The sequence below is a fragment of the Ideonella sp. BN130291 genome, assembly GCF_036231905.1.
GTDB lineage: Bacteria > Pseudomonadota > Gammaproteobacteria > Burkholderiales > Burkholderiaceae_C > CAMLIZ01.
Map to the genome: position 1 here is coordinate 454,871 of NZ_JAZARE010000003.1, position 112,632 is coordinate 567,502.

General features: G+C 68.6%; 101 protein-coding genes and 1 tRNA gene (2 of these 102 only partly in view). 43 read left to right on the forward strand and 59 right to left on the reverse strand.

Going from position 1 to position 112,632, the window contains the following annotated elements; translation table 11 throughout:
• Positions 1-521, reverse strand: the 5' portion of a protein-coding gene (ppa, locus tag VPH43_RS08420) for an inorganic diphosphatase (RefSeq protein ID WP_328577227.1). 19 nt of this gene lie to the left of the window's left edge; 521 of the gene's 540 nt are visible here — the first part of the coding sequence; the start codon lies at positions 519-521; its stop codon lies beyond the left edge, outside the window.
• A 250-nt stretch (positions 522-771) separates the two neighbouring features.
• Between ppa and VPH43_RS08425 the strand changes: the two genes are divergently transcribed.
• The 3 genes from VPH43_RS08425 to VPH43_RS08435 all read left to right on the forward strand — a co-directional run bounded on the left by VPH43_RS08425 (position 772) and on the right by VPH43_RS08435 (position 5,367).
• Positions 772-2,943, forward strand: a complete 2,172-nt coding sequence (locus VPH43_RS08425) for a sodium-translocating pyrophosphatase (RefSeq protein ID WP_328577228.1) — start codon at positions 772-774, stop codon at positions 2,941-2,943.
• Between the two features lie 132 nt (positions 2,944-3,075).
• The gene (locus VPH43_RS08430) at positions 3,076-4,143 is read left to right on the forward strand and encodes a hypothetical protein (protein WP_328577229.1); all 1,068 of its coding nucleotides are present in this window, start codon (positions 3,076-3,078) and stop codon (positions 4,141-4,143) included.
• 369 nt (positions 4,144-4,512) lie between these two features.
• Positions 4,513-5,367: a BPSS1187 family protein gene (locus VPH43_RS08435; protein ID WP_328577230.1), complete on the forward strand. Its 855-nt coding sequence runs from the start codon at positions 4,513-4,515 to the stop codon at positions 5,365-5,367.
• Positions 5,368-5,465: 98 nt separating this feature from the next.
• Here VPH43_RS08435 and VPH43_RS08440 read toward each other — a convergent pair.
• The 15 genes from VPH43_RS08440 to VPH43_RS08510 all read right to left on the reverse strand — a co-directional run bounded on the left by VPH43_RS08440 (position 5,466) and on the right by VPH43_RS08510 (position 21,226).
• Positions 5,466-5,542 (reverse strand) — tRNA-Pro (locus VPH43_RS08440).
• Between the two features lie 36 nt (positions 5,543-5,578).
• Positions 5,579-6,019 carry a MerR family transcriptional regulator gene (locus VPH43_RS08445; protein ID WP_328577231.1) on the reverse strand — a complete coding sequence of 147 codons (441 nt, stop codon included), beginning with the start codon at positions 6,017-6,019 and terminating at the stop codon, positions 5,579-5,581.
• A gap of 35 nt (positions 6,020-6,054) precedes the next feature.
• The gene (locus tag VPH43_RS08450; RefSeq protein ID WP_442909248.1) at positions 6,055-6,414 is read right to left on the reverse strand and encodes an integration host factor subunit alpha; all 360 of its coding nucleotides are present in this window, start codon (positions 6,412-6,414) and stop codon (positions 6,055-6,057) included.
• Between the two features lie 53 nt (positions 6,415-6,467).
• A complete protein-coding gene (gene pheT, locus VPH43_RS08455) occupies positions 6,468-8,888 on the reverse strand; it encodes a phenylalanine--tRNA ligase subunit beta (protein ID WP_328577233.1) in 2,421 nt (806 codons plus the stop codon).
• Between the two features lie 18 nt (positions 8,889-8,906).
• Positions 8,907-9,953 (reverse strand): phenylalanine--tRNA ligase subunit alpha, encoded by a 1,047-nt coding sequence (gene pheS, locus VPH43_RS08460; protein WP_328577234.1) that lies wholly within the window; start codon positions 9,951-9,953, stop codon positions 8,907-8,909.
• A gap of 112 nt (positions 9,954-10,065) precedes the next feature.
• Entirely contained in the window at positions 10,066-10,422 is a 357-nt protein-coding gene (gene rplT, locus VPH43_RS08465; protein WP_328577235.1) for a 50S ribosomal protein L20, read from the reverse strand.
• A gap of 25 nt (positions 10,423-10,447) precedes the next feature.
• Positions 10,448-10,651: a 50S ribosomal protein L35 gene (gene rpmI, locus VPH43_RS08470; RefSeq protein WP_328577236.1), complete on the reverse strand. Its 204-nt coding sequence runs from the start codon at positions 10,649-10,651 to the stop codon at positions 10,448-10,450.
• 122 nt (positions 10,652-10,773) lie between these two features.
• On the reverse strand, positions 10,774-11,289 hold the full coding sequence (gene infC / locus VPH43_RS08475) for a translation initiation factor IF-3 (RefSeq protein WP_328577237.1): 516 nt from the start codon (positions 11,287-11,289) through the stop codon (positions 10,774-10,776).
• Between the two features lie 103 nt (positions 11,290-11,392).
• Positions 11,393-13,312: a threonine--tRNA ligase gene (gene thrS, locus VPH43_RS08480; protein WP_328577238.1), complete on the reverse strand. Its 1,920-nt coding sequence runs from the start codon at positions 13,310-13,312 to the stop codon at positions 11,393-11,395.
• Positions 13,313-13,489: 177 nt separating this feature from the next.
• Positions 13,490-13,759: a hypothetical protein gene (locus tag VPH43_RS08485; RefSeq protein ID WP_328577239.1), complete on the reverse strand. Its 270-nt coding sequence runs from the start codon at positions 13,757-13,759 to the stop codon at positions 13,490-13,492.
• Between the two features lie 11 nt (positions 13,760-13,770).
• Positions 13,771-15,303: a DUF4331 domain-containing protein gene (locus tag VPH43_RS08490; RefSeq protein ID WP_442909242.1), complete on the reverse strand. Its 1,533-nt coding sequence runs from the start codon at positions 15,301-15,303 to the stop codon at positions 13,771-13,773.
• Positions 15,304-15,431: 128 nt separating this feature from the next.
• Positions 15,432-16,505 (reverse strand): phospholipase, encoded by a 1,074-nt coding sequence (locus VPH43_RS08495; RefSeq protein ID WP_328577240.1) that lies wholly within the window; start codon positions 16,503-16,505, stop codon positions 15,432-15,434.
• Positions 16,506-16,534: 29 nt separating this feature from the next.
• On the reverse strand, positions 16,535-17,077 hold the full coding sequence (locus VPH43_RS08500) for a superoxide dismutase family protein (protein ID WP_328577241.1): 543 nt from the start codon (positions 17,075-17,077) through the stop codon (positions 16,535-16,537).
• An 80-nt stretch (positions 17,078-17,157) separates the two neighbouring features.
• Positions 17,158-19,503 carry a Tex family protein gene (locus VPH43_RS08505; RefSeq protein ID WP_328577242.1) on the reverse strand — a complete coding sequence of 782 codons (2,346 nt, stop codon included), beginning with the start codon at positions 19,501-19,503 and terminating at the stop codon, positions 17,158-17,160.
• Between the two features lie 61 nt (positions 19,504-19,564).
• The gene (locus VPH43_RS08510; RefSeq protein ID WP_328577243.1) at positions 19,565-21,226 is read right to left on the reverse strand and encodes a sensor histidine kinase; all 1,662 of its coding nucleotides are present in this window, start codon (positions 21,224-21,226) and stop codon (positions 19,565-19,567) included.
• A gap of 209 nt (positions 21,227-21,435) precedes the next feature.
• Between VPH43_RS08510 and VPH43_RS08515 the strand changes: the two genes are divergently transcribed.
• Positions 21,436-22,656 carry a diguanylate cyclase domain-containing protein gene (locus VPH43_RS08515; protein ID WP_328577244.1) on the forward strand — a complete coding sequence of 407 codons (1,221 nt, stop codon included), beginning with the start codon at positions 21,436-21,438 and terminating at the stop codon, positions 22,654-22,656.
• A gap of 9 nt (positions 22,657-22,665) precedes the next feature.
• Here VPH43_RS08515 and VPH43_RS08520 read toward each other — a convergent pair whose 3' ends face one another.
• The 17 genes from VPH43_RS08520 to VPH43_RS08600 form a co-directional block, all read right to left on the reverse strand.
• Positions 22,666-23,571, reverse strand: a complete 906-nt coding sequence (locus VPH43_RS08520; protein WP_328577245.1) for an SDR family oxidoreductase — start codon at positions 23,569-23,571, stop codon at positions 22,666-22,668.
• On the reverse strand, positions 23,568-24,503 hold the full coding sequence (locus tag VPH43_RS08525) for a glutathione S-transferase family protein (protein ID WP_328577246.1): 936 nt from the start codon (positions 24,501-24,503) through the stop codon (positions 23,568-23,570). The genes VPH43_RS08520 and VPH43_RS08525 overlap by 4 nt, the downstream gene beginning before the upstream one ends.
• Positions 24,504-24,518: 15 nt before the next feature.
• Complete coding sequence (locus tag VPH43_RS08530) at positions 24,519-26,186, reverse strand: isovaleryl-CoA dehydrogenase (RefSeq protein WP_328577247.1); 1,668 nt, start codon at positions 26,184-26,186, stop codon at positions 24,519-24,521.
• Positions 26,183-26,638 (reverse strand): GNAT family N-acetyltransferase, encoded by a 456-nt coding sequence (locus tag VPH43_RS08535; protein WP_328577248.1) that lies wholly within the window; start codon positions 26,636-26,638, stop codon positions 26,183-26,185. Before VPH43_RS08535 ends, VPH43_RS08530 begins: the two co-directional genes overlap by 4 nt.
• Entirely contained in the window at positions 26,638-27,654 is a 1,017-nt protein-coding gene (locus tag VPH43_RS08540) for an NADP-dependent oxidoreductase (RefSeq protein WP_328577249.1), read from the reverse strand. The genes VPH43_RS08535 and VPH43_RS08540 overlap by 1 nt, the downstream gene beginning before the upstream one ends.
• A gap of 16 nt (positions 27,655-27,670) precedes the next feature.
• Entirely contained in the window at positions 27,671-28,108 is a 438-nt protein-coding gene (locus VPH43_RS08545; protein WP_328577250.1) for a PaaI family thioesterase, read from the reverse strand.
• An 18-nt stretch (positions 28,109-28,126) separates the two neighbouring features.
• The gene (locus VPH43_RS08550) at positions 28,127-28,915 is read right to left on the reverse strand and encodes an SDR family oxidoreductase (protein WP_328577251.1); all 789 of its coding nucleotides are present in this window, start codon (positions 28,913-28,915) and stop codon (positions 28,127-28,129) included.
• 23 nt (positions 28,916-28,938) lie between these two features.
• The gene (locus VPH43_RS08555; RefSeq protein ID WP_328577252.1) at positions 28,939-29,130 is read right to left on the reverse strand and encodes a hypothetical protein; all 192 of its coding nucleotides are present in this window, start codon (positions 29,128-29,130) and stop codon (positions 28,939-28,941) included.
• Between the two features lie 14 nt (positions 29,131-29,144).
• Positions 29,145-30,965, reverse strand: coding sequence for an acyl-CoA dehydrogenase (locus VPH43_RS08560; protein WP_328577253.1), 1,821 nt, complete (start codon positions 30,963-30,965; stop codon positions 29,145-29,147).
• An 18-nt stretch (positions 30,966-30,983) separates the two neighbouring features.
• The gene (locus tag VPH43_RS08565) at positions 30,984-32,159 is read right to left on the reverse strand and encodes an acetyl-CoA C-acyltransferase (protein ID WP_328577254.1); all 1,176 of its coding nucleotides are present in this window, start codon (positions 32,157-32,159) and stop codon (positions 30,984-30,986) included.
• 38 nt (positions 32,160-32,197) lie between these two features.
• Complete coding sequence (locus tag VPH43_RS08570) at positions 32,198-34,291, reverse strand: 3-hydroxyacyl-CoA dehydrogenase NAD-binding domain-containing protein (RefSeq protein ID WP_328577255.1); 2,094 nt, start codon at positions 34,289-34,291, stop codon at positions 32,198-32,200.
• 728 nt (positions 34,292-35,019) lie between these two features.
• Positions 35,020-35,715 (reverse strand): ABC transporter ATP-binding protein, encoded by a 696-nt coding sequence (locus tag VPH43_RS08575; RefSeq protein ID WP_328577256.1) that lies wholly within the window; start codon positions 35,713-35,715, stop codon positions 35,020-35,022.
• Between the two features lie 5 nt (positions 35,716-35,720).
• Positions 35,721-36,497: an ABC transporter ATP-binding protein gene (locus VPH43_RS08580; RefSeq protein WP_328577257.1), complete on the reverse strand. Its 777-nt coding sequence runs from the start codon at positions 36,495-36,497 to the stop codon at positions 35,721-35,723.
• Complete coding sequence (locus tag VPH43_RS08585) at positions 36,494-37,840, reverse strand: branched-chain amino acid ABC transporter permease (RefSeq protein WP_328577258.1); 1,347 nt, start codon at positions 37,838-37,840, stop codon at positions 36,494-36,496. The genes VPH43_RS08580 and VPH43_RS08585 overlap by 4 nt, the downstream gene beginning before the upstream one ends.
• Positions 37,841-37,842: 2 nt before the next feature.
• Positions 37,843-38,817 carry a branched-chain amino acid ABC transporter permease gene (locus tag VPH43_RS08590; protein WP_442909249.1) on the reverse strand — a complete coding sequence of 325 codons (975 nt, stop codon included), beginning with the start codon at positions 38,815-38,817 and terminating at the stop codon, positions 37,843-37,845.
• A gap of 129 nt (positions 38,818-38,946) precedes the next feature.
• On the reverse strand, positions 38,947-40,194 hold the full coding sequence (locus tag VPH43_RS08595; protein WP_328577260.1) for a branched-chain amino acid ABC transporter substrate-binding protein: 1,248 nt from the start codon (positions 40,192-40,194) through the stop codon (positions 38,947-38,949).
• A 105-nt stretch (positions 40,195-40,299) separates the two neighbouring features.
• A complete protein-coding gene (locus tag VPH43_RS08600; RefSeq protein ID WP_328577261.1) occupies positions 40,300-41,955 on the reverse strand; it encodes a 3-(methylthio)propionyl-CoA ligase in 1,656 nt (551 codons plus the stop codon).
• A 138-nt stretch (positions 41,956-42,093) separates the two neighbouring features.
• Between VPH43_RS08600 and VPH43_RS08605 the strand changes: the two genes are divergently transcribed.
• From VPH43_RS08605 to VPH43_RS08625, 5 genes are all read left to right on the forward strand, one after another.
• A complete protein-coding gene (locus tag VPH43_RS08605) occupies positions 42,094-43,590 on the forward strand; it encodes a protein adenylyltransferase SelO (RefSeq protein WP_328577262.1) in 1,497 nt (498 codons plus the stop codon).
• A complete protein-coding gene (gene msrB, locus VPH43_RS08610) occupies positions 43,587-44,018 on the forward strand; it encodes a peptide-methionine (R)-S-oxide reductase MsrB (protein ID WP_328577263.1) in 432 nt (143 codons plus the stop codon). The genes VPH43_RS08605 and msrB overlap by 4 nt, the downstream gene beginning before the upstream one ends.
• Positions 44,015-44,668, forward strand: a complete 654-nt coding sequence (locus tag VPH43_RS08615) for a septation protein A (RefSeq protein ID WP_328577264.1) — start codon at positions 44,015-44,017, stop codon at positions 44,666-44,668. Before msrB ends, VPH43_RS08615 begins: the two co-directional genes overlap by 4 nt.
• Entirely contained in the window at positions 44,665-44,934 is a 270-nt protein-coding gene (locus VPH43_RS08620; RefSeq protein ID WP_328577265.1) for a BolA family protein, read from the forward strand. Before VPH43_RS08615 ends, VPH43_RS08620 begins: the two co-directional genes overlap by 4 nt.
• Positions 44,935-45,043: 109 nt before the next feature.
• Entirely contained in the window at positions 45,044-45,865 is an 822-nt protein-coding gene (locus VPH43_RS08625) for a peptidylprolyl isomerase (protein WP_328577266.1), read from the forward strand.
• Positions 45,866-45,926: 61 nt separating this feature from the next.
• Here VPH43_RS08625 and VPH43_RS08630 read toward each other — a convergent pair whose 3' ends face one another.
• Positions 45,927-46,598, reverse strand: coding sequence for an ABC transporter ATP-binding protein (locus tag VPH43_RS08630; protein ID WP_328577267.1), 672 nt, complete (start codon positions 46,596-46,598; stop codon positions 45,927-45,929).
• Between VPH43_RS08630 and VPH43_RS08635 the strand changes: the two genes are divergently transcribed.
• A complete protein-coding gene (locus tag VPH43_RS08635) occupies positions 46,597-47,265 on the forward strand; it encodes an arylesterase (RefSeq protein WP_328577268.1) in 669 nt (222 codons plus the stop codon). The genes VPH43_RS08630 and VPH43_RS08635 overlap by 2 nt on opposite strands.
• A gap of 13 nt (positions 47,266-47,278) precedes the next feature.
• Here the strand turns inward: VPH43_RS08635 and VPH43_RS08640 are convergent, their stop codons facing one another.
• The 5 genes from VPH43_RS08640 to pdxR form a co-directional block, all read right to left on the reverse strand.
• Complete coding sequence (locus VPH43_RS08640) at positions 47,279-49,123, reverse strand: DUF6600 domain-containing protein (RefSeq protein ID WP_328577269.1); 1,845 nt, start codon at positions 49,121-49,123, stop codon at positions 47,279-47,281.
• A gap of 105 nt (positions 49,124-49,228) precedes the next feature.
• Positions 49,229-49,768, reverse strand: coding sequence for a peptide deformylase (gene def, locus VPH43_RS08645; protein WP_328577270.1), 540 nt, complete (start codon positions 49,766-49,768; stop codon positions 49,229-49,231).
• A gap of 27 nt (positions 49,769-49,795) precedes the next feature.
• Positions 49,796-51,358 carry a methyl-accepting chemotaxis protein gene (locus tag VPH43_RS08650; RefSeq protein ID WP_328577271.1) on the reverse strand — a complete coding sequence of 521 codons (1,563 nt, stop codon included), beginning with the start codon at positions 51,356-51,358 and terminating at the stop codon, positions 49,796-49,798.
• A gap of 124 nt (positions 51,359-51,482) precedes the next feature.
• A complete protein-coding gene (ligA, locus tag VPH43_RS08655; protein WP_328577272.1) occupies positions 51,483-53,522 on the reverse strand; it encodes an NAD-dependent DNA ligase LigA in 2,040 nt (679 codons plus the stop codon).
• Between the two features lie 10 nt (positions 53,523-53,532).
• Positions 53,533-55,005, reverse strand: a complete 1,473-nt coding sequence (gene pdxR, locus VPH43_RS08660) for a MocR-like pyridoxine biosynthesis transcription factor PdxR (RefSeq protein ID WP_328577273.1) — start codon at positions 55,003-55,005, stop codon at positions 53,533-53,535.
• A gap of 100 nt (positions 55,006-55,105) precedes the next feature.
• Here pdxR and VPH43_RS08665 point away from each other — a divergent pair, with 100 nt between their 5' ends.
• On the forward strand, positions 55,106-55,759 hold the full coding sequence (locus tag VPH43_RS08665) for a pyridoxamine 5'-phosphate oxidase family protein (RefSeq protein WP_328577274.1): 654 nt from the start codon (positions 55,106-55,108) through the stop codon (positions 55,757-55,759).
• A gap of 21 nt (positions 55,760-55,780) precedes the next feature.
• Here VPH43_RS08665 and VPH43_RS08670 read toward each other — a convergent pair whose 3' ends face one another.
• Positions 55,781-56,263 (reverse strand): GNAT family N-acetyltransferase, encoded by a 483-nt coding sequence (locus VPH43_RS08670; RefSeq protein ID WP_328577275.1) that lies wholly within the window; start codon positions 56,261-56,263, stop codon positions 55,781-55,783.
• Positions 56,264-56,320: 57 nt separating this feature from the next.
• Here VPH43_RS08670 and VPH43_RS08675 point away from each other — a divergent pair, with 57 nt between their 5' ends.
• The gene (locus tag VPH43_RS08675; RefSeq protein WP_328577276.1) at positions 56,321-56,779 is read left to right on the forward strand and encodes a hypothetical protein; all 459 of its coding nucleotides are present in this window, start codon (positions 56,321-56,323) and stop codon (positions 56,777-56,779) included.
• A gap of 61 nt (positions 56,780-56,840) precedes the next feature.
• Here VPH43_RS08675 and VPH43_RS08680 read toward each other — a convergent pair whose 3' ends face one another.
• The 4 genes from VPH43_RS08680 to smc form a co-directional block, all read right to left on the reverse strand.
• Positions 56,841-59,879 (reverse strand): S8 family peptidase, encoded by a 3,039-nt coding sequence (locus VPH43_RS08680; protein ID WP_328577277.1) that lies wholly within the window; start codon positions 59,877-59,879, stop codon positions 56,841-56,843.
• Between the two features lie 14 nt (positions 59,880-59,893).
• On the reverse strand, positions 59,894-60,592 hold the full coding sequence (locus VPH43_RS08685) for an NF038120 family PEP-CTERM protein (RefSeq protein WP_328577278.1): 699 nt from the start codon (positions 60,590-60,592) through the stop codon (positions 59,894-59,896).
• A gap of 199 nt (positions 60,593-60,791) precedes the next feature.
• Positions 60,792-61,874 carry a cell division protein FtsZ gene (locus VPH43_RS08690; RefSeq protein ID WP_328577279.1) on the reverse strand — a complete coding sequence of 361 codons (1,083 nt, stop codon included), beginning with the start codon at positions 61,872-61,874 and terminating at the stop codon, positions 60,792-60,794.
• Entirely contained in the window at positions 61,874-65,389 is a 3,516-nt protein-coding gene (smc, locus tag VPH43_RS08695; protein ID WP_328577280.1) for a chromosome segregation protein SMC, read from the reverse strand. Before smc ends, VPH43_RS08690 begins: the two co-directional genes overlap by 1 nt.
• Positions 65,390-65,565: 176 nt before the next feature.
• On the opposite strand from smc, the gene queF reads away from it, so the two are divergent.
• Both queF and VPH43_RS08705 read left to right on the forward strand, forming a co-directional pair.
• Entirely contained in the window at positions 65,566-65,994 is a 429-nt protein-coding gene (gene queF / locus VPH43_RS08700) for a preQ(1) synthase (protein ID WP_328577395.1), read from the forward strand.
• Positions 65,995-66,004: 10 nt separating this feature from the next.
• Positions 66,005-66,433 (forward strand): SET domain-containing protein, encoded by a 429-nt coding sequence (locus VPH43_RS08705; RefSeq protein ID WP_328577281.1) that lies wholly within the window; start codon positions 66,005-66,007, stop codon positions 66,431-66,433.
• 40 nt (positions 66,434-66,473) lie between these two features.
• Here VPH43_RS08705 and VPH43_RS08710 read toward each other — a convergent pair whose 3' ends face one another.
• The gene (locus tag VPH43_RS08710) at positions 66,474-67,055 is read right to left on the reverse strand and encodes a CAP domain-containing protein (protein ID WP_328577282.1); all 582 of its coding nucleotides are present in this window, start codon (positions 67,053-67,055) and stop codon (positions 66,474-66,476) included.
• Positions 67,056-67,495: 440 nt separating this feature from the next.
• Between VPH43_RS08710 and VPH43_RS08715 the strand changes: the two genes are divergently transcribed.
• From VPH43_RS08715 to prmB, 9 genes are all read left to right on the forward strand, one after another.
• Positions 67,496-69,178 (forward strand): right-handed parallel beta-helix repeat-containing protein, encoded by a 1,683-nt coding sequence (locus VPH43_RS08715; RefSeq protein WP_328577283.1) that lies wholly within the window; start codon positions 67,496-67,498, stop codon positions 69,176-69,178.
• A 54-nt stretch (positions 69,179-69,232) separates the two neighbouring features.
• The gene (locus tag VPH43_RS08720; RefSeq protein ID WP_328577284.1) at positions 69,233-70,234 is read left to right on the forward strand and encodes a DUF72 domain-containing protein; all 1,002 of its coding nucleotides are present in this window, start codon (positions 69,233-69,235) and stop codon (positions 70,232-70,234) included.
• A gap of 8 nt (positions 70,235-70,242) precedes the next feature.
• On the forward strand, positions 70,243-71,460 hold the full coding sequence (gene dapC / locus VPH43_RS08725) for a succinyldiaminopimelate transaminase (protein ID WP_328577285.1): 1,218 nt from the start codon (positions 70,243-70,245) through the stop codon (positions 71,458-71,460).
• 16 nt (positions 71,461-71,476) lie between these two features.
• Positions 71,477-72,307 carry a 2,3,4,5-tetrahydropyridine-2,6-dicarboxylate N-succinyltransferase gene (gene dapD / locus VPH43_RS08730; protein ID WP_328577286.1) on the forward strand — a complete coding sequence of 277 codons (831 nt, stop codon included), beginning with the start codon at positions 71,477-71,479 and terminating at the stop codon, positions 72,305-72,307.
• A gap of 204 nt (positions 72,308-72,511) precedes the next feature.
• Positions 72,512-73,525: an extracellular solute-binding protein gene (locus tag VPH43_RS08735; protein WP_328577287.1), complete on the forward strand. Its 1,014-nt coding sequence runs from the start codon at positions 72,512-72,514 to the stop codon at positions 73,523-73,525.
• Complete coding sequence (locus VPH43_RS08740) at positions 73,522-75,240, forward strand: diguanylate cyclase domain-containing protein (protein WP_328577288.1); 1,719 nt, start codon at positions 73,522-73,524, stop codon at positions 75,238-75,240. Before VPH43_RS08735 ends, VPH43_RS08740 begins: the two co-directional genes overlap by 4 nt.
• A gap of 13 nt (positions 75,241-75,253) precedes the next feature.
• The gene (locus VPH43_RS08745) at positions 75,254-76,477 is read left to right on the forward strand and encodes a PilT/PilU family type 4a pilus ATPase (RefSeq protein ID WP_328577289.1); all 1,224 of its coding nucleotides are present in this window, start codon (positions 75,254-75,256) and stop codon (positions 76,475-76,477) included.
• Positions 76,474-77,622 (forward strand): succinyl-diaminopimelate desuccinylase, encoded by a 1,149-nt coding sequence (gene dapE, locus VPH43_RS08750; protein WP_328577290.1) that lies wholly within the window; start codon positions 76,474-76,476, stop codon positions 77,620-77,622. The genes VPH43_RS08745 and dapE overlap by 4 nt, the downstream gene beginning before the upstream one ends.
• 25 nt (positions 77,623-77,647) lie before the next feature.
• Entirely contained in the window at positions 77,648-78,511 is an 864-nt protein-coding gene (gene prmB / locus VPH43_RS08755) for a 50S ribosomal protein L3 N(5)-glutamine methyltransferase (RefSeq protein ID WP_328577291.1), read from the forward strand.
• On the opposite strand, the gene VPH43_RS08760 is transcribed toward prmB, so the two are convergent.
• From VPH43_RS08760 to VPH43_RS08775, 4 genes are read right to left on the reverse strand one after another with little or no spacing between them, the layout of a single operon-like run.
• Complete coding sequence (locus VPH43_RS08760) at positions 78,508-78,975, reverse strand: thioredoxin family protein (RefSeq protein WP_328577292.1); 468 nt, start codon at positions 78,973-78,975, stop codon at positions 78,508-78,510. The genes prmB and VPH43_RS08760 overlap by 4 nt on opposite strands.
• A 2-nt stretch (positions 78,976-78,977) precedes the next feature.
• Positions 78,978-79,871, reverse strand: a complete 894-nt coding sequence (locus VPH43_RS08765) for a polysaccharide deacetylase family protein (protein WP_328577293.1) — start codon at positions 79,869-79,871, stop codon at positions 78,978-78,980.
• A gap of 2 nt (positions 79,872-79,873) precedes the next feature.
• Complete coding sequence (locus VPH43_RS08770; RefSeq protein WP_328577294.1) at positions 79,874-81,853, reverse strand: PEP/pyruvate-binding domain-containing protein; 1,980 nt, start codon at positions 81,851-81,853, stop codon at positions 79,874-79,876.
• The gene (locus VPH43_RS08775; RefSeq protein WP_328577295.1) at positions 81,850-82,977 is read right to left on the reverse strand and encodes a substrate-binding domain-containing protein; all 1,128 of its coding nucleotides are present in this window, start codon (positions 82,975-82,977) and stop codon (positions 81,850-81,852) included. Before VPH43_RS08775 ends, VPH43_RS08770 begins: the two co-directional genes overlap by 4 nt.
• A gap of 165 nt (positions 82,978-83,142) precedes the next feature.
• On the opposite strand from VPH43_RS08775, the gene VPH43_RS08780 reads away from it, so the two are divergent.
• The 8 genes from VPH43_RS08780 to VPH43_RS08815 all read left to right on the forward strand — a co-directional run bounded on the left by VPH43_RS08780 (position 83,143) and on the right by VPH43_RS08815 (position 93,394).
• A complete protein-coding gene (locus VPH43_RS08780; RefSeq protein WP_328577296.1) occupies positions 83,143-84,816 on the forward strand; it encodes an OFA family MFS transporter in 1,674 nt (557 codons plus the stop codon).
• A 21-nt stretch (positions 84,817-84,837) separates the two neighbouring features.
• Positions 84,838-85,293 carry an NAD(P)H-dependent oxidoreductase subunit E gene (locus tag VPH43_RS08785; RefSeq protein ID WP_328577297.1) on the forward strand — a complete coding sequence of 152 codons (456 nt, stop codon included), beginning with the start codon at positions 84,838-84,840 and terminating at the stop codon, positions 85,291-85,293.
• Positions 85,290-86,822 (forward strand): formate dehydrogenase beta subunit, encoded by a 1,533-nt coding sequence (locus tag VPH43_RS08790; protein ID WP_328577298.1) that lies wholly within the window; start codon positions 85,290-85,292, stop codon positions 86,820-86,822. Before VPH43_RS08785 ends, VPH43_RS08790 begins: the two co-directional genes overlap by 4 nt.
• Entirely contained in the window at positions 86,819-89,680 is a 2,862-nt protein-coding gene (fdhF, locus tag VPH43_RS08795) for a formate dehydrogenase subunit alpha (RefSeq protein ID WP_328577299.1), read from the forward strand. Before VPH43_RS08790 ends, fdhF begins: the two co-directional genes overlap by 4 nt.
• 10 nt (positions 89,681-89,690) lie before the next feature.
• On the forward strand, positions 89,691-90,500 hold the full coding sequence (gene fdhD, locus VPH43_RS08800) for a formate dehydrogenase accessory sulfurtransferase FdhD (protein WP_328577300.1): 810 nt from the start codon (positions 89,691-89,693) through the stop codon (positions 90,498-90,500).
• Entirely contained in the window at positions 90,497-90,736 is a 240-nt protein-coding gene (locus tag VPH43_RS08805; protein WP_328577301.1) for a formate dehydrogenase subunit delta, read from the forward strand. Before fdhD ends, VPH43_RS08805 begins: the two co-directional genes overlap by 4 nt.
• Positions 90,736-91,248, forward strand: a complete 513-nt coding sequence (locus VPH43_RS08810; protein ID WP_328577302.1) for a hypothetical protein — start codon at positions 90,736-90,738, stop codon at positions 91,246-91,248. The genes VPH43_RS08805 and VPH43_RS08810 overlap by 1 nt, the downstream gene beginning before the upstream one ends.
• A 205-nt stretch (positions 91,249-91,453) precedes the next feature.
• Positions 91,454-93,394 (forward strand): ABC-F family ATP-binding cassette domain-containing protein, encoded by a 1,941-nt coding sequence (locus VPH43_RS08815; RefSeq protein WP_328577303.1) that lies wholly within the window; start codon positions 91,454-91,456, stop codon positions 93,392-93,394.
• A gap of 9 nt (positions 93,395-93,403) precedes the next feature.
• Here VPH43_RS08815 and VPH43_RS08820 read toward each other — a convergent pair whose 3' ends face one another.
• The 5 genes from VPH43_RS08820 to VPH43_RS08840 all read right to left on the reverse strand — a co-directional run bounded on the left by VPH43_RS08820 (position 93,404) and on the right by VPH43_RS08840 (position 99,534).
• Entirely contained in the window at positions 93,404-94,081 is a 678-nt protein-coding gene (locus VPH43_RS08820; RefSeq protein WP_328577304.1) for a PepSY-associated TM helix domain-containing protein, read from the reverse strand.
• Between the two features lie 58 nt (positions 94,082-94,139).
• A complete protein-coding gene (locus tag VPH43_RS08825) occupies positions 94,140-94,820 on the reverse strand; it encodes a Fe2+-dependent dioxygenase (protein WP_328577305.1) in 681 nt (226 codons plus the stop codon).
• Between the two features lie 14 nt (positions 94,821-94,834).
• Positions 94,835-97,039: a TonB-dependent receptor gene (locus VPH43_RS08830; RefSeq protein ID WP_328577306.1), complete on the reverse strand. Its 2,205-nt coding sequence runs from the start codon at positions 97,037-97,039 to the stop codon at positions 94,835-94,837.
• Between the two features lie 3 nt (positions 97,040-97,042).
• A complete protein-coding gene (locus tag VPH43_RS08835) occupies positions 97,043-97,720 on the reverse strand; it encodes an energy transducer TonB (RefSeq protein WP_328577307.1) in 678 nt (225 codons plus the stop codon).
• A 155-nt stretch (positions 97,721-97,875) separates the two neighbouring features.
• Entirely contained in the window at positions 97,876-99,534 is a 1,659-nt protein-coding gene (locus tag VPH43_RS08840) for a RecQ family ATP-dependent DNA helicase (RefSeq protein ID WP_328577308.1), read from the reverse strand.
• Positions 99,535-99,627: 93 nt separating this feature from the next.
• Between VPH43_RS08840 and VPH43_RS08845 the strand changes: the two genes are divergently transcribed.
• Together VPH43_RS08845 and VPH43_RS08850 are read left to right on the forward strand one after the other, a co-directional pair.
• Positions 99,628-100,107, forward strand: coding sequence for a MarR family winged helix-turn-helix transcriptional regulator (locus VPH43_RS08845; RefSeq protein WP_328577309.1), 480 nt, complete (start codon positions 99,628-99,630; stop codon positions 100,105-100,107).
• 37 nt (positions 100,108-100,144) lie between these two features.
• The gene (locus tag VPH43_RS08850) at positions 100,145-100,582 is read left to right on the forward strand and encodes an organic hydroperoxide resistance protein (protein ID WP_328577310.1); all 438 of its coding nucleotides are present in this window, start codon (positions 100,145-100,147) and stop codon (positions 100,580-100,582) included.
• Between the two features lie 31 nt (positions 100,583-100,613).
• Here the strand turns inward: VPH43_RS08850 and VPH43_RS08855 are convergent, their stop codons facing one another.
• Entirely contained in the window at positions 100,614-101,552 is a 939-nt protein-coding gene (locus VPH43_RS08855; RefSeq protein ID WP_328577311.1) for an asparaginase, read from the reverse strand.
• A gap of 62 nt (positions 101,553-101,614) precedes the next feature.
• Between VPH43_RS08855 and lexA the strand changes: the two genes are divergently transcribed.
• From lexA to VPH43_RS08870, 3 genes are all read left to right on the forward strand, one after another.
• Positions 101,615-102,292 (forward strand): transcriptional repressor LexA, encoded by a 678-nt coding sequence (gene lexA / locus VPH43_RS08860; RefSeq protein WP_328577312.1) that lies wholly within the window; start codon positions 101,615-101,617, stop codon positions 102,290-102,292.
• On the forward strand, positions 102,292-102,597 hold the full coding sequence (locus VPH43_RS08865; RefSeq protein WP_328577313.1) for a helix-hairpin-helix domain-containing protein: 306 nt from the start codon (positions 102,292-102,294) through the stop codon (positions 102,595-102,597). The genes lexA and VPH43_RS08865 overlap by 1 nt, the downstream gene beginning before the upstream one ends.
• A 151-nt stretch (positions 102,598-102,748) precedes the next feature.
• Entirely contained in the window at positions 102,749-103,120 is a 372-nt protein-coding gene (locus VPH43_RS08870) for a DUF6463 family protein (RefSeq protein WP_328577314.1), read from the forward strand.
• Here the strand turns inward: VPH43_RS08870 and VPH43_RS08875 are convergent.
• Both VPH43_RS08875 and VPH43_RS08880 read right to left on the reverse strand, forming a co-directional pair.
• Positions 103,102-103,947: a helix-turn-helix domain-containing protein gene (locus tag VPH43_RS08875; RefSeq protein WP_328577315.1), complete on the reverse strand. Its 846-nt coding sequence runs from the start codon at positions 103,945-103,947 to the stop codon at positions 103,102-103,104. The genes VPH43_RS08870 and VPH43_RS08875 overlap by 19 nt on opposite strands.
• Positions 103,948-103,993: 46 nt before the next feature.
• The gene (locus tag VPH43_RS08880; protein ID WP_328577316.1) at positions 103,994-106,441 is read right to left on the reverse strand and encodes a penicillin acylase family protein; all 2,448 of its coding nucleotides are present in this window, start codon (positions 106,439-106,441) and stop codon (positions 103,994-103,996) included.
• 118 nt (positions 106,442-106,559) lie between these two features.
• On the opposite strand from VPH43_RS08880, the gene VPH43_RS08885 reads away from it, so the two are divergent.
• Complete coding sequence (locus VPH43_RS08885; RefSeq protein WP_328577317.1) at positions 106,560-106,982, forward strand: hypothetical protein; 423 nt, start codon at positions 106,560-106,562, stop codon at positions 106,980-106,982.
• A gap of 8 nt (positions 106,983-106,990) precedes the next feature.
• Here VPH43_RS08885 and VPH43_RS08890 read toward each other — a convergent pair whose 3' ends face one another.
• On the reverse strand, positions 106,991-107,503 hold the full coding sequence (locus VPH43_RS08890) for a DUF1993 domain-containing protein (protein WP_328577318.1): 513 nt from the start codon (positions 107,501-107,503) through the stop codon (positions 106,991-106,993).
• Positions 107,504-107,605: 102 nt separating this feature from the next.
• On the opposite strand from VPH43_RS08890, the gene VPH43_RS08895 reads away from it, so the two are divergent.
• Genes VPH43_RS08895 through VPH43_RS08920 form a run of 6 tightly spaced genes read left to right on the forward strand, consistent with a single transcriptional unit; the run spans position 107,606 to position 112,425 of the window.
• Entirely contained in the window at positions 107,606-108,613 is a 1,008-nt protein-coding gene (locus tag VPH43_RS08895; RefSeq protein ID WP_328577319.1) for a D-2-hydroxyacid dehydrogenase family protein, read from the forward strand.
• A complete protein-coding gene (locus VPH43_RS08900; protein ID WP_328577320.1) occupies positions 108,610-109,860 on the forward strand; it encodes an MFS transporter in 1,251 nt (416 codons plus the stop codon). The genes VPH43_RS08895 and VPH43_RS08900 overlap by 4 nt, the downstream gene beginning before the upstream one ends.
• Positions 109,853-110,446: a chromate transporter gene (locus VPH43_RS08905; RefSeq protein ID WP_328577321.1), complete on the forward strand. Its 594-nt coding sequence runs from the start codon at positions 109,853-109,855 to the stop codon at positions 110,444-110,446. The genes VPH43_RS08900 and VPH43_RS08905 overlap by 8 nt, the downstream gene beginning before the upstream one ends.
• Positions 110,443-111,009: a chromate transporter gene (locus VPH43_RS08910; protein WP_328577322.1), complete on the forward strand. Its 567-nt coding sequence runs from the start codon at positions 110,443-110,445 to the stop codon at positions 111,007-111,009. Before VPH43_RS08905 ends, VPH43_RS08910 begins: the two co-directional genes overlap by 4 nt.
• 41 nt (positions 111,010-111,050) lie before the next feature.
• Positions 111,051-111,491, forward strand: coding sequence for a polyhydroxyalkanoate granule-associated phasin (locus tag VPH43_RS08915; RefSeq protein WP_328577323.1), 441 nt, complete (start codon positions 111,051-111,053; stop codon positions 111,489-111,491).
• 7 nt (positions 111,492-111,498) lie between these two features.
• A complete protein-coding gene (locus VPH43_RS08920) occupies positions 111,499-112,425 on the forward strand; it encodes a pyridoxal-phosphate dependent enzyme (protein WP_328577324.1) in 927 nt (308 codons plus the stop codon).
• On the opposite strand, the gene VPH43_RS08925 is transcribed toward VPH43_RS08920, so the two are convergent.
• On the reverse strand, positions 112,419-112,632 hold the final stretch of the coding sequence (locus VPH43_RS08925) for a sensor histidine kinase (protein ID WP_328577325.1). Its footprint extends 1,649 nt past the window's final position; 214 of the gene's 1,863 nt are visible here — the last part of the coding sequence; the start codon falls outside the window, past its right edge; it ends in the stop codon at positions 112,419-112,421. The genes VPH43_RS08920 and VPH43_RS08925 overlap by 7 nt on opposite strands.

Below are 112,632 nucleotides of genomic sequence, written 5' to 3' on the forward strand. Positions count from 1 at the left end.
GCCCAGGCCGCCATGCCGGTGCGCACTTCGGCGCGTGCGCCTTCGGGGCCTTCCCAGCCCAGCACCTTGACCCACTTGCCCTTCTCCAGGTCCTTGTAGTGCTCGAAGAAGTGCTGGATCTGCTGCAGGCGCAGGTCGTTCATGTCCTCGGGCTTCTGCCAGTGGGTGTAGATCGGCAGGATCTTGTCGATGGGCACGGCCAGCAGCTTGCTGTCGCCGCCCGCTTCGTCTTCCATCTTCAGGATGCCGATCGGGCGGCAGGTGACCACCACGCCAGGGATCAGCGGATACGGCGTGATCACCAGCACATCCACCGGGTCGCCGTCGTCGGCGAGCGTCTGCGGGATGTAGCCGTAGTTGCACGGGTAGTGCATGGCCGTGCCCATGAAGCGGTCGACGAACAGCGCACCGGTCTCTTCATCGACCTCGTACTTGATCGGGTCGGCGTTCATCGGGATCTCGATGATCACGTTGAACTCGTCAGGTGCCTTGGCGCCGGGGGTCACGTTGTGCAGGCTCATGGTGATTGCCAAATGATGTGGTGAATCGCGAGGGAAAACCCGGATTCTACGGGTGGCACTTGCTTTGCCCTGACGGCACGCGGGCATGACACGCCGATGACGCGCGGTCAAAAACAGGTGTTTCCGCCACGTTGTCAGTGTCATGCCCTTCACTTAGCATGGCCCGCGACCCGTCCCCTGCCTCCTGCAGCGCAGGCGAAGAGCGGGCACATCCAATCCACAGGGTTCAAAACCAGAAGGAGTTGCCTTGATGTCGACAACTATGGCGCTTTATGTGGCGCTGGCGTGCGGCCTGGCCGCCGTCTTGTACGGATTCATACAACGAAGCTGGATCCTGCGACAGGATGCCGGCAACGCCCGGATGCAGGAGATTGCGGGCGCGGTGCAGCAGGGCGCTGCCGCCTACCTGGCACGGCAGTACAAGACGATCGCCATCGTGGGCGTGGTGCTCGCCATCCTGATCGCGGTCTTTCTGGATCGCACCACGGCGGTGGGATTCGTCGTGGGCGCGGTGTTGTCGGGCGCCTGTGGATTCATCGGCATGAACGTCTCGGTGCGCGCCAATGTGCGCACCGCGCAGGCCGCCACCCTGGGCATCGGCCCGGCGCTGAACGTCGCGTTCAAGGGCGGCGCGATCACCGGCATGCTGGTGGTGGGCCTGGGCCTGCTGGGCGTGAGCCTGTTCTTCTGGTGGCTCAGCGGCGGCACCAACGTGGACGCCGCCACCTTGAAGCCGCTGCTCGGCCTGGCGTTCGGCTCGTCCCTCATCTCCATCTTCGCGCGCCTGGGCGGCGGCATCTTCACCAAGGGCGCCGACGTGGGCGCCGACCTGGTGGGCAAGGTGGAAGCGGGCATCCCGGAGGATGACCCGCGCAACCCGGCAGTGATTGCCGACAACGTGGGCGACAACGTCGGTGACTGCGCCGGCATGGCCGCCGACCTGTTCGAGACCTACGCGGTCACCTTGATCGCCACCATGACGCTGGGCGCCTTGATGGTCACCGGCGCGGCGCTCAACGCGGTGATCTATCCGCTGGTGCTGGGCGGCGTGTCCATCATCGCCTCCATCATCGGCTGCAGCTTCGTGAAAGCCTCGCCCGGCATGAAGAACGTGATGCCGGCGCTCTACCGCGGCCTCGCGGTGGCCGGCGTGCTGTCGCTGATCGCCTTCTACTTCGTCACCAGCGCCATGTTCCCGCAGGCGGTCACCGTGGCGGGCAAGACGGTGAGCGCGATGGCGCTCTTCGGTGCCTGCTTCGTGGGCCTGGCGCTCACGGCGCTGCTGGTGTGGGTGACCGAGTACTACACCGGCACGCAGTACGGGCCGGTGCAGCATGTGGCACAGGCCTCCACCACCGGGCATGGCACCAACATCATCGCCGGCCTGGGCGTGTCGATGAAGTCCACCGCCTGGCCGGTGATCTTTGTCTGCATCGCGATCGGCGTGTCGTTCTGGCTGGGTGGGCTCTACGGCATCGCCGTCGCTGCCACGTCCATGCTGAGCATGGCCGGCATCGTGGTGGCGCTGGACGCCTACGGCCCGATCACGGACAACGCCGGTGGCATCGCCGAGATGGCGGACCTGCCGGCCAGCGTGCGCGACATCACCGACCCGCTGGACGCGGTGGGCAACACCACCAAGGCGGTGACCAAGGGCTATGCGATCGGCTCGGCCGGCCTGGCCGCGCTGGTGCTGTTTGCCGACTACACCCACGCGCTCGAAGGCCGCGGCATGCACCTGCGCTTCGACCTGTCGGACCACATGGTGATCATCGGCCTGTTCATCGGCGGCCTGATCCCCTACCTGTTCGGTGCCATGGCGATGGAAGCCGTGGGCCGCGCGGCCGGTGCCGTGGTGGAAGAAGTGCGGCGCCAGTTCCGCGACATCAAGGGCATCATGGAAGGCACCGGCAAGCCCGAATACGGCAAGGCGGTGGACATGCTCACCACCGCGGCGATCAAGGAAATGATCGTGCCCTCGCTGCTGCCGGTGGTGGTGCCGATCCTGGTGGGCCTGCTGCTCGGGCCGGCCGCACTGGGCGGCCTGCTGATGGGCACCATCATCACCGGCCTCTTCGTCGCCATCTCCATGTGCACCGGCGGTGGCGCCTGGGACAACGCCAAGAAGTACATCGAGGATGGCCACCATGGCGGCAAGGGCAGCGAAGCCCACAAGGCCGCGGTGACCGGCGACACGGTGGGCGACCCGTACAAGGACACCGCAGGCCCTGCCGTGAACCCGCTGATCAAGATCATCAACATCGTGGCCCTGCTCATCGTGCCGCTGCTGCCAGCGGTGGTGCCCGCGTCCACGCACGCCGACACCGCGCCCGCCGCGCAGACCGCCCCGGCCACCAGCATGCCGGCGTCGTCCGCCGAAGCGGCGGCGCTGCCCGCCTCTTCCGCTGCATCCGCGCCCTGAGCCGGCCGCTGCGGCGTGACAAGGGCCACTGCGGTGGCCCTTTTTTCATGGCGCGCTGGGCAGACCCTCTTCTGCCCTGGCGGGCCGCGGGGTACAAAGCCCATCGGCCTTGCCGTCGCGGCAGTATTGATCGTGCACCCGCCCCTCACTCCCTTCCCGGTCCTGGACGAGATCGGCCATGAGCCGTGGGAATGGCCGCTGCCGGGGTTCATCTCACTGCACGTCGTCGTGCCCCGCTGCGACAGCGAGCAGCCCTGCCTCATCGAAACGCTGGCTGGCACCACGACCGAAGGCCAGATCGTGCGCATCGACCCGGGCCAGCGGACGGTGAGGTTTCGCATGAGTGCGGACGGCCCACCTCTGGCGCTGCCGTTCGATCGTTTCAGGCGCCTGACGCTGACCACGCCGCTCACCGCGGTGCCGCGGCCGATCGGTGTACCGGTGTGGCGCGTGCCGGCCGCCGAGGAGGAACGTGCATACCGCCTCACCACGCCGGCCGGCGGCCCGCCGCTCGCCGGCATCACGCTCGGCCATGTGGAGACCGAGCACGGGCTCTTCCTCTTCACGCCAGTCAACGAGGACCGCTCGGTGCAGCGCGCGTTCGTGCCGCGAAGCGCGTACACGCAGGCCGAATTCGGGCCGACGGCGGTGGACACGGCGGCGGAGCGATGGATCGCCAGCCCTTCGGAGCTGGTCGCTGCACTGGAGCGCCAGTCGCACATGCCGGTGCTGCCGCTGGGCGACTCGCTCCTGCAACTGGGCCTGCTCACTCGGGGACAGCTGTCCCGCGCGCTGGCCGCCCGCGACGACCGCCGCCCGCTCGGCGAGCGCCTGGTGAGCGAAGGTTTGCTGTCCGCTGCGGACCTGCAGACCGCGCTGGCCCACAAGATGGGCTATCCCATCGTGGACCTCACGCGTTTCCCGGTCGACCCCGCTGCAGCGCGGCGCCTGCCCATGGCCCGCGTGGCCGAGTTGCGCGCCTTGCCGCTGATGTGGCACGACGGCCGGCTGGTGGTGGCCGTGGACCGCCTGTCACGCGTGAACCGCCTGCGCGAACACCGGGCGCAGTTGCAGCTGGACTTTCTGCCTTGCCTGGCCTCGCAGCGCCAGATCCAGCTGGCGTTCGCGGCGCTGGTGAAGCAGGACCTGTGGTCCCCCAACGAGCGCGTGCCGCACGGCGTGTTCAACACGACGCTGTAGCCGACGACCGGGCGCTTCGGCCCCCGGGGCCGCGTGTCAGCGCCGTCCCACACTTTGTTGCGCGATCCGCTTTCACGTCAGCCGTCCGGCATGGTGTAACGTTTGAATGTCACCCGCTCGGCGGGCGTCGTCTTGATGCCGTATCAGCTTGGCGTGTCCAGTCAACGCCGATGCGGCCCTGCATCTACTTGAAGGACCGCCAACGTGAACCTCTTTCGTCGCCGCCTCGCCCTTGCCCTGGCGCCCGCGCTCCTCTCGTGCAGCCTGTTGTTGGGGGGTTGCGGGGGCGGGGGCAGCGATTCCACCTCGTCTCCCCCTCCGACGACCGGCGGGCCGGCGTCGGTGGAGCGCGAGATATCGCCTGCCGCAGTGGACGCCCAGGTCAACATGGCGCTGGAGCCGCATGTGGCGATCAACCCGTCGCCTGACGTGGCCGCCGCGCACAAGCTGTTCGTGTTTCTCCCCGGCACCAGCGGCACGCCGGAGATGTACCGGCTCATCCTGCGCAGCGGCGCTCGGCGTGGCTTCCACACGCTGGGACTCAACTACCCCAATCCCACGGCGGTGGGTGAGCTCTGCTTGGGCAGCTCCGATCCCAACTGCTTCTTCAAGGTGCGCAGCGAAATCATCTCGGGTGCACCTCTGAGCGACCTTGTCAGCGTGAACGTGCCCAACTCCATCGTCACCCGGCTCACGGAGACGGTGGCATATCTCAACCAGCACTTCTCGGACGAAGGCTGGGGCCAGTACCTGCTGAGCAACGGGCAAATCGACTGGTCCAAGGTCGTGATGTCCGGCCACTCCCAAGGTGGCGGGCATGCCGGCTTGATGGCCAAGATGTTCTCCATGAGCCGGGTGGTCTACTTTGCGTCTCCTGCGGACTGGGACGGGTCGGGGCCGGCCGCCTGGGTCAGCCTGCCGAATGTGACACCGGCAGTGCGCCAGTACGGCTTCACCCATCTCGACGACGACCTGGTGCCGATCGCGAAGCTGTCTCTCATCTGGCCCACGCTGGGGCTGGGCGCCATGACCACCGCTGTGAACGTGGACAACACGTCCCCCAGCCAGTTCGGCAACTCCCACATCTTCGTCACGAATGCCACGCCGCGCCTGGGCGGCATATCGCCGACCCACGGTTCCACCGTGCTCGACATGTCCACGCCGCTCGCCGGCAACGGCACGCCGGTGTTCGACCCGGTGTGGGCCGCCCTCTGCTTCGAGTAAGCACGCGTTGATCGCGACGACCGCATCCAAGCGGTCGCGGACAAAAAGCGGCAACAAAAAACCCGGTGCCCTTGCGGACACCGGGTTTTTGCGTTCAATGGTCGGGGTGGCGGGATTCGAACTCGCGACCCCTTGCACCCCATGCAAGTGCGCTACCAGGCTGCGCTACACCCCGACTGAGCCAAGCAGTATACCTGCAAAACAGGCCGCTTCAGATGGTGAGCAGGCCGCGGATCGACAGGAGTTCGTTGCGCATCTGCGCGAGCGACATCTCATGCACCTCCGGCAGCGGCAGGGCCGCGCCATCGGCGGCTTCCGGCTCCGCTTCAAGGCCTGCGTCAGGCGGCAAGGCGCTCTCGTCGATCACGCTTTCCACCGCCTCGTGGCGGGCTGCGCCATGCTGGTCGGCCAGCCGGTTGCGGGCGCCGCTGATGGTGAAACCCTGCTCGTAGAGCAGCTCGCGGATGCGCCGGATGAGCAGCACCTCATGGTGCTGGTAGTAGCGCCGGTTGCCGCGGCGCTTCATGGGCTTGAGCTGCGTGAACTCCTGCTCCCAGTAACGCAGCACGTACGGCTTCACGCCGCACAGCTCGCTCACCTCGCCGATCGTGAAGTAGCGTTTGGCGGGGATGGCGGGGAGCGCTTTCTCCATTGAAATCAACGAGATCTAGCGGGAAAGTTCAGACTCTACTCGAACTCTCCTTCGGCAGGGATGTCACCTTGCACAATGCCTTTGAGCTTGTGACTTGCGTGAAATGTGACCACGTTGCGGGCCTTGATCGGGATCGCCTCGCCGGTGCGCGGGTTGCGCCCCGGACGCGGCGCCTTGCGCCGGATGTTGAAGTTGCCGAAGCCCGAGAGCTTCACGTCCCGCCCGGTCACCAGGCTGGCGTGGATGATCTCGAAGAAGGCCTCCACCATGTCTTTCGACTCGCGCTTGTTCAGGCCCAGGCGCTCGAACAGCAACTCGGCCAGCTCCGCCTTGGTGAGGGTGGGCGTTTCGAGCGAGGGCAGGATCACGCGGTCGTGGGTGTCCTCGTCGTCCATGGCGGCGGCGTCGCTGGCGTTGTTCATGCTGCGTGGATCCATCATGGTGACGTTCAGCCCCGCAGGCGGGCGCCGAATTCGGTGTTGAGGCGTTGCACCACGGCGGCGATCACCGGTTCGATGCGTTCGTCGGTCAGGGTGGCCTGGTCGTCCAGCAGTTCCAGCCGCACGGCCATGCTGCGCTCGCCGGCGCCGATGTCGGCGGTGGGCTGCGCCGGCCGGTAGATGTCGAAGAGCTGGGCGCGGCGGATGAGTGCATCGGCCGCTTCGATCGCCTCGATCAGCGCCTGGTGGCTCACTCGGTCGTTCACCACGATGGCGAGGTCACGCAGGGACGCCTGCTGGCGCGGGATCGGCTGGTACTGCGGCAGCGGGCGCTGCTGCAGCGCGGTCAGGTCGATCTCGAACAGCACCGGCGCGTGCGGCAGCTCATAGGCCTGTCGCCACTTGGGATGCAGCTCGCCCAGCACCCCCACACGCCGGCCGTCGATCTCGATGGCGGCGCTGCGGCCAGGGTGAAGCGCCGGATGCGGCGCCGGCACGAAACGTGGCGCCAGCGGGGCGAACAGCGCCTCCACGTCGCCCTTGACATCGAAGAAGTCCACGCCCTTGTCGGCGCGGCCCCATTGCAAGGTGTCCGCCGCGCCATACGCCAGCCCGCCCAGCCGCATCGGCTGGTGGATGCCGGCCACGCTGAGCGGCCCGTCCTGGTTGCGGTCGTCGCGCAGGAACACGCGTCCAATCTCGAACATACGCACGCGCGGCGCCTTGCGGGCGAGGTTGTAGCGCAGCGCGGAAACCAGGCTGCCAAGCAGGCTGGACCGCATCACCGCCAGCGGCGCTGCGATCGGATTCAGCACCTGGATGGGGTTGTCGTTGCCCGCCAGCTCGCGCTCCCAGCGGTCCTCGACGAAGCTGAAGTTGATCGTCTCCTGGTAGTCCAGGTCGGCCATCAGGTGCCGCAGCGCATGGCTGCTGCGCAGGGATTCCGGCCGCACCTTGGCCGTCACCGGCGCGAGCGGCGGCGTCTCGGGCAGCAGCGGGTACCCCAGCACGCGGATCACTTCCTCGATCAGGTCTTCCTCGATCTGGAGATCGAAGCGCCAGCTCGGCGGCGTGACGATCAGCTCGCCCTCGCCTTCCGTGAACGGCAGCCCCAGCCGCTGGAATACGCCGGCGCACTGCGCTTGCGTGACCGGCATGCCGATGACCTTGGCCGCGCGCGCCACGCGCAGGCGCACCGGCTTGCGCTCGGGCAGGCGCGCCACCTGGTCGTCCATCGGGCCGGCTTCGCCGCCGCAGATGTCGATGATCAGCTGCGTGATGCGCTCGATGTGTTCCACCGTGAGCGCCGGGTCCACGCCGCGCTCGAAACGATGGCCCGCGTCAGTGCTGAAATTGAAGCGACGCGACCGGCCGGCCACGGATTCCGGCCACCAGAACGCGGCCTCGACGTAGACGTTGCGGGTGTCGTCCGACACGGCCGTGTGGTCGCCCCCCATGATGCCGGCCAGCGACTCCACCCCGCGCGCATCGGAGATCACGCCCACGGTCTCGTCCACCTCGATGGTGCTGCCGTTGAGCAGCTTGAGCGTCTCACCTTTGCGGCCCCAGCGCACCACCAGCTTCTGGTCGATCTTGTCCAGGTCGAAGATGTGGGACGGGCGGCCGACCTCGAACATCACATAGTTCGAGATGTCCACCAGCGCAGTCACCGAACGCTGGCCGCAGCGGGCCAGCCGCTCCACCATCCAGGCGGGTGTCCTGGCCTTGGTGTCGACGTTGCGCACGACGCGGCCGGAGAAGCGGCCGCACAGCTCGGGCGCCTCGATCTGCACCGGCAGGCGCTGGTCGTGGCGCGGTGGCACCGGCTGGATGCTCGGTTGCTTCAACGGCGCGCCCGTGAGGGCGGACAGCTCGCGTGCGATGCCGAACACGCTGAGCGCATGGCCAAGGTTGGGCGTGAGCTTCAGGGTGAACAGCGTGTCATCGAGCTTCAGCGCCTCGCGCACGTCCTGGCCCACCGGCGCATCGTCACCGAGCTCCAGCAGCCCGCCATGGTCGTCCGACAGCTTCAGCTCACGGGCGGAGCACAGCATGCCGAAGCTTTCCACGCCGCGCAGCTTGCCGGTGCCGATCTTGAACGGCTTGCCGTCCTCACCGGGCGGAAGCTCGGCACCCACCAGCGCCAGCGGCACCTTGATGCCGGCACGCGCGTTGGGCGCACCACACACGATCTGCAGCAGACCCTCCTTGGAGTGCTCACCCGCATTCACCTTGCACACACGCAGGCGGTCGGCATTCGGGTGCTGCGCGCATTCGACGATCTCACCCACCACCACGCGGCTGAAGGGCGGCGCCACCGGGCGCATCTCTTCCACCTCCATGCCGGCCATGGTGAGCGTGTCTGCCAGCTGCTCGGTGGTGATCGGCGGGTTGCAGAATTCGCGCAACCAACTTTCAGGAAATTGCATCTTCGGCTTCTTGGATGATCAGGACTTGAACTGCGACAGGAAGCGCAGGTCGCCGTCGAAGAACAGGCGCAGGTCGTTCACGCCATAACGCAGCATGGTCAGCCGGTCCGGCCCCATGCCGAACGCGAAGCCGATGTACTTCTCCGGGTCCAGACCGAAGTTGCGCACCACGTTCGGGTGCACCTGGCCCGAGCCGGCCACCTCCAGCCAGCGGCCCTTGAGCGGCCCGCTGTTGAAGGCGATGTCCACCTCCGCCGAGGGCTCGGTGAACGGAAAGAACGACGGCCGGAAGCGCAGCTGCAGGTCGTCGGTTTCGAAGAAGGTGCGGAAGAAGTCGATGAACACCGACTTCAGGTCCTTGAAGCTCACGTTCTCGCCGATCCACAGGCCTTCGCACTGGTGGAACATCGGCGAGTGGGTGGCGTCACTGTCCACGCGGTAGGTGCGGCCCGGCGCGATCACCCGGATCTCGGGCATGTGCTCCTGCCCCGCGTACTTGGCAGCATGCATGCGGGCGTAACGCACCTGCATGGGCGAGGTGTGCGGGCGCAGGTTGAGCCAGCGGCCTTCGGCGTCCTTCATGTCGACGTAGAAGGTGTCCTGCATCGAACGCGCCGGGTGGTTCTCCGGGTTATTCAGTGCGGTGAAGCTCATCCAGTCGGTTTCGATCTCGGGGCCGTCGGCCACGTCGAAGCCCATGGAGCCGAAGATCTGCTCGATGCGCTCCAGGGTGCGCGATACCGGATGCAGGCCGCCCACGCCACGCGCGCGGCCCGGCAGGGTGACGTCCAGCGACTCGGCCTTCAGTTGCGCTTCGAGTTCGGCATCGGCCAACGCCTGGCGTCGTGCCTGCAGCGCCGCTTCCACCCGCTGCTTGGTGGCGTTGATCTCGGCGCCGCGCGCCTTCTTCTCCTCAGGCGCCAACGCAGCCAGCCCCTTGAGCAGCTCGGTCACGCGGCCGGCCTTGCCGAGATAGCGTGCCTTGGCGTTTTCCAGCTCGGCCGGCGACGTCGCAACGCCGAAATCGGCTTGCGCGGCCTGCACGAGTTGATCGAGATCGTTCATCGCGGTGGTTTCAACGAGAAATAAAAAAGGCCGAACACCCGGTGCCGGCCTTTGAAGTCTTGCCCGGCCTTTCAGCCGGGGCCGTGACACCGCGGTTGCCCGCGGTTCACGCTCAAGCGAGCTGGGCCTTCACCTTGTCGACGATGCTGCCAAAAGCAGCCGGGTCGTTGACGGCCATGTCGGCAAGGACCTTGCGGTCGATGTCGATCTGGGCTTTCTTCAGGCCAGCCATGAATTTGCTGTATGTGATCCCCAGGCCACGGGACGCCGCGTTGATACGGGCGATCCACAGCTGACGGAACACCCGCTTCTTGGTGCGACGGTCGCGGTAGGCGTATTGCCCCGCCTTCATCACCGCCTGTTTGGCGATGCGGAAGACGTTCTTGCGACGACCACGATAGCCCTTGGCGAGGGCCAGCACCTTCTTGTGACGGGCACGTGCGGTAACACCACGTTTGACGCGAGGCATGTGATTGCTCCTTGTTCAGTGGTGATTACAGGCCAGCAAAGGGCAGCATCTGAGCGATGTGTCCCATGTTGGTCTCGTGCACGGTGACCGCGCCGCGAAGCTGGCGCTTGTTCTTCGTGGACTTCTTGGTCAGGATGTGGCGCTTGAACGCCTGACCGCGCTTGACGGTACCACCCGGACGCACGCGGAAGCGCTTCTTCGCGCTGCTCTTGGTCTTCATTTTGGGCATGACTGCTCCTTTTTCGCTGCCCCGTCAGGCGTGCGCGGAAAGGTCCCGCGCCCTTGTTGGCCTGAAAGGGCTTCTGTGCAGCACCGTGGCGACCAGCCCCGGTGCTGTAACTCCAACCGTGCTCAGCGCTTCTTGGGCGCCAGCACCATGATCATCTGCCGGCCCTCGAGCTTCGGCATGTTTTCCACCACCGCCACGTCGGCCAGTTCATCGCGGATGCGCTCCAGCAGCCGCATGCCGATGTCCTGGTGGGTGATCTCGCGGCCACGGTAGCGCAGCGTGACCTTGCCCTTGTCGCCGTCCTCGGCAATGAAGCGGCGCAGGTTCCGCATCTTGATCTGGTAGTCGCCTTCGTCCGTGCCCGGGCGGAACTTGACTTCCTTGACCTCGATGATCTTCTGCTTCGCCTTGGCTTCCGCCGCCTTCTTCTGCTCCAGGTACTTGAACTTGCCGTAGTCCATCAGCCGGCACACCGGCGGATCGGCCTGGGCAACGATCTCCACGAGATCGACGTCCCGTTCGCCCGCCATGTGCAGCGCTTCCTGCAAGCTCACGATGCCCAGGGGCTCGTTGTCGGGGCCGTTCAGCCGGACTTCCGGCGCGGTGATCTCGCGGTTCAAGCGGTGCTTGCGCTCCACGTTGGGAGTGCGGCGGTCAGCAAAAGTAGCGATGGTGCAAACCTTTCAACGGAACCAAGGCAACAGTCCCACGTAAAAACGACTGCGCGCCACAAAAGGCCGTTCAGACCTTGGCCGCGATATCCGCTGCGAGCTTCTGGACGAAGGAATCGAGGGACATCACGCCGAGATCCTGGTTGCCTCGGGCGCGCACCGCAACGGCCCCGCTTGCCTTCTCCTTGTCGCCCACGACAAGGATGAACGGGACCTTTTGCATTGAATGCTCCCGTATTTTATACGTAATTTTCTCGTGGCGCAAATCGGCCTGCGCTCTAACTCCTTGTTTTAGAAGCGTTTTCACGATTTCGGATACATAGTCGTGCTGGGCGTCCGTGATGCTGGTCACCACCACCTGCGTGGGCGCCAGCCAGACCGGCAGCGCGCCGGCGTGCTGCTCGATCAGGATGCCGATGAAGCGCTCCAGGCTGCCCACGATGGCGCGGTGCAGCATCACCGGAGTGCGGCGCTCCCCGCTTTCGGCCACGTATTCGGCGCCCAGCCGCTCGGCCATGAAGAAATCCACCTGCATGGTGCCCACCTGCCAGGGCCGGCCGAGCGCGTCCTTCAGTGTGTATTCGATCTTCGGGCCGTAGAACGCACCGTCGCCGGGGGCGATCTCGAACTGCACGCCACTGCGCCGCAGGCTTTCCATCAGCGCGTGCTCTGCCTTGTCCCAGGCCTCGTCGGAGCCGATGCGGGCCTCCGGTCGTGTGGCAACCTTGTAGATGATGTCGGTGAAGCCGAAGTCCTGGTAGACCTTCTGCAGCAGGGCCGTGTAGACAGTGCACTCCGGCAGGATCTGGTCTTCGGTGCAGAAGATGTGGCCGTCGTCCTGCGTGAAGCCCCGCACGCGCATGATGCCGTGCAGCCCGCCCGTGGGCTCGTTGCGGTGGCACTGGCCGAATTCGCCGTAGCGCAGCGGCAGGTCGCGGTAGCTCTTGATGCCCTGCTTGAAGATCAGGATGTGGCCGGGGCAGTTCATCGGCTTGAGCGCGTAGTCGCGCTTCTCCGACTCCGTGGTGAACATGTTCTCGCGGTACTTCTGCCAGTGGCCCGTCTTCTCCCACAGGCCCTGGTCCAGCAGTTGCGGGCCCTTGACCTCCAGGTAGCCGTTGTCGCGGTACACACGGCGCATGTACTGCTCCACCTCCTGCCACACCGTCCAGCCCTTGGGGTGCCAGAAGACCGTGCCGGGCGAGTGCTCGTCGATGTGGAACAGGTCCAGTTCCTTGCCCAGCTTGCGGTGGTCGCGCTTCTCGGCTTCCTCCAGCATGCGCAGGTACTGTTGCAGCTCGTCCTTGGTGGCCCAGGCCGTGCCGTAGATGCGCTGCAGTTGCTCGTTGCGGTGGTCGCCGCGCCAGTAGGCGCCGGCCACCTTCATCAGCTTGAAGTGCTTGAGCTTGCCCGTGCTGGGCACGTGCGGGCCGCGGCACAAGTCCTCGAACTGGCCTTCGCGATAGAGCGACACATCCTCGCCCTGCGGAATGCTCTCGATGATCTCCGCCTTGTAGTGCTCGCCGAGGCTTTTGAAGTAGGCGACGGCCTCATCGCGCGGCAGCACGCGGCGCTCCACCTTCTCGTCCTTCTTCGCCAGCTCCGTCATCTTGGCTTCGATGGCGGCCAGGTCCTCGGGCGTGAACGGACGCTTGTACGCAAAGTCGTAGTAGAAGCCGTTTTCGATCACCGGGCCGATGGTGACCTGCGCCTCGGGGAAGAGGTCCTTCACCGCATAAGCCAGCAGGTGAGCCGTGGAGTGGCGGATGACATCCAGGCCGTCCGGGTCCTTTTCCGTCACGATCGCCAGCGGCGTGTCGCGTTCCAGGCGGTAGCTGGTGTCCACCACCTTGGCTTCCTTGCCATGGCCGATGCGCCCGGCCAGCGCGGCCTTGGCCAGCCCGGTGCCGATGGAGGCGGCCACGTCGGCCACCGTGGGCGGCTGCGCGAATTCGCGCTGGGAACCATCGGGCAACTGGATCTTGATCATCTGGAACTCCAAAAACAAAAAAGCGCGGTGGGTGCCGCGCTTTCCTTGTGAACGAGAAAAATCTCTGGCGTGACTACGCGGCCGACTGAACCTCGACGGTGACAGTGGACGTAGTTCGCGGTGTCATAACCGGCGTGCCTTTCTCGCTCTTGTGGGTGGTGGAGCCGGAATTGTAGATCACGACACCGGATCGGGCTCGGTGTTGTCCGGCGACGGCGGATTGAAGCTGCTCACGTCCACCGGCTCCTTGTCCTCCGGCGTCAGGGTGTTCAGCGTGGCGAGGTAGCTCGCCATGCCGGCGGTGGACTCGCTGGCGCTGGGTGGCACCGCCTCCAGCGGACCGGGCGGAGCGGGAGCCGGTGCCGGGGAATCGCCACCGCCACCGCAGGCGCTCACCAGGGCCGCTGCAGCGAACGCCTGGGCGAGCCAGAAAATGCGCTTGTTCATCGAGATCTCCTTCATTGCGCGCCGGGGGTGGGCGCGCTGAGGTAGGGGAAACCGCCCATCAGCGGCACCACGGCCTGGTCCACCGCATCGTGCAGCTTGAGCGAGGTGTCACCCAGCGGCACATTGGCCGGTTTGCAGTCGGTCCCCAGTTGCAGCGCGTTGTTGTTGCCGTTGAGCATGCACAGCCCACCCATCACGGCCACCAGCGACACGTCGACCACGTCGTCCTTCGGACGGCGGCCATTCGGGAAGCCGGCGTTGTCGCCACCGGCCACGCCAAGGCGATGCTGGCTGGCGGCCGGCGTGGCGGCAATGCCGGTGTTCAGGCGCAGCATCTCCGACGGCGTGGCGCTGGCCGGCTGGTTCAGGCCCTTGATGCCGGTGAGGAAGGTGGTCACCAGGTCGGTGCGCGGCAGGTTCTTGGGCGCGGTGCCTGGGATGTTGAGCGCGATCTCCAGCAGCGCGGGCAAGGTCGGGTTCGTCACGTAGTCCGCAAACTGCGCATCGTCCTTGGGCTTGCTGCTGTTGAAACGGTCCTTGTCGGGCAGGCCGATCACCACTTCATTGACCAGCGGCATGCCCAGGCGCGACACCTGGGTCCATGCGCCGCCCACCTTGGCGGTGGTGCTGTGGCCCTTGCCCGGCGCCGGGTTGAGCAGGCTGCCCTGGCGCATGCTGGCCGTGGTCCAGCCGCCGATCACCGGATCGCTGCCTTGAACGAGGCAGCTTTTGTGCACCTCGAGCGCCAGCGTCGTGACGTTCTTGTCGTCGATGGTGTTGGGCGCCGCATTGATCTTGCTCGGGTCGGTGATCACGCCCAGCGGCGCATTCACCAGGTCAAACACCGCACCCAGGTTCACCGCAAACGGATCCTTCCGCTGGCCGACGAACAACCGGCCCGGCTGCGTGCAGCCCGGGATGTTGACGTTGTAGACATGCTTGGCGGCGTAGCCCGCGTAGTCCGCGATCGTCTTGGTGCCGATGTTGTCCACCGGCTTGTCGAAGGTGGCGCTGCCGCCGGTCGCGTTGGTGACGGCGCTGCGCATGCCGGCGCGGCGGTCACCGCGCACCACGTCCACGGTGTAGCTCTCGTTCACGTTCAGCGCCGCGTCCTTCACGTTGGACACGGTACCGGCCTGGATCAGCGGGATCGCCACGTTCTTGCCACCGATGGGCAGGGTCACGCCGTTGAGCTTGTTCTTGAAGCGGAACTGGAAGCTGATGTCTTCCTTGGCATCGCCGTTGTTGTCGATGTGGATCTCGTAGAGCGCGTTCTCGTCCATGGAGAAGTAGTTCGGGCCGCCATACGGATCCTGCAGCGGCTGGTAGTTGGCCAGCAGCGTCACGTAGCCGTCGCGGCCGGGTTCGTAGCTCGCGAACATGTAGAAGTCGGTCGCGTCCACCTTGGGACGCGACGAAATGAAGGGCGCCTCGCGGTGGCTGGAGGCTTGCACCGGCGCTGCGGCCAGCAAGGCGGTGCCCGCCGCCATCAGCGCGGCCACCATGGGAAGCAGGCGATGAGCCTGCAGTGAACGGGTTGTCATGCGTATCTCCTGGCAGATCCTCGAATTCGGCGGACCTGTGGGTGCCGCCCCCTGGACCCGGCACACCAGCGGCGTGCGGGGTCTGGGGGCGAGATACGCGGCGGCTCGAAAAACGGATGCGCCGCAGCTCAGAGGGGGAGCGCCTGCACCGTGCCCGGGCGCGACACCAGGGCTTCGAACTCATCGGCCAGGCGCTGGCTTTCGGCCAGGGCACGCTGCCAGTCACGGATGCGGCCGTCGATGTCCTCCCCATAGCCCTTGAAGTCGGCGCGGTCGGGCAGCTTGGCGTTGGGCAGGGTCTTCACCCAGTCGGGGTTCGGCGACAGCAGCACCACGTTCGCCAGGCGCTCGGTGGCGCGGTGACGGCGGCGTAGGCCCTTGTCGAGCCAGCCGGGGATCACCGTGTTCTGGAAGTGCGGGTACAGCACCAAGCCGCCATCCATCGTGGCGTAGTCCAGGTGCAGGTGGTAGTCGGTGATGCCACCGTCCCAATAGGCGCCGGCGGGGGCGCCCGGGATGTCGTGCACGGCCTGCAGCCACAAGGGCACGGTGCAGCTCGCCAGGATGCTTAGCCGCAGGTTGCGCTCGTCCAGCGGCACCTGGTGGGTGCGGTAGTCCTTCAAGTGCAGGGGCAAGGGGTCACGCGGGTCGGAGAAGATCACGCGCTCGAGCCAGCCGCCCATTGCAGTGCGGCTCACCGCATTGGCCGTAAACGCACCGAGGTAGCCCAGCGGCGTGCGCAGCTTGCCTTCACGCCGCAGCAGCGCATGGCGGCCACGGCTGGTGAACACATGCAGCCGGTAGCGGGGATGCTGCAGCAAGGTGGCCTCGTGACCGGCAAAGTGCTCGGCCAGGCAGGCGGAAAACACCTCGCTCACATGGCGTGCGGTCGGTGATTTTCCCGGCCGGTGTTCATAGCGCTGGTGGATGTAGTCACGCGCCATGCGCGCCAGCGCGGCGTCGGGATCCGGCATGCAGGCGCAGGCCATGCGCCAGGCGCCTACCGACGCGCCCAGCAGGTGCACGGTGTGGCGGCTGTCCTTCAGCCAGTGGCCGAAGATGAAGCGGTCCAGCGGGTTGAGTGCAAAGCACTTCGGGCCGCCGGCCGCGCCAGGCAGGAGCGCGACGTCCCGCGGACGCAGGCCGTGTTCGAGCAGGTGCTGCCGCGCTTGGGGGCCGGCGTAGATCTGGAGGGCTTGCATAAGCCCTCCATGCTAGCCGCGGCGACGCTTCAGGGGTGCCTCGCCACCACGCCGCAGGCAATGCGGGCGCCAGAGTTGCCGGTCGGCTGGGTCTTGTAGTCGTCGGGGTTGGCGTGCACCACCACCGCCCGGTTGGTGATGTCGGCCGGGCCGCCGCCGATGGTCACGCCATGCAGCATGAACTTCAGGTCCGCCACGCCGTCAGCGTCGGCCTTCAGCGCAGGCATGTCGCCTGCGTGGTGGGCAGCATCCTGCGGGCCATGCGGTGCGCCACCGGGATTGAAGTGACCGCCGGCGCTTGTGCCGTCGGTGCTGGCGCAATCGCCTTTCTCATGCAGGTGGAAGCCGTGTTCGCCATTGGGCTTCAGGCCGGTGATGTGCGCGCGGGCCATCACATGGCCGTCGACCTCGTGGAACATCACCAGGCCGGTCGCGGTGTTGCCCTGCGTGGGCGACAGGGTGGCCACCGCCATCGGTTTGCCCATCATCGCGCCGTGGGGGCCGGCCTGGCTGGCGCAGCCGGCCAGCGCAACGGCGGCCATGGTGCACGCTACAAGAGTGACAGCTCGCATGGAATCCTCCTTGAAAAGGCGAATGTAGAGACGCTCGACATACGGAGGAGGTCCGCGGCGGGATGCACCGCGGCCCGTGATCAGCGCTTGCCCTGCAGCTTGGCGAAGGCAGCCGCCATCGCACTTTGCGCCGGCGAGGCGGCCTGGCCGCCCCGTGGGGTGCCGCCATTGCGCCCGTGGCGCGCGGGCGGCCTGAAGCTGTTGTCGCCGCGCGCGCCCTGCCCCTTGGCCGGTGCCGCAGCATCCAGCTTCATGGTCAGCGAGATACGGTTGCGCGCCAGGTCCACTTCCAGCACCTTCACCTTCACGATGTCGCCGGTCTTCACCACTTCGCGCGCATCGGTGACGAACTTGTTGGCGAGCTGGCTCACATGCACCAGGCCGTCCTGGTGCACACCCAGATCGACGAAAGCGCCGAACTGGGCCACGTTGCTCACGGTGCCCTCCAGCACCATGCCGGGCTGCAGGTCCTTGATGTCTTCCACGCCATCGTTGAAGCGCGCCACCTTGAAGTCCGGGCGCGGGTCGCGGCCCGGCTTTTCCAGCTCGGCCAGGATGTCCTTGACCGTGATGGCGCCGAACTTCTCGTCCGCGAAGGCTTCCGGCTTCAGCGCACGCAGCACGTCGGAGCGGCCGATCAGCTCGGCGATCGGCTTGCCGGTGGCGGCCATCATCTTCTGCACCACCGGGTAGGTTTCCGGGTGCACGCCCGACACATCCAGCGGGTTGTCACCATCCCGGATGCGCAGGAAGCCGGCTGCCTGCTCGAAGGTCTTGGCGCCCAGCCCGGCCACCTGCGTGAGCTGCTGGCGGTTCTTGAACGCGCCATTGGCATCGCGCCAGCGCACGATGCTGGAGGCGACCGCATTGCTCAGGCCCGACACGCGCGCCAGCAGCGGCGCCGATGCGGTATTCAGGTCCACGCCCACCGAGTTGACGCAGTCCTCCACCACCGCATCCAGCGTGCGCGCCAGCTCGCTCTGGTTCACGTCGTGCTGGTACTGGCCCACGCCGATGCTCTTGGGGTCGATCTTCACCAGCTCGGCCAGCGGGTCCTGCAGGCGGCGTGCGATGGACACGGCGCCGCGCAGGCTCACATCCAGCTCCGGCAGCTCCTTGCTGGCGAACTCCGACGCGGAGTACACCGAGGCGCCGGCTTCGCTGACCACCACCTTCTCGATGTGGGTGCCGGGCGCGAGCTGCTGGATGCGCTTGATGAGATCAGCGGCGAGCTTGTCGGTCTCGCGGCTGGCGGTGCCGTTGCCGATGGCGATGAGGTTCACGCCATGGGTGGCGCACAGCCGGCCCAGCGTGTGGATGGAACCTTCCCAGTCCTTGCGAGGCTCGTGCGGATACACCGTCGAGGTGTCCAGCACCTTGCCGGTGTCGCTGACCACGGCCACCTTCACGCCGGTGCGAATGCCCGGGTCCAGGCCCATCACCACACGCTTGCCGGCCGGCGCGGCCAGCAGCAGGTCGCGCAGGTTCTCGGCGAACACCTTGATGGCCACCTTCTCGGCCTCCTCCCGAAGGCGCGAGAACAGGTCGCGCTCCAGGCTCAGCGAGAGCTTGACCTTCCAGGTCCAGGCGACGGTCTTGCGGATCAGGTCGTCGCCGGGGCGCTTGGCATGGCCCCAGCCGAGGTGGCGCGCGATGCGGCCTTCCGCCAGGCCCGGTTGCCCGGCAACCACTTCTTCGTCCAGCACCAGCTTGGCATCCAGGATCTCCTGCGTGCGGCCGCGGAACACCGCGAGCGCGCGGTGCGAGGGCACGGCGCGGATCGGCTCGTCGTAGTCGAAGTAGTCGCGGAACTTGGCGACGTCGGGGTTGTTCTCGTCCTTGCCGTCCATCAGCTTGGACTTGAACAGGCCCTCTTCCCACAGCCATTCGCGCAGCTTGCCCACCAGCGCCGCGTCCTCGGCCCAGCGCTCGGACAGGATGTCGCGCACGCCGTCCAGCACAGCGAACGCATCGGCAAAGCCACCGTCGGCATTGATGAAGGCGGCCGCCTCGGCCAGCGGGTCCAGCGACGGGTCGCCGAACAGCTTGTCGGCCAGCGGCTCCAGCCCCGCCTCGCGGGCAATCATCCCCTTGGTGCGGCGCTTGGGCTTGAACGGCAGGTACAGGTCTTCCAGCTCCTGCTTGGTGGGCACCGCTTCGATCGCGGCGCGCAGCTCGGGCGTGAGCTTGCCCTGCTCCTCGATGCTCTTGAGCACCGCCGCGCGGCGCTCCTCCAGCTCGCGCAGGTAGCCCAGGCGGGCCTCCAGGTCGCGCAGTTGCGTATCGTCGAGGCCGTCGGTCGCCTCCTTGCGGTAGCGCGCGATGAAAGGCACCGTGGCGCCCCCATCCAGCAGCTCGACAGCGGCATTCACCTGGGCGGGCCGAACCTTCAGTTCGGCGGCCAGCTGCAGAAGGATCTTGTCCAAGTTCGAAGGCACTGCAATTTCGAAGGCGCGCAGTGTGCCACACGGGGCTGGCGCGCTCGGCTCAGGCCATGTCCAAGGCCAGCTCCACCGTGAACAAGGAGCCCTGCCCCGGCTCGCTCTTCACTTCAATCGTTCCGCCCATCATCAGCACCAGCTGGCGCGTGAGGGCCAGGCCCAGGCCGGTGCCGCCGTGGCGGCGGGTGACGGATTCGTCTGCCTGGTGGAACGGCTCGAACAAGCGCGCGCGCGCCCCGGCCGGAATGCCCACGCCGCTGTCGCGCACCTCGATGCGCAAACGCTGGTGAGCTCCCTCGCGCCCGCCATCGGCCACCTGCAGCGACACCTCGCCCCACTCGGTGAACTTCACCGCGTTGCCGAGCAGGTGGTCCAGCATCTGCCGCAGGCGCTGCGGGTCGCCACGCAGCCGGTCGGCGATGGTGTCATCCACCCGGCTCACCAGGCGCAAGGCCTTGGCCTGCGCTGCGGGCCCCACGCGCGTGACCGCGTCGTCGACCAGCGCGCGCAAGGCCAGGGGCACCGACGCGAGCTCCAGCTTGCCGGCCTGGATGGACGATACATCGAGCACGTTGTCCAGCACCTGCATCATGGCCTGGCCGCTGCGATGGGCTGCGGAGGCGCGCTCGCGCTGGCGCGGGTCGCGCGCATCGCGCAGCAGCAGCTCCGTCATGCCGAGCACGCCGTTCATGGGCGTGCGGATCTCGTGGCTCATGTTGGCGAGGAACACGGTCTTGGCCCGGTTGGCCACCTCGGCGGCCACGCGCGCCTGGTCCAGCTGCACCATCACCTGGTGGCGCCGACGCGTGAGCACGAAGATCCAGATGGTGATGCCCACCAGCGCAGCGTCGGTCAAGGCCGTCAGGCCGCCGATCAGCCATGCGGTGCGGCGCCAATGCTTCAAGGCCACCTCTTCGTTGACCATGCTGGTCACCCGCAGTGGGAAGGCATGGGACTCGCTGCGCGTGACCAGGTGCATGCCGCGGTCGTCGCGATAGGTGGCCTTCGGGTGATGGGCCAGCACGGTGCCGTCCAGGCGCGACAGCTCGATCGAAAAATCGCCGTCGGCCGCGCCCACATCGACCGACGCGTAGAACTGCGCAAAGTAGGCGCTTTCAATGCCCACCAGCGCCAGCCCCACCATATGGCCTTGTGTGTCCTTGAGCTTGCGCGCGAGATAGAAGGTCCACGCCCCGGTGCCGCGGTTGGACACCGGCTTCGACACCATCACCTCCAGCGCGGGGTCTTGCACATGGGCCTGGAAGTAGTCACGGTCGGCCACCCGGATGGGCGGCGGCGGATGGCGGCGCGAGAAATTGAGCAGCTCGCCGTCGGCCGCCACCAAGCTCACCACATCGATCTGCGGCAGCTCGAGCTGGCGTTCGCGGATGAGGCGGAACATGGCCTCGCTGGCCAGCCGCTGGCGCAGCTGCGGCCCGTCCACCGGCCTGGGCTCGTTCACCGCGGTGACCACGTGCTGCAGCACCGCATCGGCGGCCGCCACCGTCTGGTCTGCATGCTGCGCCGCCACGTTGGACATGTTGGACAGGAACAGGCGCCAGTCGTTCAGGGCGTCTGCCCGCCCGCGCCAGATGGCAAAGCCGGAGGCGGCCCAGGTGGCCAGGATGAGCAGGCCGGCGCCCACCACGAACACCCATGTCGCCCGCCGAGGCGGCAAGCGGGGCGTCGAGGTGTCCAGGGGCTGCACGGCAAAACGAGTGTAAGGCGGTGGATCATGGGGCGAGCCAGTAGATTCGCGCACCCAAACGGGCGATCCATGGAGCGCGGCAGCGCAAAGCAAGCCGGGCACGTGACTTTGTGCCGCGCACAGCACCACGCCGCTGGCGGCTGCCCGCGGCGGCCAGCGGCGCACGAGCGAACAGCTCGTTACAGTGATCGGCCCCCTCGCCCTCCGCAATGGACACCCGCGCCCGCCTGAACCTCTACCTGGCCTGCACCTTCCTGCTGGTGTTCTGCATCAGCAGCTTCGTGCTGTACCGGCTGCTGATGGACGGCGCGCTCAGCGAGGTGCGCCGCGAGTCGCAGCTGCGCATGGAGATGGCGCTGGCGGTGCGCAAGTACACCATCGAGGACGTGCGCCCGCTGCTGCAGGCCAGCGGCCACACCTATCACCCGCCCGCAATTCCGGCGTACGCCGCCAACCGGTCGATGGCACTGCTGGAGAACGACCATCCGCAGTACCGCTACCAGGAGGTGGCGCTCAACCCCACCAACCCGGCCAACCGCGCCACGGGCTGGCAGGTGGACGCGATCGAATCCTTTCGCGCGGAGCCCGCGCGCACCCAGCTGACGCACTTCACCGACGGGCCCGCCGGCCAGGTGATGCATGTGCTGCGGCCGGTGCGCCCTACGCCGGACTGCATGGCCTGCCACGGCGCCGCCGCCCACGCCCCGGCCGACCTGCTGCAGCGTTATGGCAAAGCCGGCTTCGACTGGAAGGTGGGTGACACGGTGGGTGCGCAGATCGTGTCGGTGCCCACGGCACACGCCGTGCGGCAGGCGCGCGAGGCCTGGGGCTGGCACGTGGCGGCCACCGTCACCGTGTTCGGTGCCCTCTTCATCGTGCTCAACCGCATGCTGAGCCGCACCATCATCGCGCCCATCGAAACGCGCAGCAGCGCCTGGCGTGAGCTGGCCACCAAGGACGCGCTCACCGGTGCCTTGAACCGACGCAGCTTCGACGAGCAGGCCCAGGCGCTGATGGGCGCCTGTGCGCGCAGCGGCGCACCGCTGGCGCTGGTGGCGGTGGACGTGGACCACTTCAAGCGCATCAACGACAGCTTCGGCCACGCCGTGGGCGACGCGGTGCTGAAGGAGTTTGCGCAGCGCATGCTGCAGACGAGCAAGCGGCGCGATTGCCTGTATCGCCTGGGTGGCGAGGAGTTCGCGCTGCTGCTGCCGCACACCGACCTGGAAGCGGCCGCCGCCTTTGCCGAGGTGCTGCGCCGCTCGCTGGAGCGCACGCCCTTCAGCGGCGCGGGCCACCTGAGCGCGAGCTTCGGCGTGGCGGTGCTGCTGCCGGGTGACACGCTGGGCACGCTGATGGAGCGCGCCGACCGCGCGCTCTACGCCGCCAAGGACCAGGGGCGCAACCGGGTGGTGTGCGCCCCCGCCTGAAGCACAAGCTCAGGCCTTGGCGCGCAGGGCGTCGCGCAGCTGCTGGCCCAGGTGCGGCTTGTCGGCAAACGGGTCGGTCGGGTTGCGGCCCAGCATCACGTCCTCCAGCCGGGTCTGCACGCTCTTGAGCGCATGCGGATGGCTGTAGATGTAGAAGCGGCGCTCGGCCATCGCGCTGAACACCATCTGCGCCACCTGTTCGGCCGTGACCTTGCCCGAGGTGACAGCCTTGTCGCTCATGGCCTGCGCGATGAGCTGGCTTTGCGTGGCCTTCTGCTCCTTCAGCTCCGCCGGCCGGTTGCGATGGCTCTGGTGGATGCCGGTGGGCACGAAGAAGGGGCACAGCACCGAGGCGCTGATCTGGTCGGTGACCAGCGACAGGTCCTGGTAGAGCGTTTCGCTCATCGCCACCACCGCGTGCTTGGTGACGTTGTACACGCCCATGTTGGGCGCGTTCAGCAGGCCCGCCATGGAGGCGGTGTTGGTGATGTGGCCCTCGTAGCCCGGGTCGGCCGCGGCCGCTTCCAGCATCATCGGGGTGAACACGCGCACGCCATGGGCCACGCCCATCAGGTTGACACCCACCACCCACTCCCAGTCCTTGAGCGTGTGCTCCCAGATCAGGCCGCCGGCGCCGACGCCGGCGTTGTTGAACACGAAGTGCGGCGCGCCGAAGCGCTGCTTCGCTGCCGCGCCCAGCGCCTCCACCTCGTCCGCCTTCGACACGTCCAGCCGGAACGGCAGCACCTGTGCGCCCAGGGCCTCGATCTCGGCGGCCGCGCGGTCCAGCGCATCCTGCTGCACGTCGGCCATCACGATGTTCATGCCCTCGCGCGCGGCGATGCGCGAGGTTTCGAGGCCGAAGCCCGACGCGGCGCCGGTGATGACCGCGGTGCGGCCCTTGAAGCTCTTCATGTGGGACTGCTCTCTTTCTTGACTTGGAATCCGATGCGGGGAAAGTGGACGTGCACGGTGCCCGCGCGTTCGTCGGCGCGCTGGATCACCACCTCGTCGGTGCCCAGGCCCACCAGCGTGCCGGCCACCGCGTCGGTGCCGTAGTCGGTGGCGGCCACGGTCACGCGCTCGCCGGGCTCGAAGCCTTGGCCTGATGCCACGCTGGCCGGCGCGTGGCTGGACGCGGCGGCCGCGACCGCTATGGCCTGGGCGCTGCTCATCGGCTCGCTGCGGCCCGCGCCAAAGCTCTGCACCCGCTGGTGCCACGCGTTCAGCCGCGCATGCGGCTCCAGGATCTGGGCCACCGGGGGCGCACGCCGCACGTACCAGAGGATGTGGGCCACCGAGAAGTCCGCAATCGACGCCTCGTTGCCGCCCAGGAACGGCCGGCCATCTGCCAGCTGCGCGTCCAGCCAGCCGAGATAGGTGCTGAACTGCGCGCTCGCGTCGGCCAGGGTGGGCCGGTGCACGCTGGCTGCAAAGGCCGCGCGGTCGGTTCGGAAGGCCTTGAGCGCTTCGGCTGGCGCATTGCCGAAGATGGCCGCCACGCCCGCCGGCTGCTGCATCACGTAAGGAATCATGGTCCAGAACAGCGTGCTGTCAGCCCACTGCGCCAGCATGGGCGCCAGCGGCGCGCTCGCCGGGTAGAGCGTGGGCCGCGGCGTGTGCTGCTCGATCACCCGCGCCATCAAGGCGGTGTCGCAGTAGATGTCCGCGCCGATCTGCAGGAAGGGCGTCTTGCGGTAGCCGCCGGTGAGCGCCACCACGTCCGGCTTGGGCGCGATCACCGGCACGGTGACCGAGGCCCAGTCCAGCCGCTTGTAGCCGAGGATCAGGCGGATCTTCTCGGAAAACGGCGACGAGGCGTAGTGATGCAGGATGAGCTGGGGCATGGGCAGTCCGTGGGTTCAGTGCGGCATCGCACGCGACACGATGGAATCGAAATCGGTGGTGGCCGGCAGCAGGCCGAAGGCGGCAGCGCGATCACCGGCAAAACGCGAGGCGCAGAAGGCGTCGAACACGAAGTCCGGGCTGATGCGCTTGAGCTGGGCGGCCTGCAGCAGCAAGGCCAGTGACCGCGCCAGGCGGCGTGCTTGCGCTTCGTCGGCCACGCCGTCCACCGAGTGCAGCACCTCGGCGAGTTCGGCATCGAAGGCGGCATGCACGCCGCGCGCGGGCTGCAGCTCGTGCACCAGTGCGTCGACCACCTTGGCGCCGCGCAGCGCGCGCAGCAGGTCCAGCGCCATGATGTTGCCGGCGCCTTCCCAGATGGAATTGAGCGGCATCTCGCGGTAGATGCGTGCCATCACGCCCTCGCCGCCCTCTTCCACATAACCGTTGCCGCCCAGGCACTCCATGGTCTCCTGCGCGAAGGCGCTGCCGCGCTTGCAGACCCAGAACTTGGCCACCGGCGTGAGCAGGCGCCGCATCACGGCTTCGAAGCCGCTGGCGTCCTGGCCGTTTTCGGTGCGGTCGATGCAGGCAGCCAGGCGCAGCGCGAGCAGGCTGGCAGCTTCGCTTTCCAATGCCAGGTCGGCCAGCACGTTGCGCATCAGCGGCTGCTCGAGCAGCGGCTTGCCGAAGGCGCTGCGCTCGGCGCAGTGGTGCAACGCGATCGACAGCGACTGGCGCATCAGCCCGGCGGTGCCCAGCGCGCAGTCCAGCCGGGTGAGCGCGCCCATGGCCAGGATCTGCGGCACGCCGCGGCCTTCCTCGCCGACCAGCCAGGCGGTGGCGCCATGGAACTCCACTTCGGAGCTGGCGTTGGCGGCATTGCCCAGCTTGTCCTTCAGGCGCTGGATGCGCAGCGCGTTCACCTGGCCGTCGGGCAGCAGGCGCGGCAGGAAGAAGCAGCTCAGGCCCGCGCCGGTTTGTGCCAGCACCAGGAAGGCATCGCACATCGGCGCGGAGAAGAACCACTTGTGGCCGGTGATGCGGTAGGCCGCGCCCCAGGGGGTGTCCGCATCGAACTCCGCCCGCGTGGTGTTGGCGCGCACGTCCGAGCCGCCCTGTTTTTCCGTCATGCCCATGCCCAGCGTCACGGCCGTCTTCTGTTCGAAGGGCAGGAAGCGGGCGTCGTACTGGGTGCTGGTGATCCGGGGCATCCAGGCCTGCGCGATCGCCGGGTTGCCGCGCAGCGCGGGCGTGACCGCATACGTCATGGACACCGGGCACAGCACCGAGGGCTCGGCCTCGGTGAAGATCATGAAGGCCGCCGCGCGCTCGATGTGGCCACCCGCCGGCCGGGCCCACGGCGTGCCGTGCAGGCCATGGCGCAACGCGCTGCCCAGCAGCGCGTGATAGCTGGGATGGAACTCCACCTGGTCCACCCGCCGGCCGAAGCGGTCATGGCTGTGCAGGCTGGGCTTGTGCACATTGGCCAGGCGCGCGTGCTGCTGCATCGTGGCCGAGCCGGCTTCCGCCCCGAGCGCATGCAGGTGCTCGCGGTCGTAGCCGGCGTGGTGGAAGGCCAGCGCATCCTGCAGCGGCTTGTTGGCGCTGAACAGGTTCACGTCGGCGAAGGGGCTCGCCTGGTTGAACACCTCATGCGTGATGTCGGGTGCGGCAAGGCTCATGGCGCTCTCCTCAGCATCTCGATGTGCGGAATGCCGTCCTCGAGGTAGGTGTCGCCCACGGCCTCGAAGCCGACGTGCTGGTAGTAGCGTTGCAGGTGCGCCTGGGCGCTGATGCGCACGGCCTGCCCCGGCCAGAGCCGATCGCAGCCGGCCACGCCCTCGGCCATGAGCAGCCGGCCGGCGCCGCTGCCGCGCACCGACGGGTCGGTGACCACGCGGCCGATCGACGGCTCGGGGTACTTCAGGCCCGGGTCCACGATGCGCAGGTAGGCCACCAGCCGGCCCTGGCCATCGCGGCCCAGGAGGTGCCAGGCCCGGCGGTCCAGGCCGTCGGCGTCCACGTAGGCGCAGTTCTGCTCGCTGTTGAAGACACGCTGGCGCAAGGCCAGCGCGTCGTACAAGGCGTCGAGGTCAAGTTCCTCGAAGCGCGCCCAGCGCCAGTGCAGGTCCATCAGATCAGCTTGACCAGTTGCTTGCCGAAGTTGCGGCCCTTGAGCAGGCCGAGGAAGGCCTCAGGCGCGGCCTCGATGCCCTGCGCCACGCTTTCGCGGTACTTCAGCTTGCCGGTGGCCACGAGCGTGCCCAGCTCCTTCAGCGCCTCGGGCCAGACCTCCATGTGCTCGCTGACGATGAAGCCTTCGAGCCGCATGCGGTTGGTGAGCAGCAGCTGCGGCGCGGCCATGGGGATCGGCTCGCCGTTGTAGCCGGAGATCATGCCGCACAGGGCGATGCGGCTGAAGGCATTGGCGCGCAGCATCACCGCGTCCAGCACCATGCCGCCCACGTTCTCGAAGTAGCCGTCGACGCCGTCGGGGCAGGCTTCCTTCAGCGCGGCCGACAGCGACTTTGCATCCTTGTGCTGCTTGTAGTCGATGCAGGCATCGAAACCCAGCTCATTGACCACATAGGCGCACTTGTCCGGCCCGCCCGCGATGCCGACCGCGCGCGCACCGCGCACCTTGGCCAGCTGGCCCACCGCGGTACCCACGGCGCCACTGGCAGCGCTCACCACCACCGTCTGGCCGGCCTTGGGCTCGATGATCTTCACCAGGCCATACCACGCCGTGACACCCGGCATGCCCACCGCGCCCAGGTAGGCCGACAGCGGGATGTGCGTGGTGTCCACCACCCGCAGCGCGCCACGCTGCTCCGCCGACACCACGTGGTATTGCTGCCAGCCGCCCATGCCGACGACCTTGTCGCCCACCTTGAAGGCCGGGTTGCGGGACTCGACCACCTCGCCCACCGTACCCCCGCCCATCACTTCATTGAGCGGCTGCGGCTGCGCATAGCTCTTGGCGTCGTTCATGCGACCGCGCATGTACGGGTCCAGGCTCAGGAAGTGGTTGCGCACCAGCACCTGGCCGTCCTGCAGCGTGGGCACCGGCGCCTCCACCAGCTTGAAGTTGCCGGTGGTGGGCTCGCCGCTGGGGCGGGAGACGAGGTGGATCTGCTTGTTGGTCGTCATGGTGTGCTCCTGTTGTTCAATCCGAGGCGTTCAGCCGCTGGATCTTGCGCCCGCCCGCAGGCAGGCCTTTCATGTACTTGAAGGTGCCGGTGGCATGCGCCAGCAGCTCGCCCTCCTGGTCCAGCACCGAGCCTTCGCAAAACGCCATGGAAGCGGTGCGATGCAGCAGCTTGCCCACGCCCCTCAGGTGGCCCAGGCCGGGGCGCATGAAGCTGGTTTTCATCTCCACCGTCACCACGCCGGGCGGGATGTCGCCCGTCTTCGGGTCGGGGCTGCGGGCAGCATGCGCCATCACCACGTCCAGCAGGGTCATGGTGACGCCGCCGTGGGCGACGCTCCAGCTGTTGGTGAGTTCGTCGCGCAGTGGGAGCAGGATCTCGGCCTCGCCGGGTTCGAAGCGCTCGAGCTTCATGCCGAGGAGGTCGACAAAGGGGATGCGAACCAGGAAATCCATCGGTCTGTGCCGCCGGCTCTAGCCGTGCACGGCGCTCACACCACCGTCCACCGCCAGGATCTGCCCCGTGATGTGCTTGCCCGCCTGCGAGGCGAACAGCAGCGCCGCACCCTTCAGGTCGTCGTCGTCGCCGATGCGGCGCAGCGGTGCATGGGCGGCAATCTTGTCTGCGCCCACGGCCTCCAAGGTGTCCTTGGTCATCTTGCTCGGGAACATGCCCGGGGCGAGTGCGTTCACGGTGATGCCGTACGGGCCCCATTCGCCGGCTAGCGTGCGGGTGAAGTTCACCACCGCGCCCTTGCTGGTGCCGTAGGCGATGAACTTCATTTCCGACGAGGCACCCGACAGCCCGGCAATCGAGGCCACGTTGATGATGCGGCCACCCTTGCGCGGGATCATGCTCAGCTTTCCCACGGCCTGGCTCATGAGGAAGATGCTGCGGATGTTCAGGTTCATCACCTTGTCCCAGGCTTCCAGCGGATGGTCTTCCGCCGGAGCACCCCAGGTCGCCCCGGCGTTGTTCACCAGGATGTCGATCTGGCCCAGGCGCTCCATGGCCTCGCTGGCCACGCGCTGGATCTGCTCCGGGTCGCTGGCGTCGGCGGCGATCCAGCGGGTGTCGATGCCCTTGGACTGCAGCTCGGCGGAGGCCTCCTCGAGATCGGCCGCCTTGCGCGAGGTGAGCAGGATCTTGGCACCCGCTTCGCCAAGGGCCTCGGCGATCTGCAGGCCCAGGCCGCGAGAGCCGCCGGTGACCAGGGCCGTCTTGCCCGTGAGGTCGAAGAGTTGCTGGATGGGTGTGCCCATGGAGAAGTCCTTTGGTGAGGGGGTCAGCGCGGCTGCTTGATGCGCGAGCGCACCACGATCAGCGCGGCGCCCGCGGCGGTGGCCACGGCGCCCACAATGCCGAATGCGATGCCGAGCGGCATGCTGCGCTCGGAGACGAAGAGGCTGAGCGACAGGACCAGCAGGCCGCCGTAGATCAGCACCCAGATCAAGGTTTCGAGGGTGGATGTTTTCATCAGACGAGGAGAGATCAGAACCAGGCGTCCTGCATCTCGCGGCAGGTCGCATCGCGCGACGCTACCACCGACAGCCACGCGTCCAGCTTGGGCAGCTCGAAACGGAAGAAGTAGCGCATCGCGGCGAGCTTGCCCTGATGGAAATCGCTGGGGGCCGCCGCCTGCGCGGCAATGGCCACGTCCAGCCATATCCAGGCCATCACCAGGTGCCCGAAGGCCTGCAGGTAGGGCGTGGCATTGGCCAGCGCCTCTTCCGGCACGCCGGTGGCCCAGGCGGCCTTGGTGCTGGCGCCCACGCGCTCCAGCGCACGGGCGAGCGCCGTGGCGTGTTCGGCCAGGCCGCTCACCTGGCCGGCGCGTTGAATGGTGTCGCTGATGCGGGTGGCCAGCAGCTTCAGGCCGGCGCCGCCGTCCATCACCACCTTGCGGCCCAGCAGGTCCATGGCCTGGATGCCATGCGTGCCTTCGTGGATCATGTTCAGGCGGTTGTCGCGCCAGTACTGCTCCACCGGAAAGTCCCGGGTGTAGCCGTAGCCGCCCAGCACCTGGATGGCCAGGCTGTTGGCTTCCAGGCACCATTCGCTGGGCCAGCTCTTGGCAATGGGCGTCAGCACTTCCAGCAACAGGCCGGCCTCACCGGCGGCGGGCTGATCGGCGCTGTGCTGCTCGTCCACCAGGCGCGCGCAATACAGCTCCAGTGCCAGGCCACCTTCCACATATGCCTTCTGCGCCAGCAGCATGCGCTTGACGTCGCTGTGCTCGATGATGCGCACCGGCGGTTGCGACGGGTCCTTGCCGGCCGGCCCCATCGGCCGGCCCTGCGGCCGGTTGCGTGCGTAGTCGAGGCTGGCCTCGTAGCCCGCATACCCCAGCATCACCGCGCCCAGGCCGACGCCGATGCGGGCCTCGTTCATCATGTGGAACATGCAGCGCAGGCCCTCGCCGGGCTTGCCCACCAGGTAGCCGATGGCGCCCGCCTCGCCCCTCACCGGGAACCGGCCTTCGCCGAAGTTGAGCAGCGTGTTGGTGGTGCCGCGATAACCCAGCTTGTGGTTCAGCCCCGCCAAGGCCACGTCGTTGCGTTCGCCAGTGAGTTCGCCGGCTTCGTTCACCAGCTTCTTCGGCACGATGAACAGCGAAATGCCCTTCACGCCAGGAGGCAGCTTGCCGTCGGGCCCGGGGATCTTGGCCAGCACCAGGTGCACGATGTTCTCGGTGATCTCGTGCTCGCCGGCCGAGATCCACATCTTGTTGCCCTTGAGCCGGTAGCGCGGGCCCAGCGGATCACTTTCGTACTCCGCGCCATCGGGCACTGCTCGGGTGGCCACGTCGCTCAGCGACGAGCCCGCCTGCGGCTCCGACAGGCACATGGTGCCGAACCAGCGGCCGGCAAACTCGTTCTTCGCGAACACGTCCTTCTGCACCGGCGTGCCATGCGCCATCAGCAGGCTGGCGTTGCCGCTGGTGAGCATGGCGTAGCCACCCATCGCCACGCTGGCCTTGGAGAAGAAGGCATTGCCCGCCATCTCGATCACGCAAGGCAGTTGCATGCCGCCGACGTCGTAGTCCTGTGCGGCGGCCAGCATGCCGCTGTCGGCGTAGGCCAGCGCCGCCTCGTGCGTGGCCTTCGGCAGGTGCACCCGCTCGCCGTCGAAGTGCGGCTCCTCGGTGTCGGCCAGCCGGTTGAAGGGCGCGAACTTCTCGCGTGCGATGCGTTCGCAGGTGTCCAGCACCGAGGCGAAGGTTTCGCTGGAGTGCTCGGCGAAGCGGGTGCGGGAGGTCAGCGACTCGACGCCGATCCAGTCATTCAACAAGAAATCGAGCGTCTGTCGCATGCGGTCTCTCCAGGCGGGTCAGAGCACCTCGAACACCCCGGCGGCGCCCATGCCGCCCCCGATGCACATGGTGACACACACCTTCTTCGCGCCGCGGCGCTTGCCTTCGATGAGCGCATGGCCGGTCAGGCGCTGGCCGCTCACGCCATAGGGGTGGCCCACGGCGATGGCCCCGCCGTTGACGTTGAGCCGGTCCATCGGGATGCCCAGCGTGTCGGCGCAATACAGCACCTGCACCGCGAAGGCCTCGTTCAGCTCCCACAGGTCAATGTCCTGCACGGTCAGGCCCAGGCGCTTCAACACCTTGGGGACGGCGAACACCGGGCCGATGCCCATCTCGTCGGGCTCGCAGCCAGCCACTGCAAAGCCGAGGAAACGGCCCAGGGGCTTCAGGTTGTGCCTGCTCGCATAGTCCTCGCCCACGATCACGCAGGCACCCGCGCCATCGCTGAACTGGCTGGCATTGCCGGCGGCGATCACGCCGCCCGGCATCGCGGGGCGGATGGCGGACACGCCTTCGAAGGTGGTGCCGGGGCGGATGCCTTCGTCGTTGCTGACCGTGACCTCCTTGGTGCGCAGGCCCATCACCGGATCGGCCACGCCGGCCGTCACGGTGATCGGCACGATCTCGTCCTTGAACTTGCCGGCTTCCAGGGCAGCGGTGGCGCGCTGCTGGCTGGCCGCACCGTACTGGTCCATGCGCTCGCGGCTGATCTTGTAGCGCTTGGCCACCTGCTCGGCGGTCTGCAGCATGCTCCAGTAGATCTCCGGCTTGTTCTCCTTCAGCCAGGTCTCCACGATCATGTGCTTGTTGGCTTCGTTCTGCACGCAGGAGATGCTCTCCACGCCGCCGGCGACGTACACGTCGCCTTCGCCCGCGATGATGCGCTGTGCGGCCATTGCAATCGTCTGCAGGCCGCTGGAGCAGAAGCGGTTGATGGTGACGCCGCTGGCGGTGATGGGCAGGCCGGCGCGCAGCGCGATCTGGCGCGCGATGTTGGAGCCGGTGGCGCCTTCCGGCGTGGCGCAGCCCATCAGCACGTCCTCGACGTGAGCGCCATCGATGCCGGCCCGTTCGACGGCAGCCTTGACGGCGTGGCCGCCGAGGGTGGCGCCATGGGTCATGTTGAAAGCGCCCTTCCAGCTCTTGGCCAGGGGCGTGCGGGCGGTGGAGACGATGACGGCGTTGGTCATGGTGTGGTCCTCGATTCGGTGTTCAGCGTGGAGCGCGATCAGGTGAGGCTGCGGCCTTCTTCAACCAGCTTCTTCAGCAGCGGCGCCGGTTCCCAGAAGCTCGCGTCGTCGTGCGGGTTCTTCTGGAAGCGCTTCATCGTCTGCAGCACGTTCCACAGGCCGACCTGGTCGGCATAACACATGGGGCCGCCGCGCCACAGCGGGAAGCCGTAGCCGGTGAGGTACACCATGTCGATGTCGCTCGCCTTGCTGGCGATGCCTTCGTCGAGGATCTTGGCGCCTTCGTTGACCAGCGAGAACACCAGCCGCTGCACGATCTCCTCGTCGCTGATCTTGCGCGGCGTGATGCCGAGGTCCTTGCGATGCTTCTCGATCATCTCCACCACCGCGGCTGACGGAATCGCGTCGCGCTTGCCCGCCTGGTAGTCGTACCAGCCGGCCTGCGTCTTCTGGCCATAGCGGCCCATCTCGCACAGCAGGTCGGCCGTCTTGCTGTAGCGCATGTTGGGCTTTTCCTGGTAGCGGCGCTTGCGGATCGCCCAGCCGATGTCATTGCCGGCCAGGTCACCCATCCGGAACGGGCCCATCGCGAAGCCGAACTTCTCCACCGCCTTGTCCACCTGCTCGGGCGTGCAGCCCTCTTCCAGCAGGAAACCGGCCTGGCGAGAGTACTGCTCGATCATGCGGTTGCCGATGAAGCCGTCGCACACGCCGGACACCACCGCCGTCTTCTTGATCTTCTTGCCCAGCTGCATCACGGTGGCCAGCACGTCCTTGGCGGTCTTCTCGCCACGCACCACCTCCAGCAGCTTCATCACATTGGCCGGGCTGAAGAAGTGCATGCCCACCACGTCCTGCGGACGCTTGGTGAACGACGCGATCTTGTTCACGTCCAAGGTGGAGGTGTTGGAGGCGAGGATGGCGCCCGGCTTGGCCACTTCATCCAGCGCCTTGAACACCGACTCCTTGACACCCAGCTCCTCGAACACCGCTTCGATGATGAGGTCGGCGTCCTTCAGGTCGCCGTATTGCAGGGTGGTGCTCAGCAGGCTCATGCGCTGCTCGTACTTGTCCTGCTTCAGCTTGCCCTTCTTGACCTGGCCTTCGTAGTTCTTGCGGATGGTGGCGATGCCACGGTCCAGCGCCTCCTGCTTCATCTCGAGGATGGTCACCGGAATGCCGGCGTTGAGGAAGTTCATGCTGATGCCGCCACCCATGGTGCCGGCGCCGATGACGGCCACCTTCTCGATCTTGCGCACCGGCGTGTCTTCCGGCACGTCAGGGATCTTGCTGGCAGCGCGCTCGCCGAAGAAGGCATGGCGCAGCGCCTTCGACTCCGGCGTGAGCATCAGGTTGACGAACAGCTCGCGCTCGAAGGTGATGCCATCGTCGAACTTCTTGGTGAGCGAAGCAGCCACCGTCTCCACGCACTTCAGCGGCGCGGGGAAGTTCTTGCTCATCGCGCCCACGGTGTTGCGCACGAACTGCACATACGCCTCGGGGTTCGGATGCGACACCTTCAGGTCGCGCACCTTGGGCAGCGGCCGCTTGTCCGCCACTTCCTTGGCGAAGGCAATCGCACCTTCGAGCAGGTTGCCCTCGATCACCTTGTCGAACAGCTTCTGGCCCGGCAGCGAAGCCAGCAGTTCGCTCTTCACCGGCTCGCCGCTGACAATGATGTTCATCGCGGTCTCCAGGCCCAGCACGCGCGGCAGGCGCTGCGTGCCGCCGGCGCCGGGCAACAGGCCCAGCTTGACTTCCGGCAGCGCGATCTGCGCGCCCGGCGCGGTCACGCGGTAGTGGCAGCCGAGGGACAGCTCCAGGCCGCCGCCCATGCACACGGTGTGGATCGCGGCCACCACCGGCTTGTCGCTCTGCTCCACCGTGCGGATCACATCGCCCAGGTTGGGCGCGGCCAGCGCGGCCGGCTTGCCGAATTCGCGGATGTCGGCACCGCCGGAAAACGCCTTGCCGGCACCGGTGATCACGATCGCCTGCACGCCGGCATCGGCGTTGGCTCGTTCGATGCCGTCGGTGACACCCTTGCGGGTCTCGAAGCCCAGGCCGTTGACCGGCGGGTTGTTCAGGGTGATGACGGCGACATTGCCGTGGACTTCGTAGCTGGCGCTCATGGGGCCCCCTTGTTGCTGCGGCGGTTTGACGATGGGTCACTATGAACCCGTCGTTCGAAATAGAACGATCGTTCGATTCTATGACTGTGGGGGGTGGGTGTTTGTCTCTCCCGTGACAGGGGGTGGGTTCTTTGTTTGGCCTTCGGCGGGGGTGTGGTGCTTGGTCTTCGGCCTGGGGGGGTTTCTGGCCACTCGCGTGCAGCCCGCCGGTCGCGCCCGGCCGGCGGTCACTTTCTTCACTGGCATGAAGAAAGTAACCAAAGAAGGTGCCTTCGAATACCAACATCCGATCACGCTCGCTGACGCCGAATCGGGGCCCGGTTTTCGGGGAGCACGCTGACATTGCCGCAGACCCGAGGCCACTTCGCACCTGCCAGGCACATCGACCCGACCTGTCACTCGACCACGAACCAGCCTCCGCATGCCATGTCCGAGCGAGCGCAGCGAAGCGCCCGCACACGGAGGCTGGAAAGGCGTCCAGCGCGCGGTGCACACAAGCCAAGGCACTCGCCACAAGTGGCCTCGGGTCTCTGCCGACCGAGCGGCTCTCCAGAAAACCGGGCCCCCTACCGGCGTGAGGGAGCGAAATCGGATGTTCGGTTTTCCAAGGCTCTTCTCTTGGTTACTTCTCTTGAGCCAGCAAGAGAAGTGACCGCCGGCCGGGCGCGACCGGCGGGCTCTCACGCAAAGCGCAAACCCAGCCAGCGCCGCAGGCGCAAAAAGAACCTCTAAACCTCCAACCACTCCTTGCGCACGTAAGCATCCCCCCTCAGCTGAGAAGGCGTCCCCTCGAACACGATCTGCCCATGCCCCATGACGAGGCAACGGTCCGCCACCTCCAGCGCGATCGTGAGCTTCTGCTCCACCAGCAGCACCGACACGCCGCGCCGCTTGAGCTCCCGCAGGTACTCGGCAACGAGTTCCACGATCTTGGGCGCCAGGCCCTCGGTGGGCTCGTCGATCATGATGAGCTCCGGGTCGCCCATCAGCGTGCGGCACAGCGTGAGCATCTGCTGCTCACCGCCGGAGAGAACGCCAGCCTCGGTGTGCTGTCGTTCCTTCAGCCGCGGGAACAGTGCATACATGTCGTCGAGCTTCCAGCGGGGGTTCTTCGCGCCGCGCTTTTCGCCCAGCAGCAGGTTCTGCTGCACCGTCAGCTTGGGAAAGATGTCGCGGTTCTCCGGCACGTAGCCAATGCCCAGATGCGCGATTTCAAAGGCCTTCCTGCCCAGCACCTCGGTGTCGCGCCAGCGGATGGAGCCGGTGCCGTTGACCAGGCCCATGATGGTCTTGACCGTGGTGGAGCGGCCCGAGCCGTTGCGCCCGAGCAGCGCCACGATCTCGCCGGGCTTGACCTCGAAGTGAACGCCATGCAGCACATGGCTCTTGCCGTAGAAGGCATGCAGGTTGTCGAGTTTGAGCATACGGTTCAGGCGCTCGCTTCCGCCGCCTGCGCATCCGCCAGCACCGAGCCGAGATATGCCTCCTGCACGCGCGGGTTGGCACGCACCGCCTCCGGCACATCGAAGGCGATGACCTCCCCGTACACCAGCACGGCGATCTTGTCGGCCAGGCCGAACACCACGCCCATGTCGTGCTCCACGGTGAGCAGGGTCTTGCCCTGGGTGACGTCGCGGATCAACTGCACGAAGCGCTTGGTTTCGCTCTTGCTCATGCCGGCGGTGGGCTCATCCAGCAGCACCACGCTGGCGCCGCCGGCAATGGTGATGCCGATCTCCAGCGCGCGCTGTTCGGCATAGGTGAGGTTCATCGCCAGCACGTCGCGCTTCTTGTGCAGCTTGATCATCTCCAGCACTTCCTCGGTGCGCTCATTGGCGTCCCGCAGGTCGGCCAGGAACTTCCAGAAGGCGTAGCGGTAGCCCATGCTCCACAGCACGGCGCATCGGATGTTCTCGAACACGCTCAGGCGCACGAACAGGTTGCTCACCTGGAAGCTGCGTGACAGGCCACGCCGGTTGATCTCGTACGGCTTGAGCTGGTCGATGCGCTCGCCGTTGAGCAGGATCTCCCCGCTGGTGAGGCCGAAACGGCCGCTGATCAGGTTGAACAGCGTGGACTTGCCCGCGCCGTTGGGGCCGATGATGGCCACCCGCTCACCCGGCTTCACGCACAGGCTGGCGCCGCGAATGATCTCCGTCTTGCCGAAGCTCTTGCGGACGTCCTTCAGTTCCACCGCATAGCTCATAGCAGCTCCCGGCGCTTGATCTCTTTTTCGATCTCTTGCTGTATCTCGTCCCACTGGCGCTTGAAATGGCGCCGCGTCAGCTCGAACAGCGCCAAGCCCGTGACGATGAGGAAACCGGCACCGAACCAGCTGTCCAGCGCCTGCGCGTTCAGTGAGGCGCCCAGGAAGGTGAGCCTGGGCCCCAATGCCGCGTTGAGCTGCAGGTGGTAGAGCATCTCGATCATCGCGGCCGCGCCCACGAGGATGACCAAGCCCGTGCCCGCCAGCGCCAGGTACGAGGTCCACAGCCGCTTGAGCTTGCCGAAGGCCGCCACGCGCAGGTTCATCATGATCAGGCTGGCGATGCCGCCGGGCGCATACATCACCATGAACAGGAACACCAGTCCCAGGTACAGCAGCCAGGCCTTGGTGAGCTCGGACAGCAGCACCAGCGCCACCACCAACAGCACCGCGCCGATGATCGGCCCGAAGAAGAAGGTGGCACCGCCGAGGAACACGAACAGCAGGTAGGCGCCCGAGCGCGCCGCGCCCACCACCTCGGCGGTGACGATCTCGAAGTTCAGCGCACCCAGCCCGCCCGCGATGCCGGCGAAGAAGCCCGAGATCATGAACGCCAGGTAGCGCACGCGCTGCGTGTCGTAGCCGATGAACTCCACCCGTTCCGGGTTGTCGCGCACCGCGTTGAGGATGCGGCCCAGCGGCGTGCGGGTGAGCATGAACATCAGCGCGGTGGACACGAAGCAGTACAGCGCGATCAGGTAGTACACCTGGATCTGCGGGCCGAAGGTGATGCCCATCACGGCCTTGCCGACCACGCGATTGCCCGACACGCCGCCTTCGCCGCCAAAGAACTCGGGCAACATCAGCGACATGGACCACACCAGCTCGCCGATGCCCAAGGTGATCATCGCGAAGGTGGTGCCGGACTTCTTGGTCGTCACGTAGCCGATCAGCGCGGCAAACACCAGCCCGCCCAGGCCGCCCACCAGCGGCACCAGGCTCACCGGGATGTTGAAGGCGCCAGCGCTCGCCAGGTTGAGCGTGTGGATGGCCAGGAAGGCGCCCAGCCCGCTGTACACCGCATGCCCGAAGCTCAGCATGCCGCCCTGCCCCAGCAGGATGTTGTAGGCCAGGCAGGCGATGATCGCGATGCCGATCTGCGTGAGCATGGTCTGCGCCAGGCTGCTGGTCCACACCAGCGGGGCGATCAGCAGCACCAGCGCATATAAGGTCCAAAGGACCCAGCGGCCCACGTTGTAGGGGCGGAAGTGGACGTAGCGGCGGGGCGCCGTGGGCGGCGTGCCGGAGGCCGCCGGAGCAGCGAGGGTGGTGGTGGCTTGCATCTCTAGTCCTCCCGCGTGCCGAGCAGGCCCTTGGGCCGGAAGATCAGGATCAGCACCAGCAGCAGGTACGGCAGGATGGGCGCCGCCTGGGCCATGGTGATGCGCAGCAGCGGCCAGCCCGGCGTGTCCGGGCCGATGCGCCCGCCGAACGAATTGATCAGCGTGCCCAGCGAGGCGTCGATCGTCACGGGCACCGTCTGCAACAGACCGATGAGCAGCGATCCCACGAAGGCGCCCGCCAGCGAGCCCATGCCGCCGACCACCACCACCACGAAGATGATGGAGCCGACGATGGCTGCCATGGACGGCTCAGTCACGAAGGTGATGCCGCCGATCACGCCGGCCAGGCCGGCCAGCGCGCAGCCGCTGCCGAACACCAGCATGAACACCCGCGGCACGTTGTGGCCGAGGGCCTCCGCCATGTCGGGATGGGTGAGCGCGGCCTGGATCACGAGGCCGATGCGGGTGCGGGTGAGCAGCAGCCACAAGGCCACGAGCATCAGCAGGGCCACCATCATCATGAAGCTGCGGGTGAGCGGGAAGCGCGAGCACGCCACCACCACGTCAGCCGCGCCACGGCACATGGCCTCCGGCGCCGCGCCCAGCACCACGCGCAGCCCATCGGCCGACGACTGCACGAGCGTGAACGCCGGCCCTTGCAGGGACTTGGGCGGTGTGAACGGCACGGCCGAGCGGCCCCAGATGAGTTGCACCAGTTCGAGCACCACATAGGACAGACCGAAGGTGATGAGCAGTTCCGCCACATGGCCGAACTTGTGCACCCGGCGCAGCGCCAGGCGCTCGAACAGCGCGCCCAGGCCGCCCACCGCCAGCGGCGCGATGAACAGCGACGGCCAGAAGCCGATCAGCCCGGTGAGCGTGTACGCGAAGTACGCGCCGATCATGTAGAAGCTGGCGTGCGCGAAGTTCAGCACGCCCATCATGCTGAAGATCAGCGTGAGGCCGGAACTCAGCATGAACAGCAGCAGCCCGGAGCTGATGCCGTTCAGGATGTTGATGACGACTTGGTCCAAGGCACCTTCCTCGATGAAGACAACGGGCCCGTCGGGATGCTCCCGCGGGCCCGTTCCACAGCGCTAAGCAGGTCAGGGCCGCTTCATCTGGCAGGACGTGGGCGTGCTCGCCACATAAGCGTCGTACGCCTTCACCGGCTGGAAGTTGAAGCCGGTGTTCTCCACGCTGTAAGGTGCCTTGGCGTCGGCCTTCTTCCAGACCGCGATGTACACCGGCTGCTGCAGCTGATGGTCGTTCTTGCGCAGCTCCACATCGCCGTTGAAGCCCTTGAAGCGCATGCCTTCCATGGTGGCGGCCACCTTCACCGGGTCGGTGGACTTCGCCTGCGCCATCGCCTTGGACAGGGCGGCAAACACGTTGTAGACGTCCAGCGTGTACCAGTCGTCGTTGAACTTGGCCTTGAACTCGTCGGCGTACTTGCCGGCGTCGCCGCCCAGGGCGTTGTGGCCGTAGGACACCATGAACACCCGGCCCGCCGCATCGGGGCCCAGCGCGGTGGGCGTGCCCGAGACCGTGGCGTAGTAGGTATAGAACTTGACGTTCAAGCCGGCGTCGTTGGCGGACTTGACCAGCAGCGTGAGGTCCGAGCCCCAGTTGCCGGTGATCACGGTGTCGGCGCCGGAGGCCTTGATCTTGGCGATGTAGGGCGCGAAGTCACGCACCTGGGCCAGCGGATGCAGGTCCTCGCCCACGATCTGCACGTCGGGGCGCTTGCGTGCGAGGGTTTCCTTCGCGTACTTGGCGACCTGGTGGCCGTGCGAATAGTTCTGGCCGATGATGTAGACCTTGTGCACGTCCTTCTGGTCCTTCAGGAACGTGGTCAGGGCCTCCATCTTCATGGAGGTGTCGGCGTCGAAGCGGTAGTGCCAGTACGAGCACTTGCTGTTGGTGAGGTCAGGGTCCACCGCAGCGTAGTTGAGGTAGAGCACCTCCTTGCCCGGGTTGCGTTCGTTGTGCTTCTGCACCGCGTCCACGATCGCCAGCGCCGCGCCCGAGCCGTTGCCCTGGGCCACGTAGCGGATGCCTTGGTCCACCGCCGACTTCACCGCGTTGGTGCTCTCCGACGGGCTCAGCTTGTTGTCGATGCCGACGACTTCGAATTTCACGCCGGCCGGATTGATCTTCGGGTCGTTGTTGAACTTCTCGGCGAAGAACTGGAAGCTCTTCAGCTGGTTCTGCCCCACCGGCGCCATCAGCCCGGTCAGCGGGTCGATCCAGGCGATCTTGACCGTCTCGCCCTTTTGCGCGAACGCCATGCCGGCGTTGAGGGCGAGCGCTGCAGCAACCGATACGTTGAACGATCTGCGCGTGAATTTCATGCTTGTCTCCAGCGTTCCAGTGAATGGTCGAAAGTTAACGGATGCGGGCACGTTCAGGTTTCAGGGACTTCCCCCGACAGCCTGTCACGCGTGAGACAGATTGGCTCAACCGGACACGGCCGCGGGGAGCTTGTAGCCGCTGAACTGCTCGCGCAACTTCAGCTTCTGGATCTTGCCGGTGGCGGTGTGCGGAATCTCGGTGACGAAGGCCACGTCGTCGGGGATCTGCCATTTGGCGATGCGGCCCTCGTAGAAGGCCAGCAGCGCCTCGCGGGTGACCTCGGCACCGGGCTTCTTCACCACCACCAGCAGCGGCCGCTCGTCCCACTTCGGGTGGGCGATGGCGATGGCGGCCGCCTCGTGCACCGCAGGGTGCGCCATGGCAATGTTCTCCAGGTCGATCGAGCTGATCCACTCGCCGCCGGACTTGATCACGTCCTTGCTGCGGTCGGTGATCTGCATGAAGGCGTCCGCATCGATGGTGGCCACGTCGCCGGTAGGGAACCATTCCCCCTTGCCGGGGATCTGCAGCAGCGGCGACTGGGCCTGGCCGAAGTAGCTCTGGATCACCCACGGCCCGCGCACCACCAGGTTGCCGGAGGCCTGCCCGTCCCAGGGCAGCGGATGGCCGTCGTCATCCACGATCTCCATGTCGATGCCGTAGATCACCTTGCCCTGCTTTTCCAGCAGCCGGTGCTGCGCTTCAGGCGGCAGTTGCAGGTGCTTGGCCTTCAGCTTGGACAAGGTGCCCAGCGGCGACAGCTCGGTCATGCCCCAGGCGTGGATCACCTCCACGCCGTAGTCGTCCTCCAGCGTGCGCATCATCGCCGGCGGGCAGGCCGAACCGCCGATCACCGTGCGCTTGAAGCTGCTGAACTTCAGCTCGTTCTGCTTCACGTAGGTGAGCAGCCCCAGCCAGACGGTGGGCACGCCCGCGCTGTAGTTCACCTGCTCGTTCTCGAACAGCTCGTACAGCGACTTGCCGTCCAGGTGCGGCCCGGGCAGCACCAGCTTGCAGCCCACCAGCGCGCCGGAATACGGCAGGCCCCAGGCATTGACGTGGAACATGGGCACCACCGGCAGCACCACGTCCTTGGCGGACATGGCCATCGCGTCCGGCATGGCGGAAGCAAACGCGTGCAGCACGGTGGAGCGATGGCTGTACACCGCCCCCTTGGGGTGGCCGGTGGTGCCGGAGGTGTAGCAGATGCTGGACGCGGTGTTCTCGTCGAACTCCGGCCAGATGAAGTCGCCGTCCTGTGCTTCCACCAGCTCCTCGTAACACAGCAGGTTCGGGATGCCGGTCTGCGCCGGCATGTGGGCGCGGTCTGTCATCAGCACGAAGTGGCGCACCGACTTCATGTGCTCGCATAGCTTTTCCACCAGCGGCAGGAAGGTGCAGTCGAAACACAGCACGGCGTCGGCCGCATCGTTGGCGATCCAGGCGATCTGCTCCGGAAACAGGCGCGGGTTGATCGTGTGGCATACCAGGCCCGAGCCGGAGGCGCCGTAGTAGATCTCCAGGTGGCGGTAGCCGTTCCAGGCCAGCGTGGCCACTCGGTCGCCGGCCTGCAGGCCCAGCGCAGCCAGCGCCTGGGCCACCTGGCGCGAGCGACGTTCCGCGTCGGCCCAGGTGTAGCGGTGGATGTCCCCCTCGACCCGCTTGGACACGATTTCGGTGTCGCCCGAATGGCGGGCGGCATGCTTGATCAGCGACGAGATCAGCAGCGGCATTTGCATCATCTGGCCCATGAGCGCCATGAACAGCTCCTTCAACAAACGAATCGGCCCATGATGGAAGCAGCCATCGGGGCTGGCAAGGGGGCAAGTCCTGCCGGCTTGTCGCTCAGGCGACAACCACCCCGGCAAGCTGGGCATGGTGCTGGCTACACTCGATCGATGGACCTGGATGTACCGCTTCGCCCGCCGCCTGCGAGTGCTCAGCTGCGCTGGCGCAACCGTTTCGCAGCGCTCGGCGATCGTTTCTTCACTGAGCTGCCCGCCGCCGGCCTGCCCCAGGCGCACTGGGTGGCGGTGAGCGAGCCCTGCGCCGCGGAGCTGGGCCTGCCGCCCGACTGGTGGCAAAGCCCTGACGCGCTCCAGGTCTTCAGCGGCAACGGCGTGTGGCCGGGCATGCGGCCGCTGGCCAGCGTGTACAGCGGCCACCAGTTCGGCGTGTGGGCCGGCCAGCTGGGCGACGGCCGGGCGCTGTGGCTGGGTGAGTTGGACACGCCGAGCGGCCCGCGCGAACTGCAGCTCAAAGGCGGCGGCAAGACACCCTACTCCCGCATGGGCGATGGCCGGGCCGTGCTCCGCTCCACCATCCGCGAATTCCTGTGCTCCGAAGCCATGGCGGCGCTGGGCGTGCCCACCACGCGCGCACTGTGCATGACCGGCTCCGCGCTGCCGGTGCGGCGGGAGGAGATCGAAACCGCCGCCATCGTGACCCGGGTGTCGCCCAGCTTCATCCGCTTCGGCCACTTCGAGCACTTCACCCACACCGAGCCGGACGAACAAGCGCTGCGCGCGCTGGCGGACTTCGTGATCGATGCCCATTACCCGGCGCTGCGCGACGACCCGTCTCCTTACGCCGCGCTGCTGGAGGAAGTGACACGCCGCACCGCCACGCTGATGGCCGACTGGCAGGCCGTGGGCTTCTGCCACGGGGTGATGAACACCGACAACATGTCCATCCTGGGCCTGACCATCGACTACGGCCCCTTTGGTTTCCTGGACGCCTTTGACCCCGGCCACATCTGCAACCATTCCGACCACAGCGGGCGTTACGCCTACGCCCGCCAGCCCAATGTGGGCTACTGGAACCTGCACGCGCTGGCCACCGCGCTGCTGCCGTTGATCGGCGAGCAGGATGCGGCACTGGCCGCGCTGGAGGCCTACAAGACCACCTTCCCGGAGGCCCTGCTGGCCCGCATGCGCGCCAAGCTGGGCTTGCGCACCACGGAAGCGGCGGACAACGAGCTGGTCGACGGCCTGCTGCAGCGCATGGCGGCGGACCGGGCCGACTTCACCATCACCTTCCGCCGGCTGGGCCGCTTTTCCACCGCCCCGGCCGCCGACAACAGCGCGGTGCGCGACCTCTTCCTGGACCGCGAGGCCTTCGACGCCTGGGCCAGCCGCTATGCCGAGCGCCTGCGCCGCGAAAACAGCCACGACGCGGAGCGCGCCGCCCGCATGGACGCGGTGAATCCGAAGTTCGTGCTGCGCAACCACCTCGCCGAAGCGGCCATCCGGGCGGCGCGGGATGGCGACTTCACGGAGACCATGCGCCTGCTGAAAGTTCTGCAGCGTCCGTTCGACGAACAACCCGAGCAAGCGGCGTACGCCGACTTCCCGCCCGACTGGGCCCAGCACCTCGAGGTTTCCTGTTCATCATGACCCGCGACACCGAACCCCACGACCACGACGACCCGCGCTACCCGGTGCACAAGAGCGACGAACAGTGGCGCGCGGAACTTGACCCGATGCAGTACCAGGTCGCCCGCCACGCCGCCACTGAACGGCCCTTCACCGGCAAGTACTGGGACCACTGGGAAGCCGGCAAGTACAACTGCGTGGGCTGCGGCACGCCGCTGTTCGACGCCGGCACCAAGTTCGACGCCGGCTGCGGCTGGCCGAGCTACTACCAGCCGATCAACAGCGAAGTGGTGGAACGCGTGGTGGACACCACCCACGGCATGGTGCGGGTGGAGGTGCGCTGCAACAAGTGCGGCTCGCACCTCGGCCATGTGTTCGAGGACGGGCCGGAGCCCACCGGCGAGCGCTTCTGCATCAACAGCGCGGCGATAAACTTCGCGCCCAAATGAAGCTGCTGTTCGACTTCCTGCCCATCATCCTGTTCTTCGGCTCCTTCAAGTACGCCGAGGGCCACAAGGAGTGGGCGACCGCCTTTGCCAACGAGCACTTCTCTGCCCTGGTCTCCGGTGGCACGGTGGGCCCCAACGAAGCCCCGGTGCTGCTGGCCACCCTGGTGGTCATCGTGGCCACCCTCACGCAGGTGGCGGTGCTGCTGGCACGTGGCAAGAAGATCGACCTCATGCTGTGGGTGAGCCTGGGGCTGGTGGTGGTGCTGGGCGGCGCCACGGTGTGGTTCCACAACGAGACCTTCATCAAGTGGAAACCCACGCTGCTGTACTGGGTGATGGGCGGCGCCTTCGCGGTGGGGCAATGGGTGTTCGGCAAGAACCTGCTGCGCGTGCTGCTCGGGGAGCAGCTGCAGCTGCCTGAGTTCGTGTGGCGCAGGCTCAACGTGGCCTGGGTGAGCTTCTTTGCCTTGATGGGCGTGCTCAACCTCTGGGTGGCGTTTCACTTCTCCACCGATGCCTGGGTCAACTTCAAGGCCTTTGGCGCCACGGCGCTGATGCTGGTGTTCACGGTGGCGCAGGGCCTGTACCTCGGCCGCTATGTGGAAGAGGCTTCGGGCGAGCCGGCCAAGCCCTCGGAAGGCCAGCCATGAGCGCGGTGACCGAGGAGCAGATCCGCCTGGCCCTGGTGGCCGCGCTGCAGCCACAGCAGCTGGAAGTCATCGACGACAGCCACCTGCATGCCGGCCACGCCGGCGCACGCGAAGGACGCCATTTCACGGTGCGCATCCACTGCGCGCAGTTCACTGGTTTGTCCCGTATCGCGCAACATCGCCTCGTGTATCATGCCCTGCGCGACTTGATCCCCCAGGGCATCCACGCCTTGGCCATCGAGGCTCACGTCCCCGATCCGTCCTGAAGCGCCTTCCGTTCCCAGCTTTTGAACCGAATGACCGCTTGAGCGTCAGAGGCTGGTGCGGCGCGTCCGTGTCGCGTATCTGATTGTTTCCCTGAAAGGCTTTCCCGCCATGAACATCCATTCCTCTGGCCTGCGCGTCGCCGTGGCCGCCGCTGCCCTCGCACTGCTGGCTCCGCTGGCCGCACAGGCCCAGAACATTGCCGTGGTCAACGGCAAGGCGATTCCGAAGTCGCGTGTGGACGCCCTCATCAAGTCGGCCACCAAGCCCGGCCAGCCGGTGCCGCCGGAACTGGAGTCGCGTGCCCGCGACGTGGTGGTGATGCAGGAGATCTTCGCGCAGGAAGCCGAGCGCCGCGGCCTGGCCGCCACGCCGGATTACAAGGCCCAGATGGAACTGGCCCGCACCCGCGTGCTGCTCGACCAGCTGCGCGCCGACTTCGAGAAGAAGAACCCGGTCACCGAAGCCGAGGCCAAGGCCGAGTACGACAAGGTGAAGGCCGAAGCCGGCACCGGCATGGAATACCACGCCCGCCACATCCTGGTGGAAAAGGAAGACGACGCCAAGAAGCTCATCGCCGACATCCAGAAGGGTGCGAAGTTCGAGGAGCTGGCAAAGAAGAACTCCAAGGACCCGGGCTCGGCCGAAAACGGCGGCGACCTCGACTGGGCCAACCCGGGCAGCTATGTGCCGGAGTTCAGCCAGGCCATGACCAAGCTCAAGAAGGGTGAAGTGACGCCCGAGCCGGTGAAGAGCCAGTTCGGCTTCCACATCATCAAGCTGGAAGACACGCGCCAGGCCCAGTTTCCGAAGTTCGAGGAAGTGAAGCCGCAGATCGAACAGCGCCTGGGCCAGATGAAGCTGCAGAAGTTCCAGGAGGACCTGCGCGCCAAGGCCAAGACCGACTACAAGTTCTCCACCCCGCAGCAGTAAGCACGCGGCACGGCGGACCGCAAGGGGCGCTTCGGCGCCCCTTGTCGTTGGTGCGCCGGCTTCAGGGCAGCAGCCGCCCGGCCTCGATGTGCAGCTGGCGCTCGCAGCGGGCCGCGATCTCGCGGTCGTGCGTCACCAGCACCAGCGTCGTGCCGGCTTCGCGGTTCAGCTCGAACATCAGGGCCATCACGCGCTCGCCAGTGGCGAAGTCCAGGCTGCCGGTGGGCTCGTCGGCCAGCAGCACCGCCGGTCGCACCACGAAGGCCCGCGCCAGCGCCACACGCTGCTGCTCGCCGCCGGACAGCACCTTCGGATAGTGCTGCAGGCGCTCGCCCAGGCCCACACGCCGCAGCATGTCGGTGGCCTGCGCACGGGCATCTCGCTGGCCCAGCAGCTCCAGCGGCAGCATCACGTTCTCCAGCGCGGTCAGGTTGCCCAGCAGCTGGAAGCTCTGGAACACGAAGCCCAGGGTGCGTGCCCGCATCGCGGCGCGGTCGTCTTCGTCCAGCGCAAAGAGGTCCTGCCCCGCCAGGCGCACCGTGCCCGCGCTGGGCACGTCCAGGCCCGCGATCAGCGACAGCAGCGTGCTCTTGCCGGAGCCCGACGCGCCCACGATGGCGGCCGATTCCCGGGCGCGCAGCTCGAAACTGATCTCATGGAGAATGGTCAGCACGCCGGTGGAATCGGAGACCTGTTTGCTGACGCGCTCTACCGCAATGATGGGTTGTGACATGACAAGTGGGAAGGTTGAACCGCACCGGGCAACACGGCGGGCATGGCTGCTGCACTGTAGCGCGCTGTGGCTGGCGGGCACGTCGGCGGCCCCTGCAGCCACACAGCCGAAGCGCATCCTTGTCGTGGGCGACAGCCTCTCGGCCGAATACGGCCTGGCGCGCGGCACCGGCTGGGTGGCGCTGCTGGAGCGCAAGCTGGCACAGGAGCGCATTGCCGCCAGCGTGGTGAACGCGAGCATCAGTGGCGACACCACCGCCGGCGGCCGTTCACGGCTGCCCGCGCTGCTGGTCACCCACAAGCCCACCCATGTGGTGCTGGAGCTGGGCGCCAACGACGCACTGCGCGGCCTGCCGCTGGCCACCACCCGCAAGAACCTGGACGACATGGTGGCGGCCTGCAAGGCATCGGGCGCGCGCGTGCTGCTGGTGGGCATGCGCATGCCGCCCAACTATGGGCGCAAGTACAGCGACGAGTTCGTGGCGCTGTACGGCGAGGTGGCGCGCCAGCAAGGCGCTCAGTTGGTGCCCTTCCTGCTGAAGGACGTGGCCGACGCACCGAATGCCGACGCGCTGTTCCAGGCCGACCGCATGCACCCGCGCGCAGAAGCGCACCCGGTGATGCTGAACAACGTCTGGACCGGGCTCAGGCCGCTGCTGGCGTCCTGAAGCCCTTCAGGGCTCACTCCACCTGGGTGCGCGGCCCACCCGGCCGCCCGTGGCCACCCTCGCGCGGGCGCTGGCCGCGGCCTTCGCCCTCGTCCCGCGCCTGGGTTTCACGCGGCGGCTGCGCGTGCGGCGCCGCTGCAGGCGGTGGTGTCGGTGGGCGCGCCAGCTCGCGCTGGGCTGCGGGTGGCTGGGGCTGCGCAGGCGGCGGCATGGCACGTGCAGCGGGCGGCCCGTCGCCGCGGCGGACGGGGACGTCGTGGCGCGACGGCGGCGGTGGCACCATGCGCGGCTCAGCCAGCTGCGCTGGCGTCGGCCGGGCGGCTGCAGGTGCGGGCGTCGCGGCCGCGGCCGCGGGCGCCGGTGTCGCGCCGGGCGGGGCAGCGGCAGCTGGCGCTGCAGCGGGCGCGTTCGCCATGCCCGAGGCAGGTGCCTCGCGGCGCGACGGCGCCACCACGACCCCATGGCTGCGACGCCCATCCGCTGGCCGCCCTTGTGCTTCGCCGCTGCGCCCCGGGGGCGGAGGCACATAAGCGGTGGGCTGCGGCGCGTGCCCCTGTGCGGGGGCAACCGCGGTGGTGGTGCCCGGCATGGTGGGCGCGGGCCGGGCCCCCGCGGGCGGTGGCGGCGGCAGCGGCACCGTGGCCTTCTGCGACGCCAGCTGCTGCGCCATGCGCGGATCCACGGTGCGCGCCACGTTGGCCACCGGCTGGCGCTGCTTCAGCACGTCCGAAGGCACCACGGTGACACCACCCGGCACGCCGCGGTTGGTGTACATCACCGGCCCCCGCGGTGGCTGGCCGGGGCGGTAGAAGCGATCGGGCGCGTGCGGGTTCAAGTGGCGCCAGTAGCCCGGGCCCACCGGATAGGCGGGGTAGTACACCTCGCGCGGCGCCAGCGGCACCCAGCCCACCAGCGGCGGCGAGCCGATGTGGATGGACACGCTCACCTGCGGCCCGCCGACCCAGCCCACCAGGGCCGGCGCATACACCGGCCGCGCGACGTAACTGCCGGGCGCCCAGGCCCAGCGGCCGCCCCACCAGAACCAGCGTCCATAGTGGAAGGGCGCAAATCCCCACGGCGCCTCGTCGACCCAGGTCCAGCCCCAGGGCCGCACCCAGGCCCAGCGGCCATGGCGGTACGGTGCCCAGCTCGGTGCCACCTGCACCGGCACCCAGATCGTTCCGTATTCCGGATGGCGGTCCCAGCGGCCGTAGCGGTCCAGGTCCTCGTAGCCCGTCATCTCGGGCGACACATACCGCGCGGTGGCATTGCGCTCGTCGCGGCGGTCTTCCGCCTGCACCCAGTCGGTGAAGCTGTCCTGCGGCATGCCGGCCCAGGTGTAGTGGGTGACGCTGCCTTCCTTCCAGAACTCGGCACGTTGGCCTCGCGGCACCACCAGGGTGCTGTCGGGCGCTTCGAAGCGCAGCTCGCCGTCCCATACGTTGGCGGCGCTCAGGGTGTCGTCACGGTCGATGCGGTAGTGGCCGGGGCGCTGCGGCGTGAAGCTGCCCTCGGCGGTGAGCAACTGGAACTCGGCTGCGGTTTCCCGGCTGCGCAGCCGGGCCGCGACACTGCCACGCTCCAGCTGCAGGCGCATGCGCTGGTCGTCCAGTTGCACCAGCGCCAGTTCGGTGTCGGCCGCCACGCGCACGGTGGTCGAGCCGATGCGCAGCTCGGCCTGGCCGTCGCGGTCGGTGGCCAGCCGGTCGCCGGTGGTCAGCGGCCGATTGCGCTCGGCGGCCACCCACTCACCCTGGTCGGTGTCATACATCCACACCGTGCCGTGGAATTGCGCCAGCCGGCCCACGCGGCCGGGCGGGTCCGCCCATGCGGCACCGCACAAAACCAGAGTCAGCAACAGGGCAGCAACACGCTGCACACCGCTCGCGAACGGCCGCATTGAACACCTCGCAGCAAGAACCTGGAGGTACAACGCGCGAACACAAGGCCCAGCCGACCGGCTTTACTCGTCGTCGGCGCCCGGATCGAGCTCGGGGAACAGCACGCTGATGTAACCCAGCTGTGTCAGGTCGCGCATGCGGGTGGGGTAGAGCCGGCCGATCAGGTGGTCGCACTCATGCTGCACCACCCGGGCGTGGAAACCGTCGGCCTCGCGCTCGATGCGCTCGCCCTTGGGGCCGAAACCCGTGTAGCGGATGCGGGTGTAACGCGGCACCCGTCCGCGCAGGCCGGGCACCGACAGGCAGCCCTCCCAGCCCTCTTCTTCATCGGCCGACAAGGGCGTGATCACCGGATTGATCAGCACGGTGCGTGGCACCGGCGGCGCGTCGGGGTAGCGCTCGTTGCGGGTGAAACCAAAGATCACCAGCTGCAGGTCCACGCCGATCTGCGGCGCGGCCAGGCCGGCACCGTTGGCCGCCGCCATGGTGTCGAACATGTCGGCGATCAGCGCATGCAGCTCGGGCGTGTCGAACTCGGTCACCGGGGGCGCCACGCGCAGCAAGCGCGGGTCGCCCATCTTGAGGATTTCGCGAACGGCCATCGGCAAATTATGGCCGCCCGCTTCACGTCACGCGGCAATGCGGAATTGCGAAACCGTATCCGTCAACCGCGCCGCCTGGGACTTCAGGCTCTCGGCGGCCGCGGTGCTCTGCTCCACCAGCGCGGCGTTCTGCTGCGTCATGTTGTCCAGGTCGGTCACCGCGGTGCCGATCTGGCCGATGCCCGACTCCTGCTCCACCGACGCATGGGTGATCTCGTTGACCAGGGTCGACACCTGGCGCACGCGCTGCACGATGTCCTGCATGGTGCTGCCCGCTTCGCTCACCAGCTTGCTGCCGCCTTCCACGCGCTCCACGCTGTCGGAGATCAGCGTCTTGATCTCCTTGGCCGCCTGTGCGCTGCGCTGGGCCAGGTTGCGCACCTCGCCGGCCACCACGGCAAAGCCGCGGCCCTGCTCGCCGGCCCGCGCGGCTTCCACCGCCGCGTTCAGCGCGAGGATGTTGGTCTGGAAGGCGATGCCATCGATCACGCCGATGATCTCGGTGATGCGCTTGCTGGAGGCCTGGATCTCCTCCATGCGGCGCACCACTTCATTGACCGCCTCGCCGCCCTGGGCCGCCACTTCGGACGCGGAGGCCGCGAGTTCGCTCGCCTGGCGTGCCGACGAGGTGTTCTGCCGCACCGTGCCGGTGAGCTGGGTCATGGAGGCGCTGGTTTCCTGCAGGCTGCTGGCCTGCTGCTCGGTGCGTGAGCTCAGGTCCAGGTTGCCGCGAGCGATCTCCTGGCTGGCGGTCGCCACAGATTCAGCCGACTGCTGGATGTCGCGCACCATCGAACGCAGGCCCTGCTGCATCTCGTGCATCGCGGCCAGCAGGCTGGAGTTGTCATGGCTGCGCAGGCGGATCTGCTCACCCAGGTCGCCGGCGGCAATGCGGCGGGCCACTTCGCGGGCATAGGTGGGTTCACCACCGAGCTGGCGCGTGAGCGAGCGGGTGATCGCCGCGCCCAGCGCCGCAGCCAGCGCCACGGCCAGCAGCGCACCACCGGCCAGGCCGACGGCCGCGGCCGCATAACCGGCATTCATGCCGGACACCCGGTCAGCGGTGCGTTTGGTCTGCAGGTCGATCAGCGCCTGCATCGCGGCAAACCATTCGGTCTGCGGCTTCTGCACCTTGTCGATCAGGGTCTCGGCCGCGGTTTCCTTCATGCCACGCTGGGCCTGCTCGATGGATTCGTCGAACAGCGGCAGCACCACCGTGCGCATCTGGCCGATGGTGGCGTAAAGCTTCTTTTCCTCCGGGTCGTTGGCGATCAGCTTGCCGAGCGCGGCATAGCTGTCGTCGAACCGCTTGCGCGACGCGGCCTGGGCGTCCTTCTGGGCGTTCTGCACGTCGGTGTTGCGTGTGACGATCAGCGTGCGCACCGACTGCGCGATGCCGTCCAGCTCCGCGCGCATGCGCCAGGCCAGGTCGGTCTTCTTGTTGTTCTCGCCGACGATCACGTCGACGCCCTGCTTCACCGAGCTCAACACCCACCACGCACCGCCCGCCATGAGCAGCAGCAGCGCCAGCGAGGTGCCGAAACCCAGGGCCAGCCGCTGGCCGACCGTGATGCGCCTGAACCAATCCATCGATGTCTCCAGTGGAAAAAGTCACGAACCGGTGTGCGCCGCCCACGCCACGCACACAGGTTGTCACTGGATATCGACGGGGGTTCCCGGTTCTGAAGGGCCGCTTTGGCGCCGGAACAGCGCGTTATTCCGCGGAGCGCAGCAGGGCCAGCAGCCCTGCTTCGTCCAACACCGCCACGCCCAGCTCGTTGGCCTTGTCGAGCTTGCTGCCCGCTTCCGAGCCGGCCACGACGAAGTGCGTCTTCTTGGACACCGAGCCGGACACCTTGCCCCCGGCCGCCTCGATCAGGTCCTTGGCATCGTCGCGGCTCAGCGTGGGCAGCGTGCCGGTGAGCACAAAGGTCTTGCCCGCCAGCGGCTTGGGGGTGGTGTCGGCCTCCACGCCGGCGTGTTCGTCCCAGCTGATGCCAGCGGCACGCAACTGCTCTGCCACCTCGCGGTTGTGCGGCTGGTCAAAAAAAGCGCGGATGCTCTGGGCCACCACCGGGCCCACGTCCTTCACCTGCAGCAGTTGCTCCAGGCTGGCGTCCATGATGCGGTCAAGCGAGCCGAAGTGCTTGGCCAGGTCCTTGGCAGTGGTTTCGCCCACCTGGCGAATACCGAGCGCATAGAGGAAGCGGCCCAGCGTGGTGCGCTTGCTCTTGTCCAGCGCGGCCACCAGGTTCTGCGCGCTCTTGTCGGCCATGCGCTCCAGCGCGGCCAGCTTCGCCACGCCGAGCTTGTACAGGTCCGGGAGGGTGCGCACGATGCCGCCTTCGATCAGCTGGTCGACGATCTTCTCGCCCAGGCCTTCGATGTCCATGGCGCGCCGGCCGGCGAAGTGCAGGATCGCCTGCTTGCGCTGCGCCGCGCAGAACAGGCCGCCAGTGCAGCGATGGTCCACGCCGCCCTTCTCCCGCAGCACGTCGCTGCCGCACACCGGGCACTGGCGTGGCATGCGGAAGTTCGGCACATAGCCGCTGCGTTTGCCCGGCACCACACCCACCACCTCGGGAATCACGTCGCCCGCGCGCCGCACGATCACCGTATCACCCACCCGCACGCGCTTGCGGCGCAGCTCGAACAGGTTGTGCAAGGTGGCGTTGCTCACCGTGGTGCCGCCCACGAACACCGGCTGCAGCTTGGCCACCGGCGTGAGCTTGCCGGTGCGGCCCACCTGCACATCGATGCCGTTGACCACCGTCATCTGCTCCTGCGCCGGGTACTTGTGGGCCACGGCCCAGCGCGGCTCGCGGCTCACGAAGCCCAGGCGCTGCTGCAGCGCGCGCGAGTTGACCTTGTAGACCACGCCGTCGATGTCGAAGGGCAGCGCGTCGCGCTTGGCGCCGATGCGCTGGTGGAACGCGATCAGCCCGGCAGCGCCCTGGGTGACCGTGCGTTCCTTGTCCACCGGCAGGCCCATGCGGTGCAGCGCGTCCAGCATGGCGGAGTGCGTGGCCGGCACGTCCCAGCCCTGCACGTCGCCCAGCCCGTAGGCAAAGAAGTTGAGCGGCTTGCCGTCGAGTGCCGCCGGGTCCAGCTGGCGCACGGCACCGGCCGCGGTATTGCGCGGGTTGACGAAGGTGCGTTCCCCCTTGTCGCGCAGCCGGGCGTTCATCTGCTCGAAGCGGTCGCGCCGCATGTACACCTCGCCGCGCACTTCGAGCACCGGCACGTCCACGCCGTGCAGCCGCAGCGGGATCTGCGGGATCTTGCGGATGTTGTGCGTGACGTCCTCGCCCACCTCGCCGTCGCCGCGGGTGGCGGCCTGCACCAGCACGCCCTCCTCGTAGCGCAGGTTGATCGCCAGGCCGTCGAACTTCAGTTCGGCCGCGTACTCCACGGGCGCGTCCGCCTCGGTCAGGCGCAGCTCGCGCCGCACCCTGGCGTCGAAGTTCAGCGCGCCGCTGTCCTCGGTGTCCGTCTCGGTGCGGATGCTGAGCATCGGAACGGTGTGCCGCACCGGCGTGAGCGACGGCAGCACCGCGCCGCCGACGCGTTGTGTGGGCGAGTCCGGCGTGCGCAGCTCGGGATGCGCCTCCTCCAGCGCCTGCAGTTCGCGGAACAGCCGGTCGTACTCCGCGTCCGGGATCTCCGGGTCGTCGAGCACGTAGTAGCGGTGGGCGTGGTGGTGCAGTTCGCGGCGCAACTCAGCGGCGCGGTCGGCGATCTTCTGCTCGGTCATGGCGAGATTGTCACTCGCACCGCAGGGCCTGCCGCACGGCCCAGGCCAGCGTGCGCACGTACGCGTTCACCTGCTCCGCCGGCACATTGGCATAGCCCAGCACCAGCCCGTTGAGCGGCGTGCCGCCGCCCACTGTGTAGGTGGACAGGGCGCGCGGCTCCAGCCCGCGTGCCTGGGCATGGCGCACGACCTCGCGGTCGTCCACCGTGGGCGGCAGCGCCAGGGCGAGATGCATGCCGCCCTCGCCAGGCGACAGCGCCGGCGGCATCGGCCAGGCCTGCTGCAATGCCTGGCGCAACGCAGCCTGCCGCTCGGCATAGAGCCGCCGCATGCGGCGCAGGTGCGCGGTGAATTCGCCGTCGTGGATGAAGGCGGCCAGTGCCTCCTGCTCCGCCACCCGCCCCGGCGCCAGCCGCCGCGCCAGCGCCGGCATCACGGCGTTCACCGCCGCCTCCGGCAGCACGGCGTAGGCCAGCCGCAGCGCCGGGTAGAGCGTCTTGCTGAAGGTGCCCAGGTAGACCACCGGCGCGTCCGGCGCGAGCCCCTGCATCGCGGCCAGCGGCACGCCGCGGCAGAACTCGCTGTCGTAATCGTCCTCCAGGATCCAGCTGCCGGTGCGCCGTGCCTGCTCGATCAGCGCGAGCCGCCGCGGCAACGACAAGGGCACACCCAGCGGGTACTGGTGCGACGGCGTGGTGTACACCAGCCGCGGCGGTTGGCGCCGCCACAGCGCGGCCGTGGGCGCCAGGCCCTCGCTGTCCACGGGCACGGGCACGAGCTGCAGCCCGGCGCTCACAAACGCCGTGCTGGCGCCCATGTAGCCGGGATGTTCCATCCACACCCGCTCACCAGGGTCGGCCAGCAGCTGCGCGCATAGCGCCAGGCTCTCCTGCGTGCCGCTGGTCACCACCACCTGCTCCGGCTCGCATCGAACACCCCGCGAAGCACGCAGGTAGCCGGCGATCGCCGCGCGCAGCACCGGCTCGCCGCAGACGTCGCGGCCGGCCAGCGTGGCCGAGTTCACCACCCGCCAGGCCTGCGCGACACGCCGGCGCCAGCGCTCGAGCGGAAACTGGTCCAGCGCCGGAATGCCGGGCAGGAACGGCAGCGGTGTCTCGTCTTCGCCCGGTGGCAGCGTGCTCGGCAGCGCACGCCGCGCCAGCGGCGGCAGGCTGGGCGGCGAAGCCACGGATGCCTGCGTTGGCGCCGCGCCCGGGCGCGGCCCGAGGTGGCAGACCACCGTGCCCTGCCGGTCGGCAGTGAGGTAGCCCTCGGTCGTCAGCTGCTCATAGGCATGCAGCACGGTGTTGCGCCCCAACCCCAGCTCGCGCGCCAGCACGCGCGAAGCCGGCAGCACCGCTCCGGCTTCCAGCGTGCCGTCGATCACGGCCGCGCGCACCACCTCGGCCAGGCGCCGGCGCACGGTCTGCCCGGCCGGGCGCTGCGCAAGCTGGTGGCGCAGCAGCAGCATCGTGTCGATCATCCCTGGCTCCCCCAAAACCGGTGATTGTGGCTCTTTGAGAGGAGCCACAGCGCCGTTAGCCTTGCGTGCCGTTTCCCTCATCGCCCAGAAGGCCCACGCCATGCCAGAGCACCTGCCGCCCTCCGATCGCACCCGTGTCCGCCGTGTCCCGCAGCGGGGCCACTACGACCGCGAGACCGTGCACGCCATCGTCGATGCGGCCTACCTGTGCCACGTCGCGTTCACCGACGCGCACGGCGTGCACTGCATCCCCACCGCCTGCTGGCGCGAAGACGACCATCTCTACGTCCACGGCTCCAACGGCAGCCGCATGCTGCGTGCGCTGGCCGAGGGTGGCCAGGCGTGCGTGACGATCACCCACCTCGACGGGCTGGTGCTGGCGCGCTCGGCCTTCCACCACTCGATGAACTATCGGTCGGTGGTGGTGTACGGCCGCTTCGATGTGGTGCCGGCCGAGCACAAGCCTGCCTCCCTGGACCGTTTCATGGACCGCATCGCTCCCGGCCGCAAGCTGCAGGTGCGCCCCGGCGACGCGAGCGAGCTGGCCGCGACCACGATCCTGCGCATGCCCCTGGACGAGTCGTCCGCCAAGGTGCGCAGTGGCGGCCCGAAGGACGACGAGGCCGACATGGCCATCCCGGTGTGGGCGGGCGTGCTGCCGATCACCATGGGCCGCGGCACGCCGCAACCTGATGGCGACATCGCGCGCGAGACGCCGGACTACGTGCGCGGCTGGCCGTGCACGGCGGCGTGACAGCTCGCGAGGCTGAGAGCCTCATCGCTCCATGCGGAAGCGGTCGAACACCACGCCCTGGAACGGCTCGGTCACCACGCGCGCGAGCACGAAGCCGGCGCGCTGGAACACCGGCACGCTGAAAGGCGTGGCCCAGGCACAAAAGCGCTGCAGGCCGCGCTGCTGCGCAGCGCCGAGTGCATGGCGCAACAAGGCGCTGCCGATGCCCTGGCGGGTGGCGGCCGCGGCCACGTAGAGCGAGCGCACTTCGCCGCTGTCGTCCACGCCGCAGAAGCCGAGCACCGCGGCGCCATGGTCCTGCTGTGCGATCCAGGTGCTTGCACCTGCCACGTAGTCGTGGAAGCCCGGCCCATCGGCCGCGAACCGGGCCCAGGCCGCCACCTGTTGCGGCGTGTAGCACCATGAACCCAGTGCGCGGGCGGTATCGGCATACAGTGCGGCCAGTGCCGGCACGTCGGCCTCGCCGGCGGGGCGCAGGTGCCAGGCGGGCGTGCAGTTGTTCATCGCGCCAGCATGCCATGTGCCGGTGGATCGAAGATGCTTTTCTGCTCGAGGTGCTCCATGACATTGCTTCGCTGCCTTCAAGCCTTTGCGGTGTCCAGCCTGCTGCTGGCTGGCGCCTGCACCGCCACCACGGCGTCCACCGCGGCGGGGGACGCCAGCCAGCCGGCGGCGTCCAGCCCCGCCGGCAACACCGCTGCGGGCACCAGCGCTGCGGCGCTCTTGACCCAGCTGCAACAGGCCGTCGGCACCGCCGCCTGCAAGGAGGACGCCGAATGCCGCACGCTGCCGGTGGGCGCCAAGGCCTGTGGTGGGCCGTCCGGCTACATCGCGTGGTCTGCCACCCAGAGCGACGGCGCCTTGCTGGAGCGGCTGGCCCGTGAGCATGCCAAGGCGGAAAGCGCCCGGAACGCGCGTTCCGGGATGGTGTCCAACTGCATGATGGAAAGCGATCCGGGCGCACGGTGCGTGGCCCAGCGCTGCGTGCTGCGGGGCAGGGGCGCCGCCGCCGCGCAATAAGCACGCTGCACCAAAAGAAAAAACGGCCGTGGGTGCGGCCGTTTTTCATGCGCGGGAACGCTCAGCGCCTGGCGGCTGCCAGTGCCTTGCGCCCGGCCGGGCTGCCAGCCTCGGTGGTGCCCACTGCGACGGTGTCGATGGACACCAGGCTGCTGCCGATGGCCGCGTTGCTGCCGTCCTTGTACTGCAGCACGCCCAGGTAGCGCTGGCCGGCCGCGGCCGACCAGCTGGTGGCCACCGTGGCCGTGCCGCCCAGGAACACCTTGGACGGCCCGGCCGCACGCAGGTTGCCGCCCTGGTCACCCGGGTTCACGACCCAGGCGGACAGCTTGAAGGTCGACACGCCATTCTTCGGCGCATACCCGATCACGCAAGCCTGGTACGAGCCGGCTGCCGGCTGGCGCAGGTCCACGTTCTCGTTGGCGGTGGGGCCGCCGCTGCTGCCCACCAGGGTGCTGCCGTTGTAGATCTCGAGGTCGAGATCGTCCTGCCCGGCGCCCGAGGTGTCGCTGTCGAACAGCGCAAAGCGTGCGTGCAAGGCCCCTGCCGGCACGTTGAACGGGAAGCAGGTGGTGGCGTCCTGGGCCACCGTGCCCGTCTTCACGCTGGCGGGCACCAGCCCGGCAGGCAGCACCTTCAGCGTGCCGTCATAGCCGGTGCCGATGGTGAAGCTCTTGCCGCCAGCCGCCCGGGTGTCGGTAATGATCGACGGGCCGCTGAACAAGGTGCCCTTGGCGCTGAGCGGGCTGCGCACCTGGGTGCTGCCGCTGGTCCACACCAGGTTGCCGAAGACCCAGTCCCCCACGGCCGCGGAGCCGCGGGCGAGCTTCACGTCGAACTGCCCGGTCTGGCCCGGTGCCAGCGTGAGGCTGCTGGGCACCACGCTCACTGTGTAGCCCGGCAGGCTGGCACTGGCCACATAGGTGGTCGTGGCGTTGCCGACGTTGGTCACCGCGCGGTGCAGCGTGGCCTTGCCCAGCACCTCGGCCGTGAGCGAGGGCAGGTTCAGGTTGTACGCCGGGATGGAGCCATAGGTCACGCAGGTGCTGGAGTTGGCGGCCAGCGCGCCCACGCCACACAGGAAGCGCAGGTAGTCGGGCGTGTCGGCGTCGTACACCAGGCCCGGGTAGGCCGCGCCGTTCGGGTTGACGTGCCCGGCGCCGTAGCCCCAGCGATCGGGGTCCGCCGCGCCGCTGGGCAGCTTGATCGTGCCAGCGGTCGTCATGATGGCCGACTTGATGGCGGCCGGCGACCACGTGGGATGCAGCTGCTTCAGCAGCGCGCCAATGCCGGCCACGTGCGGGCTCGCCATGGAGGTGCCCTGCAGGTACGCCGCGGCACCGGGCGGCACCAGGGCGCCGGCGGCGATGGCGTCGTGCTCGGCCTGCGAGGTGGGCTGGTAGGCGTAGGCGGCGAGGATCGCCACGCCAGGCGCGCTGATGTCCGGCTTCAGGATGTTCGGGTTGGCCAGGTTGGGCCCACGCGAGGAGAAGTCCGCCATCACCGGCGCCACCACGCCCGGCGTCTGCGCCGCCACGCCGATGGAGGCGGTGGCGCCTGCCAGCGCGGCGTAGTCGTGCACCGCCGTGTAGGCCGCGGACGTGAGGTGAACGGTGGGCACGAAGTGCGCGTCGTCGGCCACGTCGGTGGCCCCGGTCGGCGTGTTCACCAGGATCATGCCCACGCCGCCGGCGCGCTTGACCTCCTGGCTCTTTTCCACCCGGGCATTGCTGCCGCGGTCACAGACCACGATCTTGCCCGCCACCCGCGAGGGATCCAGCGTGTTGAGGAAGCAGCGCTGCGCGTCAGCCACCGGCGCGCCGGCAGCCGCCACAGCCACCGCATTCACCAGCGGTGCCGCCGGCAGACCCTGCGACTGCGAGGGCCCGGTGAACTTGCTGCCGTTGCCCAGCGTCACCGTGGCGGTGTAGAGCCGGTCGTGCGTGGACGCAGCCACCGTGGTGAGCCATGGGCTCATGTGCGCGACGGTGTTGCCCGGGCCGCTGTTGCCCGCGGACGTCGCGACGAACACGCCGGCCGCCGAGGCGTTGAGGAAGGCCACTTCCACCGGATCGAGGAAGTTGGTGCGTGTGCCGCTGATCGAGTAGTTGATGACGTCCACGCCATCGGCCACCGCGGTGTCGATCGCCTTGACGCTGTCGCCGTTGAAGCAGGAGTTCTTGAAACCGCCCGGCTCGGCCGGTGCCACGAAGGTCCAGCAGACCTTGTAGGCGGCCAGGCGCGCGCGCGGCGCCATGCCGGAGATGCTGCCGGCCGAGATGCCGTTGACGATGGCGTTCACATCGGAGTTGCCGGCCGCGGTGGACGCGGTGTGGTCGCCGTGGCCGTCCTGGTCGCGCGGCGACACGTAGTCGCTGGGGTACAGCACGTTGCCCGACGACTTGAAGCTCGCGTCGAAGTAGCGTGCACCGATCAGCTTGTTGTTGCAATGCGAGGACGAGAAACCCTGGCCGGTCTGGCAGGTGCCTTTCCACTTGGCCGGCGGCGGGCCATAGGCCGGCGTGCCGGTCGCGGCGGGCTTGCCGTTGGCGTCCACCTTGTCGGCGTAGGACAGGTTCTCCGGCCAGATGCCGGTGTCCACGATGCCGACGATGATGTCTTCGCCTTTGACCGGCCGGCTGGCGGCGTCCAGCTGCGACCACAAGCCGCCCGGGGCGCTCAGGCCCAGGAAGGCCGGTGTGCGGCTGGTGTCGACGCTGCGCGGCTCGTCGGCGGTGACGGCCACCACGCCCTGAGTGGCTTGCAGCTTCTGCACTTCAGCGGGCGTCAGCAGTGCGGAGAAGCCGTTGAACACCACGTTGTAGCGGTGCAGCACCGGCGCGCCGGCCACCTGGGCCAGCGCGTTGCTGCGCTGGGCGTCCAGGTAGCCGATGTAGGCCTGCGCGGCCGTGGCATTGACGTTGAGCTTGGTGCCCGGCGCAGGCTTGGTGGGTGCATAACCGCTCACGCCACCGGCGTAGGTGGCCACCGGCGCGTCGGCCAGCTGCACGATGTAGGGTTTGCGGGCGGCCTGCTGCGCACCGGCGGTGGCGGCCATTGCCGCCAGCCCGAGCGCGAGGGCCAGTCGATGGAAGGACATGGTATGTCTCCTGTTCAGCGGGCCGGGCGGCGCGAGCGGGCGATCAGCCCGGCGATGCCAAGGGCCATGAGCGCGATCGTCGAGGGCTCGGGAATCGGCTGCAGGTGGATGTTGTCCAGCGCGAACTGGCCGAGGTTCTGGTTGGGGTTGGAGCAGGCGCCGTCTTCGTCCCAGGTGCAGGCAAAAAACTCCACCGAGCGCAGCCAGCCCAGGCCGCTCAGGGGCGCGGTGCCGCTGCCATAGGTCTTGAAAGCAAAGCTGCCTTCTGCGCCGCTGGGCGCGAACTGGAAGGACTTGTAGATGGTGTCGCCAGCCTCGGTGATGGCCCGCAGCTGGATGGACCCGGCGGCCGTGTCCGGCAGGGGGAAAGGCGCGATGAAGCCGGCATCGAAGCCGAGCAGCTGGAAGGTCTGGTGGTTGCCGTAGGTCAGCGCCACGTGGCCGTCGTTGAAGCCCTGGAAGAACTGCGTGTCGTTGCCCGTGGGGCACACCGCGATGAAGCAGCCTGCGGCCGTGTCCACCGCGCCAAATTCGTTGAGCACGCTGAGCTGGAAGCCGCTGTCCAGCACCGCTTCGCCGCTGAAATACAGCCGCGCTTCGGCCGCCTCGAAATCCAGGTTTGCCACCGCGGCTTGCGCGATCGGAGCCGCCAGGGCCAGTGCTGCTGCCGCGATGGCCGTGGCGGCCCGTCGCGATCCACTCTGCTTCACCATGCAATCACCTCAAGAAGTTGGGTCAGACGATGATCTGTGGGCATTCCTTCCGCGGCGGTTGACGCCGAATCGGAGGAATGAACTCCCTTCGCCGGCCACGGAGTGGCAGCGAAGGGCACGATCATCGTGAGACTTGAGGGGTTGCGGGCGTTTGGGCACTACGAACTAGGGGGGCCGCTTTCCCTAGTGCCTGGGGACTTCAGCTGAACAGGCGGCGCGCGGCGGCGGATCCGGCCGCGAGGTCGCGCTCCTCCAGCGCCCGGTACAGCTGCTTCAGCTCTTCGCCGATGGCGGCGAAGGCATGCAGGGTGATGGGCAGGCCCTGCTCGTCGACCAGTTCGGCCTCCATGTCGCCGGCCAGCGCCCGCGCGGCCTCCTGCCAGGCGGCAAAGGGCTCCGCGCTTTCTTCGGTCTGCGGCACGTCCAGGCTGAGCGTCAGGTCGCGCACGGCGGCCTGGTTCGGGTCGTCGGCAAGTGCCGCCTGCGGATCGAAGCCGAGGATGAGCACCGGCGGCGCGCCCTCTTCCGCCGCCGGCAGCACCAGCCGGCCCGGCACCGCGCCCGGCACGAAGCCGTGGCGCGCCGCGCACTGCTGGATGTAGCCCACCGACCAGGCCACCGAGGCGGCACGCAGGTGCACGGTGAGGTGTGCGTCGTGCGGGCTGGCAAAACCGTCGAGCTCGCGCGCACGCGCCACCACGTCGATCATGTCGGGAAAGTCGGCCATCGCGCCGATGCTCTCGGCAAAGGCCTCCACCTTCTGCACGAACTCGGAATATTCGATCTGGTTCAGCGCACCGTGGCGGTTGGCCAGTTGCACGCCGGCCTGGAACTCGCCATAGCGCTGGCCCGGAAGAGGCTGCTCCCACTCGCCGGTTTCCGCATTCAGGCCCTCGATGATGAAGGGCTTGGTGCCCGCACGCCGCGACGGCGGCAGGTGCATCAGCGCCAGCTCGCCGGTGACCGGCGCCTCCAGGGTGAGCGGTGCGATGGCATCGATCAGCGCGTCCAACCGGGCGCTGCGGCGCTGGGCCGCGAGACGCAGCTCGGGCAGGGGCAGGTCCAGCGCGGCTTCGGTGGCGGACGCTGGTTCGGCCCCGGTCGCCTCGGCAGCAGGTGCAGCAGCCCCGTCCATCGACGGCTCCACTCGGCCGGTGGCCGGCAGGGCGCCTTCGGGCTCGGCACGGCGCGGGCTCGCCCTGCGCGCCGACCAGGCGCCATGCGCCACCACCGCCGCCAGCACCAAGCCCGCCAGCACCGCGAGTGCCACTGTCAGCGTCATCAGGCCTCCGCCATGCTGAGCGCGGCTTCCATGTCCACCGCCACGATGCGCGACACGCCCTGCTCCTGCATGGTCACGCCGATCAGCTGGCGTGCCATCTCCATCGCGATCTTGTTGTGCGAGATGAAGAGGAACTGCGTGCCCTTGCTGGACATCTCGGTCACCAGCTTGGCGTAGCGCTCGGTGTTGGCGTCGTCCAGCGGCGCGTCCACCTCGTCCAGCAGGCAGAAAGGCGCCGGATTCAGCATGAAGATGGCGAACACCAGCGCGATCGCGGTCAGCGCCTTCTCCCCGCCGGACAGCAGGTGGATGGTGCTGTTCTTCTTGCCGGGCGGCTGGGCCATCACCTGCACGCCGGCGTCCAGGATCTCGTCGCCGGTCATCACCAGCCTGGCATTGCCGCCGCCGAACAAGGTGGGGAACATGCGGCCGAAGTGCTCGTTGACCTGGTTGAAGGTCTGGCCCAGCAGGTCGCGGGTTTCCAGGTCGATCTTGTGGATGGCGTCCTCCAGCGTGTTGATCGCGTCGTTGAGGTCGGCGTTCTGCGCATCGAGGAAGGTCTTGCGCTCGCGGGCGGTGGTCAGCTCGTCCAGCGCGGCCAGGTTCACCGCGCCCAGCGCGGCCACCTCGCGGTTGATGCGGTCGATCTCGCCCTGCAGGCCCCACAGCTTCACGTTGTTGTCGGCGATGCCCTGGGCCAGCGCTTCGAGGTTGACCTCGGCGGCGGTCAACTGCTCCATGTACTGGGCGCCACCCAGGGCCGCCGCCTGCTCTTCCAGTTGCAGCTTGGTGATCTTCTCGCGCAGCGGCTCCAGGCTGCGCTCGAAGCTCAGGCGCTGCTCGTCGGCCTGGCGCAGCTTGGCGGACAGGTCGTCGTAGGCAGAGCGCGTGGCCGCCAGCGCCTGCTCGCGCTCCAGCCGCAGGGCCAGGGCCTCCTGCAGCCCGGCCTGCGCAGCGGCGTCGTTGAAACCGGACAGCTCCTGCTCCAGCTGGGCCACCGACTGTTCGTTGGCCGCCACCTGCTGCACCGCGGTTTCGATGGCGCGCTGCAGCTCGCCGCGTCGTGCGGCCAGCGAGCGGGCGGAAAACTGCGCTTCCTGCGCCTGGCGCTCCAGCGCGCGCAGCTGCTCGCGTGCGTCGGCCAGCTTGCGCTCGGCGTTGATCACGGCCTCGTCCAGCTCGGCGTGGCGCTCCTGCGTGGTGGCGAGCTGCATGTCCAGCTCTTCGAAGCGGCCCTCGCCGGTGACACGGCGTTCGTTCAGCTCCTCGAGCTGGCCATCGATCTCGGCCAGCTCTTCTTCCAGCTGGTTGCGCCGGCTGCTGGTGGCTTCGGCCTGCTGGCTCAGGCGCAGCAGCTCCACTTGCAGCTGGTGGGCCCGGGTCTGCGTTTCGGCCGCCTCGCGGCGCACGCTCACCAGGCGCGTGGAGGCCTCGGTGTAGGCGGCTTCACCACGGATCAGCGCACTCTTCGCTTCTTCAGCGATGAGCACCTGGGCACGCAGCTGGCGCTCCAGGTTCTCGATCTCCTGCGCGCGCTGCAGCATGCCGGCCTGCTCGCTGTCGGGCGCGTAAAAGGCCACCGCGTACTGCGACACCGCATGGCCCTCGCGGGTCATGATGACCTCCCCGTGCGTGAGCTTGCCGCGGTTGGCCAGCGCCTCGTCGATGCTGGCCGCGGTGTACACGCCTTCGAGCCAGTCGTTGAGCAGCGCCTTCAGGCCGGCATCGCCGAGCTGTAGCAGGTCGCTCAGGCGCGGCAGGGTCTGGTGGGTGTTGGGGATCGCCGCAGTAGGCGGCGTGTAGAAAGCCAGCTTGGCGGGCGGCGCATCGGCAGCAAAGGCGCGCACGGTCTCGATGCGGCCCACCTCCAGCGCATTGAGGCGTTCACGCAGCGCCGATTCCAGCGCGGTCTCCCAGCCGTTTTCGATGTGGATGCGGGTCCACAGGCCCTGCAGGCTGTCCAGGCCGTGTTTGGCCAGCCAAGGCTTGAGCTTGCCTTCCGTCTGCACCTTCTCCTGCAAGGCACGCAGCGCGTCCAGGCGGGCGCTGAGCTCGGCCTGCTTCCCGCTTTCGCGGTTCACCGCGTCCTGCTGGTTGCGGCGCTGCTCGTCCAGGGCCGGCACCTGCTCGCCCAGCTCATGCAGGCGTTCGTCGGCCACGGCCTGCGCTTCGCTGGCCGACTCGGCCTGCGCCTTCAGCTCCGCCAGGCGCTGGGTGTCGGGCGCGGCCAAGCCCTGGCGTTCGCTGGCCAGGCGCTCGCGCCGGCCCTTGAGCTGGCGGCTCTGCTCGTCGATGTTGCGGCTCTCGGCGGCCAGCAGCTGGATCTGCTGCTGCACCTGCGCCACCACGTTGCGCTGTTCGTTGGCCTTGCCTTGCGCAGCGCGCACCGCGTCCTCGAACGTGGGCAGTTGCCCGGCCTGCTCCTCGGCTTGCGCCGCCAGGATCTCGGCCTGCTCCTCGGCGGCGGAGATCTGCTCGGCGATGCGCTCCAGCTCCTCGGCCGCCTGCTCGCGCCGCTCGGTCCACTGGTCGCTCTGAGCTTTCAGTTCGGCCAGCCGGGCTTCGGCGCGCTGGCGGCCTTCCACCACATAGCGGATGCGCTCTTCCAGCCGGCTCACTTCCAGCGCCGCCTCGGCCAGCGAGCCTTGTTTGGCATGCAGCTCGTCGCTGGCGGCGTAGTGCGCCTGGCGCACCGTTTCCAGCTCAGCCTCCACATGGCGAAGCTCGGCCAAACGGGCTTCCAGCGCGTTGGTGGCTTCGCCGATGGCCGTCTTCACCCGCTGTTCCTCGCTGGCGGCGTCGCGGTGCTTGAGGAACCAGAGCTGGTGCAGCTTGAGCGTGCCCTGCTCCTGCAGCTGGCGGTACTGCGTGGCCACCTCGGCCTGCTTCTCCAGCTTGTCGAGGTTGTTGTTCAGCTCGCGCAGGATGTCTTCCACACGGACCAGGTTTTCGCGCGTGTCCTTCAGCCGGTTTTCGGTCTCGCGCCGGCGCTCCTTGTACTTGGACACACCCGCGGCTTCCTCGAGAAACATGCGCAGTTCCTCGGGCTTGGATTCGATGATGCGGCTGATGGTGCCCTGGCCGATGATGGCGTAGGCGCGCGGCCCCAGGCCGGTGCCCAAGAACACGTCCTGCACGTCGCGGCGGCGCACCGGCTGGTTGTTGATGTAGTAACTGGAGGTGCCGTCGCGGGTGAGCACGCGTTTCACCGCGATCTCGCCGAACTGGTTCCACTGGCCGCCGGCGCGCGCGTCCGAGTTGTCGAACACCAGCTCCACGCTCGCCCGGCTGGCCGGCTTGCGGTTGCCGGAGCCGTTGAAGATCACGTCCTGCATGGATTCGCCACGCAGCTCGGACGCCTTGCTCTCACCCAGCACCCAGCGCACCGCGTCCATGATGTTGGACTTGCCGCAGCCGTTGGGGCCCACCACACCCACCAGCTGGCCCGGCAGGTGAAAGGTGGTGGGCTCGGCAAACGACTTGAAGCCCGAGAGCTTGATGGAGTTCAGGCGCATGGGGAGCGGCGAGCTGCTATGCAGCTAACCCATTGATTTACCAAGGAAAACCGGCGCTTGCACAGCGCCGGAAGTGGCGCGGATGATACCATCGCCCCATGGTCAAGACCCCCCACAAAACGGCCTCCAAGGCCGCCGCCAAGCGCCCCTCACAACGCGCGATCCAGCAGCGCGAAATGCCGCCCAACCCGCCCTCGGCGCCCAGCAAGGAACTGCATGTGTTCCCCAACCCGGCCCCCGAGCGCGACTACGTCATCCAGTTCCAGGTGCCGGAATTCACCTGCCACTGCCCGCTCACCGGCCAGCCGGACTTCGCGCACTTCACGATCGACATGATCTGCGACGAACTCTGCGTGGAGTTGAAGAGCCTGAAGATGTACTTCTGGAGCTACCGCAACGAGGGTGCGTTCCACGAGAAGGTCACCAACACCATCCTGGACGACATCGTGCAGGCCACCGACCCGCGCTACATCCGCATCGCGGCCAGGTGGTATGTGCGCGGCGGCATCTACACCAACGTGGTGGCCGAGCACCGCAAAAAGGGCTGGACGCCCCAGCCGGTGGTGCAGCTGCCGCAGCACGGCGCGCAGACCGGGCTGCTGTGAGCGCCTTGGCATGAGCGCGCTGGCGGACCACCCCCACTACCAGAAGTTCGCCGTGCGGGTGGCGCGCAGCGCGATCGATGGCTTCGGCGTGTTTGCCGCGGAAAGCGTGCCCCCGCGGCTGAAGATCGGCGAGATCCGCGGCGAGTCCATCACGATCGCCGAAGCGCGGCGCCGTGCCGCCAGCCAGCAGCGCATCATGATCGTGGAGATCTCCAGCAAGCGGGCGATCGACGCGTCCAAGTCCAGCGACCCGATGCGCTTCACCAACCACTCCTGCCAGCCGAACGCGCGCCTGTCCATCCGCGATGGGCGCATCGAGTTCTATGCGCTGCGCGCGATTGCGGTGGGCGAGGAGATCACCGTGAACTATGGCGAGACGCACCATGAAGGGCGCCTGGCCTGCCGCTGCGGCGCAGCGGGCTGCGTAGGCCGGCTCTGAGCTTCACGGGGCTGTTGCGGGCCGCCCCGGCGGGCTTGATTCAGCCGGGCCGACCGAGATCCATCGTCCAGTAGGTCGGATAGGTGTTGCCCGAGGTGCCGGGGACACACGCCAGCCCCATGTGCTGGAAGCTCGGGTTCATGATGTTGGCGCAATGCCCCGGGCTGGCCATCCAGCCGTCCACCACGCCCTGGATGGAGGTCTGCCCGGCGGCGATGTTCTCCGCGATGCTGCTCCAGCCGTAGCCGGTGGCGTCCACGCGCTGGGCCAGCGTGCTCTGGTTGGAGCCGGTGTGGGAGAAGAAGTTGTTCGCCTGCATGTCCTGCGAATGGGCGGTGGCCGCCTGCGTGAGGCGATCACTCCAGGCGATGGCCGGCGCCGGCCCGAACTGGCCATGGTCACCGCAGTTGGCGCCGCTGGCGCGCCACTGGTTGACGCGAGCCAGCGCGGTGGCGGCAAAGTCGCTGAAGCCACAGGTGGCGCTGGCGGTGGGCGGCTGGTTCGGATTGCCGGGCGTCGGCTCGGCTGGCGAATCGCCCCCTCCGCCGCAACCGGCCAACATCGCACCGCACCACAGTGCGGCCAGCCAAGGTGTCCGGCGGTGCATGGAACGGGTTGCCATGGGAAGCAAGGAGCAAGTCATGGGCCCGAGCCTACCTCCAGCGCTGGCCCACGCCGTTCCGGACACTGGGGCGGCACCGGGTCGGACAACAACCCGCAATCGAACTAGGGATTGACAGCCTCCAGCGTCTCTTGGTGAGGCAACGTAACTTCGAGCGGGTGAGCTGTTTCCAGGCCTGGGTCCGTGCGTGCCCGGCCGGCCCAGGGGGAGCCGTGCGGCCACCGTGAAGCGGTTCACGCCGGGGCAACCAGCACGGTGGCCGGCCCCGGTTACACAACACTGCACCCGCTCACCAGTGCCGCACCGGTTGCCCTTAGCCTTGCAGATCGTCGACCGGCTCGCGGCCCACGCCGCCTTCACCAGGCTTCCCGCTTTTCTTCCTTCTCCTGTCGCAACCCGCGCGGGCACACCCCGCCTTTGCGCACCAACACCCCCCGCCCATGACGTCCCACCGCTGTTCCCGCTTGTCCCTCGTTCGCATCGACCTGCTGGTCTTGTCGGTGGCCGCCACCTGCGCTGTGGGCGCACATGCCGCCGACACGGTCAAGCCGACCCTGAACCTCAACGCCCCTTCGCCCGGCGCCACCACCACGGGCACCAGCACGTCGATGAACGGCAATGTGTCGGACGACGTCGGCGTGAGCCGGGTGGACTGGCGCAATGACCGCGGCGGCAGCGGTTCAGCCTCGTTCAGGGCCGGCAGCCGCCTCAGCCTGTGGACGGTGGACGCGGTGGCCTTGCAGACCGGCACGAACAACCTCACGGTGACGGCCTACGATGCCGCCGGCAATGCCACCCAGAAGACGGTGACGGTGACCCGCAGCGCGACGACACCGCCGCCTCCGCCACCCCCTGCGCCGCCGCCCCCGGCTCCGGCGCCTCCGCCCTCCAGCGGCTACAGCTGCACGGACGCCAACGTGCTGTGCGTGGACGACACCGCTGGCGCCACCCAGCGCTACGCCACCATCCAGGCCGCCGCTTCCGCGGCCAAGCCGGGCAACGTGGTGCTGGTGCACAGCGGCAACTACGCCGGCTTCACAGTCAGCACGTCCGGCACCGCCACGCAGCCGATCCGCTTCATCGCCAACGCGAGCGACGTGGTCATCAACCGCGGCGGCAACTCCGAGTACGACGGCGTGCGGCTGAACAACGTCAGCTACGTGCAGATCGAGGGCTTCACGATCCGCAACGACAGCACCAGCAGCCCGCGCATCAACCGCTGCATCTCCGCCCGCGGCGCCACCCCCACCAGCCCGATGCACGGCAACGTTGTCCGCAACAACACCTGCACACTGGCAAACGCCGAAGGGGTCTACCTGTCGCAGTTTGCAGACGGCCTGGTGGAGGGCAACACGATTTCCAGGGCCGGACAGAACGGCCAGGCCCGCATGCACGGCCTGTACCTCGCCAATGCCGGCAGCAACAACACCACCATCCGCGGCAACCGTATCTTCGACAACAAGAATGCCGAAGGAAACGGCATCCATGCCAACGGCGACCTCTCGATCGGGGGCAGCGGGCTGATCCGCAACGTCGTGATCGAAGGCAACACGATCTACGGCAACGGCCAGAGCGGCATCAACATGGATGGTGTGCAGGACTCCACCCTGCAGAACAACCTGGTGTATGGCAATGCCCGCCATGCGATCCGCGACTACCAGATCGACGCCGCCGCCGGTGCCGCGCGCCTGCGCATCGTGAACAACACCCTGGTCGCCACGGGCGGCTGGGCGGTCAAGCTCAGCGAGGACGCGGGCGGCCATGTAATCTTCAACAACATCCTGGCGGGCTCCAGCGGCAGCCTGAGCGTGGGCACCACCACCGGGCTGGTGTCCAACAGCAACGTGGTCACCTCGGTGTTCTCCTACGACAACGAGTCCACCACCGTGTCGCTGTCGACCTGGCGCAGCAAGACCGGGCAGGACGGCGCCACCCAGAGCAGCACCACCAGCGCGCTGTTCACCAACCCGTCCGCCGGCGACTACACCTTGTCCACCGGATCCGTGGCGCGCAACAAGGGCGTGGCCACGCTGAACGGCGTGTCGGCGCCGCCCAAGGACATCGTCGGCACCGCGCGGCCGCAGGCCGGCGCGATCGACATCGGTGCCTACGAGATGAAGTAACACCCCCGGGCCGGCCCTTGGCGCGGCCGGCACCGCGATTGCCGCAGCGCTGGCATGGCCACCGCAAGACAAGCACAGTTGCGCATCGGCATCTCCGGCTGGCGCTACGAGCCCTGGCGCGGTGTGTTCTATCCGGACGGCCTGCCCCAGCGCCGCGAGCTGGAATACGCCTCGCGCATGGTGCCCACGATCGAGATCAACGGCTCGTTCTATTCGCTGCAGCGGCCGGAGTTCTACGCCGAGTGGCACGACGCCACGCCCGGGGACTTCGTGTTCGCGGTCAAGGGCCCGAAGTACATCACCCACATGCTGCGGCTCACGCGCTTCGAGACGCCGCTGGCCAACTTCTTCGCCTCCGGCGTGTTCGAGCTGAAGGCCAAGTTCGGGCCCATCCTCTGGCAGTTCCCGCCGATGATGGCCTTCAAGCCCGAGCGCTTCGAGGCCTTCTTCGAGATGCTGCCGCGCGACACCGAAGCGGCAGCCGCGCTCGCCCGGCACCACGACGCGCGCCTGGAGAGGCGCAACAGCCTCGATATCGACAAGAAGCGTCCGCTGCGGCATGCGGTGGAGATCCGCCATCCCAGCTTCGTCGATGAAGCCTTCGTCGCCATGCTGAGGCGGCACAACATCGCGCTGGTGGTGGCCGACACCGCCGGCAAGTGGCCGCTGCTGGAAGACCTGACCGCCGACTTCGTGTACGTGCGGCTGCACGGCGACAAGGAGCTCTATGCCAGCGGCTACAGCGACGAGGCGCTGCAGCGCTGGGCCGAGCGCATGCAGGCCTGGAGCCAGGGGCGGCAGGTGGCGGACGCCCGCCTGGCCTCGCCCAAGGCCGCACCGCGGCGGGCCCGGCGCGACATCTACTGCTACTTCGACAACGACGTGAAGGTGCATGCGCCCTATGACGCCGCCACGCTGGCGCGCAAGCTCGGGCTGCCCAGCCCGCTGGGCCTGAAAGGCGTGCCGACCTGGCCGGCCGGCTGGGAGGCACCGCGGCCGCGCCCCCGCGCCACCGGCTTCGGCACCCGCCCGCCGACGGAGCGCCCGCGCCGATAATCGGCGCCATGAACCCCCTGCTTTCGCGCCTGCAGCCCTACCCCTTCGAGCGGCTGCGGGAGCTGCTGCACGACGTCACGCCCGCCCCGGCCCACCGCCCCATCAGCCTGGGCATGGGCGAGCCCAAACACCCCACGCCCGAGCTCATCAAACAAGCCCTGGTGGGCGCGCTGGACGGCCTGGCCAACTATCCCGCCACCGCCGGCGAGTCTGCCCTGCGCGAAGCGTGCGCCGGCTGGCTGCAACGCCGCTACGGCGTGGCGGTGGATCCGGCGACGCAGGTGCTGCCGGTGAACGGCTCGCGCGAAGCGCTGTTCGCGCTGGCCCAGACGCTGATCGACCCCACCCGCGATGGCGCCTGGGGCGGGCCGGTGGTCGTGTGCCCGAATCCGTTCTATCAAATTTACGAAGGCGCGGCCCTGCTGGCCGGCGCCACGCCGGCCTTTGCCAACAGCAACCCGGCGCGCAACTTCGCGGCCGACTGGTCGCAGATCGACGACGCCACCTGGGCGCGCTGCCAGCTGCTGTATGTGTGCTCGCCCGGCAATCCGGCCGGGGCGGTGATGCCGCTGCAGGAATGGGCCCGGCTGTTCGAGCTGTCGGACCGCTTCGGTTTCGTGATCGCCTCCGACGAGTGTTATTCGGAGATCTACTTCCGCGACGAGCCCCCGATGGGCGGTTTGGAGGCGGCCTGGAAGCTGGGGCGCAACGACTTCCGCAACCTGGTGCTGCTGACCAGCCTGTCCAAGCGCTCCAACGTGCCCGGCATGCGTTCCGGTTTTGCTGCCGGCGACGCCCGGCTGCTCAAGCGCTTTTTGCTCTACCGCACCTACCACGGCAGCGCCATGCCGCCGGCCACCCAGCGCGCCAGCATCGCGGCCTGGAACGACGAAGCGCATGTGGCGGAGAACCGGGCGCTGTACCGGCGCAAGTTCGCCGAGGTGACGCCGCTGCTGGCGCCGGTGCTGGACGTGCAGCTGCCCGATGCCGGCTTCTACCTTTGGGCCAAAGTACCGAAAACGGCGTGCGGCGGCTCGGACACCGAGTTCGCCCGCCAACTGCTCGCTCAATACAATGTCACGGTCCTGCCCGGCAGTTACCTCGCCCGAGAGGCTCACGGCATCAACCCGGGCGCCGGCCGCATCCGCATGGCCCTGGTGGCCGGTGCCGCCGAATGCCTGGAAGCCGCCCAGCGCATCGTGTCCTTCGTGCAATCCTCCCGCTGACTTCACCGCACCCACCATGCCCACCGACCTGCAGCTACTCCAGTCCACCATCGACCTTGCCTGGGACAACCGCGGCCAGATCTCGCCCGCCTCCTCGCCCAAGGTGCTCGAAGCCGTGGAAGACGCGGTGTCGGAGCTCAACGCCGGCCGCCTGCGCGTGGCGGAGAAGATCAACGGCGAGTGGGTGACGCACCAGTGGCTCAAGAAGGCGGTGCTGCTTTACTTCCGCCTGCACGACAACAAGTTGATGAAGGGCGGCGAGTACGCCCAGTTCTTCGACAAGGTGCCGCTGAAGTTCAGCCACCTGAGCGAGGCGCAGCTGCGCGAGACCGGCGTGCGCGTGGTGCCGCCGGCCGTGGCCCGCCATGGCAGCTTCATCGCCAAGGGCGCGGTGCTGATGCCCTCCTACGTGAACATCGGCGCCTATGTCGACGAAGGCACCATGGTGGACACCTGGTCCACCGTGGGCTCCTGCGCGCAGATCGGCAAGAACGTGCACCTGTCCGGCGGCGTGGGCATCGGCGGCGTGCTGGAGCCGCTGCAGGCCAACCCGACCATCATCGAGGACAACTGCTTCATCGGCGCGCGTTCGGAAGTGGTGGAAGGCGTGATCGTGGAAGAGAACTCCGTCATCGCGATGGGCGTGTTCATCAGCCAGAGCACCCCGATCTACGACCGCGCCAGCGGCACCATCAGCTACGGCCGCGTGCCGGCCGGCTCGGTGGTGGTGGCCGGCTCCCTGCCGCGCGATGGCGGCAAGTACAACCTGGCCGCGGCGGTCATCGTCAAGCGCGTGGACGCGCAGACACGTTCCAAGACGAGCATCAACGAGTTGCTGCGGGACTGAGGCGCCGCCGCCTCAGCCCCGCAGCAGCTCGCGCCGTATGTTTCGCTCCCCCAAGCCCCCTCCAAGCGGGGGCTCCAGGCCAAGGGCCTGGAGCCCCTTCGGGGGTTCAGTGGGCTCCCCCAGCCCCCGCCAAGCGGGGGCTCCAGCGTGAATCACGAAGCCGGCCTGGCGGCCGGGGTGGTTCGCGGGGTGCTAGCGGCGTTCTTGGCGACGCTATTCGCCTGTGCGGCGCAAGCCGCCCCGGTGCTGCGCGTGCTGGCGTGGCCCGGCTACGCCGACCCGGACATCGTCAAGCGCTTCGAAGAGCGGCACAAGGTCAAGGTGCAGGTGTCCATCGTCAGCTCGGACGAGAGCCTGTGGGAGCGGGTGAACGCCAACGGTGGTGGGGACGTGGATGTGTTCGCGGTGAACACCGCCGAGCTCAAGCGCTACGTGGATGGCGGGTTGGTGGTGCCGCTGAACCTGGGCAACATCCCGAACGCCCAGGCGCAGCTGCCGCGCTTTCGCAACCTGGCGGCCATTCCCAATCTCACCCATCAGGGACGGGTGTACGCCCTGCCCTACACCTATTCGGAGATGGGGCTGATCTACGACCGCAAGCAGGTGGCCACGCCACCCACCTCGATCAGCGCGCTCTGGGATCCGCGCTACCGCGGCAAGGTGCTGGCCTTCGACACCGGCAGCCACAACTTCTCCATCGCCGCGCTGGCGCTGGGCCGGCCCAACCCGTTCCAGATCGACGATGCGAGCTACGACGAGGTGGTGCGCCATCTCGTCGCCCTGCGCCGCAACGTGCTCACCTTCTACAGCCTGCCGGAAGAAGCGGTGGAACTGTTTGTCGGCCAGCACGTGGCGCTGCTGTTCGCCAACTACGGCACCCAGCAGGTGCAGCAGCTGCGCAAGGCGGGCGCCGACATTGGCTATGTGATTCCGCAGGAAGGTGCGCTGGCGTGGCTGGACTGCTGGACCATCACGCGCGGCGCACGCGACAAGGTGCTGGCCGAAGCCTGGATCAACCACATGCTGGAGCGTTCGGTGGGCGAAGCGCTCACCGAACGCCAGGGCCTGGCCAACACCGTGGTGGCGCCGGCCGGGGAGGACCGCAACAGCAAGATCCTCTGGCTGGAGCCGGTGGAAAACGCCGAGCGCCGCACGGCGCTGTGGACGCGCATCATGTCCGGCGCCCGCCCCGAAACACTGGTGAACGGCAAACGATGAAGCTCGGCCTGCGTGCCCGCCTGGCGCTGCTGCTGGCCGCGTTCGGCGTGCTCGCCAGCGGGCTCACGGGGCTGTATGCCTACCGGCAGGCGCGCGCGCTGCTCGTGCAGGCCGCCGAGCGCGACCTGCTCACCACCACGCAGATGTTCAGCCACCGCCTGGCCGGTGTGTTCAACCGCATCGGGGCCGACGCACGCGAGGCGGCGGGCCTGCAGCTGACGCACGAGATTGCGCTGCAGCCCGCCAGCAGCACCGAGCTCAGCGCTCGCCTGGCCGACAACTTCCGCGCCATGCTGGCCACCAACCCGCGCTACTTGCAGGTGCGGTTGATCGCCGCCGGCCACCACGGCCTGGAGCTGGTGCGGGTGGACCGCGATGGCGCCGGCACGGTGCGCGTGCAGGGCGAAGCGCTGCAGGAGAAGGCGCACTACCCCTATGTGTTCAATACCCTGCAGCTGGCCGAAGGCGAGGTCTTCCTTTCCAAGATCGGCATCCACCACGAGGCCGGCTCGCATGCCGCGCTGAACCAGCCCACCCTTCACGTGGCCAGCCCGGTGGTGGCGCCGGACGGCACCAAGCTCGGCATCGTGGTGATCGGCACCGACGTCAGCCGCATCTTCGCGGACCTGCGCACCGACCTGCCGGCGTACCTCAAGCTCTTCCTGGCCAATGAATGGGGCGACTTCCTCATCCATCCCGACGCCTCGCAGGCCTTTGCCTTCGACCAGGGCCGGCGGGTGCTGATGCAGGACACCTTCCCCGAGGTGGCTCCGCTGCTGCGCGCTGGCGGGGCGCCCCTGCTGGCGCAGGCCACCCTGGGCGAAGGCAGCGACGCGCAGGACGTGCTGGGCGCCTTCGTGCGCTTCCGGCTCGCGCCCGATGCACGCGGCGGCCATGCGCTGCTGGGCATTGCCGAGCCGCTGGGCGAGATCCTGCAGTCCACGCACGTGCTGGCCCGCACCACGGTGCAGATCGTGCTGGCCTTGAGCGCGGTGGCGGTGCTGCTGGCCATGCTGGCGGCCCGCCTGGTGACGCGCCCGCTCAAGCAGATGACACGCGAGATGCAGCGCTTTTCCAGCGAGCGGCTGGTGGGCGATCTGCCGGTGCAGCGTGGCGACGAGATCGGCGAACTCGCGCGCGGCTTCCACCAGATGCAGCAGAACGTGCGGGCCTCGATGGCGGAGCTGCAGGCCAGCCGGGAGCGCCTGGCCGACCAGGCCCGACGCGACCCCCTCACCGGGCTGCACAACCGGGTGTCCTTCATCGAGCGCCTGGAATACGCCATCGCCGGCGCCCGCCGCAACCGCCACGCGCTGGCGCTGCTGTTCGTGGACCTGGACCGCTTCAAGCTGGTGAACGACCAGCACGGCCATGCCGTGGGCGACCGGGCGCTGGTGCACGCGGCGCGCCTGATGAAGGCCACGGTGCGCGAGGCCGACACGGTGAGCCGGCTGGGTGGCGACGAGTTCGTGATCCTGCTGGACAGCCTCACCGACGAGCGTGATGCCGGCCGCGTGGCCCAGGCGCTGATCGAGCAATTCAACGAGCCGATCATGGTGGGCGACATTGCGATCCGCATCGGCCTGTCGATCGGCATCAGCATGTTTCCCGACGATGGCACGGACGTCAGCTCGCTGATGCAGCGCGCCGACGAAGCGATGTACCACTCCAAGAGCGGCTCGGGGAACCGGTACAGTGTGTTCGGGAGCTTATGAAAAGGGAAATGAGATGAGCACTGGCAACATGGAGCGCGTGCTGCGCATGATGGCCGAGAAGAACGCCTCGGACGTCTACCTGTCGGTCAACACGCCGATCCTGATCAAGATCAATGGCCAGATCCTGCAGGTCACCGATCAGCCGCTCACGAACGCGCAGCCACGCCAGCTGCTGGCCGAGCTGCTCACGCCCACCCAGCTGGAAGAGCTGGACGACACCGGCGAGCTCAACGTCGGCGTGGGCATTCCCAAGGTGGGCAGCTTCCGCTTGTCGGCCTTCAAGCAGCGCGGCTCCATCGCCGCGGTGTTCCGCTGCATCCCTTTCCAGATCCCCACGCTGGAGTCGCTGAACCTGCCGCAGATCCTGAGCACCCTGGTGCTCGAAAAGCGCGGCCTCATCCTGATGGTGGGCGCCACCGGCACCGGCAAGAGCACCACGCTGGCGGCCATGCTGGAGCAGCGCAACCAGCAGATGGGCGGCCACATCCTCACGATCGAGGATCCGATCGAGTTCCTCTTCACCAACAAGAAGTCGGTGATCAACCAGCGCGAGGTCGGCCGCGACACACAGAGCCTGCAGATCGCATTGAAAAACGCGCTGCGCCAGGCGCCCGACGCCATCCTCATCGGCGAGATCCGCGACCGCGAGACCATGACCTCGGCGATCTCCTACTCGCTGTCGGGCCACCTGGTGCTGGCCACCCTGCACGCCAACAACAGCTACCACGCGCTCGGCCGCATCCTGTCGTTCTACACGCCGGAATCGCGGCCCGCGCTGCTGTCGGACCTGTCCTCCGGCCTGCGCGCGGTGATCTCGCAGCGCCTGGTGCGCTCGGCCTCCGGCGGGCGCATTCCGGCGGCCGAGGTGCTGCTCAACACCAAGCTGATCGCCGAGATGATCGAGCAGAGCGATTTCAGCGGCATCAAGGAGGCGATGGAGAAGTCGCTGGCCGAAGGCTCGCAAACCTTCGAGCAGGACCTGGCTCGCCTGATCACCGCCGGCCTCATCACCCGCGAGGAAGGCCTGGCCTTCGCTGATTCGCCCACCAACCTGATGTGGCGCCTGCAGAACGACATGACACCCGCCTCGCGCGTGCCGCCCAAGAAGGAAGAGCCCGATCCGGCCTCCTTCACCGAGATCACGCTGGACGTGCCGTCCGAAGACCCACGCTCCACCCGCGCCGGCCGCCTCACCCAGCCGGGCGGCCTGGGGCAGCCGGGGCGTGTGCGCCAGTGAGCCCCGGCACCTTGCAGCTGGTGGAGGCGCTGATCGCGCGCCGCTCCATCACCCCCGACGATGCAGGCTGCCTGGCGCTGATCACCGAGCGCCTGCAGGCCGCCGGCTTCCACTGCGAAACGCTGGTCTGCGGACCGGACGATTTCCGTGTCACCAACCTCTGGGCGATCCGTCGGGGCACACGGCCCGGCCCCACCGTGGCTTTTGCGGGCCACACCGACGTGGTGCCCACCGGCCCGCTGGCCGAGTGGCACAGCGATCCCTTCGTGCCTTCGCATCGCGGTGGCCGCTTGTACGGCCGCGGCGCGGCCGACATGAAGACCTCCGTCGCGGCGATGGTGGTGGCCGCGGAAGAGTTCGCGCAGCGCCATCCGCAGCATGCTGGCGCGGTGGCCTTCCTGCTCACCAGCGACGAAGAAGGCCCGTCGGTGGACGGCACCGTGCGGCTGTGCGAGCTGCTGCAATCGCGCGGCGAGCGCCTGCACGCCTGCATCGTCGGCGAGCCCACCTCGGTGGACCAGCTGGGCGACATGATCAAGAACGGCCGCCGCGGCACCTTGTCGGGCAAGCTGGCGGTCAAGGGCATCCAGGGCCACATCGCCTACCCGCAGCTGGCGCGCAACCCCATCCACCAGCTGGCGCCTGCGCTGGCCCAACTGGTGGCCACGGAATGGGACCAGGGCAACAGCTACTTCCCACCCACCAGCTGGCAGGTGTCCAACATCCATGCAGGCACCGGCGCGGGCAATGTGATCCCGGGCGAGGTGGTGGTGGATTTCAACTTCCGCTTCTGCACCGAGTCCACGCCCGACGAGCTCAAGCGCCGGGTGCATGCGGTGCTGGACAGGCACGGCCTGGAGTACACGCTTGCGTGGACCCTGGGCGGCGAGCCTTTCCTCACGCCGGTGGGCACGCTCAGCGAAGCCCTGAGCGCAGCGATCCGCGCGGAAACCGGCGTCACACCCACCCTGTCCACCACCGGCGGCACCTCCGACGGCCGTTTCATCGCCAAGCTCTGCCCGCAGGTGGTGGAGTTCGGGCCGGTGAACGCCAGCATCCACAAGATCGACGAGCATGTGGCGGTGGACGCGATCGAGCCGCTGAAGAACATCTACCGCCGCACGCTGGAGGCGCTGCTCGCATGAGCGGCGTCCGCTCCTGGAGCGTGTGATGAGCGTGATCGAGCTCATCAACGCCATGGCGGCCCGTCTGGACGAAGCCGGCGTGTCCTTCGGCCATGGCACCACCAACGCCTTCGACGAAGCCGCGTGGCTGGTGCTGTGGCAGCTGGGACTGCCGCTGGACGACCTGGACACGGTGGCCGAGCGTGCGCTGGATGCGGCCCAGCAGCAGGCGGTGGCCGCGCTGGTCGAGCAGCGCATCGCCACCCGCCGGCCCGCTGCCTACCTGACGCGCGAGGCGTGGCTGCAAGGGGTGCCCTTCTACGTGGACGAGCGCGCCATCGTGCCGCGCAGCCTGATCGCCGAACCGCTGGCCGATGGCACCCTGGACGCCTGGCTGTCCGAGCGCACCCAGCGTGTGCTGGACCTGTGCACCGGCAACGGCAGCCTGGCCGTCCTGGCGGCGCTCGCCTGGCCGGAGGTGACGGTGGATGCGGCCGACCTGTCGGCCGACGCACTGGCGGTGGCCCGCATCAATGTGGACAAGCACGCGCTGGCCGAGCGCATCCGGCTGCACCAGGGCGATGGCCTCGCTGCGGTGCAAGGCCGCTACGACCTGATCCTGTGCAACCCGCCCTACGTGAACGCGGAGTCCATGGCCGCGCTGCCGCTGGAGTTCCAGGCTGAACCCGAGATGGCGCTGGCGGGTGGCGCGGACGGCATGGACTTCATCCGCACCCTGCTGCGCGACGCACCGTCCCGCATGAGCGAACAGGCCGTGCTGGTGCTGGAGATCGGCCACGAGCGCGAGCACTTCGACCGCGCGTTCCCGCGACTGGAGGTGGTGTGGCTGCCCACCAGCGCGGGCGACGACCAGGTGCTGCTGGTCACGCGCGAGGCGCTGGTGTCTTAAGGCTTGGCGGTCTTCGCCGCCTTGGCGAAGAAGGCGTACACGTCGCCCTCGTTCATGCTGCGGGCATCGGCCAGCTCACCGGCGCGGGTGGCGTACAGCACCTTGTTGTCGGGCGACACGATCACCGCGGCCGGGATGCCCTTCTTGATCGGGTTGCCGTATTGCGCCGCCAGGTCGAGGTTGCGGTTGAAGTTGCCCACGTCCACCTTCACCACCTCGAATTCCTGCGCCAGCAGCTCGGCGTTCTTGCCCGACTTCACTGCCGTGTCCAGCGCGCGGCAGTCCTGGCACCAGTTGGCGCCAAAGATCACCAGCACCGGCTTCTTCGCGGCCTGGCCCCTGGCCAGCGCCCGCTTGAGCTCGACCTTGGCATCGGCGGCTTCGTTGTAGGGCAGCTCGGCGGCGTGCACACCGGCGGCGATCAGCAGGGCGGCGATGAGGGAAAAGCGTCTCGTGATGGTCATGTTCAAAGCCCCAGTCGGTCGAGTTTGGGTTTTTCGTAGACGGCGTCCTCGGCAGGGTAGCGCAGGCCCGGGCGCTTGGCCCGCTTGGCCACGGCCCAGATCACGCTTTCGCCCGCGGGCAGGCTGTCGATGTGGCGGCGGTACAGGGGGTCGTCGAAGGCCTCCTCCGGAGTCACGATGGTCCAGCCGCGCTGGCGGAACATGCGGATCACGTCCGGCAGGAAAGTGGCGTTGATCTCGCTGGTGTGCAGCAGCATCACATGCCTGGGGCTGCGGCCCAGCAAACGCTGCGCCAGCGCGTCGTAGTACAGCGCCCGGCCCCACAGGTGCGCCAGGTAGGCCTCGCGGAACTTCCCGATGTCGGCCTTGGGATGGCGCGCGCGCCAGGCGACGAAGCGCTCGTTGTAGTACCAGTCGCTGGTGTCCACGCTCACCGGCGCGCTCTGGTAGCCGTGCAGCGCCATCCAGTCGCGCACGCCGTCGCGCTTGTCCGCGGTGTCGCCTTCCTTGAGGTACGGAAAGCGCAGGCGCCTGGTCCAGCCGGGCAGGTGCCCCAGCAGCGCCTCGGCGGCCTGCACATCGGCCGTGAAGGCGGGCAGGCTGACACGCGGCGACGCGAGGCTGCGGTGCGAATAGGTGTGGTTGCCGATCCCATGGCCCCGCTCGCTCCAGGCCGCCACCAGCGCCATGCCCTCGGGGCTGTCCACCACCTTGCCGGCGGGGAACAGCATGGCCTGCACCCTGGCCTCGTCCAGCGCCTGCAGGATGGCGGCGTTCCACTGCGCCGCCTGCGGCTGGGTGCGCGGGTCCAGGCCGTCGTCGAAGGTCAATGCCAGGCTCTGCGCCGCCGCCACGATGGGCAGCGCAAGCAGCAGCCCCAGCCACCAGCGTTTCATGGTCACAGCACCTTCCGCTCGATGTAGGGCCGCGCCTGCAGCAGCACGACCCGGCCCGCGCCGTCGATCGCCCATTCGATGTCCTGGTCCACGCCGCCCAGCAGCGACTTGAGCTGGAGGCCCACGCCGGCGAGCGAGCGCACCGCCGCTTCGCTCAGCACGTCGTGGCCCGGCGCCACCGCCCGCTCCACCACGCCGCCGGCGCCGTCCAGCTTGAGCTCCGCGTCTTCGCCCGACCGCGACAGGCGCCGCACGGCGCCGCTGCGGGCGTCGAACATCGATTGTTCAGCCACCCGCCGGCCTTCCACCACCTTGATGCCGATGCCGCGCTTGGCCGAGACCACCACCGCGCCCCGGTGCGTGGCATCGAACGGGTCGCGCGTCACCATCACGCCGGAGCTCACCGAATCGACCGCCCGCTGCACGAACACGCCCATCACGACCTGGTCCCAGCCGATGCCGGCCTGGCGCCGCGCCTCGAAGGCCTCGAAGTTGAACACCGAGGCCCACACGGTCTTGACGGCCTGGGCGATGTCCTCTGCGCGGGTGACGTTGGGCACGGTGGAATACAGTCCGGCACCGCTGAAGCGGGCCAGGTCTTCGGAATTCGACGAGCTGCGCACGAACACGCCCGCGCCGCCCAGTTGCTGCTGCCACTGGGCCGCCCAGGCCGCGGCGGCAGCGCTGTCCACCGGCAGGGCCAGCAAGTCCTGGCGCAGCTGTTCCAGGGCCTGGCGCCGCACGGCCCGGCTGCGTTCGAAACGATCGGTGGCCAACGCTGCGGCAATGCGCTGGGTCACCACCGGCTGGCGCATGAAGGCAGCGTAGTGGGCAAAGGGAATGCAGTAGCCGTCGGGCACCGGCGCCACCCCGGTGAGCCGGCCCGCACGGCGCGCGGCGTCGATCACACCCAGCCGGGCCGCCTTGCTGCCGCAGGCGCTGGTGCTGCCCGCGCGCAGCGCCGCCAGCGGCAGCAAGCCGGTGGTGGCGAGGTCGGGCTGTCGCAGCACCGCCGAGCGCGGTGCACCGCGTGGCGCCGGGCCGGCCTGGCGCACAGCCGGCTCCACGCTGTAGCCGGTGTCGGTGACCTTCAGCGTCACCCACTGGCCCTCCAGGCCCTGCAGGCGCGCGGAGGCGTCCTTCACATAGGCGTTGGGTATGCCCCAGCCCTTGACCAGCAGGTTCACATGCGACAGCACGGTGGACGGTTTTTCGGTCAGCACGCCGGCCACCGGCGGAATCGACAGCGGCACCTCGCGCAGCACCACGATGTCGGTGGGCTCGATGTCGTCCTCGGTGTCGCTGTCGATGTCGGCCACCAGGCGCAGGCGGCCGGTGGTGCTGCCGGTGTTCAGCGGCAAGAAGCTGCGGCCAGCCAGCAGTTGGGCTTCGGTGATCGCCGGCACGGCGGCCGACAGGGCCACGCTCTCCTGCTGGGCGGAGTTGGCCTTGAACACCAGCGGCGCAAAAAATCGGGGAGCCAGCGTGTCCTGCACCAGCTGCAGGATCTGCGGCGTGGTCTGGTCGCCCTCCCAGAACTCGAAGGTCCACTGGCGCAGATCGGGCTGCCAGCCGAGGGTGCCCAGCACGAAGCGGCGTTCGGGCCGGGTGTAGTAGCCCGCGAGCGTGGAGTGGTCGAGGTTGGGCGCCAGGTACTGCGCGCGCAGAAAGTCCTCATGCAGGCCGTAGCGCTGGCCGTTGACGATGTACAGCCGGTTGGCCCGCGCACGGTCGATCACGAACAGCGTGTGCACGATCGCCCGCTCGGTGCCTGGGTTGTAGACCCGGGCCATGCGCTCGAATTCCGCCCGGCTGCGCACCTGCTCCGCAAAAGCTGGCTGCCGCACGCCCCGGCTGGCGGGCACCATGGCCGCGCCACGCCGCTGCGCGCTGAACACCGACGGCTTTTCCGCGAGCTGCGCGGCGGCGGCCGCCGGCAGGCCACAGGCCGCGGCGAGGAGAAGTCGAAACAGAACCGTCATGTCTTGGGATGGGCAGGCTTGTCGATGCGTTTGCCCGCACGCGGGCGGTGTTTCAGCCCGGGCAGTTCGGCGTCCACCGCCTTCACCTCGCCCGCGCGGGCCGCATCGTAGCCGGGCAGCTCGTTCACCGCCTTGCTGAAGGCGGGGTCGCGCAACACGCGCAGCAGGTCCTGCACCAGGGGCGACTCCAGCGCAGGCCGCCGGCACAGCAAAAAATAGTTCTCCGTCTGCAGCGGCAGGAACTCCAGGCGGAAGCGCCGCGCCGGTGTTTCCACCCCCAGCCCGGCATCGGCCATGCCGCTGGCCACGTAGGCCGCCACTGCCGCGTGCGTGTATTCGCATTGCGTGTAGCCGGTGATGCGCGAGCGGTCCACCGCCTCGTGCGCCAGCATCAGGTCCAGCAGCAGCCGGGTGCCGGAGCCCTGCTGGCGGTTGATGTAGCGCACGCCGGGCCGCGCCAGGTCCTTCAGGCTGTAGATGCGCTTGGGGTTGCCGGGCGCCAGCATCAGGCCCTGGCGGCGGGTGGCTACGTGGATGACGCAGTGCTCGCGCCGGTCCAGCCAGCGGCGGTAGTACTCCACCACCGGCTGTTCGTAGTTGCCAATGGGCACCGGAAAGCCCGACACGTCGCACTCGCCGGCATGCAGCGCCACCACCGCCTCCTGGCTGCCCACGTACTTCAGGTCCACCGGCACCTGCGCCTTGGTGAGCAGCTCATGCAGCTTTTCCACCGCGAAGCCATGGTTGGCCTGGATGCGCAGCAGCGCGGGGACCGCGGACAGCACCTTCTCGATCTCCACTTCGAGCTCCGAGGCCAGGCTGTCCAGCATGGGCGACAGGCGGGCGGCGATGCGCCGGTCGGCCCACACCAGCTTCTCGGCCAACGGCGTCAACGTGGAGCCCTTGCCTCGCTCCATGCGCAGCAGCGGCGCACCGAACAGCGCCTCGCCCTGGCGCACCAGCCCCCAGGCATGGCGATAGGAGGTGCCCGCGTGCTGGCAGGCCGACAGCAGGCTGCCATCTTCATGCACCTGCACCAGCAGGTCCACCAGCCGCGGCACGAGGGTGCCGCCAGTGGGATGCCGGATCGTCCACTGCGGCTTGATCGTGACGGCGTGTCTCATGCGTCTGCACCGGTATATAGGCTGGAAACAGCATATGGCCTGGGCCCGCCGGCTCATATTGAGCCCAGGGCCGTTGCCCGATAGATTGAGTATGGGCCGCCAGAGCCCTTTATGTCACTCGGCGCATATACCAAGCGCCTGACCCATGAACAGGAGACAAGACCGATGTCCAGCGTGATGGCCAACCCTGCCCTGGCGCCTGCGCCCGGCGGCTCCGGTTTCCTCGACAAGGAGCGCACGATCGCGGCGCCCGGCTTCAGCCGATGGCTGGTGCCGCCCTGCGCCCTGGCCATCCACCTGTGCATCGGCATGGCCTATGGCTTCTCGGTGTTCTGGCTGCCGCTGAGCAAGGCGCTGGGCATCAAGGAAGCCATCGCCTGCCCCAAGGACGCGGGCTTCCTCACCGAGCTGTTCACCACCCACTGCGACTGGAAGATCTCCACGCTGGGCTGGATGTACACGCTGTTCTTCGTGTTCCTCGGCTGCGCCGCCGCCATCTGGGGCGGCTGGCTGGAACGGGCGGGTCCGCGCAAGGCCGGCGTGGTGAGTGCGCTGTGCTGGTGCGGCGGCATGGTGCTGTCGGCCATCGGCATTCAGCTGCACCAGTTCTGGCTGATGATCCTGGGCTCCGGCGTCATCGGCGGCATCGGCCTCGGCCTGGGCTACATCAGCCCGGTGAGCACCTTGATCAAGTGGTTCCCCGACCGCCGCGGCATGGCCACCGGCATGGCGATCATGGGCTTTGGCGGCGGCGCGATGATCGGCTCGCCGCTGGCTGCCGAGCTGATGAAGCACTTTGCCGGCCCCACCGACGTGGGCGTGATGCCCACCTTCCTGGTGATGGCGGCGCTGTACTTCGTGTTCATGATGGGCGGTGCCCTCGGCTATCGCGTGCCGCCCTCGGGCTGGAAGCCGGCCGGCTGGACGCCCAAGGCCACGCAGGCCAACGCGATGATCACCCAGCGCCATGTGCATGTGAAAAAGGTCTGGGGCATTCCGCAGTTCTGGCTGGTGTGGATGGCGCTGTGCATGAACGTCAGCGCCGGCATCGGCGTGATCGGCATGGCCAGCCCGATGCTGCAGGAGGTGTTCGGCGGCAGCCTGATCGGCGTGCCGCAGCGATTTGCCGATCTGGACAAGGCGCAGTTGGCCGCGATCGCCGGCGTGGCCGCCGGTTTCGCGGCGCTGCTGAGCTTGTTCAACATCGCCGGCCGCTTCTTCTGGGCCAGCCTGTCGGACAAGCTGGGCCGCAAGCTCACCTACGTGGTGTTCTTCGTGCTGGGCGGGCTGCTCTATGCCAGCGTGCCGGGCAGCGCGATGGCCGGCTCCAAGCTGCTGTTCGTGGCGGCCTTCTGCATCATCCTCAGCATGTACGGCGGCGGTTTTGCCACCGTGCCGGCCTACCTGGCGGACCTGTTCGGCACCCAGATGGTGGGCGCCATCCACGGCCGGCTGCTCACCGCCTGGGCCACTGCCGGCATCCTGGGGCCGGTGGTGGTGAACTACATGCGCGAATACCAGCTCGGCATGGGCATCCCGCGCGAGCAGGTCTACAACCAGACCATGTTCATCCTGGTCGGCATGCTGGTGGTGGGCCTGCTGTGCAATCTGATGGTGCGGCCGGTGGCGGACAAATGGTTCATGAGCGACGCCGAGCTGGCGGAGGAAAAACGCCTTGCCCACGAGCGCTCGCTGGCCACGGACACCGGCATGGCCGGCACCGCGACGGCTGCCGCCAGCAGCCCGCTGCTGGTGCTTGCCGCCTGGGCCGCCGTGGGCATTCCGCTGGCCTGGGGTGTGTGGCGCACACTCTTGAGCGCTGCCAAGTTCTTCCACTGACGCAACCTTCTTTTTTTCCGCGTGACCTCCACCACCTTGCTGCCCCCCGAAACGCTGGCCACCGTGCGGCGTGTGATCGCCGAACGCCGCCACCTCGACGGCGCGTTGCTGCCCATCCTGCACGGCGTGCAGGACGCTCTGGGCTTCGTGCCGCCCGAGGCGGTGCCCGAGATCGCACAGGCGCTCAACCTGTCGCGTGCTGAAGTGCATGGCGTGGTCACCTACTACCACCACTTCCGCCAGCGGCCGGTGGCCGGGCCGGTGCTGCAGGTGTGCCGGGCGGAATCGTGCCGGGCGATGGGCGGGGAGGCGCTGCTGGCGCATGCCCGCGCGGCCGGGCGCTGCACCGTGGAGCCGGTGTACTGCCTCGGTCTGTGTGCGCAGTCGCCGGCGGTCATGCTCGATGGCCGGCCTCATGCGCGCGTCACGCCGGAGCGGCTGGATGTGCTGCTGGCGCAGGCGGGGAGTGCAGCATGACCGGTGTCGTGACGGTGTGGGTGCCACGGGACGCCGCCGCGCTCGCGGTCGGTGCCGACGAGGTGGCCGACAGCATCGCGGCCCAGGCCGCGGCGCGCGGGCTGGCAGTGCAGCTGCGCCGCAACGGGTCGCGCGGGCTGATGTGGCTGGAGCCGCTGGTCGAGGTGGAAACACCCGCCGGCCGCGTGGCCTACGGGCCGGTCAGTGTGGGCGACGTGGCCTCGCTGTTCGAGGCGGGTTTCCTCGGCGGCGGCGCACATCCGCTGGCCCTGGGCCACACCGACAGCATTCCGCTGCTGGCGCGCCAGCAGCGCTTGAGCTTCGAGCGTGTCGGCCTCACCGACCCGCTGTCGCTGGCCGACTACCAGGCGCATGGCGGCTGGCAAGGCCTGGCGCGTGCCCGCTCGCTGGCGCCGCCGCAGATCGTGCAGCAGGTGCTGGACTCCGGCCTGCGCGGGCGCGGCGGAGCCGCCTTTCCGGCCGGCATCAAGTGGCGCACCGTGGCGCAGGCGGCCGCGGCGCAGAAGTACGTGGTCTGCAATGCCGACGAAGGCGACTCCGGCACCTTCGCCGACCGCATGCTGATCGAGGGGGACCCTTTCCTGCTGATCGAGGGCATGGCGATCGCCGCGCTGGCGGTGGGCGCCAGCAAAGGCTTTGTCTACCTGCGCTCGGAATACCCGCATGCCATCGCCACGCTGGAGCAGGCGCTGCAGCGCGCGCGCGAGGCCGGTGCGCTGGGCGCCAGCTTCGACATCGAGGTGCGTGTGGGCGCCGGCTCCTACGTGTGCGGCGAAGAAACCGCCATGCTGGAAAGCCTGGAGGGCAAACGGGGCGTGGTGCGCGCCAAGCCGCCGCTGCCGGCGATCAGCGGCCTGTTCGGGCAGCCGACCGTCATCAACAACGTGCTCACCTTCGCCGCGGTGCCCACCATCCTGGCCCGGGGTGCGGAGTTCTACGCCGGCTTCGGCACCGGGCGCTCACGTGGCACCCTGCCCTTTCAGCTGGCGGGCAACGTGCGGCGCGGTGGCCTCTTCGAGCTGCCCTTCGGCGTGACGCTGCGCGAGCTGGTGTTCGACATCGGCGGCGGCACCGCCAGCGGCCGGCCGGTGAAGGCCATCCAGGTGGGCGGCCCGCTGGGCAGCTATGTGCCGCCGCACCAGTGGGACGTGCCGCTGGACTACGAGGCCTACACCGCCATCGGCGCGGTGCTGGGCCACGGCGGCGTGGTGGTGCATGACGACACGGCCGACATGGCGGGCTTGGCGCGCTATGCGATGGAGTTCTGCGCGGCCGAGAGCTGCGGCAAGTGCACGCCCTGCCGCATCGGCTCGGTGCGCGGCACGGAAGTCATCGACCGTATCGTGGTGAACCGGCAGCGCCCTGAGCAACTCCAACAGGTGCAGCTGCTGCGCGAACTGTGCGACACCATGCTGCACGGCAGCCTGTGCGCCATGGGGGGCATGACGCCCTATCCGGTGCTGTCGGCGCTGGACCATTACGCCCAAGATTTCGGAATAGCCCCATGAGCCTGGACCACGACATCGACTACGGCACACCGCGGCGCGACTCGGCCGACACGGTCACCCTGGAGGTCGACGGCCGCAGCATCACCGTGCCGGCCGGCACCTCGGTGATGCGCGCGGCCATCGAGGCCGGCCAGGGTGTGCCCAAGCTCTGCGCCACCGACAGCCTGGATGCCTGGGGCTCCTGCCGGTTGTGCCTGGTGGAGATCGAGGGCCGCAAGGGTTACCCGGCGTCCTGCACCACGCCGGCCGAAGCCGGCATGAAGGTGCGCACCCAGAGCGACAAGCTGCAGTCACTGCGCCAGAACGTGATGGAGCTGTACCTGTCGGACCATCCGGTCGATTCGCTCGAAGGCGCGGCCAACGAGATGCACGACATGGTGCAGAAGATCGGCGTGCAGGAGGTGCGCTATGGCTTTGCCGGCGCCAACCACCTGGATGCGCAGAAGGACGAATCCAACCCCTACTTCGCCTACGACCCCGCCAAGTGCATCGTGTGCAACCGTTGCGTGCGCGCCTGCGAGGAAACGCAGGGCACGTTCGCGCTCACGATCGAAGGCCGCGGTTTCGAGTCGCGCGTGTCGGCCAGCCAGCATGAGTCCTTCATCGACAGCGAGTGCGTGAGCTGCGGCGCCTGTGTGCAGGCCTGCCCCACCGGCTCGCTGCTGGAAAAGAGCGTCATCAGCCTCGGCATGCCGAGCAAGAGCGTGGTCACCACCTGTGCCTATTGCGGCGTCGGCTGTGGCTTCAAGGCCGAAGTCAAAGGGGAGCAAGTCATCCGCATGACGCCCTGGAAGGACGGCAAGGCCAACGAAGGCCATGCCTGTGTGAAGGGCCGCTTCGCCTGGGGCTACGCCACCCATGCCGACCGCATCACCACGCCGATGATCCGCAAGAAGATCACCGACCCGTGGACCGAAGTCAGCTGGGACGAAGCCATTGCCTATGCGGCCGGCGAATTCAAGCGCATCCAGGCCCAGCACGGGCGCGGCGCGGTGGGCGGCATCACCTCGTCACGCTGCACCAACGAAGAAACCTACCTGGTGCAGAAGCTGGTGCGTGCGGCTTTCGGCAACAACAACGTGGACACCTGCGCCCGCGTCTGCCATTCCCCCACTGGCTATGGCCTCGGCCAGACCTACGGCACCTCCGCCGGCACGCAGACCTTCAAGTCGGTGGAAAAGGCCGACGTGATCCTGGTGATCGGCGCCAACCCGACCGACGCCCACCCGGTCTTCGCCTCGCGCATGAAGCGGCGGCTGCGCCAGGGCGCCCGGCTGATCGTGGTGGACCCGCGCCGCATTGACCTGGTGAAGTCGCCCCATGTGCGGGCCGACTTCCACCTGCAGCTGCAGCCGGGCACCAACGTGGCCGTGATCACCGCGATGGCGCATGTGGTGGTCACCGAAGGGCTGCTCGCGGCCGACTACATCGCCGAGCGCTGCGACGACAAGTCGTTCCAGCAGTGGCGCGAGTTCGTGGCCCGGCCGGACAACTCGCCCGAGGCGATGGAGGCCGTTACCGGCGTGCCGGCGGCCGAGCTGCGCGGCGCGGCGCGGCTGTACGCCACCGGTGGGAACGCTGCCATCTACTACGGCCTGGGCGTGACCGAACATGCCCAAGGCTCCACCGCCGTGATGGCCATCGCGAACCTCGCCATGGCCACCGGCAACGTGGGCCGCGAGGGCGTGGGCGTGAATCCGCTGCGCGGCCAGAACAACGTGCAGGGCTCCTGCGACATGGGTTCGTTCCCGCATGAGCTGCCGGGCTACCGCCACATCAGCGACAGCACGGTGCGCGCCGACTTCGAAGCCGCCTGGGGCGTGACGCTGGACCCGGAGCCCGGGCTGCGCATCCCCAACATGTTCGACGCGGCCCTGGACGGCAGCTTCAAGGGCCTGTACTGCCAGGGCGAGGACATCGTGCAGTCGGACCCCAACATCCAGCACGTGGCCAGCGCATTGAGCGCGATGGAATGCCTGGTGGTGCAGGACATCTTCCTCAACGAGACCGCCAAGTACGCGCACGTGTTCCTGCCCGGATCGTCCTTCCTGGAAAAAGACGGCACCTTCACCAACGCGGAGCGCCGCATCTCGCGCGTGCGCAAGGTGATGGCGCCGCTGGCCGGCCTGGCCGACTGGGAGGTGACGCTCAGGCTTGCCGAGGCGCTGGGCTACCCGATGCACTACGAGCACCCCTCGCAGGTGATGGCCGAGATCGCGGCGCTCACGCCCACCTTCCGTGGCGTGAACTACGAGAAGATCGACCGCCTGGGCAGCGTGCAGTGGCCCTGCAACGACAGCACCGACGAAGCCGGCACGGCCATCATGCACATGGGCCACTTCGTGCGCGGCAAGGGCCGTTTCATCATCACCCAGTACGTGGCGAGTGAAGAAAAGGTCAACCGCAAGTACCCGCTGCTGCTGACCACCGGCCGCATCCTCAGCCAGTACAACGTGGGCGCGCAGACCCGCCGCACGCCCAACAACCTGTGGCACGACGAGGACAAGCTGGAGATCCATCCGCATGACGCCGAGGAGCGCGGCATCCGCGACGGCGACTGGGTGGGCATCACCAGCCGCGCCGGCGACACGGTGCAGCGCGCCATGGTCACCGAGCGGGTGGCGCCCGGGGTTGTCTATACAACCTTCCATTTCCCGGAAAGCGGCGCCAACGTGATCACCACCGACGCCTCCGACTGGGCCACCAACTGCCCCGAATACAAGGTGACCGCGGTGCAGGTGATGAAGGTGGCCCAGCCCTCGGACTGGCAGCAGCGCTACAGCCGCTTCAACCGCCAGCAGCTGGATCTGCTCCGGCAGCGGCACCACGCACCGCACGGCGACGTGCCGGCGAAATGAGCCCGCGGGCATGACACGCGACCCGGTACCCGGCGCGGTGGCCGTGCAGGTGCGCGGCTGTCATGCCGGCAGCGTGGAGTCCACGCACGACTGGGTGGCCGACGAAGTGCCGGTGGCGCTGCAGTACAACGGCATCTCGCATGCGGTGATGCTGGCCTCGCCGCTGGACCTGGAAGACTTTGCCTACGGCTTTTCGCTCAGCGAAGGCCTGGTGGACACCCCGGCCGATGTGCATGGCGTGGATCTGCAGCACACGCCGGAAGGCCTGGTGCTGGAGATCGAGATCACCAGCCGCTGCCTGGCGCGCCTGAAGGACCGCCGCCGCACCCTGGCCGGGCGTACCGGCTGCGGCCTGTGCGGCACCGAGAGCCTGGCGCAGGCGCTGCCCGCCATGGGCCAGCCGGTGCAGGCCTTTCGCATCCAAGCCGCCGCGGTGGGACGCGCGATGCAGGCGCTGCGCGGCTCGCAAACCCTGCAGGCCGCCACTGGCGCCACCCATGCCGCTGCCTGGTGCACGCCTGAGGGCGACCTGGCCCTGCTGCGGGAAGACGTGGGCCGCCACAATGCGCTGGACAAGCTGATCGGCGCGCTCGCCCGTGCCGGTGCACCGGCAAGCACCGGTTTCATCGCCGTGACCAGCCGTGCAAGTTTCGAGATGGTGCAGAAGGCCGCGCGTGCCGGCGTGGGCCTGCTGGCCGCCATCTCCGCCCCCACCGCGCTGGCGGTCCGCAGCGCCGAGCAGGCCGGGCTGTGCCTGGTCGGTTTTGCCCGCGGCGACGACTGGGTGGCCTACAGCCACACCGACCACCTGAGCCCATGAACCCTGACCGCCTGATCCACATGGCCAACAGCATCGGCGACTTCTTTGCCGCCATGCCCGATGCCGACGAAGCCCGCAACGGCATCGCCACCCACATCCGGAAGTTCTGGGATCCGCGCATGCGGCGCGCGATGTTCCAACACATCGACCAAGCCGCCGAGAGCGGGTTGCACCCCCTGGTGTTGCAGGCCCTGCAGCAGCATCGTGGTGAGTTGCTGCCGCTGGAGACCTCATGATGCGTTTGCACGTTCTGGCCACCGGGCTGGCCCTGTCGCTGACAGCGCTGGCCTGCCCCGCGCAACCCAAGCTCGGCTGCACCGACACACCACACCGCCAGTTCGACTTCTGGGTCGGCCAATGGGACGTGACGACGCCCGACGGCAAGCCCGCCGGCACCAACCGCATCGAATCCATCGCCCAGGGCTGCGCCCTGCTGGAACACTGGGAAGGCCGCGGCGGCTTCTCCGGCAAGAGCCTCAACACCTACGACGCCACCGACCAGCGCTGGCACCAGGAATGGGTGGACGCCGCCGGTGGCCGCCTCAGCCTCACCGGCGGCTGGTCCGGCAGCCAGATGGTGCTCGAAGGCACCCTGCCGGACGACAAGCAGCCGGGCCGGCTGGTGAAGCAACGCATCAGCTGGACCCCGCAAACCGACGGCAGCGTGCGCCAGTTGTGGCAAACCTCGGCCGACGACGGCAAGAGCTGGGACGTCGCCTTCGACGGCAAGTACGTCCGGAAGAAGTAGTCCCACACGATAATCCCCCCTTCGCCCGGGCTGCACCCTCCTCTGCACCTTCCTCTGCACCTTCCTCTGCGCGTCCCTCCAGCCCTTCTTGCGCCGCGTCCAGCGGCCGCAGCCCAGGTCTTGCGCGGATCCGGCTCCGCCGGTCCGCAGCAAGGGCCCCCTCGGGGGGCAGCGACCAAAGGGAGCGTGGGGGCTCGAACACTCCATGATCACGCTCAAGAACATCACGCTGCGCCGCGGCACCAAGGTCGTGCTGCAGAACACCAGCGTGACACTCAACCCCGGCGAGAAGATCGGCCTGGTGGGCCGCAATGGCGCCGGCAAGTCCTCCCTCTTCGCGCTGCTCACCGGCCGGCTGCATGCCGACGCCGGCGACTTCGACATCCCGGCACGCTGGCGCATCGGCGAAGTGGCGCAGAACATGCCCGAAACCGAGGACGGCGCCACCGACTTCGTGCTGCAGGGCGACATCCCGCTGCAGGAGGCGCAGCAGGCGCTGGCGGCGGCCGAAGCCTTCGGCGACGGCCATGCGATCGCCGACGCGCACGTGCTGCTCGAAGAAGCCGGCGTGTTCGATGCCCGCGCCCGCGCGCAGGCGCTGCTGCTCGGCCTGGGTTTCAAGCCGCTGCAGCTGGACGCGCCGGTGAACAGCTTCTCCGGCGGCTGGCGCATGCGGCTGCAACTCGCGAGGGCGCTGATGTGCCCGGCCGACCTGCTGCTGCTGGACGAACCCACCAACCACCTGGACCTGGACGCACTGGTGTGGCTGGAGGCCTGGTTGCAGCGCTACGCCGGCACGCTGTTCATCATCAGCCACGACCGCGAGTTCCTGGACGCGATCACCAAGGTCACCTTGCACCTGGACGACGCCCAGCTCATGCGCTATGGCGGCAACTACTCCACCTTCGAGGAGATGCGCTCCGAGCGGCTGAGCCAGCAGGCCAGCGCCTTCTCGCGCCAGCAGGACAAGATCGCGCAGCTGCAGCGCTTCATCGACCGCTTCAAGGCCAAGGCCAGCAAGGCCAAGCAGGCGCAAAGCCGGGTGAAGGCACTGGCCCGCATGGAAAAGATCGCGCCGGTGCTCACCGCCAGCGACTTCTCCTTCGAGTTCCGCGAACCGGCGAACCTGCCGAACCCGATGCTCTCGTTCCGCGACTTGTCATGCGGCTATGACAAAACGGTGATCGTGCGCGACGTCAGCCGCAGCGTGCTGGCCGGCCAGCGCATCGGCGTGCTGGGTGCCAACGGCCAGGGCAAGTCCACGCTGGTGAAGACCATCGCCCACATGCTGCCGCCGCTGGCCGGCACCCTCACCGAGGGCAAGGGCCTGGCGATCGGCTATTTCGCGCAGCAGGAGATGGACGTGCTGCACGGTGACGACACACCGCTGCAGCAGATGGTGCGGCTGGCCAAGGAGGTGAGCCCGCAGGCGCGCGAGCAGGAGCTGCGCGACTTCCTCGGCCAGTTCCGCTTCGTGGGCGACATGGTGCACCAGCCGATCGGCTCGCTGTCGGGCGGTGAGAAGGCGCGCCTGGTGCTGGCCACCATCGTCTGGCAGAAGCCCAACCTGCTGCTGCTGGACGAGCCGACCAACCACCTGGACCTCACCACCCGCGAGGCGCTGTCGATGGCGCTCAACGAGTTCGAAGGCACGGTGATGCTGGTGAGCCACGACCGCGCCCTGCTGCGCGAGGTGTGCGACGAGTTCTGGCTGGTGGCCGGTGGCGGCGTGCAACCCTTCGATGGCGACCTGGACGACTACCAACGCTGGCTGCTGGAGCAGGCGCGTGAAGCGGCGCGAGCCGCCACGCGCGAGGCCAAGGAAGTGCGCCAGGCGGCAGCCCCGGTCGCCAAGGGCTCGGGCCAGCGTGACGACCGCAAGGCCCAGGCCGCGCAGCGGCAGAAGCTGGCCGACCAGGTGAAGCCGCTCAAGAGCGAGCTGAAGAAGGTGGACCAGCGCATGGCGGCCGCGGCGGCCGAGCGCACCACCGTGCTGGGTTTGTTGTCCAGTGCCGGCCTGCTGGCGTCCGAACGCGCCGACCACGGCAAGCGCCTGAAGGCGCTGGAGGACGAGATCGAGGCGCTGGAGGCGCGCTGGCTGGAGATCAGCGAAGCGCTGGAGCAGCTGGGGCAGCCACCCGCCTGAACGCCGAGGCTAACTGGTGGCGCTCCAGAGAAAGCCCACCGTCCCCAGCAGCGCCGCGCAGGCCACCGCCACCGTGGCCAGCTTCACCGGATGCAGCCGGCTCCACAGCAGCAGGCCGGTGACCGACAACACGATCATGCCGCCGGCGATGGTGTCGGCCAGCAGCACCCAGAAGGCCGTCACGCCGCTGGCGGTGTGCAGCCGTGTGAGCACGCCGATGGCCGTGGCATCCTGGGTTTCCAGCTTCACGAACCGGTTGCCGATGTAGTACTCCGCCATCACCGTCCGGTGCGGCGCGTGCCAGTTGAAGGTCCAGCGTTCGGGCTGCTGCACGGTCTGGTCGCCCCACACCACACCCCGCGGCGGGTCCACCTTCACCCGGGCCGGCGGTGTGTCGAAGGCCACTTGCGACTGCAGCCAGGCGGCCATCTGGTCCGCGCGCTCGAAGCCATGTTCCGGCGTGCGCAGCTGCGCGGTGCTCTGCACCATCTTCTCCACCGGGATCTTCATGACCGCGCGGTGGTTCATCAGGATGCCGGTGGCGCCGAACAGCAGGCCCAGCGCCGCACCCCACAGGCCCACATAGAGGTGGATCTTGCGCAGCCAGCGCACGAACAAGGCGCTGCGCCGGTGCGCGCGCTGTGCGGGCGTGGGGGCCGCCGCCGGCCGGTCCAGTACGGCACTCATCGCGTAACCTCCGTGCTTCGCACTGCGGTGCCAGCGCCTTCGGGCGGCCGGGTGGCGCTCATGGCTGGCTCCACATGCGCAGCAGGTTGTGATAACAGCCGGTGAGCTGCACCCGGGTCGCTTCGTCGGCCCTCGTTTGCGCCAGGCGCTGGAGGCACGTGTCCAGGTCGAACAACAAGGTGCGCTGGCCTTCGTCGCGCACCATGCTCTGCACCCAGAAGAAGGACGCCAGCCGTGCGCCGCGCGTGACCGGCTCCACCCGGTGCAGGCTGCTGGAGGCATACAGCACCAGGTGGCCGGCGGGCAGCTTGATCGAGTGCACGCCGTAGGTGTCTTCGATCAGCAGCTCGCCGCCGTCGTAGTCCGCCGGGTCGGCCAGGAACAGCGTGGCCGACAGGTCGGTGCGCAGGCGCTCGGCGCTGCCGGGGATGAGCCGCAGCGCGTTGTCCACATGCGTGCCGAAGGTCTCGCCGCTTTCGTATCGGTTGAACATCGGCGGGTACACCCGGCCCGGCAGCGCGGCGCTGATGAACAGCGGATGCCGCTCCAGTGCGCCGAGGATGATGTCGCCCAGCTCCCGCGCGACCGGAGAGCCCTCGGGCAGCTGGCGGTTGCGCTTGACCTGCGCGCCCTGGTGGCCGGCGGTGGCCAGGCCGTCCACCCACTCGGCGGCAAGCAGGCGAAAGCGCGCGAACTGCACCTGTTCGGCGGTGAGCACGTCGGGGATCTGGACGATCATCGTCAGCCTTTCGCTCAGAAGCGGACCAGCGCGCTCAACAGCGCGGTGCGCCCACGCACCGGCGTGGCCCGGCCGGCGCTGGCGGCTTCGAAGTACGCCTTGTCGCTCAGGTTCTGCAGGTTCAGGCGCAGCTCGTAGTTCTTCTGCAGGTAGGCCACGGTGGCGTCGTAGCGGGTGAAGCCGGGCAACTGCGCGGTCTCGAAGTTGTTGAGCCAGCGCTCGGCCGAATACAGCACGCCGCCGCCCACTTCCCACTGCGGCGTCACGCGGTAGGTGGTCCACACCGTCGCCTGGTGGCGCGGGGTGTTGGGCGTCGACTTGCCTTGGGCGGGGATGTTCAAGTCCACACCGGTACCCTGCTCCGGCGACTTCACGATGCGGCCTTGCAGGAAGGTGTAGCCACCGAACACCTGCCACGCCGGCGTGATGCGGCCGGCGGCGGTGAACTCCAGGCCCTGCACGCGCAGGCGGCCTGCCGTCACCTGCACATTGCCAGTGCCATCACGGGTGCGGGCATTCGTCTTTTCAGTGCGGAAGAGTGCGCCGGTGAGCGTGAGTTCGCCGTCCAGCAGGTCCCACTTGACGCCCGTTTCCACCGAGCGGTTCTTCTCCGCGTCCAGGGCGCCGGTGCTCGCGCTTTGTGTCACCGCTTCGGCCGACGGGTTGAAGGACGTGCCGTAGGAGAGGTACCAGGATTGCGCGTCATTCGGCTGGTAGATCACGCCGGCGCGCGGCGTCCAGGCGGTCTCCGATTTCGGCGTGGCCGGCAAGGTGGTATCGGCCGGGAATGGCGGCGTCGCCGTCGGCAATACAGCCAGGTCCAGCTGCGAGCTCGCCTTGAAGCGCTCGCCGCGCACACCCACCACCAGCTTCCACTGCGGCGTGATCTCCACCTGGTCGTTCACGTACAGCGCCAGCGTGTCGGCTGTGGTGACCAGCGTGCGGGACAGGGCCCGTTCGCCACTGCGTTCGCCCAGGGAAGGGTTGCCGAGGTTTACGGTCGCGTTGGCCGTCGCGGTGTTCCACACGTACCGGTCCTCGCGGTTTTCGTCGCGCGCGATCTCCACGCCGGTGGTCAGCGTGTGCGCCATGCCGCCCGCGTTGAACTTGATGTTCAGGTCGGTCTGGTTGGCGATCGTCTTGTCCTTGAGCACGCGGTCGCGGTCCTGCCGCGGCGCCTGCAACTGCTCCAGCGGATCGTTCAGCGACGGCACTCCGCCGCCGATGCGGCTGACCGTGCCCAGCGGCGACGGCGAGGCCTCGGTGGTGTTGTGGCTCACCAGCGTGCGGTTGCGCAGCGTGGTGCTGGCACTCAGCTTGTGCTGCACCACCGCCGTGAGCAGGTTCACCGACTGGTTGAAATGGTCGTCGGCGTAGCCGTAGAAGCGGTCCGCAGGCGCATGGATCGGCTCGCGCACCGTGCCGGCGCCATTGCGGCTGACGAAGGGAAAGCCGTAGTCCGGCAGGTCACGGTTGCGCTGGATCAGCGCCGACACCGTCACCTCGGTGGGCGTGTTGATGCCCAAGCGCACCGAGGGCGCCACGCCCCAGTCGCGGTTGCGGGTGACGTCGCGGGTGGACTGCACGTCCTGCCCGAACACCGACAGGCGCGCGGCCGATGTGTCCGACAGCTGGTGGTTCACGTCCGCGCTGACCCGGTAGTAGTCGTCCGTGCCGACCGTCACGCCCACTTCGCCGCGCTCGCGCAGGTCGGGCTTCTTGGTGATCTGGTTGATCACGCCGCCGGTGGAGCCGCGCCCGAACAGCATGGACGACGGGCCCTTGAGCACCTCGATCGCCTCCAGCGAGAACACGTCGCGGCTGTACTGGCCGCGGTCACGCAGGCCGTCGAGGTAGATGTCGGTGCGCGCCGAGAAGCCGCGCAGGTTGATGTTGTCGCCGATCACACCGCCCTCGCCCGCGCCCAGCGTGATGCCGGGCACGTTGCGCAGGGAGTCCTTCAGGGAGGCGGCGGCCTGGGAATCGAGCATCTTGCGGTCGATGACCGTCACCGACTGGGGCACGTCGCGCAGCGGCGTCTCGAACTTGGCGCCGGTGGCCGCCACGCCGTTGTCCCGTTCGCGGGTGGCGCTGGCCTTGATCTCCGGCAGCGCCGCCTCGGGCTCGTCCTTCTTGGGCGCCTGCTGGGCGTGCGCGGTGCCAAAGGCCAGGGCCAGGGCGGCAGCGCGCAGGCTGAGCGGGACGGCGGTGGGGTTCACAGGTCAGGTCTCCAGGTCAAAGGTCAAGGGAATCAGGGCCCAGCCCGACAGCGGCGCGCCGTTGTGCGTGGCGGGTTTGAAGCGAGCGTTCTGCACGGCCTGCACAGCCGCCTCGTCCAGGCGGGCATGGCCGCAGGACTGGCTCACCTGCACGTTGCGCGGCAGGCCGGCCTCATCGACGAACACCCGCACCACCACGCGGCCGGCCTCCCCGGCGCGGCGCGAGGCACGCGGGTAAACTGGCACCGGGGGCTGCAGGTACTGCAGCGCCGAGGCGGGCAGCATGCGCGTGGCCGACACCGGCTCAGGCGCTGCCGAGGCAGGCGGTGCCGGCGCCGCGGCCACCGTGATGGCTGGCGCCGGGGCCGCGGGCGCATGCATCACCGCCGCTTCCACCGGCGCTGCCTGCGGCACGGGCGGGGGCGGAATGTCGATCGGCGGCAGGGGCAGCCGCTCGGGCATGTGCACCGGCCGGTCCGGCGCGGCTGGCGGCGGCGGCGCGGACACCAGGTTGACGGTCAGCGGAGACGGCGGCGGCACGGCGATACGGAGCCGCCCACCCTGCAGCAGGGCGGAAGCGACCACTGCATGCACCAGCAGGATCGCCCCCACCACGATGATGCGTTGCCGGCGCTCGGGCGTGCCGGGCGGGCGGGCAAAGGCAAACGGTGTGGCGAACATGGCGTGTTGGAGATCGAAGCGGCGCGAACTCTAACACGAATGCGAACAATTCTTATTTGATAGTTGTCAAGACGCGCCCCGGACCGCGTGGCGGGGTCCAGCCACCGCACTCTCCATCAAGGGGGTGCGCACGGCGTTCCGCCATGCGCGGCCGCTCACTGCCGCTGCACGTAGGCCGCCACGAAGCTGCGCCGGGCCCGGTCGGGGAAGACCACCGTCACCTCCTCACCCGCTACCTGCGCCACCTTGCCTTCGCCATAGCGCGGCACCCGCACGTTGTCGCCCGGCTGGAAGGCGGCCACCGGCATCGGCGCCTTCTTGGGCCGATGGAAGGCATCCTCCTTGGCCACCGCCGGCTGCACCGGCGGGCGCAGGCAGTTGTCGCAATGGCCGCAGCGCTGCTCGAAGGGCATGGGCTCGTCGAAGTACTCCAGCAGCACGCGCCAGCGGCAGAACCCCGTCTGCGCATAGAAGACCATGCGCTCCAGCGCCTCCTGGTCGCGCTCGGCCTTGTGTTCGTAGGCCGACGCCAGCTCGGCCAGCACGGTGTGGCCCGCTGGCCGCTCGCGGCGCCGGTGCCACACCCGGTTGCGGTCGCAGGACACGACGCCACCGTCGCGCAGCAGGTTCAGTGCCACCGCAATCCGGTTGGCGGGCACGGCGGGCAGGCGGCCATCGATGTCCCCCACGGCCAAGCCGGCCTCTGCGCGCTCCAGCACGTCGACCACCTGGCGCAGCTCCTCCGCGGTGGGGTAGCGGCGCGCCAGGAAGAACTGCTGCACCTGCCGGTCCTTGCGGAAGAACACCAGCGCGCAATCGGCCGGCTCTCCGTCGCGGCCCGCGCGCCCGGCCTCCTGGTAGTAGGCCTCCGGGCTGCCGGGCATCTGCCAATGCAGCACGAAGCGGATGTCCGGCTTGTCGATGCCCATGCCGAACGCGTTGGTGGCCACCATGATGCGCGCCTCGCCACTCATGAAGCGGTCCTGGTTGGCATGCCGCTCGGCGGCGGGCAGGCGCCCGTGATAGAGCGTGACCGACTCGCCGGCGGACGCGAGGCGCTCGTGCACTTCGATGCAGGCCTTCACCGTGGCGGTGTAGACGATGCCCCCACCCTGCGCCTTGCGCACGGCTTGCAGCAGGCGGTCGAATTTTTCCGCTTCGTTGGTCACCTGCACCACCTGCAGGCGCAGGTTGTCGCGGTAGATGCCGGTGTTCACCAGGTGCAGCTCGGGCCGCTTGAGCTTGTGGCGGATGTCCTCCACCACCGCGGGCGTGGCCGTGGCCGTGAGGGCCAGCACCGGCGGCTGCCCCAGGGCTTCCAGGGCGGTGCCGATCTCCAGGTAGGCCGGCCGGAAATCGTGGCCCCACTGCGAGATGCAGTGCGCCTCGTCCACCACCAGCAGCGCCACGCGCTGGGCCGCCAGCGCCTGCAGGAACTCCGCATCCGCCAGGCGCTCCGGCGTGGCGAAGACGATGTCACTCTCGGCCTCGGCAATGCGTTCCATCGAGGCACCCTGCTCGCGCCGCGGCTGGGCGCTGTTGAGTTGCTCGGCGGCGACGCCGGCTTCCTCCAGCTTCTCCGCCTGGTCCTTCATCAGCGAGATCAGCGGCGACACCACGACGGTGGTGCCGTCCAGGTGCAAGGCCGGCAGTTGGTAACACAGGGACTTGCCTGCGCCGGTGGGCATCACGGCCAGCGTGTCCTTGCCCTTGAGCACACGACCTATCACTTCCTGCTGGCCGCTGCGCAGCTCCGTGAGGCCAAACGTCTCTCGCAGCGAACGGCGTACTGCTGCCGGTATCGGGGGGGTCATGGGGGCTTTTGGGCAAGCCGCATACCCGTGTTCCAAGACCCACCGACGAACATGGTCAAGCACAATTCAATTGCACGCAATACAATTGCCGCCATGGCCCGCACCCTTCCATCCAAGAGCACCCAGGAGCAATGGCTGCAGCTGGACCACCAGCTGTGTTTTGCGCTGTACTCCTCGTCGCTCGCGATGACCAAGCTCTACAAGCCGCTGCTGGAGCCGCTGGGGCTGACCTATCCGCAGTATCTGGTGATGTTGGTGCTGTGGGAGGGCGACGGCCTCACCGTGTCCGACCTCGGCCAGCGCCTGCAGCTTGACTCGGGCACGCTGACCCCGCTGCTCAAGCGCCTGGAGGCCGCCGGCCTGGTGCAGCGCCTGCGCGACAGCGCCGACGAACGCCGCGTGCTGCTGCGCCTGACCGCCGCGGGCCGCCACTTGAAGCAGCGTGCCGCCAAGGTGCCGCCCGAAGTGGCCTGCGCGGCCGGCTGCCCGCTCGATGAACTGGCTGCGCTCACCGCGCGGCTGAAGACCCTGCGCGACCAGATCGTGCAGGCGACCGTTTCCCCCGCGGCCTGACCGGCCGCAGCTTCTCCGCAACCCGAAAGGACCCACCATGGCTCTCGACAAAGTGCTCTACACCGCCCACGCCACCTCCACCGGAGGCCGCCAAGGCACGTCCCGCAGCTCGGACGGCGTGTTGGACGTGCAACTGGCCACGCCCAAGGAAATGGGCGGCGCCGGCGGCGCAGGCACGAATCCCGAGCAGCTGTTCGCGGCCGGTTATTCCGCGTGCTTCATCGGCGCGATGAAGGCAGTGGCACCCAAGCTTCAACTGAAGGTGCCCAACGACGTGAGCATCGACGCTGCGGTGAGCTTCGGCCCCCTGGCCGGTGGCGCCGTGGGTTATGGCATTGCCGTGGAAATGAACATCAAGGTGCCGGGCCTGTCGAAGGAACAGGCCGAGCAGCTGGTGCAGGCTGCCCACCAGGTGTGCCCGTACTCCAACGCCACGCGCGGCAACATCGACGTCAAGCTGAACATCGCCGCCTGAAGGCCTGTTCGCTGAGCGGCCGGCCTGCCGGTCAGGCCGCCGAAGGCGCCATCAGCTGCAGCATCAGCTCGATGCGCGCCTTCACCGGGGGCAAGGCGCCTGCCGAATCCAGCAGGCCGTCCCCCACCACCGCGCCGTTCACGCAGCGCGAACTGCGCAGCACCCTCACGCCGGCGAGCTGGGCGCGCTGCAGTGCCGCCTGCATGTCCCGGTGCACCGTGCCGTTTCCAGTGCCGGCCACCACGATGCCGCGCACGCCCTGGGCCACCAGCGCCTCCACCAGCCCGCCCGATGCGCCGGCGTGGCTGAGCAGCACCTCCACGCGCGGCCACCGGGCCACGTCGCTCGGCAACCAGGCCAGCCCCAGCGCCTGGCCCTGCGGCCAATCGCGGAACAGGCGCAGCCGCCCTTCTTCCATCACGGCCAGCGGCCCGGCGTCACCGGCGCTGAAGGCCTCGACGCGGTAGCTGTGCACCTTGCGCACGTCCTCGGCGGCCAGCACCTGGCCGTTGAGCACCGTCACCACGCCGCGTGCGCCGGCACAACGCGCGACGCGCACGGCGTCCAGCAGGTTCTGCGGGCCATCGGCCAGCAGCGCGGTGGCCGGCCGCATGGCCGCCGTCAACACCACCGGCTTGGGCGGCGCCAGCAGGCGGTGCAGGAAGTAGGCGGTTTCTTCCAGCGTGTCGGTGCCGTGCGTGATCACCACGCCTTGCACCTCCGGCCGCGCCAGCTGGTAGGCCAGATGCTGGGCCAGCAGCAGCCAGGTGGCGTGGTCCATGTCCTTGCTGTCCAGCTGTGCCACCTGCTGCGCTTCCAGCGCCTCGCCGGCCAGCGCGGGCACCGCGGCCACCAGCGCATCCACGCCGATCTGGCCGGCGGTGTAGCCGACGTTGTCGCCCGCCTGCGCCGAGCGCCCGGCGATCGTGCCGCCGGTGCCGAGGATCACCACCCGCTGCTTGTTTTGCATTTATTTGGACTCTGGATAAAAATACAGCCACTGGATAAACCACCAGCGCCACGAGAGACCCCATGGACGAACGCCCGAAACTCACCGAGCGCCAGCAGCAGATCCTCGATCTGGTGCAAAGCGCGATCGAGCGCACCGGCGCACCACCCACCCGGGCTGAAATTGCGGCCGAGCTGGGCTTTCGCTCCGCCAACGCAGCCGAAGAGCATCTGCAGGCGTTGGCCCGCAAGGGTGTGATCGAGCTGGTGGGTGGCACCTCGCGCGGCATCCGCCTGAAGTCCGAGACTTTACGCGCGCTCAACGAGGCCCGCGGCAAGCAGTTCAGCCTGCCGCTGCCCAGCCTGGCGCAACTGAGCCTGCCGCTGGTGGGCCGCGTGGCCGCGGGCAGCCCCATCCTGGCGCAGGAACATGTGGACCAGACCTACCTGATGGAAGCCAGCATGTTCGCGCGCCGCCCGGACTACCTGCTGAAGGTGCGTGGCATGAGCATGCGCGACGCCGGCATCCTCGATGGCGACCTGCTGGCGGTGCAAAAGGCCAGGGACGCCAAGAACGGCCAGATCGTGGTGGCCCGCCTTGGCGACGAGGTGACAGTGAAGCGCTTTCGCCGCACCCGCAGCACCATCGAGCTGCTGCCCGAGAACCCTGACTTCAAGACCATCGTCGTCACGCCGGATGAGCCGGGTTTCGAGCTGGAAGGCATTGCCGTCGGCCTCATCCGCAACACCATGCTGATGTGATGAAAACCGCCGTCAAAACGCCGAAGGCGCGCTCCGCCGAGGAGTGCCAGGTGCTGGAACAGTTGCCCAACATCGGCCCCTCGCTGGCCGCTGACCTGCGCCTGCTGGGCATTGCCCATCCCAGGGAGCTGGCCAACCGCGATGCCTTCGTGCTGTACCAATCGCTGTGCGCCAAGACCGGCCAGCGCCAGGACCCATGCGTGCTGGACACCTTCATGGCGGCCACCGACTTCATGCGCGGCGCAGCCCCGGCGCCCTGGTGGAACTACACCGCACAACGCAAGGCGCTGTACGGGCAGGTCTGACACGGCTTGAACAATGCTGGCGCGCCCGGCGGCGTGCTTCAGCACCTGGGGGGAACCGTCCTGTCGGAACCGTTCAATACGGGCGCGGCCGCACCACGCACAGTCCGGTTCGTTGCATCGCCCTCCCCTTCACCCTCGCAGGAGTCCCCTCATGGCTGCCACGCTGGCATGGTCGTTGTTTGCGCTCGGCATCGCGCACATCGTCTTCGGTTTCGTTCGCTTCAAGGAGCCGTTGCTGGGCGCGCTGGCCGACGGCTTCATCGGCCAGTTCGCAGCGCATGAATCCCGGCGCACCGCGTTCTGGTTCCTGATGGCCGGGCCGCAGCTCATGCTGGCCGGGCAGGTGGCCTTGCATGCGGTCTCGCACGGGCAGCCGGCCCTGCTGCGGCTGGTCGGCGCCTACCTGCTGGTGTGCGCGGGCATTGGCGTCGCGGCGTTTCCGAAGTCGCCGCTGCCGCTGGCGTTGCTGCTCGCGCTGCTTCTGCTGTTCGTGCCCCTCCCGTCTCAGCCCCAGATGCGGTAGGCCCAGTAGCGCTCGTCGTGCTGTGCCTTGGCCCACAACTCGGCCGGGCTGTGGCCGGTGATGTCGCGCACCTCCCGGCACAGGTGGGCCTGGTCGGCATATCCGGCACCTTGCGCAAAGTCCGCCCAGCCAGCCGACGGGCCGTCGGCACGGCGCAGTCGCCACGATGCCTCGGCGCGCACCAGGCGCTTCAATCGGCGCAGCGGCTGGCCGGCCCACAGCCGGACACGGCGCTCGACACTGCGTGCGCTGCGGCCCCAGCCGCTGGTCGCGGCCTGCAACAGCAGCGCCTGCGTCCAGTCGCCCACCTTGCCGGCCGGCACCCCGCCGCGGTGGCGCGCGGCGTGCCACCGCGGCTCCAGAAAGTCCTCGATCAGCGCCACACGGCTCTCGTCGTCATTCGACTGCAGCACCGCGTCGGCCAGCGTGAGCCAAGCACCGTCCAGTGCCGACGCCAGCGGCACGATGCGATCGACGAAAGCCGCGATGGGCATGCCGGTCAAGGCATGCAGCGCCTGCGGAAAGAGCAGCAGCTTGAAGGCCCGCACCGGCCCCGGGTTGTGGCTGATCGTCGGCCGGGTCTGCGGCCCGCGGAACAGCAGCGGGTCCTGCAGGGGACCGAGCACGCCCCGGTTCTCGAGCAGCATCTGCGCCCGGCCTTCGATGAACCAGTTCAGGCTGCACAAGGTCGTCGCAGGAAAGTGGTTGAAGCGCTGCCCGGCGGGCAGCGGCGGCAGGCCGGTGGTGTCGCGGACCACGTACGCCCGCACGCACGACGCCAGGCTGCGGCGAGGCAGGATCAATCGCGCAGTGCACGGTGCCGTCATGCCGACTCCTTGCGCTGTCTCCCTTCCCTTCAGCATGCACCACCCCTCACGGCGCACTCGCCGCGGGGCCACCGGCCGGGCCCGCGGCCGCGGGCCTGACCAGCAGCGTGTGCGCCGGCGCGCCCCGCCCCCACAACGGCAGGTATTCCACCCGGGCCCAGCGTTCGGCGAAGTTGCGGTACAGCGGCGAGCTCACGATGCCGGACTGTCCGCTGGAATGCATGAACCGCGACTGCGCCGGATCCGCCAGGTCGTAGATGGCGCGCAGCGACGGGCCGTGCTCGTCGAGGTAGAGCTCGCCGGTGGTGGTGTCGGGCCGCAGCGCCACCCGTGAGACGTTGACCGTGTAGGTGTCACCGCCCACCGGCGTGCGCAGCTCGAACCAGCGCGACAGCGCCTTCACCTTGCTGAACGGCCGGTGCTCCGAACGAGCCTGGTGCACGTCGCCCCAGCGCCATTGCGCCACGTCGTCGCCCAGCCGGGCCTGGAGCTCCGCGAGGGCCTCGTTCAAGGCCGCGTCGGCCTGGGCCGCGCAGGTTTCCGCGGCCGGCGTGGCCTTGTCGTCGCACCACCAGCCATCGTTGCGCGCCAGCACCCCCTCCAGCGCATCGCGGTAGCTGCGGCTGGACAGGCTGCGCTCATAGATCGAGCCGAGCTCGTCGGCGAACACACGTTGCGTGAGGTGGCGCGCCCAGGCCCAGAAGATGAGCGGCGCCGCGCGGTCGGCGGCCATGGTGCCGTCGAAGCCCTGCAGGTGCGTGCGGGCCGCCGCGGCCAGCGGGTGCGTGGCCTGGGCCTTCATCAGCCATGGCAGCAGCGGTGCGGCCGCGAGGGACTGCACGTCCGCCTGCATCGCGGCAAAGCTGTCGGCCGTGTGCTGCGGGCGCGCCTGCAGCAGGTGTTCGATGCGCTGCTGCCGGTACGGCAGGGCCCAGTCGTTGCCGAGGAAATACGGATAGTCCTTTGCGTGGATGCGCTGGTTGGCGGTGGCGATGAAGCCGCGCGGCGGGTCGGTCTCCCGCGGCGTGGCCTGCGCCGGCACAAAACCCGTCCAGTCGTAGCGGGCGTCCCAGCCCGGCACCGGCACCACGCCATGCAGGTCGTTGTCCGGGTGGCGCAGCGGCACGCGCCCTGCCGCCACGAAGCCGATGTGGCCGGCGGTGTCGGCCACCACCATGTTCTGCATCGGCGCCACCCACGCGCTCGATGCCGCGATGTACTGCTCCACGCTGGTGGCCCGGGTGGTGGCCAGGTTGGCGCCGATGGGCTCGGCGTCGGCGTCCAGCGCGGTCCAGCGCATGGCAATCGCATACGCCGGCCGCCCGGCCGGGCCGATGAGGTCGTCCGCCACGCCCGCGTCGGAGATCACCGGGCCGTGGCGGGTGCGGCGCACCTGCAGCTTGACATCCGGCTTGCCCTTGACGCGGATGACTTCGTCCACGGCGTCGAAGGCGGCCCACCCGTCGGGGGTCTGGTATTGCGATGGATCGTCCGGGTTGATCTTCTCCAGGTACAGGTCCTGCACGTCCGGGCCGGTATTGGTGAAGCCCCAGGCGATGTGCTGGCTCTGGCCCAGCACCACCAGCGGCAGGCCCGGCATGGTGGCGCCGGCCATCTTGAAGCCCGGCGCTTCCAGGCGGGCGAAGTACCACAGCGCGGGCGCCGACAGCTTCAGGTGCGGGTCGTTGGCCAGCAGCGGCTTGCCCGACTGGCTGCGTGAGCCGGCCACCACCCAGTTGTTGGAGCCCACGCCTTCCACGCCAGAGGGCGGCGCGGCCAGCCTGGCCTGCCGGCCGCCCGGATCGCCCAGCTTCAACTCGCGGAACAACGCGGCATAGTCGGCGGTGGCCAGCGGCTGGTCGCCCGGGTAGGGCGGCAGCAGCTCGTTGATGCGGTTCACCGGCAGCTTGAGCGCCAGGCGCGCCCGCAACAGCTCGGTGCCCCAGTTGCCGCCCAGGTCCCACGCCATCATCACGCCCCAGGCCAGGCTGTCCACCGGATCCCAGGCCTGGGGCTTCACGCCGAGGATCAGGAACTCCGGCGGCAGCACCTTGGCCTGGCGCTGCAGCACGGCGTTCACCCCGCGGGTGTAGGCCAGCAGCACCTCGCGCGACTCGCCCTGGGTGCGCTCCCACTGGGCCGCCGCAGCCCGGCGCACGCCCAGGGCGCGCAGGAAGCGGTCGGTGTCCAGCGCGCCCTCGCCGAAGGCCTCGGACAGCCGGCCGGCGCCGATGCGGCGGTGGGTTTCCATCTGCCAGAGCCGGTCCTGCGCATGGGCCACGCCCAGGCCGAACATCAGGTCCTGCAGGTTGCCCGCCCGGATGGTGGGCACGCCATCGGCATCACGCTCGATGCGGATCTCGCCCCCGGCACCGGGCAGGTCCAGCGTGCCGTCGGTCACCGGCAGCACCGCCCGGCTGTACAGCCAGAACGCGCCCGCCAGCAACAGCGCCAGGGCCAGCAGCGCCCACAGCAGGTAACGGATTCCCCTCATCACGCCCTCCCATCCGATGAACTGTGCGGTTTGCACGCCCTTTTCCGGGCTTTGGCCTGGCGGCCGGCCGCCAACAATGTCTCAAGTTTCCGGCAAACCGGTCGAAAGTCACAGTCATATGCTGTCCCTGCTGCTGCCCCGACCCACCCGGCGCGACTTCGCGCCGCCGCCGTCCACCCGCATGCGGCTGGAGGTCTGCCCGCCCGCCCTGCTGAGCGAGCCGGAGCCCGCCTACCGGCGCGCCCTGCGCTGGCTGGCCCCGCCGCAGCAGCCGGCCGGCGACACTGGCACGCAGCAGCTGCAAACGGTGCGGGAGGAGTTTGCCCAGGCGCTGGACGACATCGGCAGCCAGCACGCCGAGTTCCTGCAGCACCGCATCCGCCACATCCGCTCCATGCGCGAGCTGTGGCATGCGCGCTCGGAGATGTACGGGCTGATCGCCACCCGCCACACCCAGGCCGAGGCCGAACGCCGCATGGCCGCGCTGAACCGGCATTTCCCGACCCGCTCGCCGCGTTCGGGCTTTGTCCCGCTGGACTGAAAGAACCTTTACGCCGCCGGGCCGATGTAGTCCGCCTTGCCCAGGTCCACCCCGTTGTGGCGCAGCAGCGCATAGGCGGTGGTCACATGAAAGAACACGTTGGGCAGCGCAAAGTGCTTGAGGTAGGCCTCGCCCTTGAAGCGCAGCGGCTCGCCGGTGCGGCGCGGAATCTCCACCTCGCGCGTTTCGGAGCCTTCGAACTTGTCCGCCGGCACCGACTGGATGAAGTCCACCGTCTTGCGGATGCGCTCGCGCAGCTCGTCGATGGTCGCTTCGTTGTCCTCGTACTTCGGGATCTCCACGCCGGCCAGCCGGGCGACGCAGCCTTTGGCGTTGTCGGTGGCGATCTGGATCTGGCGGCTGAAGGGCAGCATGTCGGGCGCCAGGCGGGCGGCCAGGTAGACCGAGGGGTCGAACTTCTTCGCCTCGGCGTGCGCCACGGCCTTGTCCAGCCAGGTGTTCATGTTCTGGAGCATGCGCACAAAAACCGGCACGCTGGCCGAATGCATGGTGATGGCCATGGGGTGTCTCCTGTGGTTGGGTCGAAGTGCCGGATGCTAGCGACTGGCGGCAAAACCCGCTGGCACCGCCGCGCACGCTGAGCGGGGTGCAAAATCAGGCGGGTGAACATCATCATCCTCGACGACTACCAGGACGCGGTGCGCAAGCTCAAGTGCGCCACCAAGCTCGAGCACCTGAATGCGAAGGTGTTCACCAACACGGTCAAGGGCATCGGCCAGCTGTCGATCCGCCTGCGTGACGCCGACGTGCTGGTGCTGATCCGCGAACGCACCCACTTCCCGCGCCAGCTGCTGGAAAAGCTGCCCAAGCTCAAGCTCATCGCGCAAACCGGCAAGGTCGGGCCCCACATCGACGTGGAAGCCGCCACCCGGCTGGGCATTGCGGTGGCCGAAGGCGTGGGCTCGCCGATCGCCCCGGCGGAGCTCACCTGGGCGCTGATCATGGCCGCCATGCGCCGGCTGCCGCAGTACATCGGCAACCTGAAACACGGCGCGTGGCAGCAGTCAGGGCTGAAAGCCGCTTCCATGCCGCCCAACTTCGGCCTCGGCCTGGTGCTCAAGGGCCGCACGCTGGGCATCTGGGGTTACGGCCGCATCGGCCGCCTGGTGGCCGGCTACGGCAAGGCCTTTGGCATGGACGTGCTCGTGTGGGGCAGCGACTCGTCGCGCGACAAGGCCCTGGCCGACGGCTACGCCGCCGCCGACAGCAAGGAGGCGTTCTTCGAGACGGCCGACGTGCTGAGCATGCACCTGCGCCTGAACGAAGGCACCCGCGGCATCGTGCGGCTGGACGACCTCTCGCGCATGAAGCCCACCGCCTTGTTCGTGAACACCTCGCGCGCCGAGCTGGTGGAGGACAACGCGCTGGTGTCCGCGCTCAACCGCGGCCGCCCCGGCATGGCCGCGGTGGACGTGTTCGAGAGCGAGCCCATCCTGCAGGGCCATCCGCTGCTGCGGCTGGAGAACGCGGTGTGCACGCCGCACATCGGCTACGTGGAGCAGGACAGCTACGAGCTGTACTTCGGCGCCGCGTTCGACAACGTCGTCAACTTCGTGAACAACACGCCCAGCAACATCGTCAACCCGGAAGCGCTGAAAGTCATCCGGTGACACAAGGGCCGCTCCCAGCGGCCGCAGACGCGGCCCCCGCGGGCCTGCGCCAGGAGCCGCCCGCATCGGCCGGCGCCGCGGCGCCGACGGCCGCACTGCGCTGGACCCTGCTCTACGGCAACTTCGTCATCGGCTGCGGCGTGATGGTGGTGGCCGGCTCGCTCAACGACCTGACGCGCTCGCTGCAGGTCAGCGTTGCGCTCGGCGGCCAGCTGATCGCGATTGCCGCGGCGGTGATGTGCTTCGGCGCGCCGCTGCTGGCCGCCGCGGTGGGGCGGGCGGACCGGCGCACCGTGCTGGTGTGGGCGCTGGCCTGGTACGGCGTCGGGCATGCGGCCTGCGCCTTCAGCCCGGACTATCCGGCGCTGGCGCTGCTGCGCGGCGTGTCGGTGCTGGGCGCCGCGCTGTTCACGCCGCAGGCGGCCGCCGCCATCGGCGCCATGACACCGCCCGAACAGCGCGGCCGCGCCATCACCTTCATCTTCCTCGGCTGGTCGGTGGCCTCCGTGATCGGCATGCCGGTGCACAGCTACATCGGCGAGGCCTTCGGCTGGCGTTATGCCTTCGGCCTGGTGGCTGCGCTGGCCGCCGTGGGCTGCGTGTGGCTGGCGCGCTTGATGCCGAGGGGCGTGCGCCCGCCGCCGATGTCGCTGGGCGCCTGGCGCGACGCGCTCACCCGCCCCGCGCTGGTCGCCATCGTGGGGGTCACCGCCTTGCAGAGTGCCGGCCAGTTCACCTTGTTCTCCTACTTCGCGCCCTACTACAAGCAGGTGCTGGGCGCCGGCGCGTCGGGCGTGAGCGGCCTGTTCTTCTGGTTCGGCGCCTTCGGCCTGCTGGGCAATGTGCTGCTGGCGCGCAGCATCGACCGGGTGGGCGCCTCGCGGGCCGTGGCGCTGCAGCTGGTGTGCATCTCGCTGTCGCTGCTGGCCTGGCCCTGGGCCACCAGCGTGGGCAGCATGATGCTGGTGCTCATCCCCTGGGCGATGGGCTGCTTCGCCGCCAACTCGGGGCAGCAGGCGCGCCTGGGGCTGGCCGCGCCGGCATTGGCGCCGGCGCTGATGGCCTTGAACACGTCGGCGATCTACCTCGGCCAGGCGGCGGGCGCGGCCAGTGGCGGCTGGCTGCTGGCGCGCCACGGCTTTGCGCCGCTGCACTGGGTGGCCCTCGGCTGGCTGCTGGTGGCCCTGGCGCTCAGCCTGTGGGCCGGCCGGCGCCTGCTGCGCGACACGGCGGCAGGCCATGCCTGAGCCGCGCCGCGGCCCGATGTTTCCCGGCGCCAGCCAGGCGCCGGCCTCCTGCGGCGAACTCTTCCGCGTGTTCACCGCCATGGCGATGCAGGGGTTCGGCGGCGTGCTGGCCGTGGCCCAGCATGTGCTGGTGGAGCGCCGGCGCTGGATGGACAAGGCCCAGTTCGTGGAGCTGCTGTCGGTGGCGCAGGTGCTGCCCGGCCCGAACGTGGTGAACCTGGCGATGATGGTGGGCGACCGCTACTTCGGCTGGCGTGGCGCGGTGGCGGCGCTCGGCGGCATGCTGGCCGCGCCGCTGGTGCTGGTGTTGGTGCTGGCCGCGCTCTACAGCGAGTTCTCCGCCCTGCCCCGGGTGGCGGGCGCACTGCGCGGCATGGGCGCAGTGGCGGCCGGCCTGGTGATCGCCACCGCGCTCAAGCTGCTGCCCTCGCTGAAGACCAATGCCATGGGGCGCGGCTGGTGCGCGGTGTTCGCCCTGCTCACCTTGCTGGGCATCACGGTGCTGCGCTGGCCGATGGTGTGGGTGATCGCGATCCTGGGCGTGGCCGCCGTCGGCTGCGCCTGGTGGCGGCTGCGCGCACGATGAGCTGGCTCGCCGCGCCCTGGCCGCTGGCCCACGGCCTGAGCCTGCTGGACCTGCTGGGGCTGTTTGCCCACTTCCTGGTGCTGTCCATGCTGGCCATCGGCGGCGCGATCACCACCGCGCCGGACATGCACCGGCTGATCGTGAAGGAACACGGCTGGATCACCGACGCGCAGTTCACCGCCTCGGTGGCGCTGGCGCAGGCCGCGCCCGGCCCCAACCTGCTGTTCGTGGCGGTGCTGGGCTGGAACGTGGCCGGCCTGCCGGGCGTGGTGGCCACCATGGCGGGCATCCTGCTGCCCTCCACCACCCTGGCACTGGCCGCCACCCGCTGGGGCGGTGCACGGCGCGACGCGCTCGGCGTGCGGGCCTTCACCAACGGCATGGCGCCGCTCACGCTGGGGCTGCTGCTGGCCACCGGCTGGGTGCTGTCGGAGCCTTCGCATGGCAGCCGCGGGGCCACCGCGCTGGTGGTGCTCACCGTGCTGGTGATCTGGCGCACGGGCTTGAGCCCGATGTGGATGATCGGCGTGGGGGCCGTGGTGGGCGGGCTCGGGTGGGCCTGAGGCTTGCCCCCACCGGGTACTCACCTCTGCAAGGACCACCCATGAATACACGCGACAGCCTCGCCTGGGCCCGCCACGGCACCACCCTGTTCGAGATGGCACTCGCCGCGCCGCAGGTCATCACCCACCGCAGCTTGCGCATGCTGGCCGCGGGCGCCCAGCCCAATGCACGCGACCGGCGCGAGTTCCATCGCATGGGGCAGGAGAAGCTGGACGCCTTCAGTGAATCGATGATGGCCATGGGCGTGCAGCTGTGGCGCATGCAGCACGCAGCCGCGCAAACGATGTTCCAGTCCTGGCTGCAGCTTTGCGCGACGCCGTGGCGCGCCAGTGCCTGGCCCGACACCCGGGCATGGGCCGCCACGTCCAGCCGTGCACTGTCCGGCCTGCTGGGCACCGGCATGAAGCCGGCGCATCGGCGCGTCACCGCCAATGCCAGGCGGCTGGCCCGTGTGAAACTCGCCCCGCCAAAACCCCGCTGACCACCGGATGCCGCTGCACATCGCCACCCCGCTCATCGCCTCCAGCGCCTACCGCCAGCCCGGGCGTGAGCTGTGGCTGAAGATGGAGGCGCTGCAGCCTTGCGGGTCGTTCAAGATGCGCGGCATCGGGCACGCCTGCGAAACCCATGCAGCGCGGGGCGCACGCCGCCTGATGTCGTCCTCCGGCGGCAACGCCGGCCTGGCCGTGGCCTACGCGGGCCGCATGCTGGGCCTGCCGGTGACGGTGGTGGTGCCGGAAACCACCCTGCCGCGCGCCAAGGAGCTGATCCGGCGTGAAGGCGCGCAGGTGCTGGTGCACGGCGGCTCCTGGATGGAAGCCAATGCGCACCTGCAGTCGCTGCTGGGCGAGGGGGACGCCTTCATCCACCCGTTCGACGACCCGCTGCTGTGGACGGGGCATGCCAGCCTGGTCCACGAGGTGGCGCAGGCTGGCCTGCGGCCGGACGCGGTGGTGCTGTCGGTGGGCGGCGGCGGGCTGCTGTGCGGGGTGATCGAGGGCCTGCATGCCCAGGGCTGGACCGATGTGCCGGTGGTGGCGGTGGAAACCGACGGGGCCGACTCGCTGGCCCAGGCGATGGTGGCGGGGCATGCGGTGCAGCTGCCCGCCATCACCAGCATCGCCACCTCGCTGGGCGCACGACAGGTGTGCGCCCGCGCGGTCGAACGGACCCATGAGCATCCGGTGCGCAGCGTGGTGGTGTCGGACCTGCAGGCGGTGCAGGCCTGCATGGACTTCCTGCATGAGCACCGCGTGCTGGTGGAGCCGGCCTGCGGCGCCGCGCTGGCGGTGGCCACCCAGCCCGGCCATCCGGCGCTGCAAGGCGCCACTCGGGTGCTGGTGGTGGTGTGCGGCGGCGTGTCGGCCACCTGGGCGCAGCTGCAGGCGTGGCAGCAGACGCTGCAGGTTCAGTGATCCGCGCCTGAAGGGGCCGCGCCGGTGCCGGCGCCGTTCGTGCTGGCGGGCAGCACCACCGTGAAGCGCGAGCCCTCGCCCCAGGTGCTCTCGAGCTCGATGCTGCCGTTCATGCGCTCCAGCAGCGACTTCACGATGAACAGGCCCAGCCCGGTGCCCTCCACTTGGCCCGCGGTGGCCGCCAGCCGCCTGAAAGGCTGGAACAGC

Bases quoted from the DNA above. Each gene is read 5' to 3' on its own strand.
- VPH43_RS08425 (WP_328577228.1), top strand. From the start codon at position 772: ATGTCGACAACTATGGCGCTTTATGTGGCGCTGGCGTGCGGCCTGGCC.
- VPH43_RS08445 (WP_328577231.1), bottom strand. From the start codon at position 6,019: ATGGAGAAAGCGCTCCCCGCCATCCCCGCCAAACGCTACTTCACGATC.
- VPH43_RS08450 (WP_442909248.1), bottom strand. From the start codon at position 6,414: ATGGACGACGAGGACACCCACGACCGCGTGATCCTGCCCTCGCTCGAA.
- pheT (WP_328577233.1), bottom strand. From the start codon at position 8,888: ATGCAATTTCCTGAAAGTTGGTTGCGCGAATTCTGCAACCCGCCGATC.
- pheS (WP_328577234.1), bottom strand. From the start codon at position 9,953: ATGAACGATCTCGATCAACTCGTGCAGGCCGCGCAAGCCGATTTCGGC.
- rplT (WP_328577235.1), bottom strand. From the start codon at position 10,422: ATGCCTCGCGTCAAACGTGGTGTTACCGCACGTGCCCGTCACAAGAAG.
- rpmI (WP_328577236.1), bottom strand. From the start codon at position 10,651: ATGCCCAAAATGAAGACCAAGAGCAGCGCGAAGAAGCGCTTCCGCGTG.
- thrS (WP_328577238.1), bottom strand. From the start codon at position 13,312: ATGATCAAGATCCAGTTGCCCGATGGTTCCCAGCGCGAATTCGCGCAG.
- VPH43_RS08485 (WP_328577239.1), bottom strand. From the start codon at position 13,759: ATGAACAAGCGCATTTTCTGGCTCGCCCAGGCGTTCGCTGCAGCGGCC.
- VPH43_RS08490 (WP_442909242.1), bottom strand. From the start codon at position 15,303: ATGACAACCCGTTCACTGCAGGCTCATCGCCTGCTTCCCATGGTGGCC.
- VPH43_RS08495 (WP_328577240.1), bottom strand. From the start codon at position 16,505: ATGCAAGCCCTCCAGATCTACGCCGGCCCCCAAGCGCGGCAGCACCTG.
- VPH43_RS08500 (WP_328577241.1), bottom strand. From the start codon at position 17,077: ATGCGAGCTGTCACTCTTGTAGCGTGCACCATGGCCGCCGTTGCGCTG.
- VPH43_RS08515 (WP_328577244.1), top strand. From the start codon at position 21,436: ATGGACACCCGCGCCCGCCTGAACCTCTACCTGGCCTGCACCTTCCTG.
- VPH43_RS08520 (WP_328577245.1), bottom strand. From the start codon at position 23,571: ATGAAGAGCTTCAAGGGCCGCACCGCGGTCATCACCGGCGCCGCGTCG.
- VPH43_RS08525 (WP_328577246.1), bottom strand. From the start codon at position 24,503: ATGCCCCAGCTCATCCTGCATCACTACGCCTCGTCGCCGTTTTCCGAG.
- VPH43_RS08530 (WP_328577247.1), bottom strand. From the start codon at position 26,186: ATGAGCCTTGCCGCACCCGACATCACGCATGAGGTGTTCAACCAGGCG.
- VPH43_RS08535 (WP_328577248.1), bottom strand. From the start codon at position 26,638: ATGGACCTGCACTGGCGCTGGGCGCGCTTCGAGGAACTTGACCTCGAC.
- VPH43_RS08540 (WP_328577249.1), bottom strand. From the start codon at position 27,654: ATGACGACCAACAAGCAGATCCACCTCGTCTCCCGCCCCAGCGGCGAG.
- VPH43_RS08545 (WP_328577250.1), bottom strand. From the start codon at position 28,108: ATGGATTTCCTGGTTCGCATCCCCTTTGTCGACCTCCTCGGCATGAAG.
- VPH43_RS08550 (WP_328577251.1), bottom strand. From the start codon at position 28,915: ATGGGCACACCCATCCAGCAACTCTTCGACCTCACGGGCAAGACGGCC.
- VPH43_RS08555 (WP_328577252.1), bottom strand. From the start codon at position 29,130: ATGAAAACATCCACCCTCGAAACCTTGATCTGGGTGCTGATCTACGGC.
- VPH43_RS08560 (WP_328577253.1), bottom strand. From the start codon at position 30,965: ATGCGACAGACGCTCGATTTCTTGTTGAATGACTGGATCGGCGTCGAG.
- VPH43_RS08565 (WP_328577254.1), bottom strand. From the start codon at position 32,159: ATGACCAACGCCGTCATCGTCTCCACCGCCCGCACGCCCCTGGCCAAG.
- VPH43_RS08570 (WP_328577255.1), bottom strand. From the start codon at position 34,291: ATGAGCGCCAGCTACGAAGTCCACGGCAATGTCGCCGTCATCACCCTG.
- VPH43_RS08575 (WP_328577256.1), bottom strand. From the start codon at position 35,715: ATGCTCAAACTCGACAACCTGCATGCCTTCTACGGCAAGAGCCATGTG.
- VPH43_RS08580 (WP_328577257.1), bottom strand. From the start codon at position 36,497: ATGAGCTATGCGGTGGAACTGAAGGACGTCCGCAAGAGCTTCGGCAAG.
- VPH43_RS08585 (WP_328577258.1), bottom strand. From the start codon at position 37,840: ATGCAAGCCACCACCACCCTCGCTGCTCCGGCGGCCTCCGGCACGCCG.
- VPH43_RS08590 (WP_442909249.1), bottom strand. From the start codon at position 38,817: ATGCTGAGTTCCGGCCTCACGCTGATCTTCAGCATGATGGGCGTGCTG.
- VPH43_RS08595 (WP_328577260.1), bottom strand. From the start codon at position 40,194: ATGAAATTCACGCGCAGATCGTTCAACGTATCGGTTGCTGCAGCGCTC.
- VPH43_RS08600 (WP_328577261.1), bottom strand. From the start codon at position 41,955: ATGGCGCTCATGGGCCAGATGATGCAAATGCCGCTGCTGATCTCGTCG.
- VPH43_RS08605 (WP_328577262.1), top strand. From the start codon at position 42,094: ATGGACCTGGATGTACCGCTTCGCCCGCCGCCTGCGAGTGCTCAGCTG.
- msrB (WP_328577263.1), top strand. From the start codon at position 43,587: ATGACCCGCGACACCGAACCCCACGACCACGACGACCCGCGCTACCCG.
- VPH43_RS08615 (WP_328577264.1), top strand. From the start codon at position 44,015: ATGAAGCTGCTGTTCGACTTCCTGCCCATCATCCTGTTCTTCGGCTCC.
- VPH43_RS08620 (WP_328577265.1), top strand. From the start codon at position 44,665: ATGAGCGCGGTGACCGAGGAGCAGATCCGCCTGGCCCTGGTGGCCGCG.
- VPH43_RS08625 (WP_328577266.1), top strand. From the start codon at position 45,044: ATGAACATCCATTCCTCTGGCCTGCGCGTCGCCGTGGCCGCCGCTGCC.
- VPH43_RS08635 (WP_328577268.1), top strand. From the start codon at position 46,597: ATGACAAGTGGGAAGGTTGAACCGCACCGGGCAACACGGCGGGCATGG.
- VPH43_RS08630 (WP_328577267.1), bottom strand. From the start codon at position 46,598: ATGTCACAACCCATCATTGCGGTAGAGCGCGTCAGCAAACAGGTCTCC.
- def (WP_328577270.1), bottom strand. From the start codon at position 49,768: ATGGCCGTTCGCGAAATCCTCAAGATGGGCGACCCGCGCTTGCTGCGC.
- VPH43_RS08650 (WP_328577271.1), bottom strand. From the start codon at position 51,358: ATGGATTGGTTCAGGCGCATCACGGTCGGCCAGCGGCTGGCCCTGGGT.
- ligA (WP_328577272.1), bottom strand. From the start codon at position 53,522: ATGACCGAGCAGAAGATCGCCGACCGCGCCGCTGAGTTGCGCCGCGAA.
- pdxR (WP_328577273.1), bottom strand. From the start codon at position 55,005: ATGATCGACACGATGCTGCTGCTGCGCCACCAGCTTGCGCAGCGCCCG.
- VPH43_RS08665 (WP_328577274.1), top strand. From the start codon at position 55,106: ATGCCAGAGCACCTGCCGCCCTCCGATCGCACCCGTGTCCGCCGTGTC.
- VPH43_RS08670 (WP_328577275.1), bottom strand. From the start codon at position 56,263: ATGAACAACTGCACGCCCGCCTGGCACCTGCGCCCCGCCGGCGAGGCC.
- VPH43_RS08675 (WP_328577276.1), top strand. From the start codon at position 56,321: ATGACATTGCTTCGCTGCCTTCAAGCCTTTGCGGTGTCCAGCCTGCTG.
- VPH43_RS08680 (WP_328577277.1), bottom strand. From the start codon at position 59,879: ATGTCCTTCCATCGACTGGCCCTCGCGCTCGGGCTGGCGGCAATGGCC.
- VPH43_RS08685 (WP_328577278.1), bottom strand. From the start codon at position 60,592: ATGGTGAAGCAGAGTGGATCGCGACGGGCCGCCACGGCCATCGCGGCA.
- VPH43_RS08690 (WP_328577279.1), bottom strand. From the start codon at position 61,874: ATGACGCTGACAGTGGCACTCGCGGTGCTGGCGGGCTTGGTGCTGGCG.
- smc (WP_328577280.1), bottom strand. From the start codon at position 65,389: ATGCGCCTGAACTCCATCAAGCTCTCGGGCTTCAAGTCGTTTGCCGAG.
- queF (WP_328577395.1), top strand. From the start codon at position 65,566: ATGCCGCCCAACCCGCCCTCGGCGCCCAGCAAGGAACTGCATGTGTTC.
- VPH43_RS08705 (WP_328577281.1), top strand. From the start codon at position 66,005: ATGAGCGCGCTGGCGGACCACCCCCACTACCAGAAGTTCGCCGTGCGG.
- VPH43_RS08710 (WP_328577282.1), bottom strand. From the start codon at position 67,055: ATGGCAACCCGTTCCATGCACCGCCGGACACCTTGGCTGGCCGCACTG.
- VPH43_RS08715 (WP_328577283.1), top strand. From the start codon at position 67,496: ATGACGTCCCACCGCTGTTCCCGCTTGTCCCTCGTTCGCATCGACCTG.
- VPH43_RS08720 (WP_328577284.1), top strand. From the start codon at position 69,233: ATGGCCACCGCAAGACAAGCACAGTTGCGCATCGGCATCTCCGGCTGG.
- dapC (WP_328577285.1), top strand. From the start codon at position 70,243: ATGAACCCCCTGCTTTCGCGCCTGCAGCCCTACCCCTTCGAGCGGCTG.
- dapD (WP_328577286.1), top strand. From the start codon at position 71,477: ATGCCCACCGACCTGCAGCTACTCCAGTCCACCATCGACCTTGCCTGG.
- VPH43_RS08740 (WP_328577288.1), top strand. From the start codon at position 73,522: ATGAAGCTCGGCCTGCGTGCCCGCCTGGCGCTGCTGCTGGCCGCGTTC.
- VPH43_RS08745 (WP_328577289.1), top strand. From the start codon at position 75,254: ATGAGCACTGGCAACATGGAGCGCGTGCTGCGCATGATGGCCGAGAAG.
- prmB (WP_328577291.1), top strand. From the start codon at position 77,648: ATGAGCGTGATCGAGCTCATCAACGCCATGGCGGCCCGTCTGGACGAA.
- VPH43_RS08760 (WP_328577292.1), bottom strand. From the start codon at position 78,975: ATGACCATCACGAGACGCTTTTCCCTCATCGCCGCCCTGCTGATCGCC.
- VPH43_RS08765 (WP_328577293.1), bottom strand. From the start codon at position 79,871: ATGAAACGCTGGTGGCTGGGGCTGCTGCTTGCGCTGCCCATCGTGGCG.
- VPH43_RS08770 (WP_328577294.1), bottom strand. From the start codon at position 81,853: ATGACGGTTCTGTTTCGACTTCTCCTCGCCGCGGCCTGTGGCCTGCCG.
- VPH43_RS08775 (WP_328577295.1), bottom strand. From the start codon at position 82,977: ATGAGACACGCCGTCACGATCAAGCCGCAGTGGACGATCCGGCATCCC.
- VPH43_RS08780 (WP_328577296.1), top strand. From the start codon at position 83,143: ATGTCCAGCGTGATGGCCAACCCTGCCCTGGCGCCTGCGCCCGGCGGC.
- VPH43_RS08790 (WP_328577298.1), top strand. From the start codon at position 85,290: ATGACCGGTGTCGTGACGGTGTGGGTGCCACGGGACGCCGCCGCGCTC.
- fdhF (WP_328577299.1), top strand. From the start codon at position 86,819: ATGAGCCTGGACCACGACATCGACTACGGCACACCGCGGCGCGACTCG.
- fdhD (WP_328577300.1), top strand. From the start codon at position 89,691: ATGACACGCGACCCGGTACCCGGCGCGGTGGCCGTGCAGGTGCGCGGC.
- VPH43_RS08805 (WP_328577301.1), top strand. From the start codon at position 90,497: ATGAACCCTGACCGCCTGATCCACATGGCCAACAGCATCGGCGACTTC.
- VPH43_RS08810 (WP_328577302.1), top strand. From the start codon at position 90,736: ATGCGTTTGCACGTTCTGGCCACCGGGCTGGCCCTGTCGCTGACAGCG.
- VPH43_RS08815 (WP_328577303.1), top strand. From the start codon at position 91,454: ATGATCACGCTCAAGAACATCACGCTGCGCCGCGGCACCAAGGTCGTG.
- VPH43_RS08820 (WP_328577304.1), bottom strand. From the start codon at position 94,081: ATGAGTGCCGTACTGGACCGGCCGGCGGCGGCCCCCACGCCCGCACAG.
- VPH43_RS08825 (WP_328577305.1), bottom strand. From the start codon at position 94,820: ATGATCGTCCAGATCCCCGACGTGCTCACCGCCGAACAGGTGCAGTTC.
- VPH43_RS08835 (WP_328577307.1), bottom strand. From the start codon at position 97,720: ATGTTCGCCACACCGTTTGCCTTTGCCCGCCCGCCCGGCACGCCCGAG.
- VPH43_RS08840 (WP_328577308.1), bottom strand. From the start codon at position 99,534: ATGACCCCCCCGATACCGGCAGCAGTACGCCGTTCGCTGCGAGAGACG.
- VPH43_RS08845 (WP_328577309.1), top strand. From the start codon at position 99,628: ATGGCCCGCACCCTTCCATCCAAGAGCACCCAGGAGCAATGGCTGCAG.
- VPH43_RS08850 (WP_328577310.1), top strand. From the start codon at position 100,145: ATGGCTCTCGACAAAGTGCTCTACACCGCCCACGCCACCTCCACCGGA.
- VPH43_RS08855 (WP_328577311.1), bottom strand. From the start codon at position 101,552: ATGCAAAACAAGCAGCGGGTGGTGATCCTCGGCACCGGCGGCACGATC.
- lexA (WP_328577312.1), top strand. From the start codon at position 101,615: ATGGACGAACGCCCGAAACTCACCGAGCGCCAGCAGCAGATCCTCGAT.
- VPH43_RS08865 (WP_328577313.1), top strand. From the start codon at position 102,292: ATGAAAACCGCCGTCAAAACGCCGAAGGCGCGCTCCGCCGAGGAGTGC.
- VPH43_RS08870 (WP_328577314.1), top strand. From the start codon at position 102,749: ATGGCTGCCACGCTGGCATGGTCGTTGTTTGCGCTCGGCATCGCGCAC.
- VPH43_RS08875 (WP_328577315.1), bottom strand. From the start codon at position 103,947: ATGACGGCACCGTGCACTGCGCGATTGATCCTGCCTCGCCGCAGCCTG.
- VPH43_RS08880 (WP_328577316.1), bottom strand. From the start codon at position 106,441: ATGAGGGGAATCCGTTACCTGCTGTGGGCGCTGCTGGCCCTGGCGCTG.
- VPH43_RS08885 (WP_328577317.1), top strand. From the start codon at position 106,560: ATGCTGTCCCTGCTGCTGCCCCGACCCACCCGGCGCGACTTCGCGCCG.
- VPH43_RS08890 (WP_328577318.1), bottom strand. From the start codon at position 107,503: ATGGCCATCACCATGCATTCGGCCAGCGTGCCGGTTTTTGTGCGCATG.
- VPH43_RS08905 (WP_328577321.1), top strand. From the start codon at position 109,853: ATGCCTGAGCCGCGCCGCGGCCCGATGTTTCCCGGCGCCAGCCAGGCG.
- VPH43_RS08910 (WP_328577322.1), top strand. From the start codon at position 110,443: ATGAGCTGGCTCGCCGCGCCCTGGCCGCTGGCCCACGGCCTGAGCCTG.
- VPH43_RS08915 (WP_328577323.1), top strand. From the start codon at position 111,051: ATGAATACACGCGACAGCCTCGCCTGGGCCCGCCACGGCACCACCCTG.
- VPH43_RS08920 (WP_328577324.1), top strand. From the start codon at position 111,499: ATGCCGCTGCACATCGCCACCCCGCTCATCGCCTCCAGCGCCTACCGC.